Source organism: Nostoc sp. DSM 114159 (assembly GCF_053470285.1).
This window is the reverse complement of the sequence record NZ_JBPFEH010000001.1, coordinates 2,501-117,843: the sequence shown is the minus strand read 5'-3', so window position 1 is coordinate 117,843 and position 115,343 is coordinate 2,501. Positions and strand designations below refer to the sequence as shown.

80 protein-coding genes, 3 tRNA genes and 2 rRNA genes (2 of these 85 running past the window's edge) are annotated in these 115,343 nt (G+C 41.8%); 55 read left to right on the top strand and 30 right to left on the bottom strand.

All coding sequences use genetic code 11. From position 1 onward, the window contains the following. On the top strand, positions 1 to 71 hold the final stretch of the coding sequence (locus ACR5KR_RS00430) for an NUDIX hydrolase (protein WP_445628243.1). 481 nt of this gene lie to the left of the window's left edge; the window shows 71 of its 552 coding nt (coding positions 482–552); its start codon lies beyond the left edge, outside the window; it ends in the stop codon at positions 69 to 71. A gap of 22 nt (positions 72 to 93) precedes the next feature. Beyond that, the gene (locus tag ACR5KR_RS00425; protein ID WP_448265043.1) at positions 94 to 1,533 is read left to right on the top strand and encodes a toll/interleukin-1 receptor domain-containing protein; all 1,440 of its coding nucleotides are present in this window, start codon (positions 94 to 96) and stop codon (positions 1,531 to 1,533) included. A gap of 74 nt (positions 1,534 to 1,607) precedes the next feature. Here the strand turns inward: ACR5KR_RS00425 and ACR5KR_RS00420 are convergent, their stop codons facing one another. Beyond that, positions 1,608 to 2,531 (bottom strand): nucleoside hydrolase, encoded by a 924-nt coding sequence (locus ACR5KR_RS00420; protein ID WP_448265042.1) that lies wholly within the window; start codon positions 2,529 to 2,531, stop codon positions 1,608 to 1,610. Positions 2,532 to 2,545: 14 nt separating this feature from the next. On the opposite strand from ACR5KR_RS00420, the gene ACR5KR_RS00415 reads away from it, so the two are divergent. The 5 genes from ACR5KR_RS00415 to ACR5KR_RS00395 all read left to right on the top strand — a co-directional run bounded on the left by ACR5KR_RS00415 (position 2,546) and on the right by ACR5KR_RS00395 (position 7,797). Beyond that, positions 2,546 to 2,977 (top strand): nucleoside deaminase, encoded by a 432-nt coding sequence (locus ACR5KR_RS00415; RefSeq protein WP_445628246.1) that lies wholly within the window; start codon positions 2,546 to 2,548, stop codon positions 2,975 to 2,977. A 684-nt stretch (positions 2,978 to 3,661) separates the two neighbouring features. After that, entirely contained in the window at positions 3,662 to 5,338 is a 1,677-nt protein-coding gene (locus ACR5KR_RS00410; protein ID WP_448265041.1) for an alpha-amylase family glycosyl hydrolase, read from the top strand. Positions 5,339 to 5,700: 362 nt separating this feature from the next. Then, complete coding sequence (locus tag ACR5KR_RS00405; protein ID WP_448265040.1) at positions 5,701 to 6,156, top strand: anthrone oxygenase family protein; 456 nt, start codon at positions 5,701 to 5,703, stop codon at positions 6,154 to 6,156. A gap of 47 nt (positions 6,157 to 6,203) precedes the next feature. Beyond that, on the top strand, positions 6,204 to 6,827 hold the full coding sequence (locus tag ACR5KR_RS00400) for a class I SAM-dependent methyltransferase (protein ID WP_448265039.1): 624 nt from the start codon (positions 6,204 to 6,206) through the stop codon (positions 6,825 to 6,827). Between the two features lie 76 nt (positions 6,828 to 6,903). After that, on the top strand, positions 6,904 to 7,797 hold the full coding sequence (locus ACR5KR_RS00395) for a lysophospholipid acyltransferase family protein (RefSeq protein ID WP_448265038.1): 894 nt from the start codon (positions 6,904 to 6,906) through the stop codon (positions 7,795 to 7,797). A gap of 178 nt (positions 7,798 to 7,975) precedes the next feature. Here the strand turns inward: ACR5KR_RS00395 and ACR5KR_RS00390 are convergent, their stop codons facing one another. Beyond that, positions 7,976 to 8,941, bottom strand: a complete 966-nt coding sequence (locus ACR5KR_RS00390) for an SGNH/GDSL hydrolase family protein (protein ID WP_448265037.1) — start codon at positions 8,939 to 8,941, stop codon at positions 7,976 to 7,978. A 273-nt stretch (positions 8,942 to 9,214) separates the two neighbouring features. On the opposite strand from ACR5KR_RS00390, the gene ACR5KR_RS00385 reads away from it, so the two are divergent. From ACR5KR_RS00385 to ACR5KR_RS00375, 3 genes are all read left to right on the top strand, one after another. Then, a complete protein-coding gene (locus ACR5KR_RS00385) occupies positions 9,215 to 9,355 on the top strand; it encodes a hypothetical protein (RefSeq protein WP_190240958.1) in 141 nt (46 codons plus the stop codon). Positions 9,356 to 9,530: 175 nt separating this feature from the next. Further along, positions 9,531 to 12,425, top strand: a complete 2,895-nt coding sequence (locus ACR5KR_RS00380) for a glycerol-3-phosphate acyltransferase (protein WP_448265036.1) — start codon at positions 9,531 to 9,533, stop codon at positions 12,423 to 12,425. Beyond that, the gene (locus tag ACR5KR_RS00375) at positions 12,422 to 12,769 is read left to right on the top strand and encodes a cupin domain-containing protein (RefSeq protein WP_445628253.1); all 348 of its coding nucleotides are present in this window, start codon (positions 12,422 to 12,424) and stop codon (positions 12,767 to 12,769) included. Before ACR5KR_RS00380 ends, ACR5KR_RS00375 begins: the two co-directional genes overlap by 4 nt. A 267-nt stretch (positions 12,770 to 13,036) precedes the next feature. On the opposite strand, the gene ACR5KR_RS00370 is transcribed toward ACR5KR_RS00375, so the two are convergent. After that, positions 13,037 to 13,393 (bottom strand): hypothetical protein, encoded by a 357-nt coding sequence (locus ACR5KR_RS00370; protein WP_445628254.1) that lies wholly within the window; start codon positions 13,391 to 13,393, stop codon positions 13,037 to 13,039. An 866-nt stretch (positions 13,394 to 14,259) separates the two neighbouring features. On the opposite strand from ACR5KR_RS00370, the gene ACR5KR_RS00365 reads away from it, so the two are divergent. Next, on the top strand, positions 14,260 to 14,622 hold the full coding sequence (locus ACR5KR_RS00365) for a ribosomal maturation YjgA family protein (protein WP_445628255.1): 363 nt from the start codon (positions 14,260 to 14,262) through the stop codon (positions 14,620 to 14,622). Between the two features lie 288 nt (positions 14,623 to 14,910). Here ACR5KR_RS00365 and ACR5KR_RS00360 read toward each other — a convergent pair whose 3' ends face one another. Beyond that, positions 14,911 to 15,957, bottom strand: coding sequence for a glycosyltransferase family 2 protein (locus ACR5KR_RS00360; RefSeq protein ID WP_448265035.1), 1,047 nt, complete (start codon positions 15,955 to 15,957; stop codon positions 14,911 to 14,913). 521 nt (positions 15,958 to 16,478) lie between these two features. Beyond that, a complete protein-coding gene (cobJ, locus tag ACR5KR_RS00355) occupies positions 16,479 to 18,209 on the bottom strand; it encodes a precorrin-3B C(17)-methyltransferase (RefSeq protein ID WP_448265034.1) in 1,731 nt (576 codons plus the stop codon). A 184-nt stretch (positions 18,210 to 18,393) separates the two neighbouring features. Here cobJ and ACR5KR_RS00350 point away from each other — a divergent pair, with 184 nt between their 5' ends. Next, the gene (locus ACR5KR_RS00350) at positions 18,394 to 18,642 is read left to right on the top strand and encodes a helix-turn-helix domain-containing protein (protein WP_099103407.1); all 249 of its coding nucleotides are present in this window, start codon (positions 18,394 to 18,396) and stop codon (positions 18,640 to 18,642) included. Next, a complete protein-coding gene (locus ACR5KR_RS00345) occupies positions 18,624 to 19,313 on the top strand; it encodes a BglII/BstYI family type II restriction endonuclease (RefSeq protein WP_448270032.1) in 690 nt (229 codons plus the stop codon). The genes ACR5KR_RS00350 and ACR5KR_RS00345 overlap by 19 nt, the downstream gene beginning before the upstream one ends. Before the next feature lie 11 nt (positions 19,314 to 19,324). Here the strand turns inward: ACR5KR_RS00345 and ACR5KR_RS00340 are convergent, their stop codons facing one another. Further along, complete coding sequence (locus ACR5KR_RS00340; protein WP_445628258.1) at positions 19,325 to 20,434, bottom strand: DNA-methyltransferase; 1,110 nt, start codon at positions 20,432 to 20,434, stop codon at positions 19,325 to 19,327. 272 nt (positions 20,435 to 20,706) lie between these two features. Further along, entirely contained in the window at positions 20,707 to 21,096 is a 390-nt protein-coding gene (locus ACR5KR_RS00335; protein ID WP_445628259.1) for a hypothetical protein, read from the bottom strand. A 228-nt stretch (positions 21,097 to 21,324) separates the two neighbouring features. Between ACR5KR_RS00335 and ACR5KR_RS00330 the strand changes: the two genes are divergently transcribed. Next, positions 21,325 to 22,026, top strand: a complete 702-nt coding sequence (locus tag ACR5KR_RS00330; protein ID WP_448265033.1) for a DUF547 domain-containing protein — start codon at positions 21,325 to 21,327, stop codon at positions 22,024 to 22,026. On the opposite strand, the gene ACR5KR_RS00325 is transcribed toward ACR5KR_RS00330, so the two are convergent. Next, positions 22,011 to 22,766 carry a TIGR04283 family arsenosugar biosynthesis glycosyltransferase gene (locus ACR5KR_RS00325; protein WP_448265031.1) on the bottom strand — a complete coding sequence of 252 codons (756 nt, stop codon included), beginning with the start codon at positions 22,764 to 22,766 and terminating at the stop codon, positions 22,011 to 22,013. The genes ACR5KR_RS00330 and ACR5KR_RS00325 overlap by 16 nt on opposite strands. A gap of 300 nt (positions 22,767 to 23,066) precedes the next feature. Next, positions 23,067 to 23,528 (bottom strand): rhodanese-like domain-containing protein, encoded by a 462-nt coding sequence (locus ACR5KR_RS00320; RefSeq protein WP_448265029.1) that lies wholly within the window; start codon positions 23,526 to 23,528, stop codon positions 23,067 to 23,069. Positions 23,529 to 23,706: 178 nt separating this feature from the next. Between ACR5KR_RS00320 and ACR5KR_RS00315 the strand changes: the two genes are divergently transcribed. The 4 genes from ACR5KR_RS00315 (at position 23,707) to ACR5KR_RS00300 (ending at position 27,810) form a co-directional block, all read left to right on the top strand. Next, positions 23,707 to 24,594 carry a pirin family protein gene (locus ACR5KR_RS00315; RefSeq protein ID WP_448265028.1) on the top strand — a complete coding sequence of 296 codons (888 nt, stop codon included), beginning with the start codon at positions 23,707 to 23,709 and terminating at the stop codon, positions 24,592 to 24,594. Positions 24,595 to 24,935: 341 nt separating this feature from the next. After that, positions 24,936 to 25,436 carry a hypothetical protein gene (locus ACR5KR_RS00310; RefSeq protein ID WP_448265027.1) on the top strand — a complete coding sequence of 167 codons (501 nt, stop codon included), beginning with the start codon at positions 24,936 to 24,938 and terminating at the stop codon, positions 25,434 to 25,436. Positions 25,437 to 25,608: 172 nt separating this feature from the next. Beyond that, a complete protein-coding gene (locus tag ACR5KR_RS00305; protein ID WP_445628266.1) occupies positions 25,609 to 26,292 on the top strand; it encodes a methyltransferase family protein in 684 nt (227 codons plus the stop codon). A gap of 111 nt (positions 26,293 to 26,403) precedes the next feature. Continuing rightward, positions 26,404 to 27,810: a collagen-like protein gene (locus ACR5KR_RS00300; RefSeq protein ID WP_445628267.1), complete on the top strand. Its 1,407-nt coding sequence runs from the start codon at positions 26,404 to 26,406 to the stop codon at positions 27,808 to 27,810. Positions 27,811 to 27,813: 3 nt separating this feature from the next. Here ACR5KR_RS00300 and ACR5KR_RS00295 read toward each other — a convergent pair whose 3' ends face one another. From ACR5KR_RS00295 to ACR5KR_RS00285, 3 genes are all read right to left on the bottom strand, one after another. Next, positions 27,814 to 28,374: a nitrate transporter gene (locus ACR5KR_RS00295; protein WP_448265026.1), complete on the bottom strand. Its 561-nt coding sequence runs from the start codon at positions 28,372 to 28,374 to the stop codon at positions 27,814 to 27,816. A gap of 519 nt (positions 28,375 to 28,893) precedes the next feature. Then, positions 28,894 to 30,069, bottom strand: a complete 1,176-nt coding sequence (locus tag ACR5KR_RS00290) for a patatin-like phospholipase family protein (protein WP_448265025.1) — start codon at positions 30,067 to 30,069, stop codon at positions 28,894 to 28,896. Positions 30,070 to 30,581: 512 nt separating this feature from the next. Further along, on the bottom strand, positions 30,582 to 31,901 hold the full coding sequence (locus ACR5KR_RS00285) for a dihydroorotase (protein ID WP_448265024.1): 1,320 nt from the start codon (positions 31,899 to 31,901) through the stop codon (positions 30,582 to 30,584). Between the two features lie 432 nt (positions 31,902 to 32,333). Between ACR5KR_RS00285 and lepB the strand changes: the two genes are divergently transcribed. From lepB to ACR5KR_RS00260, 5 genes are all read left to right on the top strand, one after another. Further along, positions 32,334 to 32,975: a signal peptidase I gene (gene lepB, locus ACR5KR_RS00280; protein WP_445628270.1), complete on the top strand. Its 642-nt coding sequence runs from the start codon at positions 32,334 to 32,336 to the stop codon at positions 32,973 to 32,975. 293 nt (positions 32,976 to 33,268) lie between these two features. Continuing rightward, a complete protein-coding gene (locus tag ACR5KR_RS00275) occupies positions 33,269 to 34,054 on the top strand; it encodes an MOSC domain-containing protein (RefSeq protein WP_445628271.1) in 786 nt (261 codons plus the stop codon). A gap of 532 nt (positions 34,055 to 34,586) precedes the next feature. Then, positions 34,587 to 38,192, top strand: a complete 3,606-nt coding sequence (locus tag ACR5KR_RS00270) for an ATP-binding protein (RefSeq protein ID WP_448265023.1) — start codon at positions 34,587 to 34,589, stop codon at positions 38,190 to 38,192. After that, entirely contained in the window at positions 38,189 to 40,024 is a 1,836-nt protein-coding gene (locus ACR5KR_RS00265) for a GGDEF/EAL domain-containing response regulator (RefSeq protein ID WP_445628273.1), read from the top strand. Before ACR5KR_RS00270 ends, ACR5KR_RS00265 begins: the two co-directional genes overlap by 4 nt. 267 nt (positions 40,025 to 40,291) lie before the next feature. After that, complete coding sequence (locus tag ACR5KR_RS00260; RefSeq protein WP_448265021.1) at positions 40,292 to 41,767, top strand: hybrid sensor histidine kinase/response regulator; 1,476 nt, start codon at positions 40,292 to 40,294, stop codon at positions 41,765 to 41,767. A 117-nt stretch (positions 41,768 to 41,884) separates the two neighbouring features. Here the strand turns inward: ACR5KR_RS00260 and ACR5KR_RS00255 are convergent, their stop codons facing one another. Then, on the bottom strand, positions 41,885 to 42,559 hold the full coding sequence (locus tag ACR5KR_RS00255; RefSeq protein WP_448265019.1) for a response regulator: 675 nt from the start codon (positions 42,557 to 42,559) through the stop codon (positions 41,885 to 41,887). A gap of 135 nt (positions 42,560 to 42,694) precedes the next feature. Then, entirely contained in the window at positions 42,695 to 43,798 is a 1,104-nt protein-coding gene (locus ACR5KR_RS00250) for a sensor histidine kinase (protein ID WP_448265018.1), read from the bottom strand. Positions 43,799 to 44,441: 643 nt separating this feature from the next. On the opposite strand from ACR5KR_RS00250, the gene kdpA reads away from it, so the two are divergent. From kdpA to ACR5KR_RS00230, 4 genes are all read left to right on the top strand, one after another. Next, positions 44,442 to 46,127: a potassium-transporting ATPase subunit KdpA gene (gene kdpA, locus ACR5KR_RS00245; RefSeq protein WP_448265016.1), complete on the top strand. Its 1,686-nt coding sequence runs from the start codon at positions 44,442 to 44,444 to the stop codon at positions 46,125 to 46,127. Positions 46,128 to 46,685: 558 nt separating this feature from the next. Beyond that, complete coding sequence (gene kdpB, locus ACR5KR_RS00240; RefSeq protein WP_445628278.1) at positions 46,686 to 48,791, top strand: potassium-transporting ATPase subunit KdpB; 2,106 nt, start codon at positions 46,686 to 46,688, stop codon at positions 48,789 to 48,791. Positions 48,792 to 49,237: 446 nt separating this feature from the next. Continuing rightward, entirely contained in the window at positions 49,238 to 49,840 is a 603-nt protein-coding gene (kdpC, locus tag ACR5KR_RS00235; RefSeq protein WP_448265015.1) for a K(+)-transporting ATPase subunit C, read from the top strand. A 326-nt stretch (positions 49,841 to 50,166) separates the two neighbouring features. Next, positions 50,167 to 51,324, top strand: a complete 1,158-nt coding sequence (locus tag ACR5KR_RS00230; protein ID WP_448265014.1) for a universal stress protein — start codon at positions 50,167 to 50,169, stop codon at positions 51,322 to 51,324. Between the two features lie 214 nt (positions 51,325 to 51,538). On the opposite strand, the gene ACR5KR_RS00225 is transcribed toward ACR5KR_RS00230, so the two are convergent. Continuing rightward, on the bottom strand, positions 51,539 to 52,954 hold the full coding sequence (locus ACR5KR_RS00225; protein WP_448265013.1) for a folate/biopterin family MFS transporter: 1,416 nt from the start codon (positions 52,952 to 52,954) through the stop codon (positions 51,539 to 51,541). Between the two features lie 703 nt (positions 52,955 to 53,657). Then, the gene (locus ACR5KR_RS00220; RefSeq protein ID WP_445628282.1) at positions 53,658 to 54,023 is read right to left on the bottom strand and encodes a hypothetical protein; all 366 of its coding nucleotides are present in this window, start codon (positions 54,021 to 54,023) and stop codon (positions 53,658 to 53,660) included. A 1,487-nt stretch (positions 54,024 to 55,510) separates the two neighbouring features. Here ACR5KR_RS00220 and ACR5KR_RS00215 point away from each other — a divergent pair. The 7 genes from ACR5KR_RS00215 (at position 55,511) to ACR5KR_RS00185 (ending at position 67,579) form a co-directional block, all read left to right on the top strand. Beyond that, positions 55,511 to 58,318, top strand: coding sequence for a beta strand repeat-containing protein (locus ACR5KR_RS00215; protein WP_448265012.1), 2,808 nt, complete (start codon positions 55,511 to 55,513; stop codon positions 58,316 to 58,318). A gap of 277 nt (positions 58,319 to 58,595) precedes the next feature. After that, positions 58,596 to 60,059, top strand: coding sequence for an ABC transporter substrate-binding protein (locus ACR5KR_RS00210; protein ID WP_448265010.1), 1,464 nt, complete (start codon positions 58,596 to 58,598; stop codon positions 60,057 to 60,059). A 12-nt stretch (positions 60,060 to 60,071) separates the two neighbouring features. Next, the gene (locus ACR5KR_RS00205) at positions 60,072 to 61,517 is read left to right on the top strand and encodes an ABC transporter substrate-binding protein (protein WP_448265009.1); all 1,446 of its coding nucleotides are present in this window, start codon (positions 60,072 to 60,074) and stop codon (positions 61,515 to 61,517) included. Between the two features lie 94 nt (positions 61,518 to 61,611). Then, positions 61,612 to 64,092 (top strand): ATP-binding protein, encoded by a 2,481-nt coding sequence (locus ACR5KR_RS00200; protein ID WP_448265008.1) that lies wholly within the window; start codon positions 61,612 to 61,614, stop codon positions 64,090 to 64,092. Between the two features lie 501 nt (positions 64,093 to 64,593). After that, on the top strand, positions 64,594 to 65,478 hold the full coding sequence (locus tag ACR5KR_RS00195; RefSeq protein ID WP_448265007.1) for a response regulator: 885 nt from the start codon (positions 64,594 to 64,596) through the stop codon (positions 65,476 to 65,478). A gap of 461 nt (positions 65,479 to 65,939) precedes the next feature. Continuing rightward, positions 65,940 to 66,659 carry a sigma-70 family RNA polymerase sigma factor gene (locus ACR5KR_RS00190; RefSeq protein WP_448265006.1) on the top strand — a complete coding sequence of 240 codons (720 nt, stop codon included), beginning with the start codon at positions 65,940 to 65,942 and terminating at the stop codon, positions 66,657 to 66,659. Positions 66,660 to 67,045: 386 nt separating this feature from the next. After that, positions 67,046 to 67,579 (top strand): adenylate kinase, encoded by a 534-nt coding sequence (locus ACR5KR_RS00185; protein WP_448265005.1) that lies wholly within the window; start codon positions 67,046 to 67,048, stop codon positions 67,577 to 67,579. Positions 67,580 to 67,699: 120 nt separating this feature from the next. On the opposite strand, the gene ACR5KR_RS00180 is transcribed toward ACR5KR_RS00185, so the two are convergent. Together ACR5KR_RS00180 and ACR5KR_RS00175 are read right to left on the bottom strand one after the other, a co-directional pair. Further along, positions 67,700 to 69,274, bottom strand: coding sequence for an AAA-like domain-containing protein (locus ACR5KR_RS00180; protein WP_445628290.1), 1,575 nt, complete (start codon positions 69,272 to 69,274; stop codon positions 67,700 to 67,702). Between the two features lie 5 nt (positions 69,275 to 69,279). Then, positions 69,280 to 70,722: an AAA-like domain-containing protein gene (locus tag ACR5KR_RS00175; RefSeq protein ID WP_448265004.1), complete on the bottom strand. Its 1,443-nt coding sequence runs from the start codon at positions 70,720 to 70,722 to the stop codon at positions 69,280 to 69,282. Between the two features lie 384 nt (positions 70,723 to 71,106). Between ACR5KR_RS00175 and ACR5KR_RS00170 the strand changes: the two genes are divergently transcribed. From ACR5KR_RS00170 to ACR5KR_RS00145, 6 genes are all read left to right on the top strand, one after another. Next, positions 71,107 to 71,919 carry a class I SAM-dependent methyltransferase gene (locus ACR5KR_RS00170; RefSeq protein WP_448265003.1) on the top strand — a complete coding sequence of 271 codons (813 nt, stop codon included), beginning with the start codon at positions 71,107 to 71,109 and terminating at the stop codon, positions 71,917 to 71,919. Between the two features lie 268 nt (positions 71,920 to 72,187). Next, on the top strand, positions 72,188 to 74,164 hold the full coding sequence (locus ACR5KR_RS00165; protein WP_448265002.1) for a CHASE3 domain-containing protein: 1,977 nt from the start codon (positions 72,188 to 72,190) through the stop codon (positions 74,162 to 74,164). Beyond that, a complete protein-coding gene (locus ACR5KR_RS00160) occupies positions 74,133 to 75,680 on the top strand; it encodes a sensor histidine kinase (RefSeq protein ID WP_448265001.1) in 1,548 nt (515 codons plus the stop codon). Before ACR5KR_RS00165 ends, ACR5KR_RS00160 begins: the two co-directional genes overlap by 32 nt. Positions 75,681 to 75,850: 170 nt before the next feature. Further along, complete coding sequence (locus ACR5KR_RS00155; protein ID WP_445628295.1) at positions 75,851 to 76,294, top strand: response regulator; 444 nt, start codon at positions 75,851 to 75,853, stop codon at positions 76,292 to 76,294. A 64-nt stretch (positions 76,295 to 76,358) separates the two neighbouring features. Further along, the gene (locus ACR5KR_RS00150) at positions 76,359 to 79,151 is read left to right on the top strand and encodes a response regulator (RefSeq protein ID WP_448265000.1); all 2,793 of its coding nucleotides are present in this window, start codon (positions 76,359 to 76,361) and stop codon (positions 79,149 to 79,151) included. A gap of 287 nt (positions 79,152 to 79,438) precedes the next feature. Continuing rightward, positions 79,439 to 80,035 carry a Uma2 family endonuclease gene (locus tag ACR5KR_RS00145; RefSeq protein ID WP_448264999.1) on the top strand — a complete coding sequence of 199 codons (597 nt, stop codon included), beginning with the start codon at positions 79,439 to 79,441 and terminating at the stop codon, positions 80,033 to 80,035. A gap of 76 nt (positions 80,036 to 80,111) precedes the next feature. On the opposite strand, the gene ACR5KR_RS00140 is transcribed toward ACR5KR_RS00145, so the two are convergent. The 6 genes from ACR5KR_RS00140 to ACR5KR_RS00115 all read right to left on the bottom strand — a co-directional run bounded on the left by ACR5KR_RS00140 (position 80,112) and on the right by ACR5KR_RS00115 (position 88,368). Next, the gene (locus ACR5KR_RS00140) at positions 80,112 to 81,614 is read right to left on the bottom strand and encodes an HlyD family efflux transporter periplasmic adaptor subunit (RefSeq protein ID WP_448264998.1); all 1,503 of its coding nucleotides are present in this window, start codon (positions 81,612 to 81,614) and stop codon (positions 80,112 to 80,114) included. Positions 81,615 to 81,707: 93 nt separating this feature from the next. Further along, the gene (locus ACR5KR_RS00135; RefSeq protein ID WP_448264997.1) at positions 81,708 to 82,040 is read right to left on the bottom strand and encodes a hypothetical protein; all 333 of its coding nucleotides are present in this window, start codon (positions 82,038 to 82,040) and stop codon (positions 81,708 to 81,710) included. Between the two features lie 98 nt (positions 82,041 to 82,138). Next, positions 82,139 to 85,081 (bottom strand): peptidase domain-containing ABC transporter, encoded by a 2,943-nt coding sequence (locus ACR5KR_RS00130; RefSeq protein WP_448264996.1) that lies wholly within the window; start codon positions 85,079 to 85,081, stop codon positions 82,139 to 82,141. A gap of 26 nt (positions 85,082 to 85,107) precedes the next feature. Then, the gene (locus ACR5KR_RS00125; protein ID WP_448264995.1) at positions 85,108 to 85,932 is read right to left on the bottom strand and encodes a peptidylprolyl isomerase; all 825 of its coding nucleotides are present in this window, start codon (positions 85,930 to 85,932) and stop codon (positions 85,108 to 85,110) included. Positions 85,933 to 86,081: 149 nt separating this feature from the next. Beyond that, positions 86,082 to 86,819, bottom strand: coding sequence for a PPC domain-containing protein (locus ACR5KR_RS00120; protein WP_445628301.1), 738 nt, complete (start codon positions 86,817 to 86,819; stop codon positions 86,082 to 86,084). A 790-nt stretch (positions 86,820 to 87,609) separates the two neighbouring features. Next, positions 87,610 to 88,368 carry a PPC domain-containing protein gene (locus ACR5KR_RS00115; protein WP_445628302.1) on the bottom strand — a complete coding sequence of 253 codons (759 nt, stop codon included), beginning with the start codon at positions 88,366 to 88,368 and terminating at the stop codon, positions 87,610 to 87,612. A 631-nt stretch (positions 88,369 to 88,999) separates the two neighbouring features. On the opposite strand from ACR5KR_RS00115, the gene ACR5KR_RS00110 reads away from it, so the two are divergent. The 7 genes from ACR5KR_RS00110 (at position 89,000) to ACR5KR_RS00080 (ending at position 101,991) form a co-directional block, all read left to right on the top strand. Next, the gene (locus ACR5KR_RS00110; protein ID WP_445628303.1) at positions 89,000 to 89,221 is read left to right on the top strand and encodes an SDR family NAD(P)-dependent oxidoreductase; all 222 of its coding nucleotides are present in this window, start codon (positions 89,000 to 89,002) and stop codon (positions 89,219 to 89,221) included. A gap of 722 nt (positions 89,222 to 89,943) precedes the next feature. Then, positions 89,944 to 90,819 (top strand): SDR family oxidoreductase, encoded by an 876-nt coding sequence (locus ACR5KR_RS00105; protein ID WP_448264994.1) that lies wholly within the window; start codon positions 89,944 to 89,946, stop codon positions 90,817 to 90,819. Positions 90,820 to 90,955: 136 nt separating this feature from the next. Further along, a complete protein-coding gene (locus ACR5KR_RS00100; protein ID WP_445628305.1) occupies positions 90,956 to 91,996 on the top strand; it encodes an SDR family oxidoreductase in 1,041 nt (346 codons plus the stop codon). 1,386 nt (positions 91,997 to 93,382) lie between these two features. Then, entirely contained in the window at positions 93,383 to 95,245 is a 1,863-nt protein-coding gene (locus ACR5KR_RS00095; RefSeq protein WP_448264993.1) for a glycoside hydrolase family 2 protein, read from the top strand. After that, on the top strand, positions 95,224 to 96,324 hold the full coding sequence (gene galT / locus ACR5KR_RS00090) for a galactose-1-phosphate uridylyltransferase (RefSeq protein ID WP_448264992.1): 1,101 nt from the start codon (positions 95,224 to 95,226) through the stop codon (positions 96,322 to 96,324). Before ACR5KR_RS00095 ends, galT begins: the two co-directional genes overlap by 22 nt. 566 nt (positions 96,325 to 96,890) lie before the next feature. Beyond that, positions 96,891 to 100,874 carry a magnesium chelatase subunit H gene (locus ACR5KR_RS00085; protein WP_448264991.1) on the top strand — a complete coding sequence of 1,328 codons (3,984 nt, stop codon included), beginning with the start codon at positions 96,891 to 96,893 and terminating at the stop codon, positions 100,872 to 100,874. Between the two features lie 373 nt (positions 100,875 to 101,247). After that, positions 101,248 to 101,991 carry a GIY-YIG nuclease family protein gene (locus tag ACR5KR_RS00080; protein WP_448270030.1) on the top strand — a complete coding sequence of 248 codons (744 nt, stop codon included), beginning with the start codon at positions 101,248 to 101,250 and terminating at the stop codon, positions 101,989 to 101,991. A 210-nt stretch (positions 101,992 to 102,201) separates the two neighbouring features. On the opposite strand, the gene ACR5KR_RS00075 is transcribed toward ACR5KR_RS00080, so the two are convergent. The 3 genes from ACR5KR_RS00075 to murA all read right to left on the bottom strand — a co-directional run bounded on the left by ACR5KR_RS00075 (position 102,202) and on the right by murA (position 104,878). Beyond that, on the bottom strand, positions 102,202 to 102,645 hold the full coding sequence (locus tag ACR5KR_RS00075) for a type II toxin-antitoxin system VapC family toxin (RefSeq protein WP_445628315.1): 444 nt from the start codon (positions 102,643 to 102,645) through the stop codon (positions 102,202 to 102,204). Beyond that, positions 102,633 to 102,854 carry a hypothetical protein gene (locus ACR5KR_RS00070; RefSeq protein ID WP_179063863.1) on the bottom strand — a complete coding sequence of 74 codons (222 nt, stop codon included), beginning with the start codon at positions 102,852 to 102,854 and terminating at the stop codon, positions 102,633 to 102,635. The genes ACR5KR_RS00075 and ACR5KR_RS00070 overlap by 13 nt, the downstream gene beginning before the upstream one ends. A gap of 656 nt (positions 102,855 to 103,510) precedes the next feature. Then, positions 103,511 to 104,878 (bottom strand): UDP-N-acetylglucosamine 1-carboxyvinyltransferase, encoded by a 1,368-nt coding sequence (gene murA, locus ACR5KR_RS00065; protein WP_448270028.1) that lies wholly within the window; start codon positions 104,876 to 104,878, stop codon positions 103,511 to 103,513. 406 nt (positions 104,879 to 105,284) lie between these two features. Here murA and ACR5KR_RS00060 point away from each other — a divergent pair. After that, positions 105,285 to 105,366: transfer RNA gene (locus ACR5KR_RS00060), tRNA-Leu, on the top strand. Between the two features lie 79 nt (positions 105,367 to 105,445). Further along, positions 105,446 to 106,228 carry a TrmH family RNA methyltransferase gene (locus ACR5KR_RS00055; protein WP_445628316.1) on the top strand — a complete coding sequence of 261 codons (783 nt, stop codon included), beginning with the start codon at positions 105,446 to 105,448 and terminating at the stop codon, positions 106,226 to 106,228. Between the two features lie 20 nt (positions 106,229 to 106,248). Here the strand turns inward: ACR5KR_RS00055 and ACR5KR_RS00050 are convergent, their stop codons facing one another. After that, positions 106,249 to 106,491 (bottom strand): hypothetical protein, encoded by a 243-nt coding sequence (locus ACR5KR_RS00050; protein WP_445628317.1) that lies wholly within the window; start codon positions 106,489 to 106,491, stop codon positions 106,249 to 106,251. A gap of 382 nt (positions 106,492 to 106,873) precedes the next feature. Here ACR5KR_RS00050 and ACR5KR_RS00045 point away from each other — a divergent pair, with 382 nt between their 5' ends. Then, positions 106,874 to 108,544, top strand: a complete 1,671-nt coding sequence (locus ACR5KR_RS00045) for a dipeptide ABC transporter ATP-binding protein (protein WP_445628318.1) — start codon at positions 106,874 to 106,876, stop codon at positions 108,542 to 108,544. A 162-nt stretch (positions 108,545 to 108,706) separates the two neighbouring features. Here the strand turns inward: ACR5KR_RS00045 and ACR5KR_RS00040 are convergent, their stop codons facing one another. After that, positions 108,707 to 109,651 carry a hypothetical protein gene (locus tag ACR5KR_RS00040; RefSeq protein ID WP_448264990.1) on the bottom strand — a complete coding sequence of 315 codons (945 nt, stop codon included), beginning with the start codon at positions 109,649 to 109,651 and terminating at the stop codon, positions 108,707 to 108,709. A gap of 625 nt (positions 109,652 to 110,276) precedes the next feature. Between ACR5KR_RS00040 and ACR5KR_RS00035 the strand changes: the two genes are divergently transcribed. Continuing rightward, entirely contained in the window at positions 110,277 to 110,780 is a 504-nt protein-coding gene (locus tag ACR5KR_RS00035; protein ID WP_448264989.1) for an N-acetyltransferase family protein, read from the top strand. Between the two features lie 594 nt (positions 110,781 to 111,374). Here ACR5KR_RS00035 and nadC read toward each other — a convergent pair. Beyond that, positions 111,375 to 112,241, bottom strand: a complete 867-nt coding sequence (nadC, locus tag ACR5KR_RS00030; protein WP_448264988.1) for a carboxylating nicotinate-nucleotide diphosphorylase — start codon at positions 112,239 to 112,241, stop codon at positions 111,375 to 111,377. A gap of 311 nt (positions 112,242 to 112,552) precedes the next feature. Here nadC and ACR5KR_RS00025 point away from each other — a divergent pair. From ACR5KR_RS00025 to ACR5KR_RS00010, 4 genes are all read left to right on the top strand, one after another. Beyond that, positions 112,553 to 114,043 (top strand): 16S ribosomal RNA (locus ACR5KR_RS00025). 130 nt (positions 114,044 to 114,173) lie between these two features. After that, positions 114,174 to 114,247: transfer RNA gene (locus ACR5KR_RS00020), tRNA-Ile, on the top strand. 83 nt (positions 114,248 to 114,330) lie between these two features. Further along, positions 114,331 to 114,403, top strand: a tRNA-Ala gene (locus ACR5KR_RS00015). A gap of 255 nt (positions 114,404 to 114,658) precedes the next feature. After that, positions 114,659 to 115,343: ribosomal RNA gene (locus ACR5KR_RS00010) — 23S ribosomal RNA — on the top strand (it continues 2,212 nt past the right edge of the window). Together the 16S and 23S rRNA genes with 2 tRNA genes alongside form the textbook arrangement of a ribosomal RNA operon.

The following is a 115,343-nucleotide window of genomic DNA, read 5'->3' as shown; positions in this document are numbered from 1 at the left end:
CCCAAGGTGAAATTTCTGTTGCCGGAACTATTGCGGCTCTCTTATTAGGTTTAAACTTGCTAAATTATTAATAATCATCTAAAAGTAATTATTATGTTTATCTTTACAGTAACTGCTGATACTTTCCTGAAAGTTCGTCCAAGTGAGTTAGCGGAACTAGCTGAAGATGAAAAACTTCTCATTCAAGTCAAAAGTACATTAGAGGTTATTTCTTATGTTGAGGAGGAAGAATATTACAGAATTATCTTGAAAAACTCTATCAATGGGAAAGATACATGGTTTATCCGTAAGAAGTATATTAAAATATCTGTTTTACAGGATTTATCTGAATACACTCCAAAACCCGCGACATCTGATGCACCACCAGACGTGTTACTATACCAACCTAGACCTACAAGCCAACAAGCTAGACCTAAAAGCCTGACAGACTTGGTAGAGACTCAAGGCTCTACAAGTTTTTGGAAGAAGCTGTTATCGGCTAATATCAACTTAGAAAATATTCGTAAAGCCTTGAAATTTTTGGGTGACGATTTGGATAGTAAACCCATTGAGTTAAAGGTAGGAGCAAATAGTAATGTTCCAGTAAATGAGTTGGGTTGGGATAGTAGCGATATCAAGGATGAAGAAGAAGTTATTAAGCAGTTAAAAGCGCAACTACAAAAAACCCCAACTATTCAAGAACGATCTCCACAACCTGCTGATATAACGAAAGATTTGGTGGATTGCAGTGTGTTCAGTCCTTCTTCTGTAACTCCAAACGATATGTTCCTCGTCCAAGTATTTGTTCATCTTCCTGAACAAGTTGAATTTGCCAAACAGAATGCTCAACAATTTGATCCTGATGCTAAACAGTTAGGAGCAAGAAGTTTAGGATTACCTATTCAACGCGGAAGTGAACTCACTTTTAACCTGTCCATTCCAAAACTAGAAGTAGATGAGCCAATTCAAAAGTTGAGTTGGAATGGTAGAGCAGATTCTATTCAATTTGGGGTCACGGTTCCTGCTGATATCACTCAGAAAACAGTCATTGGAACTGTTACTGTAAGTCAAAATACAATTCCCCTTGGTCATCTAAAATTCAAGTTATCGATTATTGCTTCTGCATCTTCTACATCCAAAGACCCTCATCTAGTAGGAGAAGTTGCTCGACATTATAGAAAAGCATTCGTCTCTTACTCTTCTAAAGATCGGATAGAAGTTCTTAAAAGGGTGCAGGGACTAGCTGTAAGTGGTATTACAGTTTTTCAAGATATCCTTAATTTAGAACCTGGCGATCGCTGGGAGCAAGAACTTTATCGCAACATTGATGAGTGCGATTTGTTTCTACTATTTTGGTCTACTGCTGCGAAAGAATCACCGTGGGTACTTAAAGAAGTCTTGTATGCTCTTGAGAGACAAGGTTCTGATGGATTGCGTTCCCCGGAAATTATTCCTGTAATCATAGAAGGGCCACCGCCTGTTCCCCCACCTCCTGAATTGCAGAATCTCCATTTTAATGACAAACTTCTTTACTTGATAGCGACACCTAAATAGCAGACAGTAATCGAACAATTCACTTGAAGTGCACTATTAAAAGCTCTTGTTGGTAGGCGATTATTTTCAGTTTTTTATCTTGCCCATTGCCGCAAAATATAATCATAAAAAGCCTCTTTATCTACCTTATCCATTGCATAGATTTTCCGACCACCAGGAACTACTTTAGTCCGCCCTTGACTAATACCAGTGGTGATAATTTCTGTTTCCCATTCGCGCAATTGATAAAATTCTGGATGTCCTAGATAAGCCGTTGCCAACACATCCCAAAAATAATAATCTTGAGGAATAACTAGTGCATAACATTGTCCGGCTAAATCAGAGATGGGATAGTGGCGTTGTCGTCCCATTTTGTATACTAGCTCCGATGTGACTGGGACATTGTTAGTTAAATCCAAAGGACACATAATAATTTCAATTTTGGTTTGCCATACCCGCGCTGCTGAAACCGCATCCCAATAAACATTCCATTCGGCAGAACCATCTTGTCCAGGTTCCAGACTTTTTTCCACATTCCCACCAACATTTAACGCACCCCCCATCCACACAATTTTGTGAATCTTGGCTTCAATGTCTGGTGCTTTGTCTAAAGCCACTGCTACCGTTGTCAACGGCCCAGTGACCATCAACGTTACGGGACTTGATGCGCCGCGTAACACCTGTATCATGAAATCTTGACCTGTTTGAGCAACCAATGGCGTAGTAATGGTTTCCCTTTGATTGAGAATGGGGAGATGGTCAACGATAAACGAATCACGGCGATAGAGAGTAGGAAATGGATTGATCCCGCGCACAGTGCTTTCTGCTACCGGGATATGAGAAAATCCCATCAAATCTATAATTTTACGTGTGGTGCTAACAGCCGGTTGAACGTAGCAATCTGCTGGAGTGACAACAACACCAAGGAGTTCAATACTATCCATCGTCAACAGCAGCATAGTTGCCAGATAATCATCTACACCGCCATCGTGATCCATTAATACAAGTTGTTTTGTCATAAAAGGAGAACTATATGGATGAGTTTATGAAAGCTGCAATTCAAGAAGCAAAACAAGGCAGACAAGAAGGGGGAATTCCTATTGGTTCGGTTCTTGTCAAGGATGGCAAAATTCTCGGCAGAGGACACAATAAACGCGTGCAAGACGGCGATCCTGTTACCCACGCCGAAATCGATTGTCTCCGCAATGCTGGGAGAGTTGGCAGTTATAGAGGGACAACACTCTATTCAACTTTAATGCCGTGTTACCTATGCGCTGGGGCAGTGGTACAATTTGGCATTAAAAAAGTCATCGCTGGAGAATCTAGAACTTTTCCTGGTGCTAAAGAATTTATGGTATCTCACGGTGTGGACGTTATCGATCTTAATCTTGACGAATGCGAACAAATGATGAGTGAGTTTATTGAAACTAACCCCGAACTTTGGAATGAAGATATTGGTAAATAGTCATTTGTCACTTGTACTGAGCGACTTGTCCTGAGCGTAGTCGAAGGGAGTCGAAGTATTTGTCATTGGTCATTGGTCATTGGTCACTTGTACTGAGTTTCGACTGCGCGGTAATCGAGCGAAGTCGAGATTCAACTACCGCGTAGTCGTTGGCGTGGTCACTGAGCGTAGTCGAAGTGCAGCCTCTCTAAGAGTTGTATTGGTCATTAATTATCTATCCTCCTCTGCTCCCCCGGTTACTGAGCGTTGGTCATTGAGTTTCGACTGCGCTCAACTACCGCGTAGCCGAAATGAGTCGAAGTATGCTCCCCTGCTTCCTACTACCCACTATCCATCTTTTAAGGATAGATATTTTAAAATCAGCTAGTATAAAGAGTAATGTGATGCCAGGAAATAGTCACTGCGTTTACTGTCTTGAAATAGACATTTAATTCCAGAAGGTATGGAATCAAATTTGAGAAACAAACCTCAGAGACAATTGAGCAAAACTATCATATCATGTCCGCATAATTAGTTATGATTTAGATAGCTATTGCACCCCTAAAATCATAGCGATCGCAATATCTGTCTGAAGTTCAGCAGATTAGAAAAATATTGATAATACTTAAGAAAGAAGCTGCTGATTATTTTATATTACACAATAATTTTAGTTACTGTAATTAGCTAAAATTTAAAAGTGTGAAAATGGCAAATTTAACTGAATTTTCATTATTTGCTCCTCGCAACAAAGGAGCAGCTTTAATTGGGTCTTTTTCAGATTGGAAAGAAATTCCCATGTCAAAAGATGAAGATGGTTATTTTCGCACGAAAATACAATTGGAAGACGGTGTTTATCAATATAAATTTCGCATTCAAACCAAAAGCCCAAATTTTGCACTTGATGAATGGATAGATATCATTGACCCCAAAGCGACAGATGTTAATGAAACAGAAAAATACGGCATAGTACGCATTCAAGATGGGCAACGCATTGTTGATAATTACCTTTGGCAAAATGATGAAACGCCGTTGCCTGATAACCGAGAATTAGTTATATATGAAATGCACGTTGCCGATTTTACTGGTGATGAAGTTGATTCTAACGAGCAAGGCAAATATTTAGGGATAATTGCTAAGTTAGATTATCTTTGCGAATTGGGAATTAATGCAATTGAATTAATGCCAGTTAATGAGTACCCTGGTGATTATAACTGGGGCTATAAAATTCGCCACTTCTTTGCTACAGAATCTAGTTACGGTTCAACAGAAGATTTAAAGCGGTTGATTGACGAGTGTCATGGTAGAGGCATTCGCGTTTTTATGGATGGAATTTATAACCATACAGATGAAGAATGCCCTTTAATACTAATTGACCGAAATTACTGGTACTACGAACACAAACATTATCCTGAAGACCCAAATAATTATTGGGGACCAGAGTTTAACTATGATAATTACGACAAAAACTTAAATATTAAACCTGCATGGGAATACATCGGCGATGTGGTAAAATTTTGGATTCAGGAATATCACATTGATGGAATTCGCTTTGATGCAGTGCGGCAATTGGCTAACTTTGAATTTTTCAACTGGCTGACTAAGGAAGCGAAAAATTATGCTGCACCTAAAGAGTTTTACAACATTGCTGAACACATTCCCGATACAAACACTGTAGTCAAGCCAGATGGCCCATTAGATGCTTGTTGGCATGAAAGTTTTCGCTACTTTATAATTCCATATATTTGTGGGAAATCATTTGAATTAGAACAACTCAAGCAGATTTTAGATCCCAAACAGCAAGGTTATGCGATCGCTACCAATGTAATTAATTATTTGGCAACCCACGATCGCGAACGTGTATTACGAGAATTAGGCAATTGCGGCATCTTTGACGCCGCCGCATTTGAACGAGCTAAGTTAGCTGCTGCTGTGTTAATGACAGCGATGGGTATACCGATGCTGTGGATGGGAGAAGAGTTTGGCGAATATCAGCAAAAAAGCGAAGATGTGACCAAACCGCAAAAGATTAATTGGTCTTTATTGTCAAACGCTCAGAATCATGATTTATTTGAGTATTATCAAAAGTTGATTGCTCTACGCCAGCAAAATCCAGCTTTGCAAAGTGATAATATTAAGTTTTTCTACGAAAATGCAGATAATAAAGTGCTGGCTTACACCCGTTGGGATGAGCAGAATTCTCATATCATTGTCGTGGTAAATTTCTCCGACCAAAATCTAAATCAATATAAAATTTCAGACTTCCCAACTGCTGAGTATTGGCGAGATTGGGTTAGTAATCAAGAAGTGAAATCTAAAGAGGATGGTTTAGTTACTGACTTACCAAGCTATACAGCTAAAATATTTGTTTCAAATTCACAGTAATGTCGTCTGTAGCTCGTTAATGTCAAAAGGTTGTAAATACATTGTCGCAAGCAGTGCGTTCACTGGAGGTGTTGGCGCAGCCATCGCTCGTCAAACAAACTGCTTGCGTCGCAACACAGTAATAAGACTAGCGATGGGAGCAACAGCAAATAAAATAATATCGTGTCTGATCGGATCAGCCCAAAACCCAGATTGTAGAGACGCGATTTATCGCGTCTTGAAAGACCAATCATCTACACCAATAACCCTTAACCCAAGCGTATTGTGTGTGACATAACACCATCTGTGAATAAGGCGTTGGGCAGTAATTAACAGGAGGCTTTATGGTAATTTTTGATAATTTACGCTTCTCTTTGACGCTTTTGACAGCACTAGGCTGCGGGCTGGTGGCTGGCGTCTTCTTTGCCTTCTCGACTTTTGTCATGAATGCCCTTGCACGACTCCAGCCAAAGGAAGGCATTATTGCCATGCAATCCATCAATATCACTGCGATCAATCCGTTGTTTATGTTGGCACTCTTCGGAACGGCTGTGGCTTGCATTTTTTTAGCGATTTCCTCGGTGTTAAAGTGGCATCAACCTGGTGCTGCCTATTTGCTTATGGGTAGCCTCCTGTATCTCATTGGCACCGTTCTAGTAACGATCGCCTTCAATGTGCCGCTGAATGATGCCTTAGCGATCGCCAAACCCGATAGTACTGAAGGCGCGAACCTATGGGCTAGATATCTTACCAATTGGACGTTCTGGAACCACGTTCGGACAATAGCGGCACTGGCAGCAGCACTTGTACTTGGACTATGCGATCGCACGGTGAAATAGAAATGATGAATATGTATGATACCCTTTGCTTGGCAAAATGAAGCTATATGAGTATTCAAGCAGCATACGATAATTGGTCAGCCACATACGATGCTGACGAAAATCTGACGCGCGATCTCGATCGAATCGTCACCAGAGAAACCTTGATGGGTTTGAAGTGTAAATCAGTCGTAGAAATTGGCTGTGGCACAGGTAAAAATACACTTTTGCTTTCACAGATTGCTCTGAAAGTTTGTGCGATCGATTTTTCAGCACAGATGATCGAAAAGGCAAAAGAGAAAGTGAGGTCTGCGAATGTAGTGTTTATTACCGAAGACATTACCCAGCAATGGACTTGTGATAATGAGTCTGCCGATTTAGTTACTTGTAATCTGGTTTTAGAACACATCGAAGACCTCAGCTTGATATTTTCAGAAGCATCTCGTGTCTTAGTCAAAGGAGGACACTTTTTCATCTGTGAGCTTCATCCATTCAAGCAATATCAAGGAACAAAAGCTAATTTTCAAAGACAGCAAGAGTCCGTTGAAATTCCGGCATTTGTGCATCATTTATCAGACTTTTTTAACACAGCAAAAGTTCATGGCTTCCAACTTGAAGACTTCAAAGAATGGTGGCATGAACAAGATAAAAATAAACCACCAAGGCTTGTATCAATCTTGCTGAAAAAGTGAAGACAATTTTGGTGCACTGAAATTTAGAGTAATTGCAGAGATACTTGCAAGATTAATGGAAGATGAGCGATTAATTATGGAATTTCCAAAACAGGTAGAGAATATTTCTGTCAGCGCTGACAATACTTTAACATCAGAATTCTCGAAAAAGATTCATCACTCATTAGCACAGCGAGATCCTCAATTTATTGAATCATTGATGCCTATATGGTCATGGTTTTACCGTTATTACTTTCAAGTAAAAACTGATGGATGGCATCACATCCCAACAACAGGGAAAGTACTACTGGTTGGCTCTCACAATGGGGGAATGGCTTCTCCAGATTTAATAATGATGATGTACGATTGGTTTTCGAGATTTGGAACCGAGCGTTTGGTGTATGGTCTAATGCACCCTTACGCTTGGAAAGTGAGTCCAGAAATAGCAGGATTAGCTCAGAAATTCGGAGCAATTGTTGCACATCCCAAAATGGCTAGCGCGGCTTTCGATCGAGGTGCTAGCGTTCTGGTATATCCTGGTGGACAATATGATATGTTTCGTCCTCATAGCCAACGTTATAAAATTCATTTTGCCGGTCATCAAGGGTTTGTCAAGCTAGCTTTAAAACAAGAAGTTCCAATTATTCCTGTAATTTCCGTAGGCGCTCATGATAGCTTGATCGTATTATGTGATTGCTATGATTTCGTCAAACAATTGCATCAGTGGGGATTGCCGTGGTTATATGAATTAGACCCTGGTGTTTTCCCAATTTACTTAGGTTTGCCTTGGGGCTTGTCTATTGGGCCTCTGCCAAATATTCCTTTACCTGTGCAAATTCACACTCGTATCTGTCATCCAATTATTTTTGAAAGATATGGTCAAGATGCAGCTAGAGATCGTAACTATGTGAATGCTTGTTATGAAATAGTTCAAAGTCAAATGCAGGAAGAGTTAAATAATTTGGTTAGAGATACTCAGAAATCTAATTAAACCTCGTCTACCTTGAGAACCGTAGTTTTGTAGGTTGGGTGCAGCGATCGCGTAACCCAACATAAATCAGGTGGTAATGTTGGGTTGCGTTTCACTCCACCCAACCTACAAAAATATATCTTTTAATATTTTTAAAAAACTCTAGGTTTCAACATAGATGAGCTTTAAAACACGAATATTAGTGATGAAGTGACTTCTCACCCAGTATTTCCAAAAGCGATCGCTCCATAACTTCACTGACAAATTTATTACCTTGTAAGTTGAGGTGAATGTGGTCGTGAAACAAACCTTGGGGGTTGTTAGTTGAATTGAAATTCGGTAAAAAGTCTATATAGTTAATTTGCTGTGCTTTGGTAAAATCGCTCAAGCGCTGACGTGCTTTGATTTCGTAATCGCGGGGGCCTGGTTCACCAATTTCTCGTAGTAAGGGAGTCATCACCAGCAGAAATTTGCTGTTGCTTTGGCGAGTCAAGGCTTGAATTTTAGCGATCGCCTCCAGATTAATCCCGACGCGATCGCCTGATTCATTTTGCACAGCTTGCAGTTCAGGAATTGGCTTTTGCTTGATGATATAACGCTGCCACACTTCCACTAATGCCAAGGGAGGTTTACGATCGGGATAATTGCGATCGCGTCCTACTGGTAATGAAGTCGGAGGAGTTGCAAACAAATCATCAGTATTAATTAATAACACCACTGCTTGCGCGTTAAAATTGCCAAACTTCTCTAAATAAGCTAATTCATTTCTTGGCCCCCAAGAGTTAGCGGAAGCATTTAGCACTTCTACTTCCTGATAATTGCTATTAGTGGATGATGCTAGAGAACGCATCATCAAACTAGATATTGTATTAGTCTGATCGGTCCACCAACCACCATTAGCAATAGAATCACCTAAGAGGAGAATTCGCAGCCCAGAAGGTGCAGGTATCTTTTTTATCGGACTACCTCGCATAGAATATTCATTAATTTCAATGCGATTCCCAAAACGACGAGTACGTTGGTTAGGAGCCAACAAATAACCAATTTGCTCATCGCCAATATAAATCAGGGGATTACCAAAACCAAACAGCGATCGCAATCCAACCTCAATTACCACAAACAATCCCACAACCACCGCCAAAATTACGCTCAGTGCTATTTTCACCTACTCACACCCTCTGATACTGAGTTGCTTTTCAATGATACTGGGGGATTGGGCATTGGGCATTGGGCATTGGGCAAGGTTATTTTCATTGTCCCCTTGTCTCCTTGTCTCCCTTGTCCTCCTTGTCCTCCTTGTCCTCCTTGTCTCCTTATCTCCTTATCCCCACTCCCACTTCTAAATTTTTAAAGTGAATTTAACGTCATCCGCAAATAGAAGGACTACAATCAAAACGGACAAATATTTCATGCTCCAACAACAGAGGATTACAAAGCTGTGTCCGACTTAAATCGCGGAATTATGAAATTTAAGGGTGCAGATTCCCCAAAAGTAGTCACTATCTCTACCGTGTTGCTTCTGGGATCGATCGCTGCTCTCGTAATCTGGGCGCTGCAAGCTGCCTATGCGCTAAACTAAAACCATTAGTAGTCTAGAAGGACACTTGTCTTAAACGGTTTCCGTCTTAGCCAAGTGTCCATTTAGCAACTAATAAATAAACCCCCCTAATAACCATCAAAAATTTCAGAAAAACTTTAGATTTTAGATTTGAGGTTTTAGATGGAAAATTTAAATCTAAAATCCAAAATCCAGAATGTTTGAACCTTGGGGTATCTTAGTTATTTTAATTGTCTGCCCCCTTTTGGGCGGATTACCCCTGATTGCATGGATAACTTACGCCCTCAAACGGAAGCAGTTATCACAAGTTGGTACAGGAAATATTAGTGTATCAGCTGCCTTTTATCATGGCGGTAAAATTGTTGGAATTCTGGCAGTCTTGTCAGAAGCATTTAAAGGAGTTGCGGCAGTCTTACTCAGCCGCATTTTCTTCCCAGATGGATCGTCTTGGGAATTGCTTGCCCTAATCGCTCTGGTAATCGGTAGATATTGGATAGGCAGAGGAGCAGGTACGACAAATGTTGTCTGGGGATTTGTCGTACACGATCCACTGGTAGCGATATTTGTATCTTTCTTTGCAGGTATTACTTTTACAATTCTGCAATCAAGAAAGTTAGTCAAATTTGGGGTTTTGCTACTTTTTCCTTTGTTTGTGGCACTTCTGCACTTTAGCGATATTCCCAGAATACTTGCTGCTGTGGCCTTAGCTGGTTTAATGGGCTGGATTTACACCAAAATTCCTGATGATATGAAACTGCCAGCCCAAGAGGCACAAACAGAATCGCAAGCGATGTTGGAATTTTTACGCGGCGAGCGCACAATGGTTTCTCTAGATGAAGAGTTGAATGCTGCCATTGTCGGAGAAAAGGCAGCAACATTATCTCAAATTAAGCGCTGGGGCTATCCAGTGCCGAAGGGATGGGTACTAGCACCTATCGACAATCCAGAAGGGTTAACAGAATTTCTCCAGCCATCAGAATTATCTCCTTTGGTGGTGCGTTCCTCCGCTATTGGAGAAGACTCAGAATACGCTTCTGCTGCTGGACAGTATGAAACAGTTGTAAATGTTACTAGCCAAGAGGCATTACAAGAAGCGATCGCTCAAGTTCAAGCTTCCTACAATCATCCCTCCGCTGTCCAATATCGACGCGATCGCGGCTTAAATGATACAGCAATGGCTGTGTTGATTCAGCAACAAGTCCAGAGTGTATATTCTGGTGTTGCTTTCAGCCGCGATCCCATTACCCAGCAAGGCGATGCAATCATCATTGAAGCCCTTCCAGGCAGCGCGACGCAAGTCGTTTCGGGAAAAATCACACCAGAACAATATCGCGCTTTTGTCGTTGAAACAGAAAATTCTTACTCTGTACAATTAGAGGGTCAAGGACGAGTCCCGCAATCATTAATTAAGCAAGTTGCTTACCTTACTTACCGACTCGAAAAACGTTATCATGGCACTCCTCAAGATATCGAGTGGAGTTATGATGGGCAAACGCTTTGGGTGTTGCAATCTCGACCAATCACCACTCTGTTGCCCATCTGGACACGCAAAATCGCTGCGGAAGTGATTCCCGGAGTAATTCACCCCTTAACATGGTCAATTAATCGTCCCTTAACTTGTGGAGTTTGGGGAGAATTTTTTACTTTAGTTTTAGGCGATCGCGCTTTGGGGTTAGATTTCACCAAAACAGCAACTCTGCACTATTCCAGAGCCTACTTTAATGCGTCCCTCTTAGGAGATATTTTTCTCAGAATGGGACTACCGCCGGAAAGTCTGGAATTTTTAACCAGAGGAGCTAAATTAAGTAAACCTTCCTTGCAGTCAACTTGGGAAAATTTGCCAGGACTAGGAAAGTTGCTGAAGCGGGAATTAAGTTTAGAAAAGGACTTCAAGGAAGATTATCACAAACGATTCATTCCTGGGTTGTCGCAGTTGGCGCAGTCAGATATCGATAGCTTGGAACCACCCGCGTTGTTGGCAAGAGTTGATTTTATTCTGGAGTTGCTGCGTTATGGAACGTATTACAGCATTTTAGCTCCCTTGAGTGCCGCTCTGAGACAGGCGATTTTTCGGGTAAAAGATGGGCAAATCGATCATAGCGTCACCCCAGAAGTAGCGGCATTGCGATCGCTCAGTGCGATCGCAACAGATGCCAAGCAGATATTGGTTGAGTTTGAGCCACAGCAAGTATTTGAGCAATTAAAGCAAACCCCCGAAGGAGAAAAGATCCTCCAAGAATTTAACGAATTGCTGCAAGATTACGGCTACTTAAGCGAAGTAGGAACCGATATCTCCGTTCCCACTTGGCGGGAAAATCCCCAAATGATTCAGCAGATGTTTGTGCAGTTAATGCAGGGGAACGAACCACAAGCAGGTGCTAAAGACGCAATTAATAGTATCTTTGCCAGTAAGCGCAAACGCTCTTTTGTGCAACGCCGCGTGGATATCAAAGGACGAGTCACCGAAGTTTATTCCCGGCTTTTAGCTGAATTGCGTTGGAGTTTTGTGGCTTTAGAGAAAATTTGGTTAGAGTCTGGTTTACTTAGGCAAACAGGCGATATCTTTTTTCTCAATTTTGATGAAGTGCGGCGTTTAATTGGAGATGAAGATTCCAGCTTAATCGAACAGTTAAATGAGTTAGTGGAATTTAGGCGATCGCAATTCCTGCAAGATAGCGAGATTATTCAAGTACCTGTTTTAGTCTACGGCAATACACCTCCTCACCCCTTAGCTCCCTCTGAACTCTACTCTGACCAAATTTTACAAGGCATTGGAGCCAGTCACGGGCAAGCCGAAGGTAGGGTGAAAGTGTTGCGAAATTTACAAGAAGTGCCAGAAGTCGATCGAGATACGATTCTAGTAGTACCTTATACAGATTCCGGCTGGGCACCATTATTATTAAGGGCTGGAGGATTAATTGCCGAAGCTGGAGGAAGACTTTCTCACGGTGCGATCGTTGCTCGTGAGTATGGAATTCCCGCCGTCATGGATGTTCGCGGTGCTACATGGATCTTGCAAGATGGTCAACGAGTCAGGATTGATGGGTCTAGGGGTATTGTGGAATTATCTAACGATTTAAGACCCGAATGATTACCACTTCCTTGAAAGACTTGCCTGAAGAATCGGTTTCTCACAATGCCGAAATCAAGAAAAAGGTGATGTTACGCTTCGGCGATTTACCTCACCTAACTAACTTTTCTCAAGCACGTTTTGCTCCTGGACAAACCGCACCAGCACACGCGCATCAAGATATGTGCGAGGTATTCTTTGTAGAAGCTGGTTCAGGAGTAATTCACATTGATGATACAGAATACCCCTTGCTTCCGGGAAACTGCGTAGCCATTGAACCGGGAGAAGTACACGAAGTTGTCAATAGTGGCTCAACCGAACTTGTTTTGACATACTTTGGTTTGCGAGTCGAAAAATCGAGCTAATCATTAGACCTCTTGGCATTTGTGCCTTTTGCAAGAGGTCGGGAAATGGGGAAAGGTGAAAGGGGAAAGGGGAAAGGTTTTGAATACATCCTTTCCCCTTTACTCCTTATCCTTTCCCCAGACCACAAGGAAAGTGAAAAATGCTTATCCGAACCGTATTGACCCCTCTTGGACACGGAGAGGAAAGTCAAAACCCTAATTTCTCGTTGCTCATCCCTTTCGCCGTGGGAGAGGGAGGCTGTCCGGGAGAGGTTCATCGAACTCACGTTAATATACCAAGGGTGTCGCCCCGCGCATCTGACGCAAAGAATTTATACAAGCAGGACAATCACAACCAAATAAGTCGATTGCCACATTGCTTTCTTCATCATTAAACTCCAGCATGGGAGCATCTTCTTGAGAAAACTCTATTTCACGTTGATAGTTAGGAATTTGAGCCAATACAGAAGCCCTGGCACATACTAAACCCACTTTATGTTTATTGCGTATACAAGATAGACGATCTGTGCTTTTGACTCCTGGTTCTGGCTCCATAGCTTGTGCGTGATTCAGCATTACTCCCATAGAGAGAAGAGAGCTAATCAGCACTGGAGAAGAAAGCAAACTCAGTATGAATTTGTTCATTGGTTTTCTTGAAAAACAATCTCGATTGCTCAGATTATCCGATTAAATCTTACAGTGCAAGTAAATGTGTATCAGGAATAGCCCAAAATTCAGATGTAAAGACAATACTTTTCGGTTAAAGGGGAAAGGGAAAAGGTTTGAATTTACCTTTATCCCTTACCCCGATGTTGGATTTTTTGGCGTTAGGGACTGACAAATAAAAAAATATACAACTTTTCTTGTAAGGTGGGCGTCTCGCCATTGGTGTCAAATTAACGTGAAACCGAACGTCCGCTAGGGATTAAAATCCCTGTCTCATAGCAAAAGTCCTCACTCAGAGGACTGAAGATTACAGTCCATTTTAATGGACTTGGGTTATTAGACTGCCGTTTTAACGGTGGGCGGACGCTTCAGTCAAAGTAGAAGTTGCTACAAGCTGCGCAAAACACGGAAACGCGAAGGCAGAAGCTCTTACAGGCTGCGCGAAACACCGAAACGTGAAGGCAGAAGCTCTTACAGGCTGCGCGAAACACCGAAACGTGAAGGCAGAAGCTCTTACAGAGAAGACGGAAGTTGTTACAGGCTGCGCGAAACACCGAAACGTGAAGACAGAAGCTCTTACAGAGAAGACGAAAGTTGCTACAGGCTGCGCGAAACACAAAAGTGTTAAAGCAGAAGTTGCTAAAGGGAAGGCAAAACAGAGAAGTTTATTGTTATACGAGGACTTTAATACTCAAAATAAGGGCTAGAGCCGCTTACTACAAACTACAAATCCGATTTTTCTGTGACACTTGCGTAAGTCCTATAATAGGATTTTCAACAGACTTTATCAAAAATTAAAGAGGTTGATAGTCAAAGTAGGTATTTTTTGAGCGCTATTGATTGCCATGTTTATCTTCAATAAAAAATATTTTTATCTCACACTTTTACTATTTTTAATAGAGGTATGTATTGCAGTTTTTATAAATGATAGTTTTATTCGTCCTTTTATCGGTGATGTTTTAGTAGTTATATTAATTTATTGCTTTGTCAAAGCTTTTTGGAATATACATTCATCCATAGTCGCTTTATCAGTTTTTGCCTTTGCTTGTGCAATCGAGATTCTGCAATATTTTAATTTTGTAAATAATTTAGGATTACACAAATACAAGGTTTTGGCTGTTGCTTTGGGAAGTGTATTTGATTGGAAAGATATTATTGCTTATGCAATAGGTATCATAATAGTCCTATGGTTGGAAAATAGAACATGATTACTCGATCGAGTATTTTGCGGCGTTCAATAGGGGGAGTAAATTCACGAAAAATATTCTAAATTCCATCATATCTATCTCCAATACAAGTCAGTATAAGAGCTATGATTTGGCTGTTAACCCAATTAGATTACAAGATTATTTTCTTGGAATGAGGCTGCGTAGGCGCAGCCCGCCGTAGGCATCGCAACCAAGTTGTGAAGACGTACAGCTTTATCATCTTTCCAATCACAGGGTTGTCCGATTACTCACTTCTCTCATATTTTTATAACAATCTTTTGGTTTTACTTATTTATTATTTTTAGGAGAATATAAACTGGGATGCATTGGTTTTCTTCGTTTTACTTGAAGATTATAAGGCATTTCAAAAACTAATTTATTACCCATCACATAGTATTGAAATCGACGTTTGATAATATCGTTAAATCTAGAAAGAAAATCATAAAAAATGATCGGATTTTTTCGGAATTCTCTCAATGCTAATAACCAATTTCCTTGTTTGAGAGGCAATAAAACTTGATTGTAAGCTAAATTTTTGTTATAAACTGCAAGATTAGAAGACAGAGCACGCATTAAAGCTAGATTTTTTTTCACAACTTTTTGCTGCATAAAAGAATAAGTAGCTATGCAAGATTGATTTAGACGTTTTAATCGGCTTTCACGTACAAGAGAAGAAGTGCGTGAACGGTAGAAATAATAGGCTTCTGGCACTAGAAAAAAGCGAGCGCCATTAATTAAGCATTTCATGTCAAGCCAAAAGTCCTCAGCTATGCTTAGGGTTTCATCGTACTCAATGCTGTGTTTAACCAAAAATTCTCGTTTGAACATAGGCTTACTTAAACCAAGATGTAGCCCTGGTTTTCCATAGACATCTGTCTCTACGAAATAAACGATATCAATTTGGAGAATTTTATCTATATGTTCTCCACTTTCTTGAATCAATGTACTCCAAGGAGATGTTGCACCATCTTTGATAAAATAAACATCGTCTGCAATCATATCTGCATTTGCTTGTTCTGCCAGCAACACAAGCTTTTCTAATCTTTCATGAGCATACCAGTCATCTGAATCCAGAACAGCAATCCATTCTCCTTGGGCTGCTTTGATAGCAAGATTACGCGCAGCAGAAACCCCAAGGTTTTGTGGATTAACTATCACTTTGAGACGTTCATCGGTAAAACTCTTGGCAACTTCTACAGTTTTATCAGTTGACCCATCATCGACAACGATAACTTCAAGTTCAGCGAGTGTTTGATTTAAGACTGACTCTATTGCCTCCTTAATATAAACTTCAGTATTGTAGGCAGGGATAATTACAGAGACTTTAGGATTCATCAAACTAAACTCCTGACTAATCGCTATATGTTTAGATTAGAATGTTAAAATTCCAATGAAAATTTGTTGAAGTAAAAATTCAGAAGTCAAAATCAAGACACTTAAGGATTCCTTAGCGTTAGCGTTAGCGTCACTGCAAGAGAAGCCTTTGGTAGAGAAGGAGCTTCGCTCTCAATCGGGAACTTAGACCCATTAATGAATTCTTATATCACCAAATTTTCTTGTTTTGTGAGGTTCTTAAAGCTGATGATTTCTTTGCTAATTGTCCAGAATTCAGAATAAATTATGAATTTTGAGAAATGTATTTTGTTTGATAATAATTTATTTTTTCATAGCGTAATCATCAATGATTTTTACTTATTTATATTCCAGATAAGTGAGACTTATTGGAATTTTTGTTTGTATGAACTACATACACGAGTTGTATAGTAGCACAACTGTGACTGCTGTTGTAAAAATTCAAAATTTTGATGATGTACCAGTTGCTGTTGCACGTTTTTGGGAACTTTTATGCATGTTCCTCAGATTTTCTTGTGTGTATAGCGACGCGGCGTATAAACCCAGATATTACCATCACGGCGCTTGATAGTTCGGGTTTTTGTGGAACCAACGAGAATAATTGTCCGCATATCAGCGCTTGCTGGCGTTAACTGCTCAAGTGCGATCGCTTTTACCGTTTGTCCTGGGCGGCCGAGATTCCGGGCCAATACTACTGGTGTATCTGGTGTTCGATGTCGCAGCAAAATATTTCTCGCTTCTGCCAGTTGCCAAGTACGCTCTTTGGAAACAGGATTGTAGAAAGCAATAACGAAATCAGCCTCAGCAGCAGCCGTAATTCGTTGGGCGATCGCAGACCAAGGTTTCAAGATATCAGAAAGGGAAATAGCACAGAAGTCATGCCCAAGGGGCGCACCAATGGCTGCTGCTGCTGCCTGCATTGCAGAGATGCCTGGGGCCACATGAATGTCGATACTGTCCCATTCGGGTTTAGCATAGCGATCGCATACCTCAAAAACCGCTGTTGCCATTGCATAGATACCGGGATCGCCAGATGAAACTACAGCTACATATCGCCCAGATGCAGCCAAATCTAGGGCCATTTTTGCTCGTGCTTCTTCTTCGCGGTTGTCAGATTCATGCCGTTGCTTGCCATCAGCCAGAGAACCAATTAAATCTAAATAAGTTTTATAACCCACTAGGTCAGTTGCCGACTTGAGTATCTCCTTCACTTCGGGAGACATCCACGGCGAACCACCAGGGCCCGTGCCAATAATCGCTAACCGTCCGCGTGGCTGACCGATGGTATTGGGGTCAATTACTTGAGGGGCAATAGCGATCGCAATGTTAGCAGAAGGAGAAGATAAAGGGGATGTACCTGTGGCGGCGATCGCTGCGGCTTGGGCGGGGCTATAACCTTGTGAAAGTAGACTTTCTAGCTGATTTGGGGTAAAAAAGCGGGTGGGCACTTTCAAGGCGCTAGCTACGGCGTGGATTGCGGGATCGGCGGCGGCGATGGGTGCAAATATCCCGGCGACTGATGCTGTTTCTAGTTTGGCATCAGCTAGTAGCTGTGGTACTAAAGCTACTGCATCATCAATCATGCCACTCATTGCGATCGCGATCGTTGCTGGATGGTAGACAAGGCAGTTGGCTGTAGGAGTCACCAAACGTTCTGTAACTTGGATGGTCAAATCTCCCTTGGGATCTATCGGTAATTTACTATCGCTTAACCAAGGTGCTATTCCTTCGAGATTAACTTGCGCCCCAGCTAACACATCTGAAATAAATTTCTTCGCATCGTCTGGGTTTGCTAAATGGTATCCAGAGGGAGGAGATAACAGCGTTGTGCCTAAACGTAAATCGCCTGTGGTCGTAATTGCAGCTTTGACATCCAGGGCTTCGGCAATGCGACGCGCTAAATCGTTTACTCCACCAAGTCCGCCCAAAAGAGGGACAACAGCACTACCATCTTCAGCTACAGCTAGCACTGGTGGTTCCTGTCGTTTATCCGAGATTACCGGAGCTAACGTCCTAATTAAAATGCCGGCAGCACAAATGCCAATCAACGGCCTTCCCTGCACAAATAACTCGCGCAGCGTCTCGCCAAAATTCGTAAAGCTAATATCAACCCCAGATGTGCGACCCTCTAAACCGTATAGCGTTGCCCCTGGTAGGACAGTGATTATTTTGCGTGCTACTGTCACGCTATTTTGACCTAGTATTAAAATGGCGGGTGCAACATTCATTATCATAAGTAGATATCTTGCAAAATTTGATATCCTTCAAATGAAACCACAGATTTAGTCATATAGTAGCTTTTTTAAACCTATTTTGGGTTTATCCCATATTAGGTTTTAGAATTTAACAGAGTTTAGCAATATCTACTAACTTTTATCGAGATCGAACAAACCATCGCCAGAAAAAAGGCGAGCTAAGGTGCCTAAATCAGTTTTCAGTGAAGATTACAATCGGTTTCGCCAGTTACTTATAGAAGCTCGGAAAGCTGCCAAGCTTACTCAAACAGAGTTGTCAGCCAAGCTAGAGCTTCCACAATCTTATGTATCAAAGTATGAACGTGGAGAACGTCGTCTTGACGTGATTGAATTTTTACAAGTTGCCCAAGTTCTGGAAATCGATCCGCTTGCTTTTATTAAAGAACTGTTGAAATACCAAAAGGAGACATAATAATCATTATTCAGTATGTTGACTTTAACGCAGCAGATACAATCATTAATACCCAATACCAGAACGAATGGCATGAGATTAGTAATACTCTTACTAGAATGCCTTTGCACATCAAGGCTTCAGATCAAGCTGGAATTCAGGGTAATACAATATTTGATCCAGTAGGTACGAACGAATATATTAAAGCTGCTTTTATTCATGATGGTTGGCAATCAAATATTTTCATTCCAGCACCTTATAAATTTTTAGGTACAGATGTTGATTTGGCCAAATCTGGCATCATCATTGAAATTCAATTTTCTCACTATGCCTATTTACTCAATAACACTTTGCGTTCAGAATTGTTTTTCAAAGCTAAAACTGAATTTGTTGGATACCCGACTAATTTGGTAATTATAGTAACAAAGGCTCTGATGTTTCCTGCTTCTAATAGCACTCTTTATTACGAGCAAGCTCTTAATCAGTTAAAAGCTTTGACTAAATACCAAGTTTTTGATGTACCAATCAGATTGGTTGGATTATTTGAACAACAAAATACAATAGTACCCATCATCTGGACTGAGTATTCATCTAAAAGATATTCTAGAACTGTGAATACTAGAGTTAGTCGCCAATGCCAAATCATTGCTGGACGTTCAGCCCGTAGTCGTTGTCTGCTTCGCTTATTGTAATAATTTCTCTATTAACTCCATAATCTCAGTTCAGTTTGTTCTACTTCTTCTATTTTTTTTAATATTGGATTTTGCAAAGAGGTCTTTTGACCGTTACCATTAAGCTTTGGATCTATTGGAATCTCTTCACCTCTTAGATTAGCTGCAAAAGCAGATTCTTCATAGATTAATCTATCTTCCATTTCTTGCAAGTGATACTCTTCTGGAGAAATTTTTGCTTTGCTGCGTTCTGAAGCTTTATTTCCTACTTGCACATCAAATTTAAATTTATCAATAGATTGACCAGTTTTTTCAACATAATCGCGTAATGTTTTTAAATTTGGAAAACAACCATTTTTATCTGGATTACCACTGAGACGACGCAACGCAACTTGATGATACTTTGGTTCAATTTCTGAGCCGATAAAATGGCGTTCATGGTTTCTGGCAACCACTGCCGCAGTACCAGATCCCATAAATGGATCTAGAACAAGATCATTTTTGTTAGTTGTAGCTAAGATAATTCTAGCTACCAAGTCTTCTGGAAATTGACAGGGATGTATAGTTTGTTCTTCATGGTTGTGTTTCACATTCCGAAATAGCCAAATATCACCAGGATTTTTTCCGTCTGGATTGCATGAAAGTTCCCCCTTCCGATTTCCCCGATAATGTTTCTTATTTTGATACTTTTGGGGAACTCTAATAGCATCTAGATTAAATTTATAGTTATCTGATTTAGTAAACCAAAGAATAGTTTCATGTCTACAAGAAAACTTTTTTTGGGCATGAAGACCATGTTGCCTAGCCCATATAATCCGGTTGCGAGGAATTAATCTGCATGACTCTAAAATCGGAAAAAAGCGAATATCCAAAGGAATTAGCATTCCTCGGTCAGAAAAAGCACCAACTTGCCAAAATAGCGAACCTGTATTTTTGAGAATCCGGCTACACTCAAGCAGAACGGCTGTTTGTTCTGCCAAATAAATCTCAAGAGCCTGTCTTGATTCGTATTCTTTGCCTAGATTATAAGGTGGAGAAGATATAACTAAGTCAACACATTCATCTGGCAGATTACTCAGCAGTTGTAAGCTATCCTCTAAGAGAATCTGGTCTAAGGGTAGATTCTCTCTATTAATCTTCATTACGATACCTACCTCGCAAGTAATACTAGGCTTTTGTCATCATAACCTATTTTAGGTTATTAGCAAATTATTAAGAAAAATATCAATAATAAGTAGAGTATAGTAGCATACTTCCTTTAGGGCTTTACCTTGCTACCGTAGACATACCAAAAGGCGATGTAAAGGCGATCGCACTCCTAATTCTCTCAAAAAAGTGCGATCGCTTATTAAATTAGAGATTGGGACTCCAACCAAATATCTAAAGAATTTCTTTCCCAATCCCCAATCCCAACTCAATTAGCTTTACGTTCTTTCAGCACTTGATCTAGCAAGTCTCTAGCAGGTTGTGCTTTAGCCAACGCTACTTGATGGTCATTATAAGCACGAACAAGGCGAGAAAGACCGCTCACACCTGTCTTGAGTTGCTCCAGTTCTTCACCAGCAACTAGTTCTCCATCAAGCATCCGCCCAATCAACGGTTTGATATCGCCCACTTCCTGCCGGACTTTTTGGAGCTTTTCTAGAGAACTCAGTAAGGTTTTTAGTGAGTTCAATATGTCATCAATATCCTGGGCATCCTCCACTGGTTCAGGCGGATTTTCAATTGCGATCGTATTTTTGTCTGAAGCTGTAGGCAATTCCTCTACAGACGTTTCACTTGTAACCCCGTTTGACCGTGCCATCAACGCTTCCTCAAGGAATTTTTCTCAGTGTATCGCTGATTTCAAGTTGCCAAAGATAGTATTGTTATAATTCGTTAAATAAATACTTGTACAAATTCAACTCTACGTTGCGATCGCGAAACCAAAAAATTCTTTTAGCTTTAAATTGGGGCTATTTCATTCTATTTTGAGGATTCAATTGGTATAGGTATAAGTAAAAACAACGGACAACATATAAACACAGCAATAATGATTGATTTTGAACCTTGGGACAGGTTGTTGCGTCAGTATGTCGATCGCCAAGGTCGTGTAAACTATATTGCTTGGAAAACTGAGCAACCTGAAGCGATCGCAGATTGGTTGTCCAGTCAAAAAAATCTGGCTTTTACATCTAATAGCAACACTTCTGAGCAATTGGCATTGTGGATCAACCTTTACAATGCGTTCACCATTTCGACAATTTTAGAAAGATACCCGCTTGAATCAGTTCGTCCGCGCATCTTAGGCATTCCCAACTGGCTGGCTTTTTTGTGGTTCTTCCAACGTCGTGCTTATTATATATTTGACAAGCATTACAGTTTAGCCCAAATAGAAAACCAAATTCTGCGGAATCAATTGCAGGAGCCACGAATTCATTTTGCAATTGTCTGCGCTTCCGTTGGTTGCCCGTTACTGCGGGCTGGAGCTTATTTTCCTCAACAAGTTACTCAGCAGTTAGATGAAGATACCCGTCGCTTCATAAACAATCCTGAAAAAGTTCGTTATGACTCAGATAGTAAAACGCTCTACTGTAGCAAAATCTTTAAATGGTATCGTCAAGATTTTCTTAAGGTCAAATCCTCGATTCCAGAATATATCCGCTCCTACCTAGAAACAGACCTGCCAATAAATGCCTCAACGCCAATTTCCTATCTCTACTATGACTGGAGCCTGAATCAGCGAATATCTTGATAAAATTGTTTCAGATAATTTGCATCAACGCCAATCCCCCACAAAAAACCGATATAAAGGTAGATTGCGTTTGCTTTCCAGCTACCCCATTTTGCGACGCGGCGATCGGAAGAGTGAACAATGCGGTTCACTAGATAAATACGTCCTTTTTTAACCAATCTCAGGCATAAATCTCCATCTTCCATAATCGGTAATGCCTCATCAAATCCGCCGCAATCCCAAAAGTCAGTGCGACGACAAAACATTACCTGATCTCCGAACAACAGGCGCAATCCTCGAAAAAACAGGTGAGGCTTAAATAGCAATGGTGCATAGAAGGTTTTTAAATAATTATGTAGAGAGATGCCCCAGCGAGTCGTTTGAGATCCACTCATCAGAGAAATGAACCCCCCACAGGCAATGGTTGACTCTGCTAGAGTTTGCTCGATTACAGCGATTAGGTCATCCGGCACCCAAGTATCTGCATGAAGAAAGCAAAGAATATCTCCAGTTGCAGCCGATGCTCCGTAATTCATCTGAATAGAACGCCCACGCTGTTCAGATGAGAGAACTTGTACGCCTAGCGACTGATTGAATGACTCAAAGCATTGTTTTGCAACTGCCACTGTCTCATCATCGCTGCCACCATCTACTACTATCACTTCAAAAGCAGGCGGATTAAGTAAAGTCAATTGGCGCAATGTCCGCTCTAAGCTAACTGCTTCGTTTAAAGTAGGAATGACAATCGAAACTTGAGACATGCAGTATAAGTAGTTTTATCGTTGCTTTTATTCTACTTGCTTAATGTTGACAAGCTCTTAGTGCAGCATTTCATTAATTCGCTAGAAATTAATGAAAGGCAATACCCTGCATTGTTAATGCGGCGGCGGCCTTGTTAATGCATCAGCTTGCATTGTTAATGCGGCGGCTTGCATTGTTAATGCGGCGGCGGCCTTGTTAATGCATCGGCTTGCATTGTTAATGCGGCGGCGGCCTTGTTAATGCATCGGCTTGCATTAAAAACGCTACGTTTTTACGCATAACTGTACTTAGTCTAAAGGTCAACACTCCTGAGCATGGTAAGTAGCTTTTAGTAGTTTTCCCCAAATTGCATTGTAAGGATGTACAACCTTTGTTGGATGACCATTTTGAAAGATCGGCCTGCCTTCGTTTGCCCACTGAAAAATTCCACCACTCAAGTTATAAATGCACTTAATCCCGGCTTCATCCAGTTTTTGGGCTAATTTTGCGCTCCGGTAGCCAACAGCACAGTACACAACAATTGGTCTATCTTGGGAAACTGTTGCAACTGCTGTTAAGTCATCTGTGAGAGGATCTATGCGTACTGCTGTTTCGATATGGCTTACTGCATACTCAGCTTGACTCCGTGCATCTAGCACTAATGGACGGGGTTTTGCAGAATCTAATAGTAATTGAGCTAATTGGTTACAATTAATTTCCTCAATAGTAGGAAACTGAAATCCAATCAGAAGTTTAAGAAAGTTAAATGTGAGCGATCGCACTTGTCAAAAGACTCTCTGGTTGAGAAACAATACTGACGGGGGCTGTGTTTAATGTTTAAATACTTAATCGGAAAAACTCAAGTCTACAAAACAAATAGATAACTCATCAAGATTAGCTGATTTGCAAGTAAATATACTTATAATAATTACAGCATTTACTAATCACCTGCGATGATTTATGGCAATTCTTCAACTGATTGAACCTGAAGTTAAAAATCTGGGTGGTTTTTCTGCCCGCCGCAGTTTGCCATATCCTAATCGCCAAACGGTTGGGCCGTTTATCTTTTTCGATCATCTTGGCCCATCCGTTATGCCCCCCAATCAAGGCATTGATGTCCGACCACATCCTCATATTAATCTGGCAACGGTAACTTATTTATTTGATGGTGCTTTGATGCATCGCGATAGTTTGGGTACTGTACAGGAAATCCAACCAGGTGCAGTTAATTGGATGACAGCGGGAAAGGGGATTGTCCATTCAGAACGCTCACCTGACTTTGACCGTCAGCAAGAAGCTACTATTCATGGCATTCAAACCTGGGTTGCTTTACCTGTTGAACACGAAGAAACCGAGCCAACGTTCATTCACTATCCGGCTGAAATCCTTCCCACCTGGGAAGAGAATGGCGTTATCATCAAACTTATTGCTGGGCAAGCATTTGGCTATACCTCACCTGTAAAAGTTCTCTCACCTATTCTCTATTTAGATGCAGTGTTGTCTGCTAACACCCACTTCACTATCCCTACAGATTATTCACAAAGGGCAGTATACAGCGTCACGGAAGGATTGAGGATTAATGATGAACCGATAGAGCAATATCGTTTCGCTATTCTAGAGCCAGGCGATCGGGTTGAAGTTTCTGCTACAACTGCTGCTCGATGTATTGTTATTGGCGGTGAGCCGTTAGGTACACGCTACAAATGGTGGAATTTTGTCTCTAGCCGACCAGAGCGAATAGAGCAAGCGAAAGCTGATTGGCGCAACTCTCGTTTTGCTAGCGTGCCAAATGAAACAGAGTTTATTCCACTGCCAGAAGTGGTAACAGAAGCTAATCCTTTTTCATAAGTGTGTCACACTTGGACATTTACTATCTTGCTTTAAAATGGCCGATTTTAACCCAAGTTGCTAGTTACTCTTATGGGCGATCGCTTTGAGATAGTTACAGCTATTTTCAGGTAAAAGACCATACAGTAGGGGCGCAAGACCTTGCGCTTCTACAACAGATGTGGTTTCAATACTTGTCGGGTTTTGGGAAAAGGCAAAGAAAAAAGCTTTAACCTTTCCCCTTTAACCTTTTCCCCTTTCCCCAATTCTGAGTTCAAAATCCAAAACCTGATAGGTGTATAGAGTTTCATCTGCATATTATATGGTGAAATATGGTAGCAACTGCTGTGAGGCAAAGCCAAATGACACTTATACAATTGTGGCGATTTATCACAATGATGCTGGCTTCCTTCAGTCTAGGCTTGTCTATGGCTCATTTGCTAGAACTACCGCGAAGAATACAATTTGACCAACAACTCTGGGTAAAAGTAACCGTTTTTGAAAATGTTTATCGGTATTTTGGCTCAGTTGGTGCCGCATTTGAAGTTGGCTCAGTTCTAGCGGCAATTGTGTTGGCGTTCCTCGTCCGTAAACGTGGCTCAACATTTTATTGGACGTTAGGAGGAGCGATTTTTTTAGTGCTGGCTCTTGTGAGTTGGGTAATATTTGTAGCCCCCATGAACGCGGAATTTGCAACGTGGCTGACTAATCCCGTCCCGTCAAACTGGACGCGATATCGTAACCAATGGGAGTATACATATGCAGTCAATGCCTTGCTCAAAATAATTGGCTTCAGTTCGCTAGTAATTTCTGTGCTGGTTGAAACAACAAAACGAAAGGTTGCTCATTCTAATCACTTGTAAGAAAGTTCAAGTTGGTGATTATTTTAGATAGCACTTGCAAGTTAACCTCACAAATAAAGGAGATAGCCCACTAGTTCGGGCATTGCTAGAATCACTTGTAGGTGACTGTAGCGATCGCAAATCCAATTGCTAAAAATAGAAAGTAAAAGCCTAGCCATTAGGTAAATCAGAGATGTTTATTTTAAAGGTACTGATCGCAATTGTTTGGAACATTGCTATCTTTGGTGGTTTACTATTCTTGCCAGCAGGAACATTCGACTGGTGGCGTGCTTGGTTATTCCTCGGCGTTGTCGAAATTGCGACGATCGCCACGATGATTGGTGTTTTCCGAGAGAATCAAGACTTGCTCGATGAACGGTTCAAGCCTCCTATCCAAAAGGAACAACCACTTACCGACAAGATTATCACCAGTTTGTTGCTGATCGCGTTCCTCGGTTTGGTTGCCTTCATTCCTTTAGATGTGTTTCGATTTCAGCTGCTGGTGAAGCCAGGAGCGATCGCTTCGGCTGTGGGATTGATCTTTTTTATTGCAGGTTGGTGGATTATCTCTGCTTCCTTCAAAGCTAATACATTCGCGATCCCTGTGGTGAAGCATCAGGTAGATAGGCAACAAACGGTCATCGATACGGGAGTCTATAGCATTGTACGGCATCCGATGTATGCAGGGGTAACTCTGGACATGATTGGGATGTCTCTGTGGCTGGAGTCTTACGCTGCGGCATTGCTAGCGATCGTTCCCATTAGTTTACTAGTTGTGCGGATTGCCTTTGAAGAACAATTTTTGAAGCAAGAACTCAAGGACTACGACGCTTACACCGAAAAAGTTCGATACAGGCTGTTACCGTACCTCTGGTAACTCAGAATTTAAGGTGCATCGTGAGTGTAAAGTCACTGGACAAGAGGGAGCAAATTGTTGAAAGTCAGCGTCAGCAGTAGATAATTCAACTAAAGTTTTAGGTGTAAATAGATGCACAATGGTTTTAGGAGTAAACTGCCACTACTGCTGACATTCTGCTTATTTACTAGCTTTTTGCCTGCCTCTGGCTCAGTTTTATGTCCAGCCCTTGCCTCTGAAGAATACTATAAAGCAGCTAGAAATTATGGCAGAGATGGACGTGCCGGAACCGATGGGCGATCGGGTAGAAATGGTAGCAGCGGTGAAAACCAAAATATTTTTGTCAATGGTTCACCTGTAAATCTTGACTTGTCGGGCAAAGATGGTGAAGACGGGGAAGACGGGGAAGATGGTTATCAACCTAACTGTGGTTCCCAACGCGGCGATCGCGTCAGCCATGATATAAACGCACCAGATGGTGGTAACGGTGGTAATGGTGGCAAAGGAGGAGATGGGGGAAATGGTGGTTCCCTGACAGTGTATTACAGCAATTTGGCAGACTTACGGAATCTTTCTGTGCGGGCAACTGGTGGAGAAGGTGGGCGCGGCGGTAGAGGTGGTAGGGGTACGGAAGGCTGTAACTGTCACAGACGAAGATGGGAAGTAAAAACCTGCCAGGGAACTCCTGGTAGCCCTGATTACAAGTGTACTGAAAAGGTTTATCGATGTAGCGATGGTAGCGATGGGCGAGATGGCAGCGATGGTAGCGATGGTAGCCAAGGGCGCTTAGGAATTTTAAGTATTGTTAATAGCAAGGAACCTTTGGCAGCTGATACTCCAACTGTGCAGCTAGCAATGTCGGAACTGGTAAATAAACAGTTCCACCTCTCCAAGAATAAGTGGAATCAACGCACAGGCGCAGCTTCTCTACTTGCACCTGGTTCTGCGATCGCCGATGATTACCGAGAGTTTGAACAGCGTCTAGAAGAAGCTTTTCAAATAGTTTGGCAAGAAAGACAACCTATTACCAGCTTTGGCAATCAAGCCGTAACATTAAATTTAACTGATAACAAACAAGTAGAAATTACTTTTTCTGAGGAATTATGGGTTGAAGGTAACAGCAAAAGTGAGGCTAACTTAACAACATTTACCGTTAACCATGCCATTCCCAAAAAAGATGTCACTCGGTTAGCTGTGGCAGAGTTTGCCGATGCCGGACAAAACCTCAACTTAAAAATAGTCGATTTGGCAGCCAAGTCTGATGCTATTAATACTCAATTTCGCGTCAAATTCCGGGCCCAAGATAGTTCGCACGGTTTTTCTGGCTACAAAACTGAATTTGAAGGGGATATTCCCACAGAACTTGTGACTCGTGACTACAACCGTTTTACTCTAGCTTTGGGCAAGCTTAAAATTCCTGACGACGCTTTACGCCCTGGTGTCAACGTTGATATTGAAGTCGTAGCAACTCGTTCTTTAGGAATACGTTCTGCCAAGCAAACTATTAGCTGGCAGGGTGCAATCCGCAAGCCTAGATAAACTTTAAGAAGATTTTTTCCCATCTGAAACCATTTGCGAGAGAATATAGGCTGCAAAATCCAATAACTGATCCAGCAAAAAGCCAATGATGCCGATGTATAAGATTTCCTGGATTATGTAATCAGTATTGCCAGCTTTATAAGCATCCCAGAGGGTAAAGCCAAGTCCTCTTGGGCCTGTTAACATTTCTGTGGCAATAACGATAAACCAGGCTACCCAAATGCTAACTTTCAAAGCATGAAATATATGAAAAATAGCTACTCGAAAGTTATTATTCTGTCTCTTGAAATGCCGCATCCCTATTGCTGTGTTAATAATCATCGTCCAAAGAGTTCCCAGAAAAACTACTACAATAGCAGCCGAGTCGCTCTCTTGAAACGCAATGAGGGCAATAGGTAGCAAAGCTATAGGAGGGATACTATGTGGTATCTGAAATATCAGCCGAAATAGCTGATAAACCATGCTATTTATCCCGATTAAATATCCAATGAAACCACCCAATACAACTGCTGGAATATAACCAACAAATAACCGTTGCAGGCTAGCTAAAATGTCTAAAAACATATTATTTTCTCTGCCTCAGTTCTCATGGAAAACATTCGGTAAATACTGCGGCAACAACACAAAACAGGGCTGAGAAAAATGTATTGGATGACACATTCTATTTTGTTGCTAAAAGATTTTTATATCTTCTCCTCATTAATTATTAATTAGAAAACTTAGGTGTTATTACGATGTGATAGTAGTAGTACAAAGAAGAGGTAAAGCTTGACTTGACTAAACTTTATCAGAAATGCAAAGTTTAATTAGTAAATTAAATACAATTTCTATAATTTATCAAATAAGGCAGTTATTGCTAGAGCTTACGTGCGTAGTTTACCGCCGTAGGTCTTACTCTGAGCCTGTCGTACTCCTTCGGAGAAGCAAGCTACGCGGAGCGTCTCGTAGAGAAGGGCATCGCTCCTTGATTATCTAAGCTGATGGAACCAACCAGAAAAAGTCTTGAACGACATATAAAAATCAATTGGATGGGTATCCAAACCCCAACCAATTGTAGACACTTGTAAATAATGACACAGATGGCTAGTTATCTTTAATAAAAGACGCGATCGCCTTTTTGATCGGAGAACCGGAATCGTCTCTGGTGTAATACGTAAGACCTTGATCGATGAATGCAGAGGTAGTATCTATTAACTGCTGAAGAATCTCGGAATTAGTATTATCTATTTCTGGACTAACTTTTTCTCCAGTAAATTTATTTTTCCGTTCTTCTGGAGGTAAGACAATGCGAGGATCTTTATAAGTCTCTTTTGGTTTGGGTTTAAATGTCTCATTTAAGTCAAACTGAAGACGTAAGTAACGTTTAGACTCATATCCACCCATAATTTGTCGGCAAATCGTACTATCAATCTCAGATGTAGGTTCCATGAAGATGTTAGTAAGATTTTTGATCCAGTCTAAGCCTCTCCATTTGCTGATTTGCTTATATTGATATGGCTCGCCAGTTTGACCTGTGCCAATAGAAAGGATAGAAATATCTTCTAATCGCAAATTATCTAGTTTATATTGTTGCTTGATTTCTGGAGATACTGAAGACTGGCTAATCCTCATCGCTAAACTCAAAGCTGCAAGAGCAGGGTTATTAGCAGAAACTCCTCCATCAATGTGTGGGAATTCCCAGTCACCAAATTTTTGTTTATCTACAGGTTCTAATTTATATGGTGGAAAAAAAGTAGGTGCTGAGGCAGAAGCGGTACATATTTCCCATAAATAACAGTCATCGTACCATCTGTCTCCTAAATCGGGATGACAATTTGTAAAAAAGGTTGTGTTGCGATATAGCGTATCGTAAGCAAGAATCAAAAGAATAGGTTTTTCGATATCCTTGATTCTTGTGGATTTATAGGCATCTTTGAGGACACTAGTAATTCCATCATGAGAATATTTAGATGGAGAAAATACCTCAATAATTGATTTGATGATGGACGGAAAATTTTTGTAGCGCTCTTTTATCTCCAGAGGAAATATATCTTTACCTCTATTTTTATACATTTTAATGAGTTCATCACTCTGCTTTCCAATAGCAATTCCTCCTGCTAATATCGAACCAGTAGAAGTACCAGCAACCATGTCAAAATACTCGTGTAAAAACTCTCCTTTTCCCTGATTTCTAATTTCTTGTTCTACTTGTTGAAGTATTCGTGCTGCAACTATTCCACGAATACCGCCACCGTCTAAAGCCAAAATTTTGAAGGACATAGCAATTCTCTTTGATTATTTCTGTGGACAAGCATCATGAGATGAATCACAATCCGATTCCATTAGCTTGTTTACTCTTATCCGACTTATTCGATTTATCCGACTGGAAGAATACCTAAGTTTCTTTTTAACGAAGTGCCTTCTCTACGAGACACTACCTATAGCTGGCTTTTGCGTAGAGGGGGTACGCGTAGCATTGGTGTTAACTTAACGTGAAAGAGACGCGATGAATCGCCTTAACGTGAAAGAGACGCGATGAATCGCCTTAACGTGAAAGAGACGCGATGAATCGCCTTAATGTGAAAGAGACGCGATGAATCGCCGTCTCTACAATAGTCAATCTTTCGTCTTGACGGCGATTTATCGTGTCTTTGTGATATTTAACTTGAAACACTTAGAGATAGCAAAGTTCTACGTTGTGAGGTCAAAAAATATCCCACCCGCGCAATCTGGCGTGAAGGGTGGGGAGGAATATATCTTATGTAGTTGCTGTCAAGTTAAATGAATATTTGCTACAAGAAAGTTAAAGCTTGACCCCGCACTTGCGTATTTACCTGGCCTTTGTCATAAACTATTTCACCGCCGACAATGGTGGTTTTAGCCCAGCCGGTTAGGTTCCAGCCTTCAAAAGGACTCCAATGGCATTTGGTTAAAAGTTCCTCGCGCTGTACTGGGCGGTATGTGTTTAAATCTACAAGCACTAAATCGGCATCATAACCAGGGGCGATCGCTCCCTTATTCGGAATACCATAAGCCACAGCTACAGCTTTAGACATCCAGTTTACAACTTGAGCCACAGTACACTTGCCCTCCATTGCCGCAGTTAACATCAAAGCCAGGGAAGTTTCCACCCCAGGCATTCCTGAAGGACTATTGGGATATTCTTGAGCTTTTTCTTCTAAGGTGTGCGGTGCGTGATCTGTCGCAATGAAATCAATCACACCATCGCGCAAAGCTTGCCAGAGAACTTCGTTATCGTGGGGCGATCGCAAAGGTGGATTCATCTGTGCTAATGTGCCAATTGTTTCATAGGCACTAGTATTTAATAACAAATGCTGTGGTGTCACCTCTGCTGTCACCCAACTCGGTTTCTCCTGACGCAGCAAATCTGCTTCTTCGGCAGTTGACATGTGGAGAATATGCAGACGACGTTGATATTTTTGAGAAAGTTTTAATGCTAGTTGGGTTGCCAGCAATGCCGCTTGATTATCTTGAATTTGCGAGTGAACGGCTGGATCGTGAATATTGGCAAATTCTTGGCGGCGTTGGTTGATTCTAGCTTGGTCTTCGGCATGAACGGCAATTAAGCGATCGCCTTTGGCAAATATCGCCTCCAATGCTGTTTCGCCATCAACCAACAACTGACCATGCATCGACCCCATGAAAATCTTAATTCCCGGTGTTGGCTTTGCTAAAAGCAAATCTGGTAAATTCTCTGCTGTTGCCCCAATAAAAAAGCCATAATTAACTAAGGATTTGTGTGAGGCCCGTTCTAGCTTGTCGTCTAAAGCCTGTTGTGTCGTAGTTAGGGGGCGCGTATTGGGCATTTCTAAAAAAGAAGTGACTCCCCCTTTAGCACAGGCACAACTGGCAGTGAATAAATCTTCCTTGTGTTCTAGTCCAGGTTCTCGGAAATGCACCTGCGGATCGATAACTCCTGGCAACAAAGTTAAGCCTTCTGCGTCAATTTCAGTGACTAGTGCTGTTTGGGAGATTTCTGGCGCAACTGCGACTATTTGGCGATCGCGCGTCAACACATCCCCAACCATCAGTTCACCATCGGGTAAGATTATGCGAGCGCGGCGAATCAGTAACATTTTTGGAGATGACATAGGGATAACCAAGTTTGGACAGCGAGCTATGTATTACAGAGAACCATGCTTTTAGGTTAAACTTATTCGCGATCGGAGTAACCAATTTTTGCCGCGCCTTAAAAAAAAGTTTATTTTTAACAACAGAGGCAGCAGGAGTTTAAGTCCCCCACAAAATCTCCGATTTGGTGGACTGCAATTAGATAAGGTTGAACGCGAGAGCGTCTTATATAAAAGCCTTACCTAAATTCAAACCTTCTACCCCCTGCGTGGTTGTTGAGCGTAGTCGAAACACTGCCCCCTGCCTCCTTCCTCCTTCCCAATCCACAATCTAAAATTGGTAGTCAAGATGCAAACATAACTAGGAAATTAAAATTTTCCCGTTAAGATTAACAGATAAAGTTTCACTAGGTGAGTTAATTACCTACATCTTTCGTTAAATTAAGTAATTTCATGCATAATCAAGTGTCTGATAACAACTCTAGTCAACAACCCGATAATTCTTGGATCGCAGAGCTAGGTAGAACAATTGTATTGAGCATCGTTCTAGCTCTAGGAATTCGTACCTTTGTTGCTGAAGCACGCTGGATTCCTTCTGGCTCAATGGAACCGACTCTGCATGGTACGCCAAACCAGTGGGAGGCAGACAAAATTATTGTCGATAAGTTGAAGTATAAATTTGCTGACCCACAGCGGGGAGATATAGTAGTATTTTCACCTACTAAAGAGCTACAAAAAGAACAATATCAAGATGCTTTTATTAAACGTATAATTGGCTTACCTGGAGAGAAAATACAACTTAAGGATGGCAAAGTCTATATCAACGACAAACCTCTCCCAGAATCTAATTACCTCAGTTCTGGGCAGACTACAGTTATTGATGTTTGCCAATCAGGACCACAGCCACCTTTTTTGGCCAAACCCCAGACTATACCAGCCGATTCATATTTAGTACTGGGTGATAATCGTAACAGTAGTTATGACAGCCGTTGCTGGGGTGTTGTCCCTCGCCAGAATATCATTGGACGTGCTGTAGTTCGCTTCTGGCCTTTAAATCATGTTGGCGGAATCGATAAATCGCCAATATATCCATAAATTAACAAACAATATTGCTCAAATAGCTGATTAACAAAAGAATTTTAGATTTTAGATTGGGGACTACTAAATCACCAATCTAAAATCCAAAATCCGTCTTGAAAAATTCAGTTCGCTCTTTGCAAGATACTGCGACTTTTCGCCAAATCTCAAATCGAAATATTGCTATGACCGAAAACGACTGATGATACAAAGCAACTAAATTTATTTATGGGTGTCTAAAATGTTTTGATTTTGAATACTTCGACAAGTTCAGTACAAGTTTTGAAATTTTGAATTCGGAGCGAAGCGACGTGACGCCTTACCTAGCTAAGATTTTACTGTATCCAGTTAAATCACTGGATGGTGTTGAAGTTGAGAACGCTAGAGTTCTTGCCAGTGGCGCACTAGAGTATGACCGCGAGTTTGCCCTTTTTGACGAACAAGGTAGATTTGTCAATGGTAAGCGTCATGCTAAAATCCATTTAATAAGGGCACATTTTGCACTCTTAAATAGAACTATCTCGTTGCAAATTCCCGATCGCAACTTACAACAAATTTTTCACCTGGATGAGGAACGGCAAGCATTAGAAGCAACTTTAAGTGATTATTTTGAGTTTGCTGTCACATTGAGACAAAACTCTTTAATGGGTTTTCCTGACGATACACACTCACTTGGCCCAACAGTAATTAGTACGGCCACATTGGCAGAAGTAGCTTCTTGGTTTCCTGGTTTAAGTGTAGATGAAATGCGCCGTCGGATGCGTGCCAACATCGAGATTGGTGGTGTACCAGCATTTTGGGAAGATCGGCTATTTAGCGAACAAGGTGATTTAGTCTCTTTTCGAGTGGGAGATGTAGACTTTTTTGGGGTTAACCCATGTCAGCGTTGTATAGTCCCAACACGCGATTCTTACTTAGGGAAAGTTTACCCAAATTTTCAAAAAATCTTTACAACCCAGCGACAAGCAACTTTGCCAAATTGGGTTGCTTCATCGCCTTTTAATCACTTTTATCGATTGAGTATTAATACTCAACTCTCCCCATCATCAGCCGAAAAAATTTTACAAATTGGTGATGAAGTTGACATAAATGTATAACAAAGTTAACATGTTGTCAAAATAAAAAATACAAAGTAAATTTTCTTGGATTTTTTTTGTTTATGCTGTGTATTTGCATAACAATTCTAAAATTGCTGTAATTAAATATAAGTTCTTGTACAAGTCCAGGGGTTTCCAGACCAGAAAATCAATACATCAACAATTAAAAATTAAATTTAGGATTGGTGCTAATGGCGACCTGAATTTTAGAATGGCATACTGGAGCTTATTGGTTAAATTTCAGTTCATCTGAGAAAATTTGTGGAAATATTGCCAGATAAAACTGAGCAAATTTAAGTGCGATCGCCTACCCACGTAGGCAATTTCTATAGTGGACAACTCCTGTGCAAAGTTTGAAAATTAGACGTTGGAGGAAGTTAGCCAGTCAAACAATTATAAATATTTCGTACTATTTTATACTAAAAATATAAAATTTTCATAAAGAGCCATGTCTGCCGTAATTATACTTATATAGAATGTAGCTAGCACGGCAAAATGCACCTAGTAGATGCTGGGGAAGAATAAAACTAAAATGTTATCCAAACTTCAGCCCGTCAAATCATTTAATCGCTTAGTTGGCAAAGTTTATGCCAAGATGCCCCTGAGATATGTTCTGATTGTGCCTTTTATCTTGCAAATTTGTGGTGCGGTGGGACTTGTGGGCTATCTTTCGTATCAAAACGGGCAAAAAGCGGTAAGGGAGCTTGCTACTCAATTAGAAAATGAAATCTGCGATCGCATTGAACAGCATCTCGATAACTATTTAACAACCCCAAAGCAAATTAATCAAATCAACTTAGATGCAATTGAGCTAGGTTTGCTCAACCTTTCGGACTTTCAAACCACCGGCAATTACTTTTGGAAACAAATGCAGGTTTTCAATGTTGGCTACAACAGCTTTGCCAATCCCAAAGGTGAGTTTATTGGTGTTGAGCGTCTAGATAATGGCCAGCTCTTAATTAATGAAGTTAGCGCCAAGCGTGGTACAGGCAAACTCTATGTTTATCCTACAGACAAGCAAGGAAATCGCCGCCATTTACAGCAAGTCAAAAATTACGATCCTCGCTTAGAAGCTTGGTATACAGATCCAGTCAAGATAGGCAAACGAGTTTGGAGTCAAATTTATCAATGGGAAGATAAACCAGAAGTTTTATCGATATCTTCCAGCTATCCTGTTTACGATAAAAATCGTAAATTTGTTGGAGTGATTAGTGTTGATTTGCTCTTATCACAAATTAGCAAGTTTTTAACTAAGTTAAAAATCAAAGAGTCGGGTAAAACTTTTATTTTAGAGCGTTCTGGTTTCATAGTGGCTTCTTCTACTAGCGAGTCACCATATACGATCGTTAATGGTAAAGGAAAACGTCTATCAGCATTAGATAGTCAAAATCCTTTAATTAAACTCACTACACAGTCTTTGATCGAACGCTTTGGTAGTCTGAAGTTGGTTGTGGGGAAGCAACAGCTAAGTTTTACTGCCAATGGAATGCGTTATTTTGTACAGGTAAAAAGCTGGAGGGACGAACTGGGTTTAGATTGGCTAATCGTGGCGGTGATTCCCGAAGGCGAATTTATGGAGCAAATTAATGCCAACACCCGCATCACTATTTTGCTGTGTATAGTTGCTTTTTTAGTGGCTACAAGAATTGGGATTTTGACTGCTCGTTGGATAATTAAACCGATTTCACAATTAAACAGATCGGCAAAGAAAATTGCTGAAGGTGAATGGGAGGAAACACCAGATATTCAGCGTTCCGATGAACTGGGAGAACTAGCTAAATCATTTGAAACTATGGCAAAGCAACTCCAAGCATCCTTTAGCGCTTTAGAAGCAAAGAATGCCCAGATGCAAGTTTTAAATGAGGCGCTATCTCATAATCAGAATCAGCTAACTCAATTTTTAGAAGCCATACCAGTCGGTGTATTTATCATCAATGCTGAAGGTGAACCTTATTATACAAATCAGATTGGGCAGCAAATTCTCGGTCAAGGAGCGATCGCAGAAGTTAAAGTCGAAGAATTATCAGAGATATATCAAGCTTACCTTGCCGGGACAGATCGACTTTATCCCAGCGATCGCTTGCCGATTTTGAGAGCATTGCTTGGGGAAAGCATCAGGGTTGATGATATGGAAATTCGCTATTGTGGGAAGATTACTCACATTGAGGTTTTAGGAAAGCCAATTTATGATGAATCAGGGAATGTGGCTTTTGCGATCGCCACATTTTTTGATATCACCCAACGCAAACAAACAGAAAAGTTATTAGCAGAATATAATCGCACCTTAGAGGCTCAAGTAAAAAAACGAACTGAAGAGTTCCAGCAAGTTATTCAGCAACTGCAAACCACCCAAGAAGAACTAATTCAATCGCAAAAAATCGCTGCACAGGAACAACAAGCAGCCGTTCGGGAAGCGGCGCGAAGTGCTGCCGCCAACCTTGCCAAAAGCGAATTCCTGGCTAACATGAGCCACGAACTGCGTACCCCACTCAATGCCATTCTTGGTTTTACCCAAGTCATGAGTCGAGATTATTCGCTATCTAGCGAACATCAAGAAAACTTGGCAATAATTAATCGTGCTGGCGAACATCTACTCAAATTAATTAATGACATTCTCGAAATGTCTAAAATCGAAGCTGGCAAAATCACTTTAAATTCCAGCAGCTTTGACTTAATTCATTTGTTGAAGAACTTAGAAGAGATGTTGCACTTGCGTGCTGCATCTAAAAATTTAGAATTACTGTTTGAATATGCGCCAGATATTCCTAAATACATAGAAACTGACGAAAATAAACTGTGTCAAGTATTGCTCAACCTCTTGGGAAATGCGATTAAATTTACCGAGAAAGGGAGTGTGACGCTACGGGTGAGACTAGGAGCAGGGGAGCAGGGGAGCAGGGGAGCAGGGGAGCAGGGGGAGCAAAATCTTTCTTATCCTTCTCTTCTGTGCTTTGAGGTACAAGATACTGGCTGTGGTATTGCCCCACAAGAACTTGACTTGCTGTTTGAGGCTTTTGAGCAAACTGAAATCGGCAGAAAATTTCAACAAGGGACGGGACTGGGTTTAGCGATTAGCCGTAAATACGTGCAACTGATGGGAGGAGATATTACTGTCAGCACGATGCCTGGTGTCGGTAGTACATTTGCCTTTGATGTTCAGATTGCTCTAACTTGCCCCAGAGAAATCCCGATCGCCCAAATAAAATCACAAATTAGAGTTTTAGCACCTAGTGAAAAAGTATACCGTATCCTAGTAGTTGACGATTCCAAAGAAAGTCGTATATTGCTAGTTAAAATTCTCACATCTCTTGGCTTTGAAGTTAATGAAGCTACAGATGGTAGTGAAGCGATCGCTAATTGGGAATCTTGGCAACCACACTTGATCTTTATGGATATGCGAATGCCAGTTATGGACGGTTACGAAGCCACAAGAATTATTAAAGCTAGAGAAATCGGGCATGGGACAGCCAATACGTCGCGGAAGTTCCCAAAATTAAAACAACTGGTGTCATCGGGGAGTCAGTACCTTGCTGAGGAGTTAACCGATTCCGGCGAGGGTGAGGTTCTGAAAGTTGTATGCAAATCTTCTACACCCGAAACAACTGGTGTTATAGAAAATGATGCTTCTGGTGCGTCCACTTGGCGATCGCGGATGCCAACAGCCTTGGCTCCCCCTTACGACTCCTCTAGAACAATGCCAGATCGCTGCAATACAAATACAATCATTATTGCCCTAACTGCTAGCGCCTTTGAGGAAGAACGCCAGAAAATTTTGTCCATTGGCTGTGATGATTTTATTCGCAAGCCATTCAAACAGGAAGTATTATTGGAAAAACTAAGCAAACATCTGGGTTTAAAATATACCAATCAAGTAGAAACCACAAACACAGTAGTTGTCGATCGAGCTACACAGATTTTTGTAAGTGTTGCCGAACTCCTGGGTCAATTATCACAAATGCCACCTGAGTGGCTCCAACAGGTTCACTATGCCGCAGCCAGCTGTAGCGATGAACTGATTTTAGAGTTACTCAAACAAATTCCATCAGATAATGCTCAAGTTTTCCAAGTTCTCAGGGATTTAGCAAATAACTACCAGTTTGAGAAAATCATGGAATTGACTACAACAAACTTAGAATGAATTACGAGCATTTAGACCCTAATAAAAAAGATATTTTGATCGTTGATGATATGGCGGATAACCTCCGGGTTTTATCCTCCATATTGACAAGGGAAGGGTATAACGTTCGTAAAGCTTTGAACTGGCAAATGGCACTGACAGCAACTCAAACATTATTACCTGATTTGATTCTACTCGATATCATGATGCCAGAAGTAGATGGGTATGAAATTTGCCAGACCTTTAAAGCTTGGGATCTAACAGCCGATATTCCAGTAATTTTTATTAGCGCTTTAGATGATGTTTTTGACAAAGTTAAAGCCTTTAAAGTCGGTGGTGTAGACTATATCACCAAACCTTTTGAGTTTCAAGAAGTTTTAGTGCGCGTGCAAAATCAACTAGCATTGAGATCGGCGCGATTAGAAATCTTGAAATTAAATGTTGAACTAGAAGATCGGGTAAAACAACGGACTGGAGAGCTAGAAAAAACTCTCCAAAAACTTCAACAAGAAATCGATTCCCGCCAGAAATTGCAAAGTCAACTGCTAGATATAGCACTGCATGATTCCCTGACTGGATTATCAAACCGAGTTTTGTTTATTAGGCGACTAGAAAATGCTCTAAATCGCGCCAAGCAAGAATCTAGTTATCAGTTTGCAGTACTTTTTTTGGACTGCGATCGCTTCAAAGTTGTTAATGATTCTCTTGGTCATCTGGTAGGAGATGAATTGCTGATAGCCATTGCTCACCGCTTACAAACATGTATTATACCTGTTGATACTTTAGCACGATTGGGCGGGGACGAGTTTGGAATTCTCCTAGAAAATATCCCAGATATCAATATAGCAATCCAAGTTGCCGAAAGGATTTTGCAACAGTTATCACTTGCTTTTCAACTGTCAAGATATGAAGTATTTATGAATGCCAGTATTGGCATTAGTTGGGGCAATAAAGATTACGATCGCCCAGAGTATTTGCTGCGAGATGCTGATACAGCAATGTATCGGGCTAAGGCTCAAGGAAGGGCCAACTATCACGTTTTTAATCCAGCAATGCATCAGGAAGCGATTCAGCTTTTAGAGTTAGAAAATGACTTGCGGAGGGCTGTGGAAAGGCGAGAATTCCTCGTTTATTATCAGCCAATTATTTCCCTGGTTACAGGCAGAATTTCTGGATTTGAAGCCTTGGTGCGCTGGCAACATCCGATTCGTGGTTTGGTTTCTCCCATAGAATTTATTCCTGTAGCCGAAGAAACGGGTTTAATTAATGCGATCAATACTTGGGTATTACAGTCAGCTTGTCATCAATTAAGCATCTGGCAACATAATCCAGTCACACCAGAACCTCTAACTATGAGCGTCAATTTGAGTGCAAGATTATTTTTGCAGCCGAATTTTCTAGAACAAATTGACCGAATAATTTATGAAAATCAAATAAATCCCGCATACTTAGAATTAGAAATTACTGAAAGTGTAATTATGGAGAATACTGATGCGATAAAAATAATTCTGGAACAACTAAAGCAGCGAAAAATTAAGTTAATTATGGATGACTTTGGTACAGGATATTCCTCTTTAAGTTATCTGCACAGCTTTCCTTTAAATGCACTTAAAATTGATAAATCTTTCGTCAAGCGGATGCAGGATAACAAAGAGAATATGGGGTTAGTACCAGCAATGATTGGCATTGCGAACTCAATGGGGATGAGTGCGATCGCTGAAGGTGTCGAAACACAAGAACAGTTAGCCCAATTGAGAAGTTTAAACTGTAATTTTGCCCAAGGATATTTATTTTCTAAACCCATAGAACAACGACTGGCTGTTGAGTTGCTCGCTTCAGCACCTCAATGGTAGCTATCAAGTAGCACCTGGAAAAAATTTCATTTTCGATCCTTGGCTAGATAATCTGTGAGTGCTATTTATTACAATCATGACAACAATTCATCATGTTGCCAAAGGTGATAAGTGGCTAATAGCTTCGATAATCTGCAAAACTCTCCAGCCACGTGAGAGTTAAACTATAAATATAAGTATTTCGGTGAAATCGGTCAACAAATTTTAGGGTGATTTCAAAGAAGGATTTACTATCCTTAATAATTATACGCGTAACTTTGATCGATAATGCATTTTAATCAAACTAACCATCAGAAAAGAAATATTTTGGTGGTCGATGATACCCCAGATAATCTGCGGCTTTTATCAGCGATGTTGACTGCACAAGGTTTTGAAGTTCGCAAAGCCTTAAACGGTAAAATGGCACTGACAGCATGTCAAATGGTTTTGCCCGATGTGATTTTGCTGGATATCAATATGCCAGGTATGGATGGCTACCAAGTTTGTCAACAACTAAAAGCTGACCATAAAACTAGTGAAGTCCCAGTAATTTTTATTAGCGCTCTGGATGATGTTGTCGATAAGGTAAAGGCATTTGATGTTGGTGGTGTAGATTATATTGCCAAACCTTTTCATGGTGCAGAAGTGGTGTTGCGAATTGAAAATCAGATTAATTTACGCTTGCTCCAAGTTAAACTGCAAGAACAAAACTTTTTACTCCAACAAGCTCTTGACGACTTGAAAGCCTCTCAAGTTCAACAAATTCAGAACGAAAAGATGGTGGCGCTGGGACAGTTAGTAGCTGGACTGGCTCATGAGATTAATAACCCGATCAGTTTTATTTATGGAAATCTCCAATATGCTGACCAATATGTAGAAGACCTAGTGAAGATAATTGAGGTTTATCAGCAAGAATATCCCAAACCCACACCAAAAATTCAGCAGATAGCCAGAGATATAGACTTGAATTTTATCATTAAGGATCTGCAAAATCTGATAGGTGCAATGTATAGAGGCTCCGATCGCATTCAGGAAATTGTACTGGCGCTACAACATTTTTCTCGGCATGATGAAGCAGAGATGAAACGGGTCAATATCCATGAAGACATCGAAAACACTTTAGTGATGTTACAACATCGGCTCAGAGAAACAGCCAATCGTCCGGCAATTGTTGTAGTGAAAGATTATGGTAACTTGCCCCTAGTCACTTGTTATGCGAGTGAACTCAATCAAGTATTTATGCATTTGTTGAATAATGCGATTGATGCAATAGAAGAGGGAGTAGAGAACGGAAAGTGGAGAGCAGAAAATCAATTTCCAGATGAAGCAATGGGGAATGAAGCATGGGGAATAGGGAATCAATCTTCTCCTCCCCAAATTTGGATTCATACAGAGGTGACAGACTTGAACGTAGTCAAAATTGCGATCGCTGATAATGGTCTTGGTATTGAAGAGTCGTTGCGATCGCGTTTATTCGATCCATTTTTTACCACAAAACCTGTGGGCAAAGGTAGTGGACTAGGATTATCTATTAGCTATCAGATTATCGTCCAAAAACACCGAGGAAATATAAGCTGTAACTCATCTGTGGGCAAAGGAGCAGAGTTTGCGATCGAAATTCCCATAGAGCAGCCTGATATCTCATCGCAATTTTCAAAATCCGAAAAGGGATTGGGACTGGGGATTAGGGAGATGGAGAGCAGAGAAGCAGAGGAGCAGGGGAAGCAGGGGAGCAGGGGAGCAGAAGAGAATAATAATTCCTGACAAATGACAAATGACAAATGACCAATACTTCTCTACGAGAGGCTGCGCCAACGACTACGCTCAGTACAAGTGACCAATGACCAATGACAAATGACCAATGACAAATGACCAATAAATCTAATTAATCAACAATTCTGGTGCTACCAATCCTTTTTGAATAGCTAAGACTGCGGCTTGAGTGCGATCGCGTACTTCTAGTTTTTGTAAAATAGCATGGACATGAACCCGCACAGTACCAGGGGCAATGTAGAGAATTTCAGCAATTTCTTGATTGCTTTTGCCAGCTGCTACCAGTGCCAAAATTTCTTGCTCCCGCTTCGTTAAAGGATTTTCTAGAGATTCCTCAGTTTTTGCAGACTGCACCGCCATCGAATTGCCCTCAAAAGCGGCTCTAATTTCAGTTGTTGCCGTTTGATCCCACCAAGAAGCGCCCGCAGCAACCGATCGCACTGCTAATATCAAAGACTCAGCCGGAATACCTTTAAGACAGTAACCTTGCGCCCCGGCGGCAATTAACCGCGAAATCAGTGGTTTTTCAGAACGAGACGTTAAAACGAGAACTGGTAAATTTGGGTGCTTCTGCTTGATTTGGCGACAAGCCTCAATCCCGCCAATTCCTGGTAAACCTATATCCAGCAAGACCAAATCTAGAGGATAGTGATTGGCGAATTCTACAGCTTGTTCCCCATCTTCCGCTTCTGCGACAATCTCCAAACTGGTTTCTTGTTGCAACCGCATCCGCAAACCAAGGCGAAATAATTCATCATCTTCAACTAGTAAGATTTTTGTCATTGGTAATTGGGCATTGGGCATTGGGCATTGGGCATTGGGCATTGGGCATTGGGAAAGAGGAGGCAGGAGGCAGAAGTTTTTTAATGCATGAATTTTGAATTTTGAATTTTGAATTTTGAATTTTGAATTGATTTCTCATCTCCCCGGTGGCGGACAAGCTGGGAGTCGGAAAGCAAACAATGCGCCGCGTGGTGAGCGATTCTCTGCCCAAATTGTACCCCCATGAGCAGTAATAATTTGCCTAGTCAAATAAAGTCCTAGCCCAGAACCGGAGACGTGGCGATCGCTATTTCCTTGATAAAATCTCTCAAATAAGTGAGGTAACTCTTTTTCGGTAATCCCGGAACCAGTATCGAGTATTTTTACCACTTGATCGCTAGAATAACCTTCAAATACTACTTCCACTTTACCGCCACGAGGGGTATGGTTAATGCCATTACTCAGGAGATTGCTGAAGACTCGCCCAAGTTGCAAAGAATCGCCATTTACCCAGAGAAAGCTGCGAAAATCTGATTCGCCATAGTGCAGAGAAATATAAACCTGGCGTGTTTTCGCTAGTTCTGTTAGGGTAGCAACGATTTCTTCCGCTACTGTCACCAAGTTAACTGGTGATATCTGTAGTTTCAGCCCTTCGGCATCATTGCGGTACACATCTAAAAGTGTTTGGACTAATTGCAATGTACTCTGATGACTACGAGCCATTGTTTGTAATACTTTTGCTTGCATGGGCGTGATTTCACCGAATTGCTCATTTTGAAAATATTTCAGCGTTTCAATTGCTCCTAATAAAGGTGTTTTCAAATCATGCGTTAGGGTAGAAACAAAATCTTCACGCATGATAGCTAGTTGTTCTTGGGAGCGTAATTGTGCTTGGGTATAAGCGATCGCTTCTTCATTGCGGTGGTTGCGATCGCTTAACCAACCTGTTACCATCAACGCCAACACTGCAATCAGCCTATTTGCCAACGTTGGAGAATTAATCATTTCTCCTCCGGGAACAAACAAATTCAATAATGTTAATCCTGTTGCTGCTAGAGTGATCCCCAAAACTGCTCTCCGATTCAATCGAGAATCTGCTAACAAAATCGTTCCCGTGTAGAGGTAGCCAAATACGTACTCTGGGGGTGTCAAATATTCTAGTATTATCACGATCGCAAAGGCGATCGCTATTAGTCCATAGGTCTTTCCCCGCTCATTTATAGCTTCTTTCATAGTCCATAATCGACTTAACATCGTCATTTATGATTTACTAAAAAATTGTGATTCTCCAATCTGTATAACTATTTAATTCACCAATTATGAGTTATCTGTAATCTATATCTGCAAATGCCAACTTCAGAATTAACCCGAAAATTACGATTCTCCAAATGCAATAAAGAAGACTGGAGAATAAAAACTGGGTAATTGCCCACAAGAAGCAGCGTCTCTACCACTATCTTCCCAAACCCTAATCCCATTAAGAAAATACTTTATGATATTTATATTCTTTGAAAGTAGCAAACTTGCAAAATGTATTGTATAAACAAATAGTCCTAAGTAGTGAGATAGATAAATTAAGAGTCAAAATTAAATATTCTTAACGAAAACTTTAATAAGTATCTGGATAGTCATAACTGAAAATATTCAGGAGTTATGTTAGCCGTAGTTGTACGTTCAGCCAGTATTGAGTAAAAAGTTATGAGTAAAAATTAGTACTTATGAATCTTACTACTCTCAGCCGAGGCACTTACTACTCGGAACTGATTTGATGCTGAGTGCGATTATTGCTTTTTGTACTCAGTACTGTTTAGGAAAATCCCTTGAAATCAAATACTCCTACAGTTAATCTATTATTTCTAAGAATTGGCTTGCTACTACTTAAATTTAATTTAGCGCGAAATATATGGGACAAGGTTTTTTGCAAATTGGCTTAACGCTGTGTATTGTCATAGCAATCACTCCATTATTCGGAAAATACATAGCTCGTGTCTTTTTGGGGGAAAAAACACTACTTGATTTTTTAATGAACCCCATAGAGCGGAGTATGTTCGTATTTGCGAGTGTTCGGAGAAAAGATGACATGACAGGTTGGCAGTATATCCGGGCCATACTCTGTTTTAACTTGATTATGGGCATTTCAGTGTATTTATTGATCTATTTTCAAAGACTTTTACCCTGGAATCCAAACGGTTTCGGTGCGCCCACCTGGGATGTATTGCTGCATACAACGATTTCATTTGTAACGAATACTGACCAACAACACTATGTAGGTGAGACAACCTTAAGCTATTTTAGCCAGGTAGCGGCTTTAGGCTTTTTGATGTTCGCCTCCGCAGCCACAGGTTTAGCTGTGGGAATTGCCTTTATTCGCGGGTTGACGGGTAGAAGACTGGGAAACTTTTACGTCGATCTCGTCCGTGGAATTACGCGAATATTGTTACCGATTTCGATTATTGGCGCGATCGCCTTACTTATAGCAGGTGTACCACAAACCTTAGCTGGAACTATGGATGTGCAAACCTTAGAAGGCGGGACGCAATATCTGGCCAGAGGCCCGGTGGCATCCTTTGAAACGATCAAACTTTTGGGCGAGAACGGCGGTGGCTTTTTTGGCGTCAACTCAGCACATCCCTTTGAAAATCCCAATGGCGCTTCTAACTTGATAGAAATGCTCGCCATGATTTCTATCCCAGCAGCCTTGATTTACACCTACGGTATATTTGCCAATAACATCAAACAAGCTTGGCTACTTTTTTGGATGGTGTTTGTGATTTTTGTCATTCTCGTGGGAGTTACAGCCGTGGGAGAACTGCAAGGTAATCCCCTGGTTAATACCGCCTTTGGATTAGAACAGCCCAATTTAGAGGGAAAAGAAGTTCGATTTGGTTGGGCACAAACAGCATTTTGGGCAGTGATGACTACTGCTACTATGTCTGGTGCTGTGAACGGGATGCACGATTCTTTGATGCCGCAAGGAATATTTTCGACTCTCTTCAACTTATTTATCCAGGTTATCTGGGGTGGTCAAGGAACTGGAACAGCTTACTTATTTATTTACTTAATTCTCACAGTCTTCCTGACTGGACTCATGGCAGGACGTACTCCAGAGTTTTTAGGACGCAAAATTGAAAAGCGAGAAATCGTCCTCGCTAGCGTAGTGCTGTTGATTCACCCAATTCTAGTTTTGATTCCCAGTGCGATCGCTTTGGCTTATCCCATCTCCCTATCTGGAATTAGCAACGCTGGCTATCACGGTATTTCTCAAGTAGTTTATGAATATGCTTCAGCAGCAGCAAATAATGGTTCGGGCTTAGAGGGTTTGGGGGATAACACCCTGTGGTGGAACTTGAGTACAATAGTGAGCCTAATCGGAGGACGCTACATTCCGATGATTGCTATCCTGCTGCTAGCTGACGGGATGTCTCGCAAACAACCAGTAGAAGAAACTCCTGCTACCTTAAGAACAGATTCTTTGGTATTTACTAGTATCACAGCTGGAGTAACGCTGGTTTTGGGAGTATTAACTTTCTTTCCCGTTCTGGCTTTAGGCCCCATAGCTGAGGGTTTGAAACTAGCATCTGGCAGTTAGAAAAGTTATGAGTTATAAGTTTGAAATTAAGAAGATATCAAAAAGTAATTCAGGAGGCAGGAGGAAGGAGTAACCCAGACTTAAAAGTGTGAGATTTGAGCAAGAAAGGTTATATAGCTGTAGTCAGACATATTAGGACAGTGTTGATTGCTCAAAACCTTGGAAGCAACTAGTAGTCTGCCAAGCCAAAAATGTGCTTGTGAGGGCTGGGTAAGGGGTAAAGGGGAAAGGGTAAGGGATTTAAAACCTTTCTCCCTTTACCCCGCCAAGTTCACGAGAGCGAACTACTAGGTTTACTCAGCACGGGATCAACGCCCCGCTATCCATGTACAGCACTCAGCTATATCTTGCACTACGCGTCTCGTACCAGTATCTTATTTTTAACTGGGTAATTACTCAGAACTAAAGTTTTCATTCATACTTATTTCCTCCTGGCTCCTGCCGTTATCTGATAAATTATTCGGTTTCGTAGGATGCGTTACTAACGCATCCTACAGGTTGGATATTTTTTTATTAGAAGTTCCTATAACTCCTAACTTCTCACTGCTAACTTTATTTATGAATCAAGTGGCAACTAACTTCAAAGCTAGACGCCCAAGTTTTCGTTCTGGCGATCGCCGCCAAAAACGTAAAAAGACCAGGGCAAATAATAAGTGGCTGTACTTAAGAGCAATTAGAGATGCTTTTGTCAAGCTCAACCCTAAGTATGCAATCAAAAATCCAGTAATCTTTGTGGTTTGGGTAGGGACAATCATCATCCTATTGCTAACGATCGATCCCAACCTATTTGGCCCAGCCCTGCAAAAGAACCCGCAAGTTTTCAACGCCTTGTTGTCAGGGATTTTATTCTTCACAGTTTGGTTTGCCAATTTTGCCGAAGCAGTGGCAGAAGGACGGGGTAAAGCCCAAGCCGATGCCTTGCGGTTAACAAAGTTAGAGGCGATCGCGAAAAAACTTGCTGCCGATGGCACAATTAGTGAAGTTTCATCCACCAGCCTTAAACAGGGCGATACCATTTACGTCGTTGCTGGCGATATCATCCCCGCCGATGGTGAAGTCATCATGGGTGTTGCCTCAGTGGATGAATCGGCAATTACTGGAGAATCTGCACCAGTATTAAAAGAATCAGGCTCCGATGTTGCCAGTTCCGTCACTGGTGGAACGCGAATTATCTCAGATGAACTAATTATCCGTATAACTACTGATGCAGGCAAAGGCTTTATTGACCGGATGATTGCCTTGGTAGAAGGGGCAGAACGCAGCAAAACACCCAATGAAATTGCCCTCACGGTATTGTTAGCAGTTCTCAGCTTAGTGTTTTTGTTAGTCGTAGTCACCTTGCCTGCACTTGCTTACTATGTCAACAGTCCAGTTAACGTCCCAATTTTAATTGCCCTATTAGTAGCGTTAATTCCTACCACCATTGGCGGCTTACTAAGTACCATCGGTATTGCTGGTATGGATCGAGTTGCCCAATTTAACGTCATTGCCACATCAGGACGAGCAGTCGAAGCCTGTGGTGATATCAATACTTTACTTCTTGACAAAACAGGTACAATTACCCTCGGCAACCGTCTGGCGGAAGAGTTTATTCCCCTCAACGGTCATTCAATGTCGGAAATTGCTAATGTTGCCTGGGCGGCTAGTGTCTTTGACAATACACCAGAAGGAAAATCCATTGTCCGACTGGCAGAAAAGTTGGGCGCAAGGTTTGATTTTGACTCCACTCAGGCAGAAGGAGTCAGTTTTTCCGCCAAAACCCGGATGAGTGGCACGAATTTACCTGGTGGGTATGAGGCTAGAAAGGGAGCAGTAGAAGCTATTAAAGGATTTGTCCGTTCCCGCAACGGACGCGATACGCCAGAATTGGATGCTGCCTACGAACGAGTTTCCCGCTTGGGAGGTACACCCCTAGCAGTTAGTCTAGATAACGAAATCTATGGGATTGTTTATCTCAAAGATATAGTTAAACCTGGTATCCGCGATCGCTTTCTTGCACTGCGACGCATGGGAGTACGTACCATCATGCTAACTGGAGACAACCGAATTACCGCTTCTGTCATTGCTAAAGAAGCTGGGGTTGATGACTTCATTGCCGAAGCCACACCAGAAGACAAAATCAGTATCATTAAACAGGAACAAGCAGCAGGTAAACTGGTTGCCATGACGGGAGATGGAACTAACGATGCTCCAGCATTAGCCCAAGCTAACGTTGGCGTGGCGATGAATACAGGAACACAAGCTGCAAAAGAAGCCGCCAACATGGTCGATTTGGACTCCGATCCCACAAAGCTACTCGATATTATTGGTATTGGTAAGCAATTGTTGATTACTCGCGGGGCATTGACGACATTTTCCATCGCTAATGATATTGCTAAATACTTTGCAATTATTCCAGTGATATTTGTCGCTGCTAATTTGCAAAGCCTGAATATTATGAATTTGACTAGCCCTAAATCTGCTGTACTCTCAGCATTGATTTATAATGCTTTGATTATTCCTGCTTTGATTCCCTTGGCATTAAAGGGTGTGAGGTTTAGACCTCTGACAGCTAATCAGTTACTCCAACGCAATATCTTAATTTACGGCTTAGGTGGGGTGATTGCGCCGTTTATTGCAATTAAGTTGATCGATGTACTGATTACACTTGTAGGTTTGGCTTAAGGATAGCAAAAGTAGAGACGCTGAAAAACGATCGCATCTTGACCAAAGTAAAATAATAAACATTTTTACTTTTACCTGTTGATAGGAGGGACAAGAAGAATATGAATAAATATCGTTTTCATTCAGCACTGCTTTGGCGATATCCTTTGTTTAGTCGCAATGGCATAAACAACAGACCTCTTGCAAAAATAATTTTTGCACTCTTAGGGGAAAGGGTAAAGGTTAAAGGGAAAGGATTTTGAGTTTCTTTACCCTTTTCCCGGACAAATGCCAAGAAGTCTAACATTTACCACTCGCTATTTTTATCTTGCTGTGCTTGAATGTGGTAACTGCCCCAATTGTTTATGCTGTTGCTAACAGCATCTTGTAACATCGTGCTAGGTGGGCAAAAGAATTAAAAATTAAAAATTAAAAATTAAATTATAGGCGCAATTGGAAAACTTTTTATGGCTATTATTCGAGAAACTATCAGAGCAATTTTTATAACTCTAATGCTTTGGTTGTTGACTGCAATCATCTATCCGCTGGTAATTCTTGTAGTGGGTCAAGTTTTTTTGCCCTATCAAGCTAATGGCAGTATCGTGCGGAATCTAAATGATGAACCAATTGGTTCGGCTTTAATCGGTCAGGTATTCACATCTGAGCGATATTTCCATTCTCGTCCTAGTACTGTTAGATATAGTCAAGGAAAAAAAGCCAAGCCAACCGGCATATCTGGAGCTAGCAATCTCGCTGCCAGCAATCCAGAACTACTGAAGCGGATTTTAGAAGAGGCAGATAAATTGCGAGAGGAAAATCTTCAACCGATAGCTGATTTAATTTATACCTCTGGTTCGGGTTTAGATCCGCATATTTCCTTGAAAGCAGCACGGCAGCAATTGACGCGGGTTGCTGGTGCGCGGGGAGTAAAAGAAGATGAGATTTTACGTTTAATTAATAAGTATACTGATGACAGATTTTTATGGATTTTTGGCGAACCAGGAGTCAATGTTCTGCGATTGAATTATGCTCTTGACTTACAAGATTTTAATCGTCAGCAAAATCAGTAATTTGTCATTTGTCATTTGTCATTGGTCATTTGTCATTGGTCAAAACAGTGTTGAGTAATGAGTAATGAGTAATGAGTAATGAGTGCTGAGTTAGGAGTTAGGAGTTAAGAGTTAGGAGTTTTATTTATCTCCTTGTCTCCCTTGTCCCCTTGTCCCCTTGTCTCCCTCATCTCCCTCATCTCCCTGCTCCCTGCCCCCTGCCCCCTGCTCCCTGCTCCCTGCTCCCCTGCTCCCCTGCTTTTCCTGCGTTCAGCAAGAACTGCTTTATCCCAATGACAAATTTTTACGCTAACCGTACTTAGGATTATACAGATACTAAAAATGAAATGTCAGATCGTAGTAATACTGGTTCGGCTGGGAATGCGCCTTTAAATTCTGCAAGTTACTCGCTTTATCCGGCACGACGGCGGGGTAAGCATAAAATCTTTATTGGTATGGCTCCTGGAGTAGGCAAAACCTACCGGATGTTAGAAGAGGGACACGCACTCAAACAAGAAGGAATTGATGTTGTCGTTGGGCTTTTGGAAACCCACGGACGCAAGGAAACGGCTGAAAAGGCAGAGGGACTGGAAATTATACCCCGTAAGCAATATCCTCGCGGTGAGTTGACGCTGACGGATATGGATACAGATGCTATTTTAAAGCGATCGCCCCAATTAGTCTTAATCGATGAACTTGCCCATACCAATGTCCCCGGTTCTCCACGCGAAAAACGCTACGAAGATGTCGAAGTAGTTTTGGCAGCCGGTATTGATGTCTACTCCACAATGAATGTGCAACATTTGGAAAGTCTCAACGACTTAGTAGCCAGAATTACAGGTGTGGTAGTCCGCGAGCGGGTTCCTGACAGGATTATGGATGAAGCAGATGAAATAGTGGTAGTGGATGTCACACCAGAAACACTGCAAGAACGATTATTAGAAGGGAAGATTTACGCACAGCCAAAAATCCAACAATCCCTCGATAATTTTTTCCAACGCCGTAACCTGATTGCTTTGCGGGAGTTGGCTTTGCGGGAAGTAGCAGACAACGTAGAAGAAAATGCGATCGCCTCTACTCCCAACGGACAATTTTGTAATATTCACGAGCGGGTTTTGGTGTGTGTATCTACTTATCCCAACTCAGTGCAGCTGTTACGCCGGGGTGCAAGGTTGGCTAACTATATGAATGCACCGCTTTATACCTTGTTCGTAGCCGATCCAGAACGCTTCCTCACTAAGGAGGAAAGCTTGCATATCCACACTTGCGAGAAACTTTGTAAAGAATTTGAAGGTACTTTTCTTCGTGTTACCAACAGTAATATAGCTAATGCGATCGCCCAAGTCGCCGAGAGACATCGTATCACCCAAATTGTAATCGGAGAAAGTCAGCGATCGCGCTGGCAAATGCTCCTCAAAGGATCTTTAACGCAAAAATTGGTGCGCTTGCTCAAAAATATAGATTTGCATATCATTGCCAGCGAAAAAATGGTTTCACCCAAATAGGGCAGGGGGCAGGGGGCAGGGGGCAGGGGGCAGGGGGCAGGGGGCAGGGGAGCAGGGAGATGAGGGAGACAAGGGGACAAGGGGACAAGGGAGACAAGGAGATAAATAAAACTCCTAACTCTTAAATCCTAACTCCTAACTCAGCACTGGCTCAACCTTAGCTTTCCGCTAACAGCACTCTCGATCTCATCTACTTAGAAACTGCTGTATTACACTATTCTAGTATTTCTGACTTTGGTTCTCTCAGTACCAACTCCGGGATCAAATCAGGCGAAAATGATTTTTCGTCATTTTTGAGTGTCTCAGTTTGTTCTTCAGCAGCAGGTAGCCAGTTGATAAATGGTAGGGGTAATAGGGTGCTGAGGTTAGTAATTAGCACCAATAGCCAAAGTGATTCAAAGTTTGTTGCGGTGATTCCCAGCCAATAGGTGATTAATGCCCCGAATGCATGGGAAACTGTTCCGGCGGAATTATAGACTGACATTAACAAGGCAAATAATGTCGCTTCCACACCAGAAGGACAAAGCCTTGCTGCTAGCACCATCACTTGCATAAAGGCAATTTTCCCCATCACAGTCAAAATCAGGCTATCACCCAAACTAAACCAGTGGTCATCTATACCCAATAGCCTGTTTGTGTGAGTTACCAACAATAGCATCGTCATCCCCAAAAGTGACGAAAGGACAGTACTCCAAGCAAAAATCACGCGAAAAGGGATGCTTTTGAGGAAACGTTGAAAAATCCAAACACCTGCCAAAGAAGCGAAACTTCCCACCAAGTTTACTCGCCCCAAAAATTCTGGTTCAAAGTGGAGTTCGTTGGTAGCGAAGTAGAAAAAGGCTGAGTCAGCATTTGGGGTAGCTTGCCAGATGAAGATAAACGCCGTTGGTAGCCAAATTGTTTTTTGGCTAATGGCTTGGCGTAGCTGTCCTAGTTGATGTTTGATTGGTACAGAGTTGGTCTGATTACTATCTTCAGGATCTTTGCTAACGGGGGACTCAGCAATTAACCAAGCCACCCCTGAAACGATCAAAGGAAATAAAGCGGTGATCCCAAAGACGGTACGGGTAGTAAAGTATTGAAGTAGTAGACCGCTACAGTAGGCTGTTATTAAACCTCCGATCGCAGAAGCACCCCAGCACAGAGATTGTAGTGAGCCGGCTTTTGCTTGCGATTCGCCTCTGGCTCGTTCTACAACTAGCGAGTCAACGATGACATCACTCATGGCGACACTAAGAGAACCAAGAGCGATCGCTAAGGTAGCTGCCCAGCTAGTATGAACTATTGTGGCCAGACTCATCCAAGAAGCAGTTCCCAGTATCCCGGATAAAATCAAGTAAGGACGGCGACGATAGCCAAATATAGGCAAGCCATCAGAGATAAAACCAAACATCGGCTTGATCATCCAAGGTAGGAAGACAATTCCCAATAGCGCCGATACCTGGACTGGACTCAGGAGTAGTTCATCTTTGAGAAAAAAGCTAACGGCTAGACGCGATAGCCCTAAAATTCCTTGGACAAAGTAAACGGTGAGAATTGCAATTAACTCCGCATTCGGTTCATTACCTAAGAAGAGTTTTTGTGTTAATAAGTCTTTGACCTTAGACAAGCCAGATGATTGATCTACCATTCGATAAATATTTTTTAAATTTTGTCTACTTGTCTATCATATCGATTCTTAAAAGGTGGGTTTTTTCTCACCTTTTCCTTTGGTTTCTTCACTTCTACTACGCGGTAGTTGAATCTCGACTTACTTCTCCTGTCGGAGAGGCTGCACTTCGACTACGCTCAGTGACCACGCCAACGACTACGCGGTAGTTGAGCGCAGTCGAAACTCAGTACAAGTCGCTCGATTACCGCGCAGCGATGCACTGAGCCTGTCCTGAGCGTAGCCGTTGGCGCAGCCTCTCGTAGAGAAGGGCGCAGTCGAAGTGTCGAAACTCAGTACAAGTCAGGGCAAGTCGCTCAACAACCAGGCAGCAGGTTAGGAGTATCAATTAAAACTAAAGTTTTCGGGTCTGAGCTACAGTTCAGAAAAAGAATTATACCAAGACGCGCTGCGCGTTAGCGTAGCGGCACGAAGTGCGCTATTTGACGAAGCCATTGCGGTGAGCGGGTTCCCCGACATAAAGCATCCAATCGCCGAAGTAAGTAATAAATTAGACTTTTCAAACAACCTCTAATAGCAAGAATTGGTTGAAACGGACTAAAAATACTTTATTAGTCCGTTTCAACCAACTTGAGCTAATAGCCGGAAAATAAATTTTCGGGCATTTTTTAAGCTTTTGTAACAGCTTTGAAGATGGTGGCTCTACACATATTCATATCGGGAATTAGGAATACTTAACATCTAGAAAAGGCAGTTGCTTGGAACCATTAGCGCCAATAACTTCAATACCTTGTTTGCCACGAATGCCATCTACTGGCAGAGAAACTATATAAGGTGCGATCGCTGGTAATCCGATTCCGGGCAAAGTACCAACGACCTCAACTCCCCAATATTCAGGTTGCTGGACGTATACAAGTGGCACAAGATTCACTTCCAAATTCAAGTATGGTTTCGTTCCTTTGACAACTAAAATATAAGTGTCATTTACTATACCAGGACGAATTTCTGCTTCTTCAAAGTCAATTAATCGAGATGACTCTGGTTTTGGTAAAGCTCGGAATTGACTAAGACTTTGCTCTAATGTACTCATTTTTTCTCCTTTAGAAGAACTATGTTGTTGAAGCAACTAATTAAGCAGATAACAAGATGTTTTCAATCTTGTACCTTCAACTTTTTAGTTTCTTAGTTAATTCATCAAGCTAGAAAGCAAAGTTTATGCAATGCCAACTTCTTCTTTACATTTATTTATCAAGCTCAGAAATTACCATACAAGGTGGTTAATCTAGAAGAATCCTTGCATTGATAGTGATGTACCGCCGATCTCGTCCTTTGCGATCGCACGATCCTTGAAATCATCAGAGTTCCTGCATTACCCGAATAACGATCTCGAACAGTTCGCGTGCAGAGATACCAGCACTACCTTCGGCAATGGGGATTTGCAATCCACCCAGGCGTGAAAAACGTGGTTAAAGAAATCTACTATTTAATATGCCTTCATTTCCTGACGACTGTTTTTTTGAATAAAAATCTATTTTTGTCCAAAACTTTCCAATATAATCCAGTTTCAAATTCACCGTCCTCAGTAATTTCTTGGCGATGGTTAGGACGGACTACGCCTACGCTACGAGAGTATGTTTGGTGGAGGTTATCCCTAAGTAGCTCTTGATAATGTGGTAATCTTCTGGAGCGATCGCTTTCAACTCCTGTAACTTATCGTCACAACCTCACAGCATAACCCCAGATTTCAAAAACTCTCACAGCTTGCTTGTCTACTAAGGGCGACGACACGCTACACGAGCAAATAAAACAACTATTTAGCTGCTGTTTAGCTGCTGTTTAGCTGCTGTATTCGGGATTATTAGTGGTTTTCAGACATGAAGAATATATAAAGAGAAGTACTGAGATTATACCGATCGGCAAATAATGTAAAGAGTATGCAAAGATATGTCTATAAGTGTGGACATCTCAGTAAATCTTCAGATATGGTTATCAAAGTGTTATTTAGATGTTCCTTATCTTTAAGCTACACACTTACGGGCAATAGCCCACAACAACTGCATAAAAATTATTTCCCTATCGAAAGTGAATTATTCTCTATATTTACCACAGTAGGGCTACGCTTTGAGAAGAAATATGAAGTGTGGGTTTTAGGCATTCAAGCTTGATTTTTCGACACTTTGTCAGTGATGGCTAGGTTGATCTGCGGATCGAGAATGATAAAAAAGTGTGAAACCATCTATTTTCCCAAATACACGCTCATAAATATATACAATGCTAAGACTTAGATAGTCTTAACTAGCATTATTAACGGGTACGCAAATAACGAATGAAAAAGGAAATAGGGAATAGGCAAAGAATTTAACTTTGAATCTCCTGCCTTTTTCAAGTCAGTTAGATAAGTCCTACTTACAAGGTCATCAATAGGGTAAATCTTCGAGAAAATGCTAGCCCTCAAGGGTGACATAAAAGTGTGTCGAAAGCATCAACTCTCGGCGATTTCCGTGTGTCCTCAAACAACATTAACAACAAGTTAATAGCTGAAGTTACTCAAAATATCGATTCAGGAAGGTAAGAGTTATGGTGAATATCATTGGAACCAACGGTAAAGATACTCTATTGGGTACTCAGGACGCAGATACAATTAACGCTAAAGTGGGTGATGATATCATCGATGGCAAAAATGGCAACGACCTTTTAAACGGTGATGCCGGAAATGATACCCTCATTGGTGGTGCAGGCAATGATACTCTCCTTGGTGGTACGGATAACGACTCCCTCCGTGGTGGTACGGGTAACGACTCTCTCCGTGGTGGTACTGGTAATAATCTGGTGCGGGGTGATGAGGGAAATGATACTCTTGATGCTTCCTATTCTTCTGGAAATAACATCCTCAGTGGAGATGCAGGGGATGACTACCTTGATATTAGCTATTCTGCTGGCAACAATACGGTTTCAGGCAAAGACGGCGATGATTCCTTTTACGCCGATGAAGTCCGGGGTAGAAACACTCTAAATGGAGGCGCTGGTAATGATGACTTCCATTTGTCCGTCTCAAAAACTTCCCCCTCTTCCTTAACGACTCAAAGTGTAAATGGAGAAACAGGTCAGGATTATTTGTCTGTATATTACACCCGTGCCACTACAGGAATCACTTCGAGTTTCGATGCTGCTACTAACACTGGCTCAATTAGTGCTGGTACAAATCGGATTAACTACACCAATATCGAACAATTAGAAATTAGAGGTACAACCTACGCTGATTTTATTGTCGGAAGCAATGGCAACGATTTACTCTTCGGAGGCAGTAGTGGCAACGATTCAAATTATGGCAATGATACAATTTTTGGCGGTGAAGGTAACGATTACTTGAATGTTGATTATTCAACAAGCAATAACATCCTTGACGGTGGTGTTGGTAACGATCAATTCAGTGCTAGCTCTTCAACAGGCAATAATCTAATTTCTGGTGGCGATGGCAATGATAATCTCTCTGCGTCTAAGACAGATGGCAATAACACCCTCAACGGTGGTGCTGGTGACGATCAATTAGATGCTAATTATTCAACAGGGGATAACCTACTGAATGGAGGCGATGGCAATGATTCTCTTAGCGCCTCTCGCGAATACGACTATTCCGCCTCTTTTACCTCCGGTGATAACACTCTCAATGGTGGTGCTGGTGACGACCAATTGAGTGTTAACTATTCAACGGGCAATAACATCCTCAATGGGGGGGATGGCAATGATTCTTTCTTTGCGTCTGGCTACTACGACGACACAAAGGCCGAGGGCAAATTTGGTAATAACATTTTCAATGGAGAAAATGGTAATGATTCCTTCTCTTTCGTCCTATATACTTCTCCATCTTCCTTAGCGACTCAAACAGTAGATGGGGGAACAGGTAACGATTTGTTGAGCGTTTCGTATATCTATCCTAGTGGGGGAATTACAACGACATTCAATGCTGCTACTAACACTGGCTCGATTAAGGCGGGTACGGATCTGATTAACTACAAGAATATCGAAGGATTACATATCTCAGCTACAGCGTACAATGACTTGATTGTAGGGAGTAATGGCAACGATACTATCTCGCTCTATGCCAATAGTAGCAATGATACTATCGATGGCGGAAAAGGTGATGATTTATTAGAAGGCAATTATTACAGTAATTCTAGCGGGGGTGAGGGAATCACTTCGACATTCAATGCTTTTACTAACACTGGCTCTATTACATCAGGCACGAATCAGGTTAATTACAAGAATATCGAACGATTAAATATCTCAGGTACAGCCTACGATGATTTGATTGTTGGGGGCAATGGCAACGATACACTCACCGGAGGCGATCGCGGCAAAGATACTATAGATGGAGGAAAAGGTGACGATTTGTTGTCTTTCTATAACTATTCCATCAGCCAGGGAATCACTTCGACATTCAATGCTGCTACTAATGCTGGTTCGATTACAGCAGGCCCGAATCAGGTGAGCTACAAGAATATCGAACAATTAAATATCTCAGGTACAAACTACGATGATTCGATTGTGGGGAGCAATGGCAACGATACCCTCGCTGGGGGACGTGGAAATAACACGATTCTCGGCGGTGCTGGTAAGGATTACTTGAGTGCTGACTATTCAAATGGGAATAATTCGCTCTCTGGTGGTGATGATAATGATTCTCTCAACGTTTCTGGCTCCTACGACGACTACCGAGGCAATTTTGATCTCGATGCTATCTCTGGTAAGAACACCCTCAATGGTGGCGCTGGTGATGATAACTTAGTTACTAACTATTCATCAGGCAATAACCTACTGAATGGAGGCGATGGCAATGATACTCTCACAGCCGCTGGTTCAGCCTCCTTATATTCCTCATACGGAGCTTATACTGTCTCTGGGAATAATACGCTCAATGGTGGTGCTGGTGACGATCGCTTGATTGTTGACTATTCATCAGGCAATAATCTACTGGATGGAGGCGATGGTAATGATACTCTCACAGCCTCTGGCGCTTCTGGCAAGAACACCTTCAAAGGTGGCAAAGGTAATGATAACCTTTATGGAGGAGCTGGTATAGATACCTTTGTTTTCAATAGTTTCAATGAAGGCGTTGATACCATTTATAACTTCAACGCGACTAATGAACTGATTCAGGTATCGGCTGCTGGTTTTGGTGGCGGGTTATCATCAGGTTTACTCTCAGCTAGCTCTTTTACCCTTGGAGCATCTGCGACAACGAGCAATCAGCGATTTATCTATAACAACACTACAGGTGCGCTATATTTTGACCAAGATGGCAGTGCGGGTGGATTTGCTCAGGTACAATTTGCCCAACTATCTGGTGGAGTGTCACTAAGTCAAAATAACTTGCTAGTTGTTTAATCCTCAACGCCACAATCAAATAGAAATCTTCAGAATGCGAGGTGTTATATTCAGCACCTCGCATTCGATTCATCAATGGAATTATTAAACCACGCGGTAGAATAATTGTTCCAATCGGTGCAGAATGGCGAAGCGATGTAATATGCTTCGTTCCGCTCCAAGAGCAAGCAGTTGTCCATCTGTTTTAAGAGCGATCGCTTGTAAATTATTGAGAGATCGACAAAAAGCTTTAAATTGAGTATATCTATTCAGTTTAAATATAAGCTTTAGAAGTGTGGTGTTCAGAAAAAAAGCCAGTCAGATTACTCAGGTTTTGAAGAATCAGCAGAGAGCTAAGGAAACTTTTAGCGATCGTTCCTACGCACTCATTGCATTAATCCTCTGCTTGATAATTGTTGCTTGCACTAACACATATCAATCCTCCCCTTCCCCACTTAATAAGTTATCCAGTGAAACTACCGATTTAAGGATTTGGTGGGATAAAGGTTTTACTCAGGAAGAGGATGAAGCTCTCAAGCAACTAGTTAGCGAGTGGGAAAAACAAACTGGCAACAAAATCAAACTTTCTCTATATTCTACAGATGAGCTAACACGGAAGATTCAAAGAGAAATTCAGGCTGGTAATCTACCTGATATTGTTACCAGTTATACTGCCGATCGCGAAATTATTCCCCGTTTAAGTTGGGAAGGCAAACTAGCAGATATATCAGATGTGATTGAGCCACTTAAAAGTTTTTACCCAGAAAAAATCCTCAAAACTGTTCAGTCTTATAACAATGTTACTCAAAAACGAAGCTACTATGCTCTGCCAATGAGCCAAGCAACTATTCACATTTTTTACTGGCGAGATTTGCTAAAGCAAATAGGTCGTAAGGAAAGTGATATACCAAAAAATTGGGATGATTTTTGGGAGCTTTGGAAACAAATACAGGATGACTTGCGGACAAAACAAATACCAGATAAAAAACAGAATATTTATGGGTTAGGATTTACCTTCGGCATTAGTTCTGCTGATACATACTACTTATTTGAGCAGATTTTAGAAGCATACGATGTGCAAATTTTAGATTCTACAGATAAACTTATCCTTGACGAACCGAAAGTGCGTCAAGGTATTATTAACAGTTTAAAATGGTACACAAATTTTTATCAGCAAGGCTACGTCCCACTAGATGCTGTAAATTGGTTGAATCCAGATAATAATCGTAGCTTACTTAATCAAAGCGTGGTTATGACTCCTAACAACTCGCTTTCAATTCCTGCTGCTGTGCGGCAAAACCCTGATACATATTATCAAAAACTTGGTATTTTAGAGTTTCCAAATAAACCCAATGGCTTGCCAATGCGCTACTTAATTACGGTTAAGGAAGCGTTTTTATTTGCCGATTCTCAAAAACAGAAACTAGCTAAGGAGTTTCTTGCATACTTAATACAACCAGAAGTGATGGGAAATTATCTCAAGGCTTCTGGAGGTCGTCATTTACCAGTTTTAACATCGGCGTGGGAAGATCCTTTTTGGAAAAATTCCAAAGATCCCTATCTCTCGACTGCCGCTAATATATTTCTCAACAGAGAAACTCGCCCATTTTATTTTGTCCAAAATCCAGCCTATAGCTTGGTTTTGAAAGATAATGTCTGGGGTAAAGCGATAAATCGAATTGTTGTAGATAAAATTTCTTCAGAGCAAGCAGCTGATGAAGCGATCGCCCGAATTAAGCAAATTTTTGACCAATGGCAGTAAGCTTTTATAAATATGACATTTCAAACAAAAGCTAGTCAAATTGCTAAAGGCTTTCATAATCAGCCACGATATTACCATTATCGCAGATATGTGTTCATCGTGTTGACACTCAGTTTGATAATAATTGCTTGTACTAACACCTCTCAATTAAAACAATCTTCAGTTACTCATTCGCCTACTGACAACACAGTTTTAAAGATTTGGTGGGATAAAGGTTTTACTGTCGATGAGGATGAAGCAATCAAGCAATTGGTGAGCAACTGGGAAAAACAAACCGGTAATCAAGTCAAACTTTCCTTCTATATCGGCGATGAGCTACCGCAGAAGGCGCGTAGGGCCATTCACGCGGGTAATCCACCCGATATTATGATGAGTTACGGTGCTGAGAGAGCCTTGAATCCGCATTTGGCTTGGGAAGGGAAACTGGCGGATGTAACGGATGTAATTGAGCCAGTCAAAAATCTTTATCCTGAATATGCCCTGCAAGCTGTTAATTATTATAATAATGCTGCAAAAAAACGAAGCTACTATGCAGTTCCAATCAATCAGGCAACAGTTCACATTTTCTACTGGCGAGACTTGCTAAAGCAAATAGGTCGCAGTGAAAGCGATATCCCCAAAGATTGGAATGGTTTTTGGGAATTTTGGAAAAAAGTACAAAACGATCTGCGGGCAAAACAGCAAAAACAGCATATTTATGGCTTAGGTTTTCCTTTTTCTACTGGAGCTTCAGATACCTACATCTTTTTTGAGCATATTTTAGAAGCATACAATGTGCAAATTCTTGACTCAGAAGGTAAACTCGCGATCGACGAGCCAAAGGTCAGACAAAAAATTATCCAGGCATTAGATTGGTATACCAAATTTTACCAACAAGGTTATGTGCCACCAGATGCACTCAATTGGTTAAATCCAGATAATAATCGCAGCTTGCTCAACCGTGTGGTGATGATGACTCCTAACAACACCCTCTCAATTCCTTGCTCTGTGCGCCAAGATCCCGACACCTATCGCCATAAGCTTGGTATTTTAAAATTTCCAAACAAACCCAACGGCAAGCCAATGCGTTATCTACTCACACTTAGACAAGCAGTTTTATTCGCCGATTCCCAGCAACAGAAAAAAGCTTTGGATTTTCTTGCATATCTCACTCAATCACAGGTGATAGGTAAGTATCTGAAAGCTGCTGGAGGTTGTAATTTACCTGTCATCAAGACACTTTGGCAAGACCCATTTTGGAAAAACCCAGCTGACCCACACGTTTCAACTGCGGTTAAGACGGTGACGGAAGGTTCAACGCGGTTGTTTTATTATGTCCAAAACCCGGCATACAGCGTAGTGTTAGAGGAGAATATCTGGGGAAAAGCTCTGAATCGAATAATTGTAGATAAAATTTCTTCAGAGCAAGCAACTGATGAAGCAATTAAGCAGATAAAACAGATTTTTGCTCAATGGTAATCAATAATTATTTATATTAACTGAAGGAATAACCTATATACATGAATAATAAAAAAGATAAATATCTTTAGAATAAGAAACAAGTTGTAAATATATGAACTTCTGGAATCAGCACCTAACTATTAAAGTTGCCAGTTCCTTCTTATTCCTATCTTTGGTAACTGTAGGTGTAGTAGGAGGATTTGCTTTTCTCAATGCGAGGGAAGCTTTGAAGCAAGCTGCTTTTGAACGGCTCAGTGCTGCTGCTACCCTGAAAGAGGAAGAAATTACCCGTTGGTTTGAAGACCAAGAACGAGACTTTCTCTTAATAACTCAGTTTCCAGACGTACAAAATAATTTTCAAATCCTTTTAAATTCCAAACCCACCGACGCAAATTATCGTCAAGCTTACAAAATTCTCTCAGATTATCTTGCAAATATGGCAAAAATCAAGCCAAGTCTGGGAGAAATTTCCATTCTTGACCGGAGCAATCGGATTATTTTATCTACTAATAAACAGCGTGAAGGTCAATATGAAATTTCAGCTAACATCACCTATATTGAACAGATTCAATCAGGAGACTCTTTTGCCCCCATCTTTTATGCCTCACCGATTACTGGTAAGCCATCAGTGACTTTTGCAACGCCTCTACGTGATGCAGCCAAGGTACGTCAAGGTGTTCTTTTAGCCGATCTAAATTTAGGCAGAATAGATCAAATTGTACGGGAACGTACAGGCTTAGGTAAGAGTGGAGAAACTTATTTAGTTGGTTCTTTAGTAACTAAAAACGCTTTTATTTCTAAAGATAAAGATAAAACACCGGACTTTTCTCAAGGAGTTAGCAGCCAAGGTATTGATGCAGCAATGGGTGGAATTAGTGGTCAAGGACTTTATCCAAACTATGCTGGAGTGTTAGTAATTGGGGTATATCACTGGCTCAATGACCAAGACCTAGCCTTAATGGTGGAGATGAACCAGGAAGAAGCCTTTGCGCCGGCTCGGCGATTAGCAGGAACGATGATGCTAGTGGGATTCTTATCAATGGGATTTCTATTGATTGGAGTGTCTTGGCTAACGCGACAGTTAAAAATTTCTGGCGAACAGTTAGAGAATTATAGCCATAGATTAGAACTAAAAGCCAAAGAAGCCGAAACTGCCAACCGTGCCAAAAGCGAATTTCTCGCAAACATGAGTCACGAACTTCGTACTCCTCTTAACAGCATTCTGGGGTTTACTCAGCTAATGATGCGCGATTCTTCTATCAATGTTTCTCAGTTGGAACATTTAGAAATTATCAGTCGCAGTGGAGAGCATTTGCTTACCTTGATTAATGATGTGTTGTCAATGTCCAAAATTGAGGCGGGTTTAACGACACTGAACAACAATAGCTTTGACTTGTACACTCTACTTGATTCACTTGAAGAGATGTTTCAAATTAAAGCGGAATCCAAAGGTTTACAGTTGATGTTTGAACGTAGACCTGAAGTTCCTAGATATGTGCATACAGATGAAAGTAAATTGCGTCAAATTTTGATTAACCTCCTTGGTAATGCTATCAAATTTACTCAAGAAGGTGGCGTTAGTTTACGAGTTAGAATGAAGGAAGAAAGTAAATTACAACAACAAGAAGGGACACAAGTAATAAAAAACTCTCGCCCTTCATTCTTCTGGCTTCATTTTGAAGTCGAAGATACCGGCACAGGGATTGCACCTGCCGAAATTGAAAAGTTGTTTAAACCCTTTGTTCAAACAGAAGCAGGTCGAAAATCTCAGCAAGGAACAGGTTTAGGTTTAACTATTAGTCAACAATTTGTGCATCTAATGGGGGGAAGTATTACTGTTAGCAGTACTTTGGGTCAAGGAACGATTTTTTCTTTTGATCTCCAAATTAGTCTAGCAGAAGTAGCTGAAGCTCCAATTCGACAGCTAAAACGACGAGTAATTGGTTTAGAGCCTAATCAACCAAAATACCGAATCTTAGTAGTTGAAGATAAATGGGAAAATCGCGAACTCTTAGTCAAGATGCTAGTATCCCTTGGCTTCGAGGTACGTCATGCTGAAAATGGTCAAGAAGGGGTGACTCTTTGGGAAACTTGGGAGCCACAACTAATTTGGATGGATATGCGGATGCCTGTAATGGATGGGTATGAAGCTACTAAACAAATCAGAGCTACTTTAAAAGGTCAAGCTACTGTCATTATTGCCCTAACTGCTAGTGCTTTTGATGAGGAGCGCTTTGTGGTTTTATCGGCTGGCTGCAACGATTTTGTACGTAAGCCGTTCCGAGAGGAAGTAATCTTGAATATGATGTCTAAATATTTAGGGGTGCGCTATGTATATGCAGATAAACCTCTTCAAAAAGACGAATTTGCCGAAAATTCAGACCTGAAAATTTTATCATTAGAAGAGATGCTGGCTCAGATGCCTACTGAATGGGTCGCACAGCTCCACCAAGCGGCACTGTGTACTGATGAAAAGCTGATTTTTAGCTTGCTTGAGCAAATTCCTGAAGAATCTGCTCTTTTGACAAACACTCTGTCTGATTGGGTTAATAACTTTCGCATTGATAAAGTTATTGATTTAACACAATCGTAAAAAATGATTTTTGAATCAGACTTCATAAGTCAGAACAAGAAAGTGGGGATTGAGACCTGCCACGAATTAAAACGATCGCCCGAATTCAACAAACGATCGCCCGAATTCAACAAACGACCGCCCGAATTCAATAAACGATCACCCGAATTCAATAAACGATCGCCCGAATTCAACAAACGATCGCCCGAATTCAACAAACGATCGCCCGAATTCAATAAACGACAGCCCGAATTCAATAAACGACAGCCCGAATTCAATAAACGACCGCCCGAATTCAATAAACGATCGCCCGAATTCAATAAATGACTGGATTTAAGAAGAAATTCGATTTGTGTGTACGCGGTAGCCTTGGAAAGGGGGCTAAGGGGATCGGACGAAATATTTAATACTTCTCAGACATCCTCTAAATTTTTGTCTAGCGAATGCACCAGAAGATTTGGTGGGGATCTTAAACCGATTCATTCACCAGTCTGACTCCAATTAAATTCTAAATTTTGATTTATGACCGGAGCTAACGGAAACGTCTCCGGCTTTGCTCCTGAATTATTTTCTAATAAATTAGTTCTCATAAATATGGATAACCATCAAGTTCAGCTACCAAAAGCAAATATTCTTGTTGTTGATGATACACCCGATAATCTGCGACTTTTATCCGCTATGCTAACTCAGGTTGGCTATGAAATTCGGAGAGTTATTAACGGACAAACAGCTTTGAAAACAGCACAAGCTGCACCGCCCGATTTAATTTTGCTTGACATCATGATGCCAGAAATGAATGGTTATGAAGTCTGTCAACATTTGAAAGCCTCAGAGAAAACCCGCGACATTCCGGTGATTTTTATTAGCGCTTTGGATGAAGTTTTTGATAAAGTTAAAGCTTTTGCAGTCGGGGGAGTAGATTATATTACCAAACCTTTTAGTGAAGAAGAGGTTTTTGCCCGTGTAGAAAATAACTTGACTATTGGAAGGTTGCAAAAACAACTGACCCAGCAAAATATACTTTTGCAGCAGGAAATTAGCGATCGCCAAAAAGCAGAATCAGCCCTGCGCCTCAGTCAGTTTTATCTAGATAAATTTAAGGATTCTATCTTTTTTGTCAATTCGGATGCCCAGCTTGTGTACGTGAATGAAGCCGCCTGTCGTCATCTTGGCTACTCCCGCGCCCAATTGCTGACCATGACTGTTTACGATATAGATCCAAATTTTTCGACGGCTGCTTGGCGATCGCACTGGGAGGAAGTTAGACAAAAAGGCTCTCTCACTTTTAAGTCTACTCAACGAACCCAAGATGGTCAGGACATAGCCGTGGAAATAACTGTTAATTATCTAGAGTTAAACGGACAGGAGTACCATTGCGCTAGTGTCCGCGATATAGCCTCTTACTAAGATTATTTTAACAAGCAAATAAAGTGATTTATATCAGGAACTTTCTCAAATGAATGAGTAGTCTTAAACTCTTGGAAAAGACGTTTTAGCCAAAACTTCTAATCTAAAACTGCTAACACAGGTGGATAAGAGATTTTTTCTGACGTTTACTGACATTTTTTACATAACTTAATAAAAGTTTGACGGCAAAATTCCTGACGACTTATGACTTTTTCATGCTGTTAAAAGTGAGTAATTTACTTAAATTAAAGGCATAGTCAAAGCCAACTTCAATCCAAAACCTCAAGAACGTCTAATAAGTAGAGGCAAAAGGAAAACCCCCAACAGCAACAGGTTATTCTGGTTTGCATTTTACATTTCATTATCTGGATTGAACTGAGTCGGTGAGCAAAGGGTATTGCCCATTGCAACCATAGCCTACAAAGTATGCAAAATAAGGAAACTTGAGGAAAGAAAATAAGATGCTAAAAAATACTATAAATCAAGATTTTATCTCGTCTGAAGAAACTCTGTTGTTTAGCACCTCAGTTAAGAAGGATCTAAATGAACAGCTAGCATCCTTAGTTGTCGAAGCTCGTAGACATTCACCTGGAAGCCCTCAACGTCAGAAGTTGCTCACGCAAATCATTCGTTTGACACAAGGTAAACTCTGGAAGGAAAATACTCCCTACTATCAAGACGCACTGCAACAAACTTGGTTGTATTTCTGCCGCAATGTTTGTGATGGTCTGACAGGTCAAGCCTATGACTCCACTCAAGGTAGTGTGATTAATTGGCTAGATGCTTACCTAAAACGCAGACTACAAGACTTTTATCTCAACCAAAACCGGGAAAAAGCCACAACAGTCTCCTTTGGAGTTCGTCAGTCTAAGTCGGGTGAGATTGGTGAAACTATTGACCCGATAGATAATATACCAGCCACCCCCCAAGCGCCTCCCATTTTGGAAAACCTGGAGACATGGGTGGAGACAGACTCGGATATGGAACTACGTAGTACTCACATTAAAGGGCGTCCAGACGTAAATTGTCAGGTATTAATTCTCAAACGCTTACCCCCGGAAGTTAGCTGGAAAGAATTATCTCAAGACTTTGGGCTGTCAATTGCAACATTAAGCAGTTTCTATCAACGGCAGTGTCTACCACGCTTGCGGAAATTTGCTGAGGTAGAGGGTTTATTCTAAACCAATATAGTTCAGTTAAGGCTCAAATCTGTGTAATCGAGCTATAATTCCCAAAAATGGAAAGAAAGTGTGACGCATCTCAAAGAATTCTCACTGCTGTCTCTCAAGATACAAAGTACGAGATATTTAAAGCAATAGAGTACAGCTATCCCAGCACAAATCATTGAACAGGCGATCGCAAATATAACTATTCTTCGGATTGCTAGTTAATTGGATGCAATTGTCTGAGTTTTCTTTAGCAGTAATAGATATAGCGTAGATCGTATCAGGAATAAAATAGTACATTTTTGCGCTACTCTATGTATCATTTAAGTATTATAAAAGAAATTCCTATTCTTTCTTGACAAGCCTTGTTGCCTGTTGAACTATATTGTCCTAAAACGAAAATGGCTATGAAAAAAGTAGCGGTATTTGGCAATGCTGGAGGCGGTAAATCAACTCTGAGTAAGAAATTATCAGAAATTACTGGTTTACCACTTCACGTTTTGGACAAGATAAAGTATTTCGCTGGAGGTGCTGAAGTTCCTCATGAAGACTACAAGCATATCCATCAGGAAATTTTACAAACTCAAAGATGGATTATTGACGGTTTTGGTTGCATGGAAACACTCTGGCAAAGACTTGACGAGGCGGATACTCTGGTTTTTGTCGATTTACCACTATATATCCATGTTTGGTGGGTAACTAAGCGATTCATCACAGGTTACTTTCAACCGCCTGAAGGCTGGCCACAAAATAGTCCTATATTGGAAAGTTCGCTTAAAAGCTACCGTGCACTTTGGTTATGCCACAAATTTTTAACTCCAAAGTATCGTGAGTATATCAAACAAGCTCAAAGCAACAAAAGTGTTTATCATATTCGCTCAACTAAAGAGATTTTAGACTTTTTTGAATTAATTCAAAATAAAATTAACTCTTAAGAGGCTTTTTATCAAGTAAAAATAAAATTATTGTAGGAGAGCCAGTTCGCCCTTGCGGTTCTTCAGAAAATTCTAGACAGTGATAGGGAAGCAGCGTTTCTTGCAAATTGCGAATTAGTATTATGGTTGATGTAGTAATTGCTTTGAGGTGACTGAACAGTGCTTTTTATACTCGAAAGTCACCATCGCCAATCCTAAAACAACTATTAATGCCCAACCGAACGCGCCTAGAAAAAATAATCTTTGAAATCTAGCTGCTTTTTGCTCTTGAACTAATCGAGCTTTGACTTCTTTAGTTCGTTCTGCTTCTAACCATGTCTCAACTTCTCGCCGATCGCATTCTTGGCTAGCTGCTAAAAATTGATAATCCAAATCGCTCAAGCTTTTACCTTGTGACCAAGCTAGAGCTTCATGTAAAGCTGTCCCGCGTAATAGTCGGGAATTATCACGATGCTCTGAGGCTATCCAAGCATTGAATGCTTGGGAGTAGGGTCGTAATTTTGCTAATTGTTTTTCTACCCAAGTTTGGTTAAAAACCTCTTCATAAATCCGATTCTTTACGATTAATTGCCCTTGCTGCTTGGTTACTAACCCCGATAACAGCAGTTCTATTTGTTCTTCTTCATCATCACTAGCTATCTGAATACCTTGTAAAATTTGCTGGTACAGTCCTAGTAAACCTCCAGCACGCTGTTCGTCGATCAGTAGGCGATCGCGGATTGTTTTCAAATGCTCTGGATCGTCCTTTGCCTCCCATTTCTCAATAATGTGGGTTTGTACTAGTTTTTCTAAAATTAACAAGGGAAATTGGTAATAAAAATTTATCAGATGTTGATTAATAATCGGTAAATGGTTATCCAATTTATAACGCTCATCAACTTCTATGCTTCTGTGATCTTCAACATTTTTGCTTCCACAGGTTCTTTCTTGTACTACTATCTGACATAGTTTTTGAGTCAGAAATGGCTGACCATTTGTCCAAGCTAAAATTTCTTTGAGAACTGCCATCGGATTAGCTACTTTACTTTCTAAACCTGCGGCTAATGGCTGAACTTCCGATAAATTAAAGCCGTGCAGTTCAATAGATTTACCAATATTAAATGGCGTACAGTTGCGATCGGCAATCAAATCTGAAGGGGTTGCAACTCCGAACAGCGCCCAAGTTAGTCGGTTATATTCGGGATTTTCGGCTCGTTGATTATAGCATGAGCGAATTAAAGTAAAAAAATCGACTACCGGGAAATTCAAGCCTAAAACACTATCAATTTCATCAATAAAAATAAATATTTTTTCAGTTTTGAGTTCAACTAACAAAATGTCTTCAACAAACTGGCTCAATCGCTGTAATGCAGGTAAATCTTCACGCTCCGACCACCAAGCTTTGATATTAACTTTGCTAAAGAGATTAAAGCTCCTTAATAAGTCAACTACTATGCCCTTATACCATTGAGCAGGAGTAATATTACCGTTGCCGATGCGAGTCATGTCGATAGAAGCACAACTGTAGCCTGCTTGTTCTAATTTATGCCTTGTTTGTAACCGCAAGCTAGATTTACCCATCTGTCGGGAGCTAAATACATAACAAAATTCACCTTGAATTAGCGCATTATAAAGTTCAAAGTCAGCCTGCCGTTCTACATAGCTAGGAGCATCAACTTTGAGACTACCGCCAATTTGATATTCGTATTTATTCATAGCGTTTAGGTTAATTGCTCTTGGAAATATAGCTGATATAAATCACAGCTAGGCATTGCCTGATTTCCTTCAAGTTTTACCAGACCCATACTTTCTAATTTATAGGCAGCGATCGCTTCTAGTTGTACACTTGTGGGAGAGGTAACTACCCGTTTAAGTGCGATCGCAAGTTCTGGATGTTCTTGGAGATTGGCTAGATGATGGCGTAAATAGTTACTATAAATGCCGGCAATTGTGGGAGCCTCTTGTAATAGCTGCTCTAGGGTTACTGTTTGATTTCCCAGGTTATAAAGAGCCAGACGAGCTAAATAAGGATGACCGCCAATCATTGCTCGTAGCGGAGCCAGCTTTTCCAATCCTTTTTCACCTTTAGCCCAATCCAGTCCATGACGCACCGCCAATTCTTGCATCTGCTCTAAACTAAATTCTGATAACTTAATCGGTAGACCCACATTGAAAGGTGATTGATTAATATCTAATGGGATATAAGCTTCAGTGGCATGAACTACTACTAATCGGAGTTTTTGCCAGATTTCTAATTCAGAAGCATCTTCATACCAAGAACGCAGTAGCGGCAGAAAATCTCTAGAGATTTCTGGATACTCGAAAATTCGATTCACTTCATCCAAAGCTAAGACTACCGGAGCGTCGATTTTCTCTAGCAAATACTCCTGTAAATACAATGTGCAGCTAACTTTGCTACCAATATCTTCATCCCAATAATCATCTAGTCTGATCTCTAAATTCAACTGCCGACTGATGTTAGCGCAAAACCAGCGTAAGAATTTTTCCAAGCTAGTGAAAACTTGACTATCTGCTCTCTGTAAACCAATCTGTACAGTGTGTACGCCAGTCTGTTTAGCGTGAGTCAGAATTCTGTGCATTAAGGAAGTTTTTCCCATTTTGCTGGGGGCTTTGATTCTGATTAGGCTTCCAGGTTTATTGATTTCGGTATATGTGCGTTCTTCAATTGGCGGACGCTCTATGTAAAAAGAGGAATTTAGGGGCACTGAGCCACCAGGATTTTCTAAAAAGTCGGGATTAGAGACTGGGGTTTTTCTCTCGTCTTGCTTTTCGATTACCAAAGAAGACGCTGATATTCCATCTTTGGCTCTGTTTGTTGGCTGAGACTGTCTTAAGACTGCTGGCACAGGTTGTAATTGTTCTGACAAAACGCTATTTTGCGTAGGCAAAGCCCGCTGGAGGCTTCGCCGTCTCAATACTGAGCGAAAATTACTTTTTGTCACCTCTTCCCCGAAAGCTTGTGAAAGTAGCTTCCATAACTTAGAACCAACATCTTTTATATAATTGGCATCGTAACCACAGCTTTCAGCGATATCTGGATAAGTTTTTCCTTCCCAAGCTTGACGAAATATTATTTCTTGAACATCACTTAAGCCATGTTCAAGGAATGTATCTAAAATTACTAGTGCTTCTTCTATATTCATTTTTAAAAAGAATAAAGTTGGTTTTTAATAAGACTTTAGCGGAATTATTCATACTTTTTTGGTTATTTACTTAAATTTAAACAGTTAACTTCATTTCCATTTGTCATTCTCAGGTCTTAAGGAATGTCAAAAAATAAATTCTCCAATACTCCAATAAATGTAGAGAGGGTTAGCGACAGGATAACGTACTCTGTACAATTTACATATAGCTATCGTTCCGATGCTTGTTTATTCTAATCAGCACCCTAAAGGATCGATAGCTTTTTTGTAAATTGGCTCAATTAAAAACTGTCTGGAGTATTGCTCTATTATATTTGCAGTATATTTCTCGTTCCCAGATTGGAATATAGGAACACCAGTAACGAGTGTAAGTAGGAGATGATTATGCCGAGATGGAACGCAGAAAAAAAACAAGCGTATCGAACCGAGGTAATTCAACGCGTCACCGCAGCCATGCCCTCAGTAATGCAGGAATATGCCTCGATTAATTGGGAAGAGGAACTCAAAGACTACCATACTGAGCATGAATATTACCCTGACTATATCCACGCTCACATTCATGGGTCAACTGATTCCTACACCACTCCTCAGTCGTGTTTAGCCTGGGATGCTGTGATGGATGCTATTATTCCCCTCAGCCACAATGTTAGTTGTCAGCAGTTGCGCGAGACAATGGCTGAACTAATTCCTCAAGACGCTCAAATTGAGACGGTGGTAGAGCTTGGTGCAGGTACGGCTGGTGGAGCGCTGGCACTGGCACAGAGGTTTCCACAGGCCACTTTTCGCATTACTGATGTTTCACCTTATATGTTGGTGATTAGTCAGCACAAATTTAACAAGGCTGGATTAAGTGAGCGAGCATCCTTCGAGCAGGTAGACGCCCGTAACACTGGCTACGCTGACAACTCCTTCGATCTTGTCACATCATCACTACTCTTTCACGAGACACCTAAAGAGTGGACGCCTAAGATTCTGAAGGAGATGTACCGGATTACCAAACCCGGAGGTTGGGTACTATATGCTGACACTTATCGGGGTGAATACGCCTTGAGTGCTTCTTTTCAAGAACCGTGGTTGGATGACTTTATCCATTTCAACTTCGAGTACGAGTTTGCAAAAGCAGGTTTTACAGAACTCAATTACATCCCCTATGCCGTGGGTTTGTGGTATATGGTTGGCCGGAAGCTAGAAATGTGAGGAAAAAACAATCACAACAGAAGTTGGCATTGTCCCAATACTTTTCGGTTAAGGGGGAAAGGGGAAAGGGAAAGGGTTTGAATTTACCTTTTCCCCTTTGCCCTTTAACCTTTTCCCAGACCAAAAGAGAGATTGTTAGGCTGATCCGAAAAGTATTGGGCGTTGTCCCCTAGACAGTCCTGAAGCTCGCGATCAAAGCAGCTACGTAAACAAAGTTATTTTCAAGATAGTGTCGTTTACTGTACAAGTGCTGCTATAGCATAAGTAAATGCTGCAAATTACTCAAGTTGCATTCAGGCGTAGGCTGATCGGCGCGATCGCTCTACCAATTATCCTATTATTGTCATTGTCAGGAGTTTCAATCTGGCAAATTAACCGCCTGCTTTCGGCTATGCAATGGGTTGACCACACCGATCAAGTAATTGCCAGAGCAAATGGCTTACAAAAACTATTACTGGATCTGGAGACAGGAGTACGTGGATACCAGCTCACAAGTAAGCCACAATTTCTTGAACCTTATCAGCAAGCTAACTCTACCATTAATACTACTTTTGATCGGTTGGGCGATTTAGTTTCAGATAATCCCCAACAAAGTCAACGCTTAAAGCAAATCAAGGCAGAGAAAACAGGCTGGAAGAAATCTATTTCTCAAGCGATCGCCCGCAAACAAAGAGGTGAAGCTGAACCCCTATCAGCAATTGAGGTTCGCAAACAGAGCATGGATGTGATGCGAAATCAAATTACTAATTTTATTGCTACTGAAGAGCAGCTACGGTATCAGCGCAACCAAGCAGTCCAACAGACTACTGAGCGAGTCATCTTTACTAGCATAATCCTGTCGCTTGCTGCTGGTGGCATCCTTGCCTTTTATATTCGACGGCAAATTTCCCATGTGTCTGAAAATTATGAGAATGCTCTCAAAACTGCCCAAATACAAACTGAAAATGTTCAGCTTTCTGCCCAAAGACTTGCCGCTTTACATAACATTGACCGAGCAATTTTAGCGGCTGAGTCGCTCAAGTCTCTAGTCCGAACTGCACTGAAACAAATGCGTCAGTTAGTACCCTATGAGCAAGCATTTGTGGCCCTGTTTAATTTTGAGGCAGGTACAACTGAGATTGTCGCAGGCAGCAGCACTAAAGAATTACAACCGCTTGAAGGTACAAAAATGTCACTATCAGACTTTGCGCCTGAGCAAAGCTTACGACAAAACCTTAGTTATGTTAAAGACTTGACAAATGTTGATCTTTACCCGCCTATTTTAAAACGGTTGCATTCGGCAGGAATGCGTTGTTGTTTGCGGATTCCGATGTTAGTTGAAGAAACGCTGCTAGGAGAACTCAACTTAGCGGCGACTCAGACAGCTGTTTTTGATGCTCAAGCACAAGATGTTGTGGTTGAGGTAGCGGCTCAGTTAGCGATCGCTATCCAACAATCTCTGCTACGCGAACAACTTCAAAATTACGCTTTGGAACTAGAACAGCGTGTTGCCGAACGCACTGCACAGTTGCAAGAAACAAATCAAGAGTTAAAAGCATTTACTTACACGATATCGCACGATTTACGCGCACCATTACGTACTATGCAAGGCTTTGCTCAGGCATTGCAAGAAGATTACACAGACAAACTAGACTCGGTTGGGCAAGAATACATTCAATATATTACAGAGGGTGCAGTCCAAATGGACACCCTAATTGCCGAACTGCTAGCATACAGCCGCCTCAGCCGTGCCCAAATTCAAATGCAAAAAGTTGATTTAACTAATGTCGTTGAAGAAGCTTTAAAACAACTCAGCAAACAAGTGCAGGAACAGCTTGCACAAGTCACGGTAACAAAACCCTTGCCGCCAGTGATGGCTCATCGCTCTACCCTTGTTCAGGTAGTAACCAATTTACTCAGCAATGCGATGAAATTTGTGCAGCCTGGAATACAACCAAAAGTAGAAATCTATGCTCAAGAAAAGCAAGATTCGATCCAATTATCGATTGTGGACAACGGCATCGGCATTGCACCAGAACATCAAGAGCGCATTTTTCGGGTGTTTGAACGACTGCATGGCGTGGAAATCTATCCAGGTACAGGTATTGGTTTAGCAATTGTCCGCAAAGGGTTAGAGCGAATGGGCGGTCGAGCCGGAGTAGAATCGCAATTAGGTATTGGTAGTCGCTTTTGGATTGCCCTGCCAAAAGCCCTTCCTCACAGCAACTATACGAATGACGCAAGTACTCCGCATTCTGATAATTGATGACAATCCAGGCGATCGCGCCTTAGTAATCCGAGAACTGAGGCGAGAATTTCCGCAATTTCAACCTCAAGAAATTCGCGAAGCTTCTAGCTTTGCTAGTGCAGTAGCAACAGGCGAATTCGATCTGGTTATTACCGACTATCAATTGGGCTGGAGTACTGGACTAGAAGTTTTATATACAATTAAGCAACAGTATCCCAACTGTCCAGTGATTATGTTCACTAATACAGGTAGTGAAGAAATTGTGGTAGAGGCAATGAAGTCTGGGCTAGATGATTATGTCCTCAAATTACCCAACCGCTACATTCGCATACCAGTTGCTGTGAGAGTTGCGCTAGAACGAGCAGAAACCAAACAACGAGCTACCTTACTTGAAATCCGTCTTCAAGGTTTGCTTAACCAATTAAAAGTAGGTATATTTCGTACTTATCCAAACGGCAATCTTATTGAGTGTAACCCAGCGTTTCTGGAATTGTTGGGGCTGGATTTATTATCACAAGCCTCAGCGATGAATTTATTAAACATCCATGAATACTATTCAATACTGCAAGAACTGCCGCCACCTCAACAGCAAGAGCAAGAAATTCAATTACAACGAGCAGATGGAAGATTTATTTGGGTTGGATTGAGCATAGCTCTAAATACAGTTGAGGGACAACAGGTAATAGATGGCTTAATTGAAGATATTACATCTCGTAAACAGGCTGAAATTGAAATTCAGCAACTCAACCAAACCTTAGAGGAGCGAGTCAGGGAGCGTACAGCTGAATTAGAAGTAGCAAATCGAGATTTAGCGCAGACAAATCAGGAATTAGCAGTGGCTAATCAAGATTTAGAAGCATTTACTTATTCAATTTCCCACGATCTGCGAGAACCATTACGTGCTATCCAAGCATTTGGTTCAATCCTCCTAGAAAACGAGGATAGCGAATCTAACTTAGAGAACCAACAAAACTATTTGCAGCGCATTATTGCAAGTGCACAGCAAGCAGACAAGCTTGTTCAAGATTTGCTTGAATACAGTCGCCTCAGCCGGACTGAAATGCCATTACAAGCTATTAACTTATCTTTATTGATGATACAAATACTGAGACAGCTAGAAGTAGAAATAACACAGCGACAGGCGAGAGTACAAGTTGAAGAGCCTTTAGCTGAACTTACGGGAAACCCTACTATTTTGATTCAAGTGATTACCAATTTGCTAACTAACGCGATTAAATTTGTAGCACCAGGAATCCAACCTCAGTTACGGATATGGACTCAGAAACGTAATAGATTGGTTCGCTTATGGGTGCAAGACAACGGCATTGGTATTGAGGAAAGACACCAAAAACGCATTTTCAATGTTTTTGAGCGCCTACACAGCTATGAAGTTTATCCTGGTAGTGGTATCGGTTTAGCAATTGTCCGCAAAGGAGTCGAACGTATGGGGGGACAAGTTGGTGTAGAATCCCAACCTAGACAAGGAAGCCGATTTTGGATAGATTTACCTATAGTTATAGATGTAAATTCCTAAAATCTTTCAATCGCCTTGATTACGGGCAAACATAAAGTTATTTCTTGCTCTTAAATATTTGGTGCAAAACCCTTACCTTATACCATGCCCTATAGCACACAGTAAGGGATGAAAAACTTTCTTTCCCCCTACCCCCACCTCTGCCCCCTGCCTTTAAAGACAAAAATTTCATGAGTAAAGAGCAAGAAACTATTTTACTTGTAGAGGATAACCACAAAGATGTGCTACTGCTGCAACGAGCGCTCCGCAAGGCTAATATCGTTAATCCAGTTCAGGTGGTAAATGATGGCGATGCAGCAGTGTTATATCTCTCTGGAGAGGAACCTTATGGCGATCGCACTCGTTATCCTTTACCTGTACTAATCTTGCTCGATCTGAAACTACCCCGCAGATCCGGCGCTGAGGTTTTGATGTGGTTACGGCAGCAACCAGAACTCAAGCGCTTACCGGTCGTAGTTCTTACCTCATCGAGAGAGTATGCCGACATTAATCATATTTATGACATAGGTGTAAATGCTTACATAGTTAAGCCAGTTATTTTTAATGAATTAGTAGAAATTGTTATAACCCTTAATCTCCACTGGATTATTTTTAACGAAAGACCGCAAATTTAAATTGTTTGAACATTTTTTGGGCATTCTGGTCACTGTTACCCTTACATAAATGTAATGTAGTTAGATGTTACGCATTCTTCTAATTGATGATAATTTGAATGACCGCCTACTGGCGATTCATGTACTAAAGCAAGAGTTTTTTGACCTCCAGTTTCACGAAATTGTGCAAGCAAAAGACTTGGAACAAGCATTAGAAACAGGAGAGTTTGATTTAGTAATCACTGACTATCAATTACGCTGGAGTGATGGCTTAACTGCAATCCGGGTAATTAAAAATCGTTATCCTGATTGCCCAGTAATAATGTTTACCAATAGTGGTACTCAGGAAATTGCCGTTGAGGCGATGAAATCGGGATTGGAAGATTATATCATCAAGTCTCCTAAGCACTACGTTCGATTACCCGCAGCAGTCCGCCGAGCAATAGAGCGGACTGAAGCTCAACGTAAAGCAGTCAGGCTAGAATCACGCTTTCAAACTTTGTTGAATAATTTAAATGTAGGAATTTATCGCTTAACGGCAGATGGTATTTTACTCGAAGGTAATCCGGCATTTCTGCGGCTGTTAGGTTTAAATTCTCTAACTGAAATTCCCGCAAGTCAAACCCTTGAGGCTTATTTCCAACCATTAGATTATGCCCAAGTTCTCAACCAATTAAAGCAAAATAGCGAAATCCGCGATCGCGAGATGCAATTACGACGAGCCAATGGTAGTTTAATTTGGGTGCGAATTAGTACAACTTTGACCCAAGTAGATGGTACAACCGTTATTGACGGCTTAATAGAAGATATTAGCGAGCGTAAACAAGCACAAAAAGCTCTACACGAAAGTGAGGAACGCGCACAGCTTGCCGTTAATATCAGTCGGCTTGGGACTTGGCATTATGACCCCAATACGAACTTCGTCGAGTTGGACAAGCGAATGCGCGAGATTTGGGGCGAACCAGATGACACCGCGATTATCCCTCTGTCGATGGTAATAGAGCGCATCCACCCAGACGATTGCGAGCGTGTAGTCAACACCATCAGTAATACACTCGACCCGATGTCGTCAGGTACTTATGAAATTGACTATCGGATCTTGTGGAAGGATGGAACTGAGCGGTGGATATTCGCTAATGGGCAGGTGCAATTTGAGGGAGAGGGGGTGTCCAAGCAGGCGGTGAGGTTTTTGGGAACCGCACTCGACATTACCGAACGCAAACGAGCAGAGGAACGGCTGCATCTGCTGTATGAAACGACCAGCGATTTACTGGCCACGGAACATCCCATGCAGTTGATGAATAACTTATTTAACAAGCTCTCAGCCCAGCTTGAGTTACATTCTTACTACAACTATATGGTTGAGGTAAAAGACAACCAGCAAATGCTGCATCTGAGCAACTATGGGGGGATCTCTGAAGCAACGGCTCAGTCGCTGGAATGGATTGAACTTGGGCAATATCTTTGCGGAATGGTGGCACAAGAGCGAAAGCAAATTGTCTTCGATCGATCGCAAATTTCCACCCATCCCAACGCGCAGCTTGTCAACTCAATTGGCATCACGGCTTATGCTGGACAACCATTGATTGTGCAGGGACGGTTACTGGGGACGCTCTCCTTTGCCAGCCGCACCCGTACCTGTTTTACTCCCGAAGAAATCGATTTGCTGCAATCTACCTGCGAGCAGATGGCGATCGCTATTGAGCGGGCAAATTTACTGGCTTCAATCCAGCAACAAGCTCAACAATTGCAACAAGCCAACCGGATTAAAGATGAGTTTCTAGCAGTATTATCCCATGAGTTGCGATCGCCCCTGAATCCGATTCTGGGTTGGTCTAAGCTGCTCCAAACCTGTAAGCTTGACGAAGCCAAGACCGCTTATGCTCTGAATGCGATCGAACGCAATGCCAAGTTACAGTCCGAACTAATTGAAGATTTGCTAGATGTCTCCCGAATTCTGCAAGGCAAACTTAGCCTGAAAGTTTGCCCAGTCGATCTAGTATCGATTGTTAAAGCTGCAATGGAAACTGTACAGCTGGCTGCTGAAAGCAAGTCGATTCAAATTCAGGTGAGACTTGAACCAAATGTAGGGCAAGTTTTGGGCGATCCCAACCGATTACAGCAAGTGATTTGGAATCTCGTCTCGAACGCGATTAAGTTCACTGATATCGGGGGACGAGTGGATATCCAGCTCAAGCAAGTTAGCTCTTTTGCCGAAGTTACTGTTATCGATACAGGTCAAGGGATTCACCCTGACTTCCTCCCCTATGTATTTGAATACTTCCGCCAAGCAGATAGTGCTACAACCAGAAAGTTTGGTGGACTGGGATTAGGGTTGGCGATCGTCCGTCACTTAGTCGAATTGCATGGCGGAACTGTTCGGGTAGAAAGTGCAGGTGAAGGTCAAGGGGCAACCTTTACTGTAAGACTTCCGCTCATGGCAACTCCATCCCAGAAGAACGCAGACAGTAAACCGCCTGAACCATCCTTAAATTTGCATGGCATCAAAGTTTTGGTAGTAGATGATAATGCAGATACACGGGAGTTTATTGCTTTCATGCTAGAGATGTATGGAGCGAATGTAACAACTGTCACCTCAGCCTTTGAAGCTCTCGCTACTTTAACCAAGTACAGAGCAGACGTGCTACTCAGCGATATTGGGATGCCAGAAATGGATGGCTATATGCTGGTACGCCAGCTGAGAGCCTTGCCCTACCAACAGGGTGGGAAGATTCCAGCGATCGCCTTAACAGCATTTGCTGGAGAAATTAACTATCAAAAGGCTATAGAAGCAGGTTTTCAAGACCATATTCCGAAGCCAATCGAGCCAGTAAAACTGGTTGAGGCGATCGCCGATTTGGTTAAACAGACCCAGTAGCGAACTAAAAATCACCATTGACGACACTACCAAACTTAACTAGCGATTCTGAGCTTTCCTATCCTATCCCCTTAATGCAGGTAAAATAATGAAGCGATCGCCCTCCAAACCTGATTATTTCTAATCTAGTTTACCCTTTACCCCTTACCCTTTACCCTGGCGATCGCCCTCCAAACCTGATTATTTCTAATCTGGTTTACCCCTTACCCTTTACCCCTTACCCCTTACCCTGGCGATCGCCCTCCAAACCTGATTATTTCTAATCTGGAAACCAACTGGAGACTCAAATGACCACAGCAACGATAGTAACACCACCAAAGGAATTACCCCTTCTGTTTGAGGGAATGACTTGGAGAGAGTTTAAAGCAGTTGAGCAATTGTTAGACCGTCCAGGATATCGACTCTCTTTTCTGGATGGAGTTCTGGAGATCCGACGAATGCCTGGAGAACCCCACGAAACTGTTAAAGAAAGGATCGGTGCTTTGTTGGAGCTTTACCTGCTTATGGCAGGGTTCGACTTTACTCCAACTGGCTCAATGACTCTGGAAAGTGAAACAGTCGCCGTCAAGCGGGAGGCGGATAAATCTTATAAACTTGCTCCTGGTCGGATGCTACCCGATCTGGCGATCGAGGTGGTGTTTTCCAGTGGCGGCATCAACAAACTGGATGCATACAAACGGTTGAAAATCAAGGAAGTGTGGTTTTGGGAAGATGGTGTCCTAGAAGTCTATCACCTGCGGGGAGAAGGCAATACACTTCACTATGAAAAAGTTTCTAATAGTGAAGAGGTCAAAGGAATCGATCTGGATTTGTTGTTACGTTGCATGAATATGGTGAATCACGTCGAGGCGATCGTGACTTTTCAACAGGCACTCCAGAAATAGGCGATCGCACATACTTATGGGATATTTATGAGATGCTGGGTTTCACGCTTGAAAACTGCTGTGAAAACCCTTTTGTTCAGCGCAGAGATTTTAAGCTTTCAGTCTTTTGTACTAAGAAATCAGTGAAGATGCTCATAATTGTGCGCTGACGTAATTTCACATTCGCATTAATGGACATCCCTGATTGCAAGGGAATTTGACGTTGATTAATTAGTAACTTCTGCCCATGTAGGCGGACTTTTGCGGAAAAACGCCAGAAATTATAAACTTGGTCTGGAGGTAAGGCATCAGAGCCAATCTCAATTAGTTCGCCTTTGATATCACCATACTCTTGGAAGGGAAAGGAATCAATTCTCACATCCACTTGTTGTCCTTCTTTGACAAAGCCGATGTCGCGGTTGGTAATGTAGATGTTAGCAACCAAGTTATCACTAGGAACGAGTTTTAAAAGCGGTTCGCTGGAATTAACTACAAATCCTGCTGTTTTGGCTTTGAGTTCAAAGACGGTTCCATCTACGGGTGCGGTAATTTTCTGATATTTCAGAGTTTGTTCTGCCTGAGTTAACTTACTATCAATCTCTCCAATCTGACTATTAATTTCATAGAGGCGTTTTTGATTATCTACAATTACCTTGGTTAATTGGCTGTCAATTTCGGCAATGTTTTTGTCATTATCTGTAATTTTGGCTAGTAAATCTTCTTGAGACACAGCCGCAGTGTTGCGAAATTTTTGATTTGATTGGGCGATCGCTAATTGTAATCGCTGCTGTTCCCGATTCAGTCGGATCACTTCTGCTTGTTTGCTGCTGACATCCTGCTGCTGTTTCAAATATTGCACCTGGGAAATCGCTCCCTGCTGCGCTAGAGGTTCAAACTTACGGAGAATTTGTTGATTAATTGTCAGCAACTCTTTAGCGCTAGTTAATTCCGCTTGAGTTTGGAAAAATTGCTGTTGTGTCTGTCCCGTTTCTAAATTAGCTGTGGCTAAACGCGATTCCAATTCTATTTGGCGATTTCGCAAGCGTAACTGTTGCTCTCTTGTGAGACTATTTCCAGCAGTCGCACCATTTAATTGTGTCCGGTACAACTGGTTTTCGGCAATTATCGCGGCTCGGCTTTTGGTTAAAAAGGCTAATTCTGGTTTAATTTTCAACAGAGCAGTTTGCTGTGCTACTTCCTGTAATGATATGTTCCCTTGCATCTGGCGGCGATAAAAGTCATTTTCTTGCTCTAGCGCCTGTTTCGCCAGCAATTGAGCCGCCCGACTTTGCTTTAATGAAGTTAACTCCGCTTCCGAAGAAGTTTTTTCTAGGGTAACGAGTGTTTCACCTTTTTTGACTCGCTGACCATCTTTGACTAGAATCTCATTGACAACACCATGAATCGGAGCCTGAATTTCTTTGACTGCACCCTGTGGTTCTAGCTTGCCAGTAGCATGAATTGATTCATCAATTTGGAAGACTGAGGCCCAGATTACGGTGAAGGTGCTAACTCCAACAATAGTCCAAGCGATCGCTCTTGACCAAGTAGGTGTTTGTTGTAAAAGTACTGGCTGGTCGAATTTATATTGAATATTCATAATAAATGGGGAATGGGGAATAGGGCATTGGGGAGTGGGGAGTGTTGAGAGACGCGATGAATCACGTCTGTACAAGAGTTAGAAGTGCTAAGGTTAAAGTTCCAAGTTTAAAGGCTCAATGTTCCAGCAAAAAGGTGCAACTTCCGAGTTCAAAGGCACAACGTTCCAGTAAAAAGGTGCAACTTCCGAGTTCAAAGGCGCAACGTTCCAGCAAAAAGGTGCAACTTCCGAGTTCAAAGGCGCAACGTTCCAGTAAAAAGGTGCAACGTTCCAGCAAAAAGGTGCAACTTCCGAGTTCAAAGGCTCAACGTTCCAGTAAAAAGGTGCAACTTCCGAGTTCAAAGGCGCAACGTTCCAGTAAAAAGGTGCAACTTCCGAGTTCAAAGGCGCAACGTTCCAGTAAAAAGGTGCAACTTCCGAGTTCAAAGGCTGAAGTATCGAGTTTTAAGCTTGAAGTTTCATTATTTAAAGTTGAAGCGATAGTATTTACTGCTGACAAATGACAAATGACAAATAACAAATGACTAAACTTTCGCTTCCTGTTGCTGATACAGACAGTAGTAATAACCTTTGAGCGCCATTAATTCTTCATGAGTTCCCTGTTCTACCACAGCACCTCTATCCATCATCAGAATAATATCGGCATTGCGGATTGTGCTGAGGCGGTGAGTAATGAAAAACACTGTTTTATCTTGGAAAGCTGTTGCCAAGTTACGGCAAACTTGGGCTTCGGCATTGTAATCTAAGGCGCTGGTAGCTTCATCAAGAATCAGCAATTGCGGATTTTGCAGGACAGTCCGAGCGATCGCTACTCGTTGGCGTTGTCCTCCAGACAGTCCCGAACCTCGTTCGCCGACACGGGTGTTATAACCACTGGGCAAAGACATAATAAAGTCATGGGCATAAGCTACCTTGGCGGCGGTAATAATTTCTTCATCGCTAGCATCAGGATATCCCAAGGCAATGTTTTCGCGGATGGTGCCATCAAACAATAGGGTATCTTGTAACACCATACCAATCTGACGACGTAAAGAATAAAGTTCTACTTTGCTGATATCATAGTCATCAATCAAGATTTTGCCGGATTTGGGTTCGTAAAGTCTGGGTAATAATTTTAGCAGTGTGCTTTTACCAGACCCGCTTTGACCAACAATTCCCACAAAGGAGCCAGCAGGAAAGTTTAAGTTAATATTGCATAGTTGCAATGGCCCGTGTTCTGAGAAACTGAAGCTGAGATTTTCAAAGCGGACACTACCTTGAACACTGGGCATTAGGATATTTTGACAGTTACCGATTTCTACTTCTTGGGGAGTATCTAAAATATCAGCAAGGCGTTGCAGAGATAAAGCGGTTTCTTGGAAGTTCTGCCAAAGTTGCATTAGGCGTAACAAGGGACTGGTGACATAACCAGCCAGGATACGGAAAGCGATGAGTTGTCCCAAGGTTAGATGCTGATTGAGAACGAGAAAAGCTCCCACCCACAGCACTAACATACTGGAAAACTTGTTGAGAAAACTGCTAACAGAACCGGCAGTAGTTTGAGTAGAGACTGTTTTGAAACCTGCGCTGATGTAACGAGCATAGCGTTCTTGCCATTGCCAACGCGATCGCATTTCTAAATTTTGCGCCTTGACTGTCTGCATTCCCCCCATCACTTCCACTAAATAAGATTGCGTTTCGGCATTGCACTCAGCTTTTTCTTGCAATTGTCGTCGCATCACAGGTGATACCATCAAGTTGAGCAAGCCAAACAACGGTACTGTTGCCAAAGCAACTAAGGTCAACACTGGGCTGTAAATCGCCATCACTAAAATGTAGACCACTGAAAATACAGCATCCATCACCACAGTTAAAGCTGTACCAGTTAAGAAAGAGCGGATGTTTTCCAGTTCGTGAATTCGCGTTGCCAATTCCCCAACCGGGCGGCGTTCAAAATAAGATAATGGCAGACGCAATAGGTGATTAATCACCTCAGAACCAAGGGCGAGGTCAATTCGGTTAGTAGTATCTGTAAATAAATGAGTGCGGATACTGGTGAGTACTGCTTCGATAACTGCTACTACTAGCAAAAAGATGCCAAAAACTTCCAGGGTATCGGGACTATTGCCAACCAATACTTTATCAATAATCACTTGTGTGGCAAGGGGATTTACCAGTCCAAACAGTTGGATAACAATGGAAGCGATTAGTACTTCAATTAATACTTTACGATAGCGCCGCAGCGAAGGTACAAACCAACTCAAACTAAACCGCGCCTTGGGAGTATTTTTGGTGGTTTGCAGTAGCAGGACTTCTCCTTCAGTCCCCCAGTTTTCCGCAAAGTCTCGTAATTTGTAGCGTAGTAGTCCCATCTCTGGAACGGCAATGAGTAATTCTCGATCGCTATTTTTGTAAATAATTGCAAAACTATCTTGCCAAGAAATCATTACTGGTAGTTGCAAGCGTCCGACTGCGGTAGCAGGAACTTTTACCATCTGTGTTGTCAACCCCATCAACTCAGCAGCAGCAGCGCAAAATTGCAGAGATATAACGCCTTTCTGTTCGTGCTGCTTGGTCAACACCCGTTGTAATGTATCTCTGCGCCAAGAGATGTTAAAGTATTGGCTCAACATCTGGAAGCAAGCTAGTGTTGCATCCAGCGGCCCTCTACCTTTGATATAAGGAAACTTCTTTTGTTTACCTTTAGCTGCTGGTGCTTCTGTGACAGTAATTTCTGAGGCGTAGGGAATCTCTGCGGGTAAGAGTGTTTTTGGTGTAGGAGATGCGAGATTTTCTCTAAATATTGATTTGGGCAATCCCACCAAACGCATATTTGTATTAAATTTCAGCTTGGGATTGAGTTCATCCAACTCTAAGCGACTCCCCACAGGGAACTCAGCATCAAAATTACTACTGACTAACCACAAAAATTCTGAATCTAACTGCTGGCGGAATTTGCGTGCAGCAATTGTTTGGATAATCGCAACTTCAGTTGCAGCTTGGGCAAGTTTAACTAAATTCCTGCTACCATCTGCGCGACGGCTGAGTTCTTCGGTAAGCAGTTCATGCACTTCTAAGAGAGTAATCTCATTTTGCAAGGCGTGGACAAAAGGCTGTTCCTGTTTGAGTAAAGTTAGAAAACCAGCAATAGGTAGATTAATCGCGATAACTTCAGTAGAAGCGATCGCAGTTTCACAAGCAATACCCCGTACATGACTTACCCAACCCAAAACCTCTCCTGGAGAGAGTAACTTCAGTGTCGCCGGATTTTGTCCTTGGGAATTGCAGGTTAATAAACGCGCTTGCCCTTGGTAGATAATGCTAATCCAATTGGGCATAGCTTCCCTGGTTACTATTACCTGCCCGATGCGATAACGACAAAATTGCACCTTGTCGAGCAAATTTTCTAAAACATTTGGTGGCAGATAATTGAAAGGAAATAAATCGGCAATATATTCTTGAATATCAACGGTTGTATTTGTCATCATCTTGCACCCTATTTTAATAATTTTTCCTAATTTGCATTCTTAATTTTGAATTTTGAATTTTGAATTGGTATGATTCCCATCCAGGCTTTTTCTTCTGGTGATAGTTGACTTAGTTGCTGTTGAAACCAAGCTTCAAAATTCTCTTGCAGCAATCGTTGGCGCATAAAATCGTCCAACTGGGCACTTATAAACTTTTCCACGCGTATAATTATCCATGAGTCTCCAAAGGGTACGGGTGGTTGAATTATACCTACTTGACTTGTGCAAAGTAACTGAGCAAAATTGGGAGCGATCGTACCAAGTTCTACTGGACCGATGATGCCATTTGTATCAGCTTCCGGCCCTTGAGAATATTCACGAGCTAGTTCCGAAAATGATTGTTCTCCTTCTGTAATTCGGAAGAATAGCTCGTTAGCAGTTCCTCTACTATTAGTCCGAATTAAAGAATAAATGACTCGATCGAAATGTCTTTTGTATTTGAGAAAGTAAGATTCTAGTTGATGTCCCCAAGTTATTTGCTTGAACTTTTCGACTCTCAGCTTGCGGGTGGCGAAAAGTTCTAATTGTTCTTGAGTTAAACCATAACGCAAACACCAATCTTGGATTTTTTCTTCGCTGTTTAAATCCCAATGCTGATAAAATTGCTCTAGAGCCTGAGATGTTTCGGCTGGTGTGCAGGTAATTGGTGCGTTGGCGTAGCCCGTCGTAGATATCGCTAATTCAATAATGCTCTGAGATAACAATTGCGGAATTAGATTGTAACTTGCTAAAAAGGGAATAATTTCTGGCGGTAAGAGGGCGCTGCCGCTACGCCCATCGTAGACATCGCCTAGTTGTAATGTTTTATTCATAATATTTATGCAAATATTTAAGCCATGCAGAGATAAATTGAGAAATGCAAGCGGTATTCAGGTATAGATTTGTACCGCTTGCATCATTTGCATACTCTTGAAAGCATTGTATGGCAATGGTTTCAATTACCACTCATTAATGCCTAAACTTAAGCAAAGGTAGTAGTGAAATGGTCAAAAGTCAAGTTGAAGCTAGTATTGCCACTAAATTGATTGACCTGCAAGAAGTAGTTACCAGATGAAGTAATATTAGAGATTACATCCGACGTAGTACCACCCCTAGTAGAGCTTGCAACTACCTCATTTGCATCAACAATGCGATTGTTGTTAAAGTCTTGAATCAGTCTGATGTCAGCATCACTTGTGAGTCCACTCAATGTAATGTTGACACCCTCAAACGATCCTAGAGAGAATTGGTAAACATCTGCTGTGTCAAAGTCGCTTACAGAACCAAATTGATTAACATCAGCTGACAAGTTGCCAAGTTCAACCTCTTTAGGCAGAAGATTGCTCAAATCGCTTGTCGAGTTGGGTGTAGTCGCAGACACGGCAAAATCATAACTTATAGTTCCTGAACTAGCAGCACCGCGAATGACTTGGGCAAAATAAGTCCCTGTATTTTCCTGATTATTGATAGATTCATCTCTATTAGAAGACCTAGTGGACAAATCAACTGGTTGATCATTAGCATCAAAAATCCCGTTACCATTGTCTCGAAAAAGTAACAGTTCGGGATCGCCAACACTGATATCTGTCACAGTCAGATTGATGTTTTTGGTACTGCCGAGTCGAAACTGAAAGACATCAGTAGGATCGGATGTAGTTAAAGTTAAGTTGTTTCTAACAACAGGAGTAGTGCCTATTGTACCAAGATTGGAAAGTGCCATTTTTTTGTCCTTTAAGTGCTGATTGTGATTTTGTCAAATTCAGGTAAGTTGTGGTTTGCACAGATGTAAACTTTCTATTGGAAGTTACATTTACTGGAATTTGGTCGCTTAGAGTTTGATGAAAATAAATAAAATTTATTATTTTCAATAGAGCATTAGCTGTTTGGTTTTGTGCTTGCCGTGTTGAAAACCTGTTGTTTAACCATGAATCTAAATTAAACTGTTTCTTTAATAAACACAGCATGAAAAAGACTTATATAGTTAGGTGTTTGAAAGTAAATTCCAAGTGCTTTATATTGTTTAGTCATAAAAAGTCTTATGACTCACCATTGGCGTAATTAAAAATGAGTCTGATGAAATAAGAGATGTGTGAAGAAGTAGGCGAAAGCTTGTATCAAGCGATGCTAGCACCACAAGCCTTGTTGTAATTAAGACAAAAAGCCTCTAATCGCTCAGAGGCTGCTTATACTTAACTGGATGTTTCTGGTAGTCTTTAAGCGATCGCTAATTTATGAGTTTTCACTCCTCATTTGTTACACTTCACTTCATCAACCGAACCGACGATAGAACCCCACAGACATACATCTGTGCTTAAATCCCTTCCCCGATTGAAGCTTAAAAAATCTTTAACATCAATTTTGTTGAAATATTTGATTGATGCAGCTATAATTTATGCAATGAAGCGGTAAAGTTAAGGTATAAATTTGTACCGCTTGCATCATTTGCATACTCTTGAAAGCATTGCCGTACAATGCTTTCAAGCACTACTTACCACTGCTAATGCCTAAACTTAAGCAGGGACAGAGAACTGGCTAAAAGACACATTGTAGTTAGTGTTGCCAGTGAATTCAGTTACCTGCAAGAAATAGTCACCACGTACAGTAATGTTGGAAATCAGTTCTGAAGTAATACCTCCATTATTAGAACTGGCAATTACTTCGCCTGCATCGACGATGCGATTGTTGTTAGAGTCTTGAATCAGCCGGATATCAGCATCGCTGCTTAATCCTTCCAATCTGATGTCGACTTTCTCACGAAATCCCAAAGAGAAGCTGTAAACATCAGTAGTGTTCTGATTATTGACGTTACCTGTACGAGTGGTATTACCTGACAAGTGACCAAGTACAAATTCTTTAGGAAGAAGGTTGCTAGAACTAGCTGAAATCGGAAAAGTTCCAGCAGGTTCAGTTGCAGACAAGGCTAAATCGTAACTGACATTTCCTGAACTACCTGGAGCAAAGCGAGATACTTCCGCAAAAAAAGTACCTGAGCTAGTTTTAAAGTTAATCGCCTCATCTTGGTTGCTTCCGTGATTGGAAACAAGTCCAACTTTTCGGTCTAAGTCGTCTAGTACGCCGTTATTGTTCGCATCTCGAAACAGCCTGATGTCAGCATCATCGCCAGCGCTAATATCTGTCAGAGAAAGGTTGATATTTTTGCCACTGGTGATTTGGAATTTAAAGACATCTGTAGGATCGGATGTAGTTAAATCAAAGTTATTCTTAACAACAGGTGTGCTACCGAGTGTACCAAGATTGAAAAGTGCCATTTTTTTTGTCCTTTAGATGTTGATTGTAATGCGGTCAAGTTCGTTCAGATTCAGTTATGGTTTGCACAGATGTAAATCTTCGATTTAAATCGATATTTACTGGAATTTAGTGGCTTAGAGTTTGATGAAAATAAAGATTATTTATTATTTTCAATAGAGTCTTAGCTGTTTGGTTGTGTGCTTGCTGTGTTCAGAACTTGTTGTTTAACCATGAATCTAAATTAAACTGTTTTTTCAATAAGCACAGCATGAAAAAGACTTCTATAGTTAGGTGTTTGTGAAAGTAAATTCCCAGTGCTTTGTATTATTTAGTCATAAAAAGTCTTATGACTCACCATTGGCGTAATCGAGAATGAGTTCGATCAAATAATAGATGTGTGAAGAATTAGGCGAAAGCTTGTATCAAGGCGATAGTAGGACTACAAGCCTTGTTGTCATTAGACCTCTTGGTATTTGTGCTTTTTGCAAGAGGGGGAAAAGGGACTCATGTTAAAGGGGAAAGGGGCAATACAGAGCCTTTTCCCCCGCCCCTTATCCCCAGAGGGGACCCCACCTTCCCCCTTCTCCTTTTCCCGACAAATGCCAAGAAGGCTATTGATACAAAAAGCCTCTGATAACTCAGAGGCTTCTTATGATTAACCGTAAAACTGTACTAATTACAGGTGGTTCGCGGGGGCTAGGGCTAGTTATGGCACCCCATTTGATTCAAGCAGGAGCGCGTTTGGCGATTTGCGCCCGCGATCTGCAAGAATTGGAGCGATCGCCTACTGAACTAGAACAACGAGGTGGAGAGATTCTGGCTGTACCTTGTGATGAAATAAGGATAATCAGGTGTTTTGCATGGCAGGGGTAGACGCTATCTGTGCAGTGGTTATCTACAAGCTACATGACTAGCGATCGCTAAAGCCCACATAAGTGGATCGGCGTAAATAATTATTGTTGGGCTAAGGCAGGGGGCAGGGGGAGAAAGAGTCTGAGCCTTATTTACTTTTTTTGACACAGTTTGGTTTTATTGCACCGACTTACTTATCTTTAGTTAACAATATATCTAATCTTAAAATCTCAATCCAAATAGTTAATTTGAATCGTAGTTCCAGAAGAACTAAATTACTTACAAATGCAATTCAAAATCCAAAAAAACTTTAAAAAACAGCTTTTGAAGAAATAGCCACAACAGTTTACAGAGTAAATAGTAAAAATTTATAGTATCGATAGATTTAAAATTTGTTATACCATTTATTCTTTTTTATCCTATATCTAAAGGTGGAAAAGCCGATTGAATATTACTAAGCATTAATCTAATTTGCTTGCTTGAAGATAACCTTCAATTTATTTAAATATAAGATTTGTGTTTTTAAACACACAATCACTCAGAATTAATCTCAGCCTACAGGTAGAAGTTCGGTTAAGTAATATACAGTTACTTGGTAACTATCAAGAACAAAGAATCAAACAACAAAAGGATAATCACTACAGCAGATGCTGCATTAGGCGCTTGAACAAAAGCAGTCTTACTTTATTTAGCTTTTTAATTTAGTTTTTTACTTCAAACCCAGCTAGTAGAAAGGAGAGTTAATGATTTCACAGAACCTACAAGAACAACCAAAGCCGCCGTTTCCTGAACAACAGCAAGATGTGCCAGGACTAGAGTCACAGATGAACCCGAAGCCAGATTATGGCGAAAATTCTTATTCTGGTTCTGGAAAACTGCAAGGGAAAGCGGCTATTATCACGGGTGGCGATTCTGGCATCGGGCGGGCAGTCGCGCTTGCCTTCGCCCGCGAAGGTGCTGATGTGCTAATTGCTTATTTAAACGAAGAACCGGATGCAGAAGAAACCGTTCGCATCGTCGAAAAAGAGGGGCGTAAGTGCATCGCTGTTGCAGGTGATATCCAGGAAGAAGCGCAATGTCAACAGATTATTGAACGGGCGCAAAGTGAGTTCGGCAAAATCGATATCCTCGTTAACAATGCCGCTTTCCAGATGACGCGAGAAAGCCTTGATGAGATTTCGTCAGAGGAGTTCGATCGCACTTTCAAAACCAACATCTACGCGATGTTCTACCTGTGCAAAGCCGCAGTGCCGCATATGCAGCCAGGTAGCGCCATCATCAATACTGCCTCCATCAATGCAGCTGAACCGAAGCCGAAGCTACTGGCGTATTCGGCGACCAAAGGAGCGATCGTCAACTTCACTGGTGGGTTGGCGCAGTTACTAGCCGAAAAGGGCATCCGAGTTAACGCTGTCGCGCCAGGCCCAGTGTGGACACCGTTAATCCCGGCAACCATGCCAAACGAACAGGTGACACAGTTCGGGCAGGAGTACCCAATGAAGCGCCCCGCACAGCCAGCCGAGCTTGCACCAGTATACGTGCTGCTAGCTTCTTCCGAAGCCAGTTATGTTTCAGGTGCGGTGATTCCCGTTACTGGCGGTCAGCCCGTTCTTCCATAGCACTTTGCTTTGATGCCAATTTCTATCAGTCTCATTGCAGATGCTTTGGCTAAACCTGCCCTGGCATTTGCGGATTTGGCGAGAACCTGCTTTCAAATCAATTCAGTGGGGCGAAATTCAAGTCAAGAAACTCAGTATGCAACAAAAAAATATCTTCAAAAAAGCCTCACGTCGTCAAGTTCTCGGCGGCCTATCTATTGGCGTTGTCGCAGCGCAAACGGTACCAGTCTTCGCACAACAAACATCTACCCCAGCAAATCAAAAAGTGACACCCAACCAGGAAACACCCAACCAGTCTGTCAAGCAGAACCCAGTTAAGCAATATCCGAGTCCGCCTTTTTCGCAACAACCGCAGGAGCCACCTGGTCTTGCCAGCAAAATGATTCCGCGACCCGATCACGGTGAGACAAGTTATCAGGGTTCTGGACGGCTAGTAGGACGCAAGGCGCTGGTGACAGGCGGCGATTCCGGTATTGGTCGGGCAGCTGCGATCGCCTTTGCGCGTGAAGGTGCTGATGTTGCGATCAACTATCTGCCGGTCGAGGAGCCAGATGCCCGCGAGGTAATTCAACTGATTCGATCGGCAGGACGCAAGGCGGTGGCGATTCCCGGCGATATTCGCAACGAAAACTTCTGCAATCAACTCGTCGAATCCGCCGTGCGCGAACTCGGCGGACTCGACATTCTGGTTAACAATGCTGGTAGACAACAATCTGTTGACTCGATTCTCGATCTCACAACCGAACAGTTCGACTCAACGTTCAAGACGAACGTCTACGCGATGTTTTGGCTTACTAAAGCTGCTGTGCCGCACCTCAGTCCCGGTGCAAGCATTATCAATACTTCCTCAGTCCAAGCCTATGACCCTAGCGAGAACCTGCTCGACTATTCCCAAACTAAGTCGGCGATTGTCGCCTTTACCAAGTCACTGGCAAAGCAGCTTGCGAAAAAGGGTATCCGTGTGAATGCGATCGCGCCTGGGCCTTACTGGACACCGCTCCAGGTTAGCGGCGGTCAACCGCAGAGTAAAATCGAAAAGTTCGGCAGTGACTCACCGATGGGACGTCCCGGACAGCCTGCGGAGCTTGCCCCTATTTACGTGCTGCTTGCCTCACAAGAGTCGAGCTATGCTACTGGGCAAGTGTTGGGCGCATCGGGTGGAAGCGGAAATCCTTAATGCCCAACCAGCAATGCAGCAAGCTAGATGAACTGGTATCCGCTCAAATTAACTACCGATCGTTCTATCGGGCTGGCTACGGTATGCATGAGCGGGGAACTCACCAAGGCTGGATTCGATCGGGCAGCCTCTACGTGAAGGCACAGAAGCATCCTGTTACCACAACTATTATTGTTGCTGGTCTTGGTACCTCAATCTGGTGGTTTACATCGTTTGCGGTTTAAGAAGTTCATTAGTGCTTCGAGCCGGCTGGCGATTCACCTTCTCTGACGAAACTGCTCAACGCCTTTATCGTGAGCCGAACGGCAAAACGAAGCATGGCATATTTTGTGGGCAGCACCGAATGCCAGCATTTTAGCAGGTGTAAAAATTGCCATAGTTCTTGCTGGAGGAAAACTACCCCGTTGTTGAGCGACTTGCCCTGACTTGTACTGAGTTTCGACATTTCGACTGCGCCCTTCTCTACGAGAGGCTGCGCCAACGGCTACGCTCAGGACAGGCTCAGTGCATCGCTGCGCGGTAATCGAGCGACTTGTACTGAGTTTCGACTGCGCGGTAATCGAGCGAAGTCGAGATTCAACTACCGCGTAGTCGTTGGCGTGGTCACTGAGCGTAGTCGAAGTGCAGCCTCTCCGACAGTAGAAGTAAGTCGAGATTCAACTACCGCGTAGTCGTTGGCGTGGTCACTGAGCGTAGTCGAAGTGCAGCCTCTCCGACAGGAGAAGTAAGTCGAGATTCAACTACTGCGTAGTCAAAGTAGTATAGTCGTACCCCTTGGGGGTAGCAAGCTACGCAAAGCGTCCCGTAGAGAAGAAAGTCGAAACACTGTTTCCTGCTGTTACCAAAGGGAACAGGGGTTTAGGACAAGAACACCAAATTTTCTTGTTTTGTGGCTGGCGTGGTTGCAGACAAAAATGCTCTCTATTTAGCAATATTCAATGAATGGTTCCGTTATTCTCTTATATAACCTGATTTTAATTATTTCTCTTTTGTTTGCTAATGCTTATTGACTAATAAATGATTTTAAAAAATTTACTTAAACAATTGATATAAATAAAATTTTCATGACAACCACTTTCTCGTGTGGCAGATTTATGATAGTTATTAGGCACCTAAATATAATGCTTTTTTTTTAGATAACCTGGCAAAGATTGATAATGTATATGCCATAATGTCACGAGCTAGGGGTATATAAATTTATTGTTATACTTCATCACGTAAGTGGGGAAGGTATCAGTATTGGCTACGAAAAAATATAATGCTACTAGCTCGAACCGATTGATGAACGATCGGGTCAAAACTCTTGCTATATCTGGAAACCCAATATTGGGGTCTGGATTTAGTCTATAGCAGGGGTTGATTGAGTTATGGATAGGAGGAAATTTGATGAAATTGTTAGATTTAGAGAATCCTGAGGTTAAATTGACCTCTAAAACAGATAGTAATTTTGTGGACTTAACAGCAGCACACCCACGACCATTGTTAAAGCGATCGCACTGGCAATCTTTAAATGGGCTGTGGAAATTCGCATTTGATGACGAGGGAAAATGTGTGGAGCCGAGCGATTTTAGCGAATGGCATCATCATATAGAAGTTCCTTATGCGCCCGAATCTACCAAAAGTGGGATTAACGATCGCGGTTTTCATCCAAACTGCTGGTACGAGCGCGAATTTGAAACGCCACCAGGGGACGGCAGATTAGTGTTACACTTTGGCGCTGTAGACTATCGCGCTCGTGTGTGGGTAAACGATAAATATATAGCCGAGCATGAAGGCGGACACACCTCTTTCAGTCTCGATATTACCCATACCTTAAATGACAGTGGTACAACAAAGGTAACAGTGTGGGCGCAAGACGATCCGCACGATCTCGCCAAACCTCGTGGTAAACAAGATTGGCAGTTGAAACCCCATAGTATTTGGTATCCTCGCACAACTGGTATTTGGCAGACAGTCTGGCTAGAGCGCGTAGGTGAGACTTATATCGGCAATCTTCGTTGGATTCCCGACTGCGAACGGTGGGAAATTGGCTTTGAAGTTGGGCTAGCTGGTAATTTACCTACTTCAGGTGTACAAATTAAAGTAAAACTGAGCGTTGGCGATCGCCTGTTAGCAAGCGATACCTATGAAGTATTCAATGGGGAAATTAGCCGCCGCATTGTTCTGAGCGATCCGGGTATTGACGACTGCCGTAATGAATTACTTTGGAGTCCAGAAAAGCCGACGCTGATCGATGCCCAAATTCAGCTATGGGATAAAGAGCGTCTGTTAGATGAAGTGCAATCTTATACAGCGATGCGGACTGTTAGCATCCAGCGCGATCGCTTTATGCTCAACGGTCGTCCCTACTATCTGCGCTTAGTTCTCGACCAAGGTTATTGGCCTGAAACATTAATGACTCCACCCAATGATGAAGCATTACGACGTGATGTAGAACTCGTCAAAGCTATGGGTTTTAACGGAGTACGCAAACACCAAAAAATTGAAGACCCCCGCTTTTTATATTGGGCAGACGTTTTAGGGTTGTTAGTATGGGAGGAGATGCCTAGCGCTTACCGCTTCACGCCAAAAGCTGTGGAACGGATGACGCGGGAGTGGACGGAAATTATCAAGCGAGATGTTAGCCATCCTTGTATTGTGGCGTGGGTGCCGTTTAATGAATCTTGGGGTGTGCCAAATTTGACTGAGACGGCGGCTCATCGTAACTACGTATTGGCAATGTATCATCTGACCAAGACTCTCGATCCGACTCGCCCAGTAATTGGTAACGATGGTTGGGAAAGTACAGATACCGACATCCTCGCTATTCACGACTATGAACGCCACCCTGAACGATTAGCCCATCGTTACAGACCAGATATTCAGATATCGGATCTATTCGAGCGTAGCCGTCCTGGGGGACGTATCCTCACCCTAGATAACTATCCCCATCAGGGACAACCAGTGATGTTAACCGAGTTTGGTGGTATCGCCTATGCCCCTCTTGACCAACCGAATGCCGATCAAGCTCAAGCTTGGGGATATGAAAACTGCTCGAATATCTCCGAATTACAAATGAAATATGCTGCTCTCTTGGAAACCGTTAATAACATTGAGCTATTTAGCGGATTCTGTTACACACAATTAACAGATACCTTCCAAGAAGCTAACGGTTTATTGTACGGCGATCGCACGCCGAAATTCCCCATTGAGGCAATCCGCGCTGCAACCCTCTCAGGACAAGGTTTATGTACTCCCACAAGCTGTTAAAGCCCGACGGACGCAAACTCAAATTATACAGTCGCTACCCAATTACTAGTCAGTTAGAAGCCCCTAGCCCTAGTAATGAGCCAGTGCAAGCTAATCCCCACTTGCGCTGGCACCCCTTGCGGGGGGAATGGGTAGCTTATGCCAGTCACCGTCAAGGGCGGACATTCATGCCGCCTCCAGAATATAATCCCCTCGCACCTACCACCAACCCTGAGTTCCCAACGGAACTACCACAAGGTAAGTATGATGTGGCAGTGTTCGATAACCGCTTTCCCTCAATGAGTGCCACAGCCAACAATCCACCTGATACCATCGTGGAAACGTTACCTGCAAATGGCGCCTGCGAGGTAGTGGTTTTTACTCAAGATGCCCGCGCCTCCTTGAGTTCCTTAGAGTTGGATCATCTAGATTTGCTGTTGTCAGTCTGGGGCGATCGCACCCGCGAACTCGGATTAAATCCCCAAATTCAGTACGTCCTGCCCTTTGAAAATAAAGGTGTAGAGGTGGGTGTAACATTGCACCATCCCCACGGGCAAATTTATGCTTATCCTTTTATACCGCCTGTTCCAGCGCGAATGCTGGCGATGCAGCAGGAGTATTATCAAGAACATCAGCGTGGTTTACTGCAAGACTTGATTCAAAAGGAAATTGCAGCTAACCAGCGAATTATATATCAAGATGAGTATGCGATCGCATTTGTCCCAGTCTGCGCTCGTTACCCCTATGAAGTCTGGATTGCACCAAAAGAGCCAGTTAGCACTTTTATGGATCTTACCCCACAGCAACGGTGGGGACTTGCCAAAGCGTTAAAAACTGTCACTCTCAAGTATGACGGTTTGTGGAATCGCCCGTTTCCTTACTTGATGGCTTGGTTCCAAGCACCAACTGACGGTTTAGCTCATCCCGAAGCGCATTTACACGCCGAGTTTTTTCCACCATATCGCACAAGCGAAAGGCTAAAGTATCTAGCGGGAACCGAACTTGCAGCAGGGATGTTTGCCAATGATGCTTTACCGGAAGAGAAAGCGAAGGAACTACAAGCTGTGGTGGTAAACATTGAAGAACCGATTTCGGTGTGACAGGGTTTGGAAACTGTAACTTAATTTTTGGACAAACCAACGCATAAATTGGAAGTTTGTCCACCTCTTGAATTAGTTCATCAATAAACTGTCTTAACCGTTCCTTCTAATCGGGGACGGTTTTTAACTATTCTGAATTCTGAATTTAGAAGGACTGAATTCTTACAATTTATCAATTTAATCTGAAAGAAACTCTGCCTTTTTACTGCTTATTATAAATTACAACTACATATTTAAGGTATTGTCTATGCTCGCTAAAAAATATTTAGTCAGCAAAGCAAGTTTTGTAAATGGATTTAAATAGCTAAATAGCTATTTAACTATTAAAAGTAGTATTACGAAAAGTTTACAAATATATGAGCGAATACTTTTATACAAAGTCAACAATTACGAAGAAATATTTCGTTTTTTATATCGATTTGTGTCATATAGGGGATAAAATGCCTACTGGGCAAGCGTTTTCTGATAAAAAACAGATATTGCCTAAAAGATTGCAAGTTACCTATGGCTGATGATGCCGCTAGGAACTTCTTTCAGAGAACACGCATCAAAGGAGCCGAAGAAGCATGTTCACACACGTCAAGTCCACCATTAGACACATTGCGCCTGATAACTTACGCGGACGTAGTTTAATCAAGGTGGTCTATGTCGTGCTTGAGTCCCAGTACCAGAGTGCTTTGTCGCAAGCAGTTCGCACGATTAACGCGAACAATCCCAACTTGGCGATTGAAATCAGCGGGTACTTGATTGAGGAACTCCGCGACCCAGAGAATTACGAAGAGTTCAAACGAGAAATCGAGAGTGCGAATATCTTCATCGCTTCCCTCATTTTCATCGAAGACTTAGCACAGAAAGTAGTAGCGGCAGTAGAACCACACCGCGATCGCCTGGATGTTTCCGTTGTCTTTCCCTCGATGCCAGAAGTAATGCGCCTGAGTAAAATGGGTAGCTTTTCCTTGGCACAGTTGGGTCAGTCAAAAAGTGCGATCGCCCAATTCATGCGGAAACGCAAAGAAAAATCCGGTGCAGGATTCCAAGATGGGATGCTGAAGCTTTTGCGAACCCTGCCGCAAGTGCTGAAGTTTTTACCAATGGATAAGGCACAGGATGCCCGAAATTTCATGCTCAGTTTTCAGTATTGGCTAGGTGGTTCTCCAGAAAACCTGGAAAACTTCTTGCTGATGCTAGCTGATAAATATGTATTTAAAGGTTTAGACAAACAAATTGCACCTTCTACATATCAACAGCCAGTTGTTTATCCCGATTTAGGGATTTGGCATCCTTTGGCTCCCAGTATGTTTGAAGATGTCAGAGAATACCTCAATTGGTATACAGCCCGTAAGGATATTTCTAACGATCTCAAAGATCCCTTAGCTCCCTGTGTTGGATTAGTATTGCAACGCACCCACCTAGTTACAGGGGATGATGCCCATTATGTAGCAATGGTGCAGGAGTTGGAAGCACTAGGCGCACGGGTACTACCTGTGTTTGCTGGTGGTTTGGATTTCTCCAAGCCTGTGGATGCTTACTTCTACGAACCAACTACTAATATACAGTTGGTAGATGCAGTAATATCGCTAACTGGTTTTGCTTTAGTGGGTGGCCCAGCCAGACAAGACCATCCCAAGGCAATTGAGTCACTCAAACGCTTAAACCGTCCTTACATGGTGGCGTTACCCTTAGTATTCCAAACCACAGAAGAGTGGATGGATAGCGATTTAGGGTTACATCCAATTCAAGTAGCTTTGCAAATTGCAATTCCTGAATTGGATGGAGCAATTGAGCCGATTATATTATCCGGTAGAGATGGGGCTACAGGGAAAGCGATCGCACTCCGCGATCGGGTTGAAGCGGTAGCCGAACGCGCCTTAAAATGGGCAAATCTCCGCCGCAAGCCGAAGTTGCAGAAAAAAGTCGCCATCACCGTTTTCAGCTTCCCACCAGATAAAGGCAACGTGGGAACCGCCGCTTATTTAGATGTATTCGGCTCAATCTACGAGGTGATGAAAGCCCTCAAAAATAACGGCTACGACTTACCAGAATTGCCAGAATCCGCCGAAGCGTTGATGCAAGAAGTCATCCACGACGCCCAGGCTCAGTACAGCAGCCCTGAACTCAACATTGCCTATAAAATGTCGGTTCCTGAGTATGAAGCGCTGACCCCTTACTCTCAACGCTTAGAGGAAAACTGGGGCCCACCTCCCGGACATCTCAACAGCGACGGGCAAAATCTGTTAATTTATGGTAAGCAATTTGGTAACGTCTTCATTGGTGTTCAACCAACATTTGGTTATGAAGGCGACCCGATGCGGCTGTTGTTCTCCCGTTCAGCTAGTCCTCACCACGGTTTTGCTGCCTACTACACTTATTTAGAGCAAGTTTGGAAAGCTGATGCTGTACTGCACTTTGGTACACACGGTTCCTTGGAATTCATGCCAGGTAAACAGATGGGGATGTCTGGCGACTGTTATCCAGATAACTTGATTGGCTCAATTCCCAACTTGTATTACTACGCAGCGAATAATCCGAGTGAAGCGACAATTGCCAAACGTCGGAGTTATGCCGAAACAATTTCTTACTTGACACCACCGGCAGAAAATGCTGGTTTGTATAAAGGTTTGAAAGAACTGAGCGAGTTAATTGCTTCTTACCAAACCTTAAAAGATAGCGGACGCGGCATTCCCATTGTCAACAGCATCATGGATAAATGCCGGATCGTGAATCTGGATAAGGATATCAACCTGCCAGAAACCGATGCCAGAGACATGAGTGCCGACGAGCGGGATAATATTGTTGGCAACGTCTACCGCAAGTTAATGGAAATCGAGTCTCGGTTGTTGCCTTGTGGGTTGCACGTCATTGGGAAACCGCCAAGTGCAGAAGAAGCGATCGCAACTCTCGTCAATATTGCCAGTCTAGATCGTCAAGAAGAAGAACTTCAAGGCTTACCGGCAATTATCGCCAATAGCATCGGGCGTAACATTGATGATATTTACCAAAATAGCGATCGAGGCATTTTAGAAGATGTCCAATTATTGCAAGATATCACTTTGGCAACCCGTGCAGCAGTTACCGCCCTTGTGCAAGAGCAAATCGACGCGGAAGGACGAGTTTCTCTAGTTTCCCGGTTGAATTTCTTCAATATGGGCAAAAAAGAACCTTGGGTAGAAGCATTGCATAAAGCAGGTTATCCCAAAGTTGATGGTGCAGCCCTAAAACCATTATTTGAATATTTGGAATTCTGCCTGCAACAAGTTTGTGCCGACAACGAACTCGGAGCATTACTCAAAGGCTTAGAAGGTGAGTACGTCCTACCCGGCCCTGGTGGCGATCCGATTCGTAACCCGGATGTATTACCCACGGGTAAGAATATCCATGCTTTAGATCCACAATCCATCCCCACAACAGCAGCAGTCCAATCAGCCAAAATTGTCGTAGACAGGCTTTTAGCACGTAATAAAGCCGAAAACGATGGAAAATGGCCAGAAACCATCGCCTGTGTCCTTTGGGGAACCGATAACATCAAAACTTACGGCGAGTCCCTGGCACAAATTATGTGGATGGTGGGCGTGCGTCCGGTTCCCGATGCTTTGGGACGGGTAAACAAGTTGGAATTGATACCTTTAGAAGAGTTAGGACGACCCAGAATTGACGTAGTAATCAACTGTTCTGGTGTATTCCGCGACTTGTTCATCAACCAAATGAACCTGCTAGACCAAGGCGTGAAAATGGCAGCTGAAGCAGATGAACCCTTAGAAATGAACTTTGTTCGCAAACACGCTTTGCAGCAAGCCCAAGATATGGGGATTAATCTGCGTCAAGCAGCGACTCGCGTTTTCTCCAACGCTTCTGGTTCCTACTCGTCAAATATAAACTTGGCGGTAGAAAACAGCACTTGGGATAGCGAAGCCGAGTTGCAGGAAATGTATCTCAACCGGAAATCCTTCTCCTTCAATTCCGATAACCCCGGAATCATGGACGAATCTCGGCAGATTTTTGAAAGCACATTGAAAACTGCTGATGCAACTTTTCAAAATCTCGATTCTTCTGAGATTAGCTTAACGGATGTTTCTCATTACTTTGATTCAGATCCTACAAAGCTGGTGGCAAATCTGCGGGGTGATGGTAAAAAACCAGCATCTTATATTGCAGATACAACCACAGCTAATGCTCAAGTGCGGACATTAACAGAAACCGTGCGCTTAGATGCGCGTACCAAATTGTTAAATCCCAAATGGTACGAAGGGATGCTGAATCACGGTTACGAAGGCGTGCGCGAACTCTCCAAGCGATTAGTAAATACAATGGGTTGGAGTGCAACAGCCGGCGCTGTGGATAACTGGATTTATGAGGATACTAACGAAACCTTCATCAAAGATGAAGAAATGCAGAAACGCTTAATGAATCTGAATCCTCATTCTTTCCGCAAGGTTGTATCAACTTTGTTGGAAGTGAATGGACGCGGTTATTGGGAGACTAGCGAGGAGAATTTAGATCGCCTGCGCGAGTTGTACCAAGAAGTTGAAGACCGAATTGAAGGGATAGACTAGGTTTAATACATAACCAATGAGACAGAAGGTACGGTATTACCGTACCTTCTGCATTTATTTGAGTTTTCACCAGATGTATAAAAAAATGGTTAGCGCCAGCTAATCAAAAACTGTTCTGTTAACCTATTTTTTACGATGCCGCTTATTATGAAAAAGTACATAGCATCGAATCTAGTAGCAGTAAATATAAGTTTTTTATATGGTGCGGTTATCAGCTTATTTGGTGTAGTTTGAAAGCCAAATATTGCTCTAGTAATTGATAAAATAGAACAAATGAACTATATTAAGAATAATAATTTTGCAAGGCTTTGTGAGGTTTTGAGTGAGTCCTGGCTACATATACACCCTACAAAACAGGTGATTCGGTAGTAACATCATTAAGATTGGCATGACAACGCGAGAACCAGAGGTTCGCGCAAAGGAGATTTATCGTGGTGCGTCAGGAGTACCTGAACCATTTGAGATTGCTTTCGCTTGTAAGGTTGCTGATTGTGAAGTAGCAGAGAAGAAAATCCATCGAAGATTCAATGCATATAGAAGTAACAAGGCTAGAGAATTCTTCATTATTCCTGTTGAGATTGCAAAAAAAGTTATTATTAGTGTCTGCCAAGAAGTTAATAAACTGTTTAGTTACTACACTGATGAGCTAATTGTTATTGAAAATCAAATGACTTATAGTCTGGATGACTGTGCTGATGATCCACCCGAAGTTGTTATGCTTAGTGTAACTAGTCTAGTTCCTTCTCCTACAGGAACAAGTTTGCTGAGTGATGATCAGAAAGCAAGGGTGGAGATTATTGCAGAAATATTTGCAAATATTTTTCGAGATACTTCAGACGCTTGGATTATGGACTTTTCACGCGATCATAATCCAGAGACAGAGATTTATATTTGGGAACACATTGCTACAGCATTTTTAAAAATAGAGCAAGTTAAATTCCTTAGTGAAGAGCAGAAGAAAGAAGCGTTTGCTCTTTTGCTAATGCGGTCTATGACATCAGCTAATAAAGTTCTTGAACAGTTTAAACTAAAAACGTTTTCTAGAAAAACAGCAAAGGAAATTTTACGTGAATACAAAGTTAATCCACGACCACTTGTAGTTCGGCAACTAGCTTGACATTTAATCTTAATACTAAAATTCATCAATCTTAGACAATAGCGATCGCTTAGTTTTTGAGATTTTCTGTAAGGCGATCGCTTATTCTTTGCCAACAGGCGATGTCTAACTACAAGCTGCTACGCGTCTACGCTTTATTTTTGAGGTTTTTTGCAAAGCGATCGCCTAAAATGGCATCATACAATCAGCGATCGCAACAGACAAAAAGACTCAAACTATCAGTTGATCCAACACTAACACTGTTAACGCTGGTAAAGACGGCAACCGCGCATCATTTGTCAAGAAAAATGATGCACCTCCACGAATAGCAGTAGCCATCTGAATAGCATCTGGGGTTCTTAAGTTATAATTTGCCCTTAATTGTGCCGCATTTTCAGCAATGTCAGGCAAAACTTCGATAGTAGTCAAACCTTGGGAATTAAATAGAATTTCACGATATTGTTGAGCTAATGCTGTGTTTCCTTGTCGCAAGGGATAGACTAACACTTCCGTGATAGTCAAAACTGATGTTACAACGCTAAAATCACCACGAAACATCGCTTCAAAAAAAGCATCTGTAACATCCAAATAATTAGGATTTTCTTCAATAAAGTAAATTAGTGGAGCAGTATCCAAACCTACAATTTGCCCCTGTAGCTGGACTAGCCATTCCATGAATCACGTTCCTGATTAATGTATTCTTGAGCATCAATTCCATTCCAGATTTCTTTACCTAATCCACGTAATTCGAGGATGCTATGCTTTTGCTTAGGTATCATCGTCACCTGTTGACGAATTAAGCTTGATAATTCTTCAATTAAGCGTATTTGCTCTTCAGGAGTTAAGCTTTGAGCTTGCAATAGTACTTCTTGATAATTAGACATAAAATATACATTGCCAATTCTCTTGACTTTAATTCAAATATACACAGAGAGACAGACTGCGTTTCTTTATTTTATAAATAAACGTAGACAGGCTTGATATCTGCTTGTTTATCAGAATAATCATTGCGATCGCACTCACTCTTGGACAACAGGCGATGTCTAACGACAAGCCACTACGCGTCTACGCTTTATTTTTGAGATTGATTTTCTGTAAGGCGACGCCAAATAGCCCGTCGTAGACATCGCTCCTCATCAACTATAGAAGCACAGAAATAAAAGTAATTAATAAAACAGCATGAGTATTATACTTAAAGATATAAGTATAATTTGTGAGAACTTTAAAAATAAAAAGACCAGCCTCCCACAGCTGGTCTAAAAAATGTTTTTGCGTTGTCTTCTCAAGAGAGTTAAAACCCAATTGCGCGTTCCCAAAATGCAACGGGCAACTTTTCTTAACAATATTGTAACAGCCAACACAGATTTTTCCAGAATATTCATCAAAAAAAGATATGGGCAAAGTTTAAAAGCCTCTATCTATCAGGAGAATTTAGCAGATTGTAAGGTATAGATGGGAGAGATGAAGGGAGATAAGGGAGAAAATTTTACCTTGTCTCCCTTGTTCCTCCGATCCCAGCATCAGTCTTAACCGATCGATTTCAACTTGACAGACTACTGATGCTGGGAGCGATTTCTGCATCTGTTGAGGTTTCGCCCACACGAAGGATTTTAGCCCCCAATTGCTGCAATTTCATATCAAGTCGATCGTAGCCGCGATCGAGGTGTTGTAAACCCTGAATTGTGGTTTGTCCTTCTGCCGCTAGTCCGGCGATAACTAACGCTGCCGATGCTCGTAAGTCTGTACCTAACACTGGTGCGCCAGATAATTTTGGTACTCCCCGAACGAAAGCAGCATTGCCTTTGACACGAATATCTGCCCCCAAACGATTCAACTCTGAGGCATGACGCAAGCGATTTTCAAAGACGGATTCGTTAATTACGCTGTCGCCTTCTGCCACTGCCAGCAAAGCCATGAATGGCGCTTGCATATCTGTGGGAAAACCTGGATGGTATTGAGTTTCAATATCCGTTGCCTTAAGGGTTTCCGCTGGCAGAATGTGTAATTGGTCAGGCTTTTCATCAATTATTGTCACTCCAATATCCCGCAGCTTGGCAATTACTGGGATGAGATGTTCTGGAGCCACTGGCGAGAGGATAAGTTCTGAGCGGGTAATTGCTGCTGCCAGCAAAAACGTCCCAGCTTCAATGCGATCGGGAATAATACTGTAGTCAACAGAATGCAACTTGGGGACTCCTTCGATAACAATTCTGCTAGTCCCCGCGCCCTTAATCTTCGCTCCCATTGCGTTACAGAAGTTAGCTAGATCGACTACTTCCGGTTCTCTGGCAGCATTTTCGATGATTGTTTCACCCTCTGCTAGGGTAGCCGCCATCATCAAGTTTTCCGTTGCTCCAACGCTGGCAATGTCTAGGTAAATGTTTGCACCTTTTAATCTCCGGCTGCTGCCAGGAACATAAGCATTACAAATGCCATGCTCAATTTGTACTTCTGCTCCCATTGCTTGCAGTCCTCGAACGTGCAAGTCAACTGGTCTTGCCCCGATCGCACAACCGCCTGGTAAAGGCATCTGTGCTACTCCCAGTCTTGCCAAAATGGCTCCAATGGCGAAAAAACTCGCTCTCAACTGGGTAACTAATTCATAGGGAGCTTTTGATGTTTTAATCTCGCTAGCGTTGATGTCTAAAATGTCACCTTGTCGCGTTAATTGCACACCCAAAGCTGATAACACCTGACCCATCCGCTCTACGTCCGCTAACAAAGGGACATTACGGATACGACAATCGCCCGGACACAGCAAGGCTCCAGCCATGATTACCAGTGCTGAATTTTTTGCCCCGCTAATTTTCACATGACCCCGCAAAGGATGCCCACCCCAAATTTGCAAGACTGAGGAGTCTGCTTCTGGAGCAATTTTGGCATCTGGTAAAATGGTAGAAGGATTAATAAGCCTACCTCCAAAAGTAATACGTATTTTATATGTTTGAAGTTGGTTTTGATTCTACAGTAAAGATTCAAAATGTCCACATTTTAAAGCACTGTTTGGTATAAAAAAATTGTTTTTTGGGTAAAAATTAAGGCTGAAAAGAAGTACTAGCAGGCTTTTTGAGCTTTTCAAAAAATTAAAAAAAAGAATGAATGAGCAGTAGTTTTAAGCAAAATTAAATACTCAGTAAAATAACTTAAGTATTCTCTAAAAATCAATGCTGTACTGCCTGGTTAATATTTTGATTCGACCTTGTACCTAAAAAACTCGTTTCCAGTTAGAAACTTTTAAGTAGGCATTATGCTTTTACTTGACAAAGGTAAAACATAACGCAATAATAAGAAATTGTCGATAAGCACAAATGCCAGCGGAACTGGCGGAATTGGCAGACGCGCTAGATTCAGGTTCTAGTGCCGCAAGGCTTCCGGGTTCAAGTCCCGGGTTCCGCATAACCAGTGCTGAGTGCCGAGTAGTGAGTGCTGAGAAGGAAAAACTCAGCACTCACTACTCAGCACTAACAACTAAAAAATGTTGACCAGTTTACAGAATTCTCTAGTCAAACAAATTCGCAAGCTGCACTCCACCAAGGAGCGGCATAAGCAACAGTTATTTTTACTAGAAGGGACGCACTTATTAGAAGAAGCTTGTGCGGTTAATTACCCACTAGAAACAGTATGTTGTACCCCAGATTGGCAAGTCGCCCATCCCTCGCTGTGGGAAGAAGCTTGTAGCCGATGCGATCGCGCCGAAATTGTCAGTCAAGAAGTCTTGGATGCGATCGCGACCACAGTCCAACCGGATGGTGTGGTGGCAACGGCAAAACGAAGCCAACGCCAAACTCAACTACCATTTACTGGTTTAGTGCTAGCTTTAGAGACGATACAAGATCCCGGCAACCTGGGTACGATGATTCGCACCGCCGCCGCCGCCGGAGCATCAGGGTTGTGGATCAGTGGAGATAGTGTAGATTTAGATAGTCCTAAAGTTCTCCGTGCTTCCGCAGGGCAATGGTTTCGCCTCGCAACAGCCGTAACCGAAGATTTAAAAGCGACAGTCCAACAAAGTCAGCAGGCAGGAATGCAGATAGTGGCAACCTTACCCGATGCGACTTTAACTTATTGGGAAGTGGACTGGCGAAAACCCAGTATGATTTTACTGGGAAATGAAGGTGCTGGATTGTCAGCAGAGTTAGCAGCGATCGCAGACCACCAAGTAAGAATTCCTTTGAGTCCTGGAGTGGAATCCTTGAATGTGGCGATCGCAGCCGCTTTAATGTTGTACGAAGCTCAACGGCAATTTATTTGTCAGTAATGAATTTTAATTTTTTATCCCTATTTGGTTTTTGTTATTTCTTCGAGATATTGTTCAATATCAGCAACTGCGTCCTCAAGAGCCGCTAAATCAATATCTGTCAAGTCTGGATCGAGTTCGACTTCAGTAAAATTACTAGTATGCAGTTGGGGGATATCTTCTTCCTCAGTCGAAATTTCTTGTAAGATATCCTCCAACTGTTCGAGGGATTGTTGAAACACTCGATCGGCAGCGCGCCGCTGTTCTGGTTGATTTTGATCCATAATATTAACTTAAAAATCCTGATTTACTAACTTAATTTTGATTCTAGTTCTGAGAGATTTAAATTTTGCACTAATAAGATCGTAGTTGTGTGCTGTATCAACTTTAGCAGTGGTTATGAAGAATATCGATAGCTGTCTGCAATTAAGAGGAGTCAGGAGTCAGAATTCAGAATTGCTTATTACTCTACCTATAAAGGGATAGAGTAATAAGCAAGGAAAAAGATTCAGCTGCGCTATCACCCAGTCGTACAGAATTTATTCTGTTAGCGATAGCGAGGCGTTTAGCCCATTCTGACTCCTGAGTTCTGGATTCTTCTTCATTTGATAGACTATCCTAAATTTGAAATTATAAAAACTGGTAGCTCAGGGCTGATAACTAACTATGAGTGAAGCCTTATTCTGTATCGAAAATCTGCAAGTTGCCTATCCTGGGCGAAGTGGAGAAAAAACAAGCTGGGCGGTTGATGATGTATCTTTCACCTTGAAACCAGGTGAAAGAATGGGATTGGTGGGAGAGTCAGGTTGTGGTAAATCAACTATCGGACGGGCAGTAATGCGTTTACTACCATCCTCTAGTCGCATTCAGGGACGGGTGACATTTCAAGGACAGTCCGTGTTTGACTTGACACCTAATCAGTTACGGAAATTTCGGGGAGAGGCGATCGCCTTAATTTTTCAAGATCCCATGACACGCCTCGATCCTTTGATGACCATTGGTAAACATTGTATCGAAACCCTCCAAGCGCACTCACCAGAATTATCAACGCGGGAAGCTAAAGAAAAAGCACTTGCTACCTTGGCAAAAGTGAATATTCCCCCTAGTCGCTGGAATCAGTATCCTCATGAGTTTAGCGGTGGAATGCGACAACGGGTAGCGATCGCTTTAGCTTTACTCCTCAACCCCAAGTTTATTGTTGCTGACGAACCCACCACCAGTTTAGATGTCACCGTTTCCGCGCAGATATTGCAAGAATTAACTCGCCTGTGCAGTGAAGAAAACATGGGATTGTTGCTGATTTCTCACGATTTAGCAATGGTGGCTGAGTATTGCGATCGCATTGGCGTGATGTACAACGGTAAGATGGTCGAAATGGGTTCTACAGAAACCGTATTTAAGCAACCTCAACATGAATACACGCGATCGCTTTTAAAAGCAGCATTACATATTCAAGCAGTAACTGATAGTGGAGAATTGATAATTGCCAATGACGAAGAAAAGCAATTACCAATTATTAATCAGCAATCTCCAATTTTGAGTGTTACAGAACTCAAGCAACACTACACTATAGAACCTAACTTTATCGAACGACTGCTTAACACACAAACGCAGACAATTAAAGCAGTAGATGGAATCAACCTGGATCTTTATTCAGGAGAAATTCTCGGCTTAGTCGGGGAATCAGGTTGTGGTAAAAGCACACTATCACGAACTATATTGCAACTAATTCGTCCCACTAGTGGTAAAGTTGAGTTTTTAGGACAGGATTTAACTAAACTATCGCGTCAAGAAATTCGTTCCTCACGGCGACAAATACAAATGGTTTTTCAAGATCCTCATGCTTGTCTCAATCCAGCGATGACAGTAGGACAAAGTATTGCAGATCCTTTATTTATCCACAATTTAGCCAATCCTGCCAAAGCAAAAGAACAGGTTTTGTGGATGCTAAATAAAGTTGGCTTAACACCGCCAGAAGTGTATTATGAGCGTTATCCGTCGGATTTGTCTGGTGGACAACAGCAAAGAGTAGCGATCGCTCGTGCTTTGATTACTCACCCGAAACTCTTAATCTGCGATGAACCAGTGAGTATGTTAGATGCTAGCGTTCAGTCGCAGGTGCTAGATTTAATGTTGCAATTAAAAGAAGAGTTTGAGTTAACTTATCTATTTATCACTCACGATCTTTGGTTAGCTAGATTTTTGTGCGATCGGATTGCCGTAATGAATGGTGGTAAAATTGTCGAACTTGGTCTGACAAAAAATATTTTTGCCAATCCTCAGCATCCTTATACCAAAACTTTACTAGCTGCTGCTCCCTTACTAGCACGCGCTTAACTAAAAGACTTCCAGTAAAAAAAAACACTCCATCGTAGTAAGGGCGTAAACTTTTACGCTCTTACAAATCTACAAATAATTTGGAATAATTTATTTTTTGCAAGTCCCTAAATAAAATCAGAAGTAAGAAGTTTTAAACTCCTAATTGTTCACTCCTAACTCCTAACTATCTTCCCTTACTTCAACTAATCTAGTTGGTTCTCCACTCGAACTATAAAGTTCAACGAATCTTTTAAATAGCAATGCAGTCTCGTGATTTGAAGTTTTACTTAAGTTGAATAAACGCCCTATATTTTTTTCAGCTAAAGCTCTTAAATACGGCAAATCTTCAAATAGGGTCAAGCAAGAAGCAAAATGCAAGATTATTTGTAATAATGGCTTTGGCCAGTCTAAGTCACTATAAATATCTATAAAAAATTGATGTTCTGAGTCATTTAACGGGAAAGCATGAAATATAACAATTATTCTTTTGTTATTGTAAACGGGGATACTTAGTTCAACAGTGTAAGGGGTGTGTAATATTAAATCCACCTCTACAATAGGTTGTCGCCAAATTCTCAAAGGATTAGCTGGTGAGTCTAATATTGTTTGAAATTTAATTATCCCACCAGTGTTTGTGGGCTGAAAGTGGCTAATTTGAAAAATTTTTAGGTTGTTAAGGCTAAACTTATGAACTGTTTCCAAATGCTTTAAGCTCAATAGATGATATATTTGGCAAATATAAGGAAACGGTAAAATATACTCCTGGCTTATCATGTGGAGTTTTTTTATTTGAAGCTTATTAGCTTGAGTGCGATCCAGATATTCTTGATACTGGCTTGGGTCTAAATCATTACTATTGAAGCTTTCTTCTGGCTTTAAATATAACCAGCTTACAAAAAAGAAAGAGGCTGTAAATAGCTGAAATATTTCTATAGGAGATAAATAACCATCGGCAAATGCGGCCATACTTCTATCAGTTATCCCAAAAAGCCAAGATGGAATCCCAAAAACCCAAATGCTACTTTTTATTTGATCTATAAAAAGTGCTATATCAACAACTTTTGAAACATTAGTATTTTGATTGATACTAAATTTATTATGAATATTCAAAAAATTAATAGACATAGTAATTTTTTGTTTAAAATTAATTAAGTTATATTAATTCTAAAGATTAATATATGAGAGCAACCTCTATCTTTAGCTATATATATAAATTGTATTTATGACAGCAAATTGAAACCCAGCTTTTATTAGGATAACGACATGCAATTTGTTGTTAGGTAAAATCATCAAACATCTATGTATTCACTCAGATAGAATTATTTGTAATCTATGCTGCTAAAGGAATTGAGGTGTTACTTTCTTATAGAAAGCGTGGAGGAAAAAGCGGTATATAAATATTCAGATAAAAATTTTATTTGTTCTGTTATGATAAAGTTATCTATTTCTTTAGGATGAATACTGAATCATGCTTTAGAAAGAAAAGATTATAATTTAAAAAAGTTTATTTGTTAAATAAAATACATTAAGTAGGGTGTTGTAATTTGGCTCTAGCCATAACAGCTGTGGTGACTTTTATTAGTAGCGCATTCCATACTTGGTACTAGGGTTAGCCATTATCTTATCTAAGGTAGACTATCCCTATCTGACAAAGTATCTGTGACAATTACGATAGAAACCGTAGAATTGCTACTATTAACACTGTATTATTCTTAAATATTTTCTGAACATTTTTTCTGAGACGGTAGCAATGACTATTCGCCATGCGACTGAAACTGACTTGCCTGCAATTGTGGCAATTTACAACACTGCAATTCCTAGCCGCATGGCAACCGCTGACCTAGAACCAGTATCTGTGGAAAGTCGCCTTGCTTGGTTTAAAGGGCGATCGCCTTCACAACGCCCACTTTGGGTAATCGAAGTAGAAGGAGTAATTGCTGGATGGCTTAGTTTCCAATCCTTTTATGGGCGACCTGCTTATAGTAAGACTGCCGAAATTAGTATTTATATCGCCCCTAGCTTTCATCGGTGTGGTTTGGGACGACAACTCTTAGCACAAGCAATTAGTGAAAGTCCTAGTTTGGGTATAAAGAGCCTAGTATGCTTCATTTTTGCCCACAATCAGCCCAGTTTAAAACTTTTTGAAACATTTGGTTTTCAACGTTGGGGACATTTGCCTAAAATTGCCGAACTTGACAACGTTGAACGAGACTTAGTAATCATGGGACTGCAAATTAGTAAACCTGTTATTTAAAGCGATCGCTATTTTCTGAGACTTGTAAATTAAATTCGGTAACAAATGATCTGAATTCATTGCCCGTAACCATTGCGATGATTCTCAGGTAATTCTTAGATAATTAGTAAGCGATCGCTTTTTTCTCATTTTTTCTAATTTCACATTGTAGTCTAACCAAAATCTACTATTTTCAACTATGTTTACAAACTTGTTGATTGAACTCGCTATCACATTACAAGGAAGATATTGTGTTAGGCTTTGAGCCTCCAAAAATGCCAGGACTAACGCAACTGGCACAGTGCGATCGCTAGCCAGTAGTACAGAAGTATTTAATTACCCAGAATGTGTTTGATTGGCTTTACTCGAATTAGTAATAATAATCAATGATGTATTTTGTTATTAAAATTTTTCTGGGAAAACTATTTACAAGCTCAAGTACAATTTGCTTTTTAATTATTTAATTGAGCAACTAAAACGTCCAGATATTGCTATGTCTTCTGTGTAGTTTTTGGGTGCTTGGTGCGCTTGGCACACCATTGCTTATGCCAGTTACGTAAGTCTTGAATGCGACATTACAATAACTTTGCAGTAGGATGATTTGCCTCTTTCTATTTAAAGTACAATCCTCATACTTAAATCTAACCACTTCGATTGAGTAATCGGCGCGCTGCTAGAAATATAGTCAACACCAGTTTCCGCCACAGCGCGAATCGTTTCCAAAGTCACATTCCCCGAAGCTTCAATTTTTACCTGGCTCTCCTGTTGGTGAATCAACTCTACCGCCTGACGCATTATATCCAAAGGCATATTGTCTAGCATAATAATGTCAGCCTTGTGCTGCAAAGCTTCTTTCACTTGCTCTAAACTTTCAGTCTCTACCTCTATAGTCAAGGGATAAGGAATTTGAGAACGAATACGGGTAATAGCTTTTCCAATTCCGCCAGCCGCCGCAATGTGATTATCCTTAATCATCACCGCATCATCCAACCCCATGCGGTGATTAATCGCCCCACCCAAAGCAGTCGCGTACTTTTCTAACAGTCTTAGCCCTGGCGTAGTTTTGCGCGTATCCACCAACTGAGCAGGTAAATCAGCAATTTTCTCTACATATATATTAGTCAGCGTCGCAATTCCACTTAACCGCATAGCCAAATTGAGTGCGACTCGTTCCCCCATAAGCAGCGCATCCAGTGAACCATGAATTTCAGCTACCACCTGTCCCGGCTCACACCATGTACCTTCAGCCGCAACCGCCACAAAGCTAACTTTTTCATTCAAAATCTGAAACACCCTAGCTGCAACTGGTAAGCCAGCAATTATCCCTGAAGCTTTAGCCATCCATTTAGCAGAGCCTAGCGTCACATCTTCTACTAATAGAGTATTTGTAGTGCGATCGCCCCTACCAATATCCTCCAATAACCAACTACGCAACAGAGGATCTAAAACTAGCCAGGGCGGCAAAACAGCAGAATAGCTCACAAATTTATTGGTTCCTAAAAGACTTCAAGCAATACTATAGCCTAAAGCCCTTGTCTTGCAAGGCTTTGATAGTGATGCCGAAGTCGTCCAAAAATATTTTGGAAAAAGTAGTTGACACTAGGAATTAGGTTCGCTATATTGAATAAGTGCTTGAAGCGGAGCGAGAAAGAGCAACGCTTAAAGAACACCGAACCTTGAAAATATTATAGTTTGAAAGCGATTATACAGCAAGTGTATTGCGTCAAGCAAATAAAAATAACTAAGCTGAAGTTAAAAAAGAGCAGCTATTGAGCTAAAGAGCTTTCCAATTCAAAACGGAGAGTTTGATCCTGGCTCAGGATGAACGCTGGCGGTATGCTTAACACATGCAAGTCGAACGGTGTCTTCGGACACAGTGGCGGACGGGTGAGTAACGCGTGAGAATCTGGCTCTAGGTCTGGGACAACCACTGGAAACGGTGGCTAATACCGGATGTGCCCTGTGGGGTGAAAGGCTTGCTGCCTAGAGATGAGCTCGCGTCTGATTAGCTAGTTGGAAGTGTAATGGACTCCCAAGGCGACGATCAGTAGCTGGTCTGAGAGGACGATCAGCCACACTGGGACTGAGACACGGCCCAGACTCCTACGGGAGGCAGCAGTGGGGAATTTTCCGCAATGGGCGAAAGCCTGACGGAGCAATACCGCGTGAGGGAGGAAGGCTCTTGGGTCGTAAACCTCTTTTCTTAGGGAAGAACACAATGACGGTACCTGAGGAATAAGCATCGGCTAACTCCGTGCCAGCAGCCGCGGTAATACGGAGGATGCAAGCGTTATCCGGAATGATTGGGCGTAAAGCGTCCGCAGGTGGCAATGAAAGTCTGCTGTTAAAGAGTCTAGCTCAACTAGATAGAAGCAGTGGAAACTACATAGCTAGAGTACGTTCGGGGCAGAGGGAATTCCTGGTGTAGCGGTGAAATGCGTAGAGATCAGGAAGAACACCAGTGGCGAAGGCGCTCTGCTAGGCCGTAACTGACACTGAGGGACGAAAGCTAGGGGAGCGAATGGGATTAGATACCCCAGTAGTCCTAGCCGTAAACGATGGATACTAGGCGTGGCTTGTATCGACCCGAGCCGTGCCGTAGCTAACGCGTTAAGTATCCCGCCTGGGGAGTACGCCGGCAACGGTGAAACTCAAAGGAATTGACGGGGGCCCGCACAAGCGGTGGAGTATGTGGTTTAATTCGATGCAACGCGAAGAACCTTACCAAGGCTTGACATGTCGCGAATCTTGATGAAAGTTGAGAGTGCCTTCGGGAGCGCGAACACAGGTGGTGCATGGCTGTCGTCAGCTCGTGTCGTGAGATGTTGGGTTAAGTCCCGCAACGAGCGCAACCCTCGTTTTTAGTTGCCAGCATTAAGTTGGGCACTCTAGAGAGACTGCCGGTGACAAACCGGAGGAAGGTGGGGATGACGTCAAGTCAGCATGCCCCTTACGCCTTGGGCTACACACGTACTACAATGCTTTGGACAGAGGGCAGCAAGCGAGCGATCGCAAGCAAATCCCGCAAACCAAAGCTCAGTTCAGATCGCAGGCTGCAACTCGCCTGCGTGAAGGAGGAATCGCTAGTAATTGCAGGTCAGCATACTGCAGTGAATTCGTTCCCGGGCCTTGTACACACCGCCCGTCACACCATGGAAGCTGGTAGTGCCCGAAGTCATTACTCCAACCATTCGTGGAGGAGGATGCCTAAGGCAGGACTGGTGACTGGGGTGAAGTCGTAACAAGGTAGCCGTACCGGAAGGTGTGGCTGGATCACCTCCTTTAAAGGAGACCTACACCCCTTAGAGATCGAAAAGCAAACAGCTATATAGATACTAAGTTGGTCATTCCTTAGGTCAGTCGCAGACATTTGCAAATGTAGAAAGCTTTCAAACTATGATGAAGGTTCGATATGGGCTATTAGCTCAGGTGGTTAGAGCGCACCCCTGATAAGGGTGAGGTCCCTGGTTCGAGTCCAGGATGGCCCACCTGAATCAATTAAAAATGTAAAATGCAAAATTAAAAATTTATTTCACTTTTAATTTTTAATTATCAATTTTTAATTGTATCTGGGGGTTTAGCTCAGTTGGTAGAGCGCCTGCTTTGCAAGCAGGATGTCAGCGGTTCGAGTCCGCTAACCTCCACCTGATGGCGATTGCCAGAACACAAAAGTGAGTGAGAAATCAGCAACATGACATTTGTCAGACTGCTGAGTAAATTCTCAGCCAGAACCATGAAAACTGCATAGGAACGCAAATTAGCAGGCAGACACAGACATTATCGAGTGCTGAGTGCTTCGGCTTAGAGTGCTGAGTAAAATCAGTGTGAAGTGACGAAGTAAGCAGAACTAACTATAAGTGATTGTGAATGCAATAGTTAAAAGACCAAAAAATTTGAGTGGTCAAGCGAATAAGGGCTAACGGTGGATACCTAGGCACACAGAGGCGACGAAGGACGTGGTTACCGACGATATGCTCCGGGGAGTTGGAAGCAAACATTGAGCCGGAGATTTCCGAATGGGGCAACCCTAGATACTAGCTGCTGAATATATAGGCAGTCAAGAGCCAACCCAGCGAATTGAAACATCTTACTAGCTGGAGGAAGAGAAATCAAAACAGAGATTCCCTAAGTAGTGGTGAGCGAAAGGGGAAAAGCCTAAACCAAAGGGTTTACCTTTTGGGGTAGTGGGACAGCGAGATCGAATCTGGAGGCTAGACGAAGCAGCTAAATACTGCACCAAAGAAGGTGAAAGTCCTGTAGTCGAAAGTTAAAGGATAGTAGCTCAATCCCGAGTAGCATGGGGCACGAGGAATCCCATGTGAATCAGCGAGGACCACCTCGTAAGGCTAAATACTACTGTGTGACCGATAGTGAACCAGTACCGCGAGGGAAAGGTGAAAAGAACCCCGGAAGGGGAGTGAAATAGAACATGAAACCGTTAGCTTACAAGCAGTGGGAGGACTATTAAAAGTCTGACCGCGTGCCTGTTGAAGAATGAGCCGGCGACTTATAGGCACTGGTAGGTTAAAGCGAGAATGCTGGAGCCAAAGGGAAACCGAGTCTGAAAAGGGCGAAACGATCAGT

Excerpts from the sequence above, each read along its gene's own strand:
- ACR5KR_RS00425 (WP_448265043.1), top strand. The coding sequence starts at position 94 with ATGTTTATCTTTACAGTAACTGCTGATACTTTCCTGAAAGTTCGTCCA.
- ACR5KR_RS00420 (WP_448265042.1), bottom strand. The coding sequence starts at position 2,531 with ATGACAAAACAACTTGTATTAATGGATCACGATGGCGGTGTAGATGAT.
- ACR5KR_RS00415 (WP_445628246.1), top strand. The coding sequence starts at position 2,546 with ATGGATGAGTTTATGAAAGCTGCAATTCAAGAAGCAAAACAAGGCAGA.
- ACR5KR_RS00410 (WP_448265041.1), top strand. The coding sequence starts at position 3,662 with ATGGCAAATTTAACTGAATTTTCATTATTTGCTCCTCGCAACAAAGGA.
- ACR5KR_RS00400 (WP_448265039.1), top strand. The coding sequence starts at position 6,204 with ATGAGTATTCAAGCAGCATACGATAATTGGTCAGCCACATACGATGCT.
- ACR5KR_RS00395 (WP_448265038.1), top strand. The coding sequence starts at position 6,904 with ATGGAATTTCCAAAACAGGTAGAGAATATTTCTGTCAGCGCTGACAAT.
- ACR5KR_RS00380 (WP_448265036.1), top strand. The coding sequence starts at position 9,531 with ATGTTTGAACCTTGGGGTATCTTAGTTATTTTAATTGTCTGCCCCCTT.
- ACR5KR_RS00375 (WP_445628253.1), top strand. The coding sequence starts at position 12,422 with ATGATTACCACTTCCTTGAAAGACTTGCCTGAAGAATCGGTTTCTCAC.
- ACR5KR_RS00370 (WP_445628254.1), bottom strand. The coding sequence starts at position 13,393 with ATGAACAAATTCATACTGAGTTTGCTTTCTTCTCCAGTGCTGATTAGC.
- ACR5KR_RS00365 (WP_445628255.1), top strand. The coding sequence starts at position 14,260 with ATGTTTATCTTCAATAAAAAATATTTTTATCTCACACTTTTACTATTT.
- ACR5KR_RS00360 (WP_448265035.1), bottom strand. The coding sequence starts at position 15,957 with ATGAATCCTAAAGTCTCTGTAATTATCCCTGCCTACAATACTGAAGTT.
- cobJ (WP_448265034.1), bottom strand. The coding sequence starts at position 18,209 with ATGATAATGAATGTTGCACCCGCCATTTTAATACTAGGTCAAAATAGC.
- ACR5KR_RS00340 (WP_445628258.1), bottom strand. The coding sequence starts at position 20,434 with ATGAAGATTAATAGAGAGAATCTACCCTTAGACCAGATTCTCTTAGAG.
- ACR5KR_RS00335 (WP_445628259.1), bottom strand. The coding sequence starts at position 21,096 with ATGGCACGGTCAAACGGGGTTACAAGTGAAACGTCTGTAGAGGAATTG.
- ACR5KR_RS00330 (WP_448265033.1), top strand. The coding sequence starts at position 21,325 with ATGATTGATTTTGAACCTTGGGACAGGTTGTTGCGTCAGTATGTCGAT.
- ACR5KR_RS00325 (WP_448265031.1), bottom strand. The coding sequence starts at position 22,766 with ATGTCTCAAGTTTCGATTGTCATTCCTACTTTAAACGAAGCAGTTAGC.
- ACR5KR_RS00315 (WP_448265028.1), top strand. The coding sequence starts at position 23,707 with ATGGCAATTCTTCAACTGATTGAACCTGAAGTTAAAAATCTGGGTGGT.
- ACR5KR_RS00310 (WP_448265027.1), top strand. The coding sequence starts at position 24,936 with ATGACACTTATACAATTGTGGCGATTTATCACAATGATGCTGGCTTCC.
- ACR5KR_RS00305 (WP_445628266.1), top strand. The coding sequence starts at position 25,609 with ATGTTTATTTTAAAGGTACTGATCGCAATTGTTTGGAACATTGCTATC.
- ACR5KR_RS00300 (WP_445628267.1), top strand. The coding sequence starts at position 26,404 with ATGCACAATGGTTTTAGGAGTAAACTGCCACTACTGCTGACATTCTGC.
- ACR5KR_RS00295 (WP_448265026.1), bottom strand. The coding sequence starts at position 28,374 with ATGTTTTTAGACATTTTAGCTAGCCTGCAACGGTTATTTGTTGGTTAT.
- ACR5KR_RS00290 (WP_448265025.1), bottom strand. The coding sequence starts at position 30,069 with ATGTCCTTCAAAATTTTGGCTTTAGACGGTGGCGGTATTCGTGGAATA.
- ACR5KR_RS00285 (WP_448265024.1), bottom strand. The coding sequence starts at position 31,901 with ATGTCATCTCCAAAAATGTTACTGATTCGCCGCGCTCGCATAATCTTA.
- lepB (WP_445628270.1), top strand. The coding sequence starts at position 32,334 with ATGCATAATCAAGTGTCTGATAACAACTCTAGTCAACAACCCGATAAT.
- ACR5KR_RS00270 (WP_448265023.1), top strand. The coding sequence starts at position 34,587 with ATGTTATCCAAACTTCAGCCCGTCAAATCATTTAATCGCTTAGTTGGC.
- ACR5KR_RS00265 (WP_445628273.1), top strand. The coding sequence starts at position 38,189 with ATGAATTACGAGCATTTAGACCCTAATAAAAAAGATATTTTGATCGTT.
- ACR5KR_RS00260 (WP_448265021.1), top strand. The coding sequence starts at position 40,292 with ATGCATTTTAATCAAACTAACCATCAGAAAAGAAATATTTTGGTGGTC.
- ACR5KR_RS00255 (WP_448265019.1), bottom strand. The coding sequence starts at position 42,559 with ATGACAAAAATCTTACTAGTTGAAGATGATGAATTATTTCGCCTTGGT.
- ACR5KR_RS00250 (WP_448265018.1), bottom strand. The coding sequence starts at position 43,798 with ATGACGATGTTAAGTCGATTATGGACTATGAAAGAAGCTATAAATGAG.
- kdpA (WP_448265016.1), top strand. The coding sequence starts at position 44,442 with ATGGGACAAGGTTTTTTGCAAATTGGCTTAACGCTGTGTATTGTCATA.
- kdpB (WP_445628278.1), top strand. The coding sequence starts at position 46,686 with ATGAATCAAGTGGCAACTAACTTCAAAGCTAGACGCCCAAGTTTTCGT.
- kdpC (WP_448265015.1), top strand. The coding sequence starts at position 49,238 with ATGGCTATTATTCGAGAAACTATCAGAGCAATTTTTATAACTCTAATG.
- ACR5KR_RS00230 (WP_448265014.1), top strand. The coding sequence starts at position 50,167 with ATGTCAGATCGTAGTAATACTGGTTCGGCTGGGAATGCGCCTTTAAAT.
- ACR5KR_RS00225 (WP_448265013.1), bottom strand. The coding sequence starts at position 52,954 with ATGGTAGATCAATCATCTGGCTTGTCTAAGGTCAAAGACTTATTAACA.
- ACR5KR_RS00220 (WP_445628282.1), bottom strand. The coding sequence starts at position 54,023 with ATGAGTACATTAGAGCAAAGTCTTAGTCAATTCCGAGCTTTACCAAAA.
- ACR5KR_RS00215 (WP_448265012.1), top strand. The coding sequence starts at position 55,511 with ATGGTGAATATCATTGGAACCAACGGTAAAGATACTCTATTGGGTACT.
- ACR5KR_RS00205 (WP_448265009.1), top strand. The coding sequence starts at position 60,072 with ATGACATTTCAAACAAAAGCTAGTCAAATTGCTAAAGGCTTTCATAAT.
- ACR5KR_RS00200 (WP_448265008.1), top strand. The coding sequence starts at position 61,612 with ATGAACTTCTGGAATCAGCACCTAACTATTAAAGTTGCCAGTTCCTTC.
- ACR5KR_RS00195 (WP_448265007.1), top strand. The coding sequence starts at position 64,594 with ATGACCGGAGCTAACGGAAACGTCTCCGGCTTTGCTCCTGAATTATTT.
- ACR5KR_RS00190 (WP_448265006.1), top strand. The coding sequence starts at position 65,940 with ATGCTAAAAAATACTATAAATCAAGATTTTATCTCGTCTGAAGAAACT.
- ACR5KR_RS00185 (WP_448265005.1), top strand. The coding sequence starts at position 67,046 with ATGGCTATGAAAAAAGTAGCGGTATTTGGCAATGCTGGAGGCGGTAAA.
- ACR5KR_RS00180 (WP_445628290.1), bottom strand. The coding sequence starts at position 69,274 with ATGAATAAATACGAATATCAAATTGGCGGTAGTCTCAAAGTTGATGCT.
- ACR5KR_RS00175 (WP_448265004.1), bottom strand. The coding sequence starts at position 70,722 with ATGAATATAGAAGAAGCACTAGTAATTTTAGATACATTCCTTGAACAT.
- ACR5KR_RS00170 (WP_448265003.1), top strand. The coding sequence starts at position 71,107 with ATGCCGAGATGGAACGCAGAAAAAAAACAAGCGTATCGAACCGAGGTA.
- ACR5KR_RS00165 (WP_448265002.1), top strand. The coding sequence starts at position 72,188 with ATGCTGCAAATTACTCAAGTTGCATTCAGGCGTAGGCTGATCGGCGCG.
- ACR5KR_RS00160 (WP_448265001.1), top strand. The coding sequence starts at position 74,133 with ATGACGCAAGTACTCCGCATTCTGATAATTGATGACAATCCAGGCGAT.
- ACR5KR_RS00155 (WP_445628295.1), top strand. The coding sequence starts at position 75,851 with ATGAGTAAAGAGCAAGAAACTATTTTACTTGTAGAGGATAACCACAAA.
- ACR5KR_RS00150 (WP_448265000.1), top strand. The coding sequence starts at position 76,359 with ATGTTACGCATTCTTCTAATTGATGATAATTTGAATGACCGCCTACTG.
- ACR5KR_RS00145 (WP_448264999.1), top strand. The coding sequence starts at position 79,439 with ATGACCACAGCAACGATAGTAACACCACCAAAGGAATTACCCCTTCTG.
- ACR5KR_RS00140 (WP_448264998.1), bottom strand. The coding sequence starts at position 81,614 with ATGAATATTCAATATAAATTCGACCAGCCAGTACTTTTACAACAAACA.
- ACR5KR_RS00130 (WP_448264996.1), bottom strand. The coding sequence starts at position 85,081 with ATGATGACAAATACAACCGTTGATATTCAAGAATATATTGCCGATTTA.
- ACR5KR_RS00125 (WP_448264995.1), bottom strand. The coding sequence starts at position 85,932 with ATGAATAAAACATTACAACTAGGCGATGTCTACGATGGGCGTAGCGGC.
- ACR5KR_RS00120 (WP_445628301.1), bottom strand. The coding sequence starts at position 86,819 with ATGGCACTTTCCAATCTTGGTACAATAGGCACTACTCCTGTTGTTAGA.
- ACR5KR_RS00115 (WP_445628302.1), bottom strand. The coding sequence starts at position 88,368 with ATGGCACTTTTCAATCTTGGTACACTCGGTAGCACACCTGTTGTTAAG.
- ACR5KR_RS00110 (WP_445628303.1), top strand. The coding sequence starts at position 89,000 with ATGATTAACCGTAAAACTGTACTAATTACAGGTGGTTCGCGGGGGCTA.
- ACR5KR_RS00105 (WP_448264994.1), top strand. The coding sequence starts at position 89,944 with ATGATTTCACAGAACCTACAAGAACAACCAAAGCCGCCGTTTCCTGAA.
- ACR5KR_RS00100 (WP_445628305.1), top strand. The coding sequence starts at position 90,956 with ATGCAACAAAAAAATATCTTCAAAAAAGCCTCACGTCGTCAAGTTCTC.
- ACR5KR_RS00095 (WP_448264993.1), top strand. The coding sequence starts at position 93,383 with ATGAAATTGTTAGATTTAGAGAATCCTGAGGTTAAATTGACCTCTAAA.
- galT (WP_448264992.1), top strand. The coding sequence starts at position 95,224 with ATGTACTCCCACAAGCTGTTAAAGCCCGACGGACGCAAACTCAAATTA.
- ACR5KR_RS00085 (WP_448264991.1), top strand. The coding sequence starts at position 96,891 with ATGTTCACACACGTCAAGTCCACCATTAGACACATTGCGCCTGATAAC.
- ACR5KR_RS00075 (WP_445628315.1), bottom strand. The coding sequence starts at position 102,645 with ATGGAATGGCTAGTCCAGCTACAGGGGCAAATTGTAGGTTTGGATACT.
- ACR5KR_RS00070 (WP_179063863.1), bottom strand. The coding sequence starts at position 102,854 with ATGTCTAATTATCAAGAAGTACTATTGCAAGCTCAAAGCTTAACTCCT.
- ACR5KR_RS00055 (WP_445628316.1), top strand. The coding sequence starts at position 105,446 with ATGTTGACCAGTTTACAGAATTCTCTAGTCAAACAAATTCGCAAGCTG.
- ACR5KR_RS00050 (WP_445628317.1), bottom strand. The coding sequence starts at position 106,491 with ATGGATCAAAATCAACCAGAACAGCGGCGCGCTGCCGATCGAGTGTTT.
- ACR5KR_RS00045 (WP_445628318.1), top strand. The coding sequence starts at position 106,874 with ATGAGTGAAGCCTTATTCTGTATCGAAAATCTGCAAGTTGCCTATCCT.
- ACR5KR_RS00040 (WP_448264990.1), bottom strand. The coding sequence starts at position 109,651 with ATGTCTATTAATTTTTTGAATATTCATAATAAATTTAGTATCAATCAA.
- ACR5KR_RS00035 (WP_448264989.1), top strand. The coding sequence starts at position 110,277 with ATGACTATTCGCCATGCGACTGAAACTGACTTGCCTGCAATTGTGGCA.